The sequence below is a fragment of the Acidobacteriota bacterium genome (genome assembly GCA_016700075.1).
Taxonomy (GTDB): domain Bacteria; phylum Acidobacteriota; class Blastocatellia; order Pyrinomonadales; family Pyrinomonadaceae; genus OLB17.
In genome coordinates this window covers 173,014-288,356 of the sequence record CP065000.1, presented here as the reverse complement: position 1 = coordinate 288,356, position 115,343 = coordinate 173,014, and the positions used below count along the sequence as shown (strand labels likewise).

Here is a 115,343-nt window from a genome sequence, read left to right as displayed (position 1 = left end):
CTCGACGGCCTCGGCATATCCCGCATCCGCGTGGCGAATCACGCCCATTCCGGGATCGGTTGTCAGAACGCGTTCGATGCGGCGTGCGGCTTCGGGTGTGCCGTCGGCGACGATGACCTGGCCGGCGTGAAGCGAAAAACCGATACCGACGCCGCCGCCGTGATGCAGTGAAACCCACGTTGCACCGCCTGCGACGTTTATCATGGCGTTCAGATAGACCCAATCGGCGATGGCGTCGCTGCCGTCGAGCATCGCTTCCGTCTCGCGGTTTGGCGAGGCGACCGAACCGCAGTCCAAATGATCGCGGCCGATGACGATCGGTGCTTTTAGCTCGCCGCGGGCGACCAAATCGTTGAGTTTCAGCCCCGCTTTGGCACGTGCTCCGTAACCGAGCCAGCAGATACGTGCAGGCAAGCCCTGGAATTCGACCTTTTCCTGCGCCATCGTAAGCCAACGTGCGAGATGATCGTCCTCGGGGAAAAGGTTCATTATCGCCTCGTCGGTGCGGTAAATATCTTCGCGTTCTCCCGACAGCGCGACCCAGCGGAAAGGGCCCTTGCCCTCGCAAAACAGCGGCCGTATGTACGCCGGCACAAACCCCGGATAGTCGAAGGCGTTCGCGACGCCGTTATCGAGAGCACGCTGGCGGAGATTGTTGCCGTAATCGAATACGATCGAGCCGCGGCGTTGAAACTCGAGCATTGCCTCGACGTGCCGCGACATCGAATCCATCGCGGCCTGTTCGTAGCCCGTCTGATCGCTTTTGCGAAACGCCGCGGCCTCTTCAACGCTGTAACCTGCAGGAATGTAGCCCATCAAAACGTCGTGAGCGGACGTCTGATCCGTCACAACGTCGGGCAAAACCCCACGTTCGAGAAGTTGCCAATGGATTTCGGCCGCATTTCCCAGCAGGCCGATCGACCGAGGCTCTTTCGCTTCCATCGCCGCACGCGCCAACGTCACTGCTTCGTCGATATTGTCCAATGAGACGTCCAATTGCTTGAGCTGCAGCCTCCGCTCGATACGCCACGGATCGACATCGACGAGGATCCCGACGCCGCCGTTGAATGTGATCGCCTGCGCCTGCGCGCCGCCCATTTCGCCAAGTCCCGCCGTCAAAACCAGCTTGCCCGCGAGGTCGCCCCAGCCGTGCTGCCGTGCCAGCGAACCGAAAGTTTCGTACGTGCCCTGCAAGATCCCCTGCGTGCCGATGTAGATCCATGATCCCGCCGTCATTTGCCCATACATCATCAGCCCGTCGCGTTCGTATCGGTCAAACTGCTCCTGCGTCGCCCAATGCGGAACGATATTCGAATTCGCCAGCAAAACGCGCGGTGCGTCCGTGTGGCTGCGGAACACGCCGACGGGCTTGCCGGATTGCACGAGCAGCGTTTCGTCCTCGTTGAGGTTTCGCAAGCTTTCGAGGATCGCGTCGTAGCTCTCCCAGTTGCGTGCAGCCTTGCCGCGGCCGCCGTAAACGATAAGATTTTCGGGATCAAACGCGACCTCGGCGTCGAGATTGTTCTGAATCATTCGATACGCGGCCTCGATAAGCCAGTTTTTGCAGGTAAGTTCGGTTCCGCGCGGTGCTGTAACGGTTCGCTTCATAGATGTGGTATTTTCTAAACGCTAAGTTATAAACAAAAACAGGACGAAAAAGTATGTCGATTCGAAAATATTCTATCCTATATGCCGTCGGAATTCTCGTAATGGCGAGCTCCGCCTTCTCGCAGGTCGTTGAAGGGCAGCCAAAGCCTCCGGTCAACCCAAAATATGACGCCGAACTCGCCCGCAAACTCGGCGCAGACGATCTGGGCATGCGTAGTTACATTCTCGTGCTGCTAAAAAGCAGCAGCAAGCCCGTTCCGGCCGGCAAGGAACGCAATGAGATGTTTGCAGGCCATATGGCGAATATGAAACGTCTCGCAGCCGAAGGAAAACTCGTCCTCGCGGGACCGCTGGATGGCGTCGATGGCATGCGGGGACTCTTCGTTTTCGCCCTTGACAGCATCGAAGAGGCAAAAAAACTGACCGAGACCGATCCCGTCATCGTAAAAGGCGAGATGGTCGCCGTTTATCATAAATATTTCGGAAACGCGGGGATAATGATGCTGAACGAGATCTACGAAAAGATCGCAAAGAACCCGCTTTAAGCCGCTGAATTCCTTCGCCACGCTCTAAATGAACTGCGATCTGATAATCCATAGCGCCGCACAGCTTGTTACCTGTGCATCCGGCAGCTTGCCCAAACGGGGGGCAGCGATGCAGGATGTCGGGATCATTGAAGACGGCGCGGTGGCCGTATTGGATGGAAAATTCGTTGGAGTCGGTAACACAAAGGAAATTCTCAACAGTTTCGCGGCCGACGAGATCATAGATGCACGTGGGAAAGTGGTGCTTCCGGGCTTTGTGGACCCGCACACCCACATCGTCTATGCCGGTGATCGACTGAATGAGTTTGAATTGAAGATCAAAGGAGCCGAATACCTCGATATTCTAGCGGCAGGCGGCGGTATAGTATCTACGGTAAAGAACACGCGTGCCGCTACGATCGAGGAGTTGGTCGAACTCGGCCTCGAACGCCTCGACAAGATGCTTGCGTGCGGCACGACCGCGTGCGAGATAAAGACGGGCTACGGGCTGGACACCGAAACGGAGCTGAAAATGCTCGCGATAATCGAAATATTGGACAGCTCGCACACGATCGACATCGTACCGACGTTTCTGGCCGCACACACCGTGCCGCCGGAATTCAAAGACCGTGCAGGCGAGTATATCGACCTCGTCTGCGAAGAAATGATGCCGCTCGCCTGGAAATGGTATGAGAATTCGCATTTTTCCGGGCTCGGCCGGCGATTTTATTGCGATATATTCACGGAACGAAACTCATTTGACCTCGCCCACATGAGTCGGCTTTTCACGACTGCCCGTGAGATCGGCTTTGGCATCAAAGCGCACGTGGATCAGTTCACAAACCTTGGTGGTTCCGGTTTGGCAGTGGAAATGAATGCGGCATCAATAGACCATCTTGATGTTATCTCAGAAATTGAGATCGATGCGTTGAGCAGGAGTGACACTTTGGGGATCGTGATCCCAACCGAGAATTTCAATTCTGGTAAAATTAGATTTGCAGACGCAAGGAGGCTTATCGACGCCGGCTGTGCTGTTGCTATTTCTACGGACTATAATCCGGGCTCCGCGCCGTGTCCTTCGCTGCCGATGGCGATGGCGATCGCCTGTCGTTATCAAAAACTCCTGCCCGCCGAGGCCATGAATGCTGCAACAATAAACGCCGCGTTCGCCATCGGACTCGGTGAAGGGCATGGATCGATCGAGGTCGGCAAGCAGGCGGATCTGGTGCTGGTTGACGCGTCCGACTATCGCCAAATGAGCTACGAATTCGGTATTCTGCCCAAAATGACTATCATAAAGACTGGCGAGCACTTGTCACTTACCACTTAGAACTAGCCACTGAAGTTGTTTGGCCGCGATGAAAGAAATTGTAATAGACGGCGAGAGCCTTACGTTCGAACAAGTTACAGCCGTCGCATACGGCAGGCCCGGCGAACCGCGTGTGGTCCTTTCAGAGCATGCCCGCGCAAAGGTCGCCCGCTGTGCAACGGCAGTTGACCAACTGTTGGAGCGCGGCGAGATTGCGTACGGAATTACTACCGGTTTTGGGGCATTCAAGGATAAAACGATCGGTCGAGACCAGGTCGAACAGCTGCAGCGCAACATCGTCCTCAGCCATTCGGTCGGCGTAGGAGACCCTTTCGACTCGCCGACGGTACGTGCGATCATGCTTATACGGGCGAACACACTCGCACGCGGCCACTCCGGGATTCGTGTCGAAACGCTTGAACTTATTCTCATGCTGCTGAACCGTGGGGTTCATCCGGTCATTCCCCAAAAGGGCAGCCTTGGTGCAAGCGGCGACCTGGCACCGTTAGCACATTTCGCATGCGTGCTGATCGGTGAGGGAGAGGCTGAATTCGATGGAGAGATTTCTTCAGGCGCCGATGCTCTTGATCGAGCGGGACTCGAATCCGTGGTGTTGAAAGCAAAAGAAGGGCTAGCACTAACGAACGGAACAACTGTGATGACCGCGGTCGGCATCCTTGAAACCGCAAAGGCCCGCAAATTGGCGGAACTCGCCGACATTACCGGCTGTCTCAGTTTGGAGGCGCTTAACGGCACAGTGATGGCTTTTGATGAGCGCATCCATTCACTGAGGCCGCATCCGAGACAGATCGAATGTGCCGAGAACCTCCGCAATATCCTGAAGGACAGCGAATTCGTACGAGGATTTGACCCCGCGAACGTGCAGGACGCATATACGTTGAGGTGCATGCCGCAGGTTCACGGCGCATGCCGCGATGCCATTCTTTACGCCGAATGGCTACTCAAGCTCGAACTGAACGCGGTCACTGATAACCCGCTCATCTTTACTGACGAAGAAGGGAATATTGATGTTGTAAGCGGGGGAAACTTTCACGGCGAACCGCTTGCCCTGTGTTTCGACTATCTTGCGATCGCTCTTTCAGAACTTGGAAACATCTCAGAACGCAGGATAATGCGTCTAACCGACGAGGCGTCGAATTCACACGTCTTGCCTGCATTTTTGACCGAGAATGGCGGACTGAATTCCGGGTTCATGATCGTTCAGTACACGGCGGCCGCACTTTGCACGGAAAACAAGATTCTCGCACATCCGGCCAGTGTTGATACGATACCGACGTCTGCAAATGTAGAGGACCACGTCTCAATGGGAGCCACCGCCGCACTGAAACTCAGACAGGTAGCCGATAATTTTTCGACGATCCTCGGATTGGAGCTTCTGTGCGCGGGTCAGGGGATCGATCTCAGACGGAGGGCTTTGGGTTCAGAATTGAGACTTGGCGCGGGAACCGCATCGATCTATCAGGCTCTTCGTGAAGTTGTTCCATTTGTTGAATGCGATCAGATTATGAAACCGCACATCGATTCTGCGGTCTCACTGGTGGTGTCCCGGACGATATGCTAGTAGGAAAATGTATTATGTTAAAGAGTAGATACGTGACCATAGCTCTATTCGTCGCCGTGGTTTTGGCTGTAGGTTGTGTGTCGAGCGAGATCGCTTCTAACAATACCAAGGCCGCACCAAATGAGTTGAGCCGTTCCGAGGAGCAGATGCAGCAGCAGAAGCAACCCTTTTTTCAGAACCTCGCGTCCGATTTCGAAATGCCTGTCGATGATGCAGGAAAACTCCTGCTGCGCGAATACGGTGCGGTATTTGTAGCTCGAGGCGGTGCTACACCGCCGCACAAGGTCGTATTCATGGACGAAGAGGACGTACTTGCCTTTCAGCGTAGGGCAGGCTCGAAGTCGGCTCGATTTGGTTCGGCGAATGTCACGCTCCAGCCTGCGGCATTGGACGCTCTGGTCGCCGCGGCAAACAAAGCTCGTGCACAGAAACTCTCCATTACTCCACGCGGAAGCGATTCGGCGCGTCGCGGTTACAACCAGACCGTTACATTATGGGGCAGCCGCGTTGGTCCGGGCCTCGCACACTGGCAGGCGAGAGGGAAGTTGACGAAGCAGGAAGCCGACGCGATCCGTGCGATGACCGCGTTCGAACAAGTGCCCGTCATCCTCGGCCTGGAATCAAAAGGATTGTATTTCGCTAAGTCGCTCGACAAATCCATCATCTATTCGGTCGCGCCGCCGGGGACTTCGCAGCATCTTGCGATGCTTGCTTTCGACGTCGCAGAATTCAACAACCCTCGCGTCAGAGCGATCCTCAACGAACACGGCTGGTTCCAAACCGTCGTGTCCGACCTGCCGCATTTCACGTACATCGGTGTGTCTGAAGAAGAACTGCCAGCCCTCGGACTAAAGAAAATCGTCAACAGCGGCCGCACATTCTGGGTTCCGGATATTTGATCTATCGCAGATCGCCTATCCCGCCATCCACGTGAATTATCTGCCCGGTGATCCACGAAGACCTTTCCGTCAACAGAAATAATCCCATCTCGGCGATATCGTCAGCTCGACCAATTCTTTTCGAAGGGTGTCGGCGTCGTAGTCTAGGGCGGCGGTGCGTTGGGCGGTGTAAATCTGTTCGCCGAATGGGTGGAAGTCGCGTCTTGATGTGACGTTGCCGTCGCGGTCGGTGTTGATTCTGGGACTGCCGAGGTGGTCGGCGGTTAGGTACGCGACTTTGGCGTTTTCGGCTGATTCGACGACGGTTGAGTACTCGGCGATGGATTTTCCGCTTGCGTCGTAGACGAAGACGGTCACTTCGCCGGTTGCGGGGACGATCTTCTTGACACGTTTTCCGTCGCCGTCGTAGCGGTATTGGCCGATCACGGTGTTGTATTGGTCGCGGACTTCGGTTTGTTTGTTTTCTGCGTCGTAAATGAACGTACGGCCTTCGGGGTCGGTCGAGACGTTACCGGCAGCGTCGTAGGCCCAGCCTTGGCCCGCCGCCATCCTGTTGTTTGTAGCGTTTTGCGTCGGATTGTAAACACTCCGCTCCGCCGCACACATCACAGGATTCTCATCGTTCACACACATTCTCAGGCGAGCAGATACCTTTTTTGTACCACGACAAATGACGATGTCGAAACGAGATTACCTAGTCAACGCTGAAAAGTATATTTCGGCGGTGCTCCGCAAGTAATTTGCACATTTGCTCTCGACTTTCCGAATCGATCAAGTTCCTTCGGACTGAATTTCAATCTTTGAGTGCCACAATCATCAATCTCGAAACTGATTTCGACTCGAACAAATCGGGGTAAATTTTTACCCGTATTGGCAAACTTGCCCGAATACCAACCTCGCGGCCTCACCGAAAATGACGGAATCGTAAACATATTCGTAGGTATTGAATTACATTCTACGATATCAACCGCTTCGTCCCATGCTCCATTTGCACGGTCCGGGTAAGGAAACCTGAACCACTCCCATATGTAAAACACCTTGATCTGCTTGACACCAAATGCAGAGCGTCTTTCCGATGGTGAGATAAAGAATCTCAAATCTGGAACTGCGAAGACACGTCCAGACAAAACAGGATTTTCTGATGGAGCATCCAATCCACCTTCAACAAATAGACCGCAATCAATGGTCTCTGGTTGAGAATCAATTGATTGCCCGAAGGATGAAATCGAGCAGATTAAGAAGATAAAGAGCCAACTGCCTGAAAAACATGTTGTCAAAAATATGCCCCTTGTTTGATTCATCTAGGCCTCCGATTGAATTTTGGGTCTGAGCTTGGTGTAACGGTCTGAACTTTCGGATCTGCTATCAATATTCTTCGAACGGTGTCCTGACCAGTTTGCTTCTTGAACAATTTGTTGCGGACGACTTCAAAAAAATGAATGACGGGTCCCGCAATGTCGCCTGATTTTACATTTCCAATATCGATATCGATATCTGCTCCCGTTCCTGAACTATTCAAAGAAATTTGTATGTTTCCCAAAGTCGAATCGTTGCTCTTGAAACTGCTAGAATCAAACGGGGCATGTTGACTAGCATTTGCACGGGAAAATTCACTGGACTCGTTTAGATTTGATCCAATGTTCTTATCGACCGTTGCAAATATCCGATCATTGCGAAATTCGGTGACAGCCTTAACCGAGGCGAGCAATGATTTTCCATCGTTAGTTGAATATGAAGCCAGCTTATCGGTCACGTTTACAAACGCGTTTTGCTGTTTTTCCGTGAGTGCGTTGTAAAGTGCCTCGCCCGAAAGCGTTTCTTTTCCAACTTTTACTTTGGATTCAGTGAGAATACGCCGCTGTTCATCGTTTAGACAACTGGTTACAGTTTCGGAACAATTGAAGGCCGGAGATGGGTATAAGCCCTCTGGGTCGAATTGACTACACGGGTTGTTGAGTACATAAATGTAGCGATTCCAAGTCTGCGGAAATGCAAGGCGGGCACTCAGGATCAATGGATCGGGGCTCGAAAACCGACCCAAAGACGCCACTTGGTACCTAGCTTGTGCAAAATTCAAATCGGTCTCGGCGTCGCGTTCGTAGCCGGTGAATTTCTGCCGAACGCCATCTCCGAGGCCATATTTGTCGCCGGGCGTCCGGTGCGTCTCCGCCATCGCTACGATCTCCTCGCCAAAGGGCATAAAGTCTCGCCGCGAAACAACCTCGCCCTGTTTGTTCGTCAGAACCCGCGGACTGCCGAGCGGGTCCGTCGCCGTGTAGTTGACGGTCGGGGCGGCCGGCGGCCCATCCGCCGAGTACTCGCCGATCAACTTGCCCAAACCGTCATAAACGAGCACAACATACTCGGTCGCGGTCTCTTTCTTGATCCTCTTCCCGAGCCCATCGTATTTGTACTCGCCCACCACCTGGTTCGCACTGTTCCTGACCTCGACCTGCTTGTTATCGCCGTTGAAGGTGAACTGCCGTCCGAAAAAAGCTGTCAAGTGCAGAGACGTATTTTCTAACTATTTTTGAATTACTAACTTTCCTTAGTAATTCGTCGTTTTTCGGCAAGAATCATTCACATTTCACGTTTTGTTCTTCGGCTACCAATTGAGATTTGCCTTCTGCGTTTATACGATACCTTTCCAGATCTAACGTGAGATTATCCCAGTCCTTGTTTTCTACAAACTGAGCGTTGTATGTGACAAGGTAATAATTTAATAAGTCGTCTTTGTCCCAAAAAATGAGTTCTGGATTTTCGGACAGGCTTAGAAACTCAATTGACTGGCTATCAAATCGGATGAACCAGTTCTGAAAGTTAGAGGCTATACCGGTAGCCTTTGTGTTAGTCGAACCGAGTATCAGAACTTTTTTTTCTTCGTGTCGTAGTTCGGATGCGACAAGTTCCTTTTCGTCTCTGGTTTCAAGCCACTTCTTAAGATCGGGTGAAAGAGTTTCATCATTGGTATTGAAGGCTTTTAGTTTTGCTATTCGACTACCCTCAGCTTTTTCCTTAGTAATCTTTTGCAAAAGATAGTCTTCGCAGATTTCACCGCCTTTAATGAGAACAGGCTTTTGGACGTTTACAGCGCTATTGGTCGTTTTGCCATTTCTAAAGACCTCGGGCGTTGCGCCATTTCCGACAACGGCAGGCGTTTGGCTATGTTCAACCGAGCGGGCCAGTTCACCTCTGGAACATCCCCAAAGAATAAAAAATGAGAGAATTATCGACATTAAACGAATTACCTTATTCCTATTTTCCATTCCAGCGCGTCGCTCCATTTGCTTTCATCCATGCCTGGGTTAATTTCATAAACGTTGTTTGGCCTTGAGCCCCCGTCGATTCGTATTTGAAATCGTACTTCCTGCTTCCTGACTTCTTGTCAGGCAGATTCCAAATGTTGTGGGAAGGAGAAGTAAACTGAAAGCCCGTCTTATAAAAGCGTTCGTGGGCTTTTGAACCGGCGGTAGGCCGTCTGAAATCCGTGCCGTGCCAATAATAAGCGCCGTTCGAGATGTCTTTACCCGTCACAACTGACAGAGCTATGCCTTTGTAAACAGCGTTGACTTTTGATTGCGAGGCATTTGGACTGAATATCTTGCCTTTGTCGTTAGCGCCAAATACCTGAGATGTATCATTGGCCTGATCCAGAACGCTGTTTCCGTCAGCGGCAGCTCTGTTTCTTAAGACACCATGAATGCCCGCCGACTCTTGCCACGTTGCGTTATTAGATGCTTCGGCATAAATGACTCCGGCCAAATCATTGAACTGGGCCGTATTCATGTGAAGGTTGTTAGCTGAGTTCTCAAAAACTCGTAATCGCTCGTCGTATGCTGCCCTGTCAGAGTTGATTTCTTTTTGAAACTGTGCGATGTCCGCGCTTTGTGCTGCAATTACCTGATCTTTTCCGTCGTCTATATGCACCCGATCCCCTGTCCCAATATCGATAAAGTCGGTCGCCCTCATTCCAGTAGGATCAACAAACACTAGCGGGTTGTTTCGCACATAAGCATAAAGATTCCAACTTTGAGGCTCGGATACGTGAGTGTCATTGAAGAAATCATCGGGGCTGGTGAAACGCCCGTGCATCGGATTGTAGTAACGCGCCTCAGCAAAATCAAGATTTATCTCATTATCACGTTCATAGCCGGTGAATTTCTGCCGAACGCCATCTCCGAGGCCATATTTGTCGCCGGGCGTCCGGTGCGTCTCCGCCATCGCTACGATCTCCTCGCCAAAGGGCATAAAGTCTCGCCGCGAAACAACCTCGCCCTGTTTGTTCGTCAGAACCCGCGGACTGCCGAGCGGGTCCGTCGCCGTGTAGTTGACGGTCGGGGCGGCCGGCGGCCCATCCGCCGAGTACTCGCCGATCAACTTGCCCAAACCGTCATAAACGAGCACAACATACTCGGTCGCGGTCTCTTTCTTGATCCTCTTCCCGAGCCCATCGTATTTGTACTCGCCCACCACCTGGTTCGCACTGTTCCTGACCTCGACCTGCTTGTTATCGCCGTTGAAGGTGAACTGCCGTCCGAAAAAGGCTGTCAAGTGCAGAGACGTATTTTCTAACTATTTTTACTTTCTAACTTTCCCTAGTAATTCGCCATCGAAAAGATCGCGCGGTTCTCACGAGGTGGCAACCGGAGTAATAGAAAAGAACCGCCAGCCCTGTTCACATTTTTGAACGACAACGTGATACCACCCCTCGGATAACCTTCCCCGATTTATATACACCTCAATAAGCCCTTTGTTCTTCGCACCGTTCAATGCTAAGAAACGAGCTGAAGTATATTTCCGGTCATCAGACGAAATGAAAAACGCATTACTCCGAATCAAGTCCGCCAAGTCTTCCTTGCCTGCTAGTATTTTTGCAGGCTGATCTGCTTGAATACGACTTGCCGCGCGATTAGCAACGGTAGCTTCGTCAAGATTGCTCGCGATTCTTATCATCTTTTCCAGCGCTTCTTTGGCTTTTGGCGAATCGTCAAGTGCTAAGGCATACATGTAAGGTTCTGACTTAACCCATTTTTCCGGCGGCTCGGTTATATACTGTGCATAAACAACTTTGTAATCCCACTCACTTAACGGCAAGGGAATAGGTCCGGCGACTCGAAACTGTTTTTGCTTGTCATACCACTCAAACAAACCTTTTACTCCGACATCGTTTCCCAAGTAGCGAATGACAACTTGAGCGCGAAGGCTTATATCGGGATTGGGATCGTCGAGGGCTTTGAGCAAGTCCGCTATTCGTTCGTCGCCCGCTCGGAACAGTTTCGCTAATTTATCGTTGTTACTTTTCACGTCATTCATTTCAGACAACAATTTTAACGTGTCCTGATAACTTTTTTGCGACTGTCCCAATATCGTAAGAGCGAAAAAACACACTAGGAGAAGAACGGCAAAACTTGGTTTGATTATCTGCGTGTAACTCATTTTATTGCACCTTTCCTCCTACCTGGTCAGTCTGCCAGCGAAGTATTTTGTCCTTCTTGTTGAGCCTGAAAAGGAGTTGATTTCCGCCGCTGGGGAAAAACGATTTTAGTGCGGCCGGTGTTGATTTCCCAGAATAATAAATACGTTCTGCCAAGCCTAACTCACGGCGAATTGGATTGATGTACGTGTTTTCCACAGGCCCAGGATCGGTGTCGCTGTTAGGTTTGTCGCCAATCTCTGTATAAAGTTTGTGGGCAACTTCATGGAATACAGCTATGCCGATAGAAAAAGCCGCTACCGCGTCTTTGTCGCTGGCTCGAAATTGATTAAAGTCCTTGAAATCTATGCTGACTTTGAAAACGGTTGGTCCGACCTTTTTACCAGAACCGTCGTAATTGATTGTTCCCGCGTCAACCTCTGCAAATGCAACTTTCTTATCGTCGACAGAAGTCAGGTTAAATCGCTTCTCCGTAGAATTCACAGCGTCAGAAAGTAATTGACGAGCAGATTTCGAACCGCCTTCAAAGCCCGCCTTAGTGTCAATTACCAGTTTGTTGTCTTTGTCAAAGTAGACATTTTTGTAGCCCGTCTTCTTTTGCCAATCCTCAATTAGTTTCTTTTTCTCCTCATCACTGAGGTTTGTGCTGTAAACTTCCTCGCCAAACGGGTCTATGTAATTCAGGGGATTGTTACGAACATAGACATAAAGATTCCAACTCTTTGGGTCAGAAACGTGCGTGTCATTAAGAAAATCATCCGGACTTGTGAACCGTCCATGCTGTGAGTTGTAATACCTCGTCCCGGCGTAATCGAGATTTATTTCACTATCACGTTCATAGCCGGTGAATTTCTGGCGGACGATGTCGGAGCCGTAGGCGGAGCGGGCGATCTCTTCGCCGAAAGGGTGGAAGTCGCGTCTTGATGTTACGTTGCCGTCGCGGTCGGTGTTGATGCGTGGGGAGCCGAGGTGGTCGTTGGTTAGGTATTGGACTTTGGCGTCTTGAACAGGTTGGATGATCGTTGAGTATTCGTCGATGAGTTTTGCACCGGCGTCGTAGATGAAAATTGTCGTTTCGCCTGTCGAAGGCACTACTTTCTTGATACGTTTGCCGTCGCCGTCGAAAAAATATTGACCAACGGTCGCGTTAGAATAGTTTTTGACCTCGATCTGTTTGTTCTCGCCATCGTAGGTAAAAGTGCGGCCTTCGGCGTCGGTAGTGACGTTGCCGGCGGCGTCATAGGCCCAACCTTGACCCGTTGCCATGCGGTTGTTTGCAGGATCAAGCTCGGGATTGAAAACCTTTCGGTCGGCTAAACACACCACAGGATTCCCGCCGTCCACGCAACCCTTCGGCAAAGTCGTCGTCAGGCTCTCATTAAAATTCCGATTACCGTACCGGTCAAAAGTATATGTCTGATTCCAGTTGACCGTCGTCCCCGTTTTCTCCTCGGCAGACGTGATTCTATTCAACGAATCGTAAGTATAAAGCTGATCGAACACGAGATCGGACTGACTTGGGCGATTAACGGTGATCTTTTGAGAGAGCACATTCCCGTTGTTCGCGGTCGTGCCGTAGCTGTAGTCGAGTTTCAGCAAATTCGTCGCTTCGTTCGTTGAGCCGAGGGCGATCTGCGTCGGTTGCAGTCTTGAGTTGAACTGCGTCGATTCCCATTTGCCATTTCCTAACTGCATCGAGGTCACCGCACCAGCGCCGTTGTAGGTGAAGTTTTCGGCGTAGTTCCAGTACCCGGCGGCGGAATTCTTCTTTGACTGGACGATCTCAAGATCACCGTTGGCATCCAAAACATTCTTTACAACACGACCAGATGGGTAGGTTTGCTCGTTCATTGCTCCGGCAAGATTGTATGTGTAAGCCGTTGTGTAATCCTGTCCGTCGGTTGTTTGCTATGCCCGCCAGCACATCCTAGACTGACAGGGGCTAGTCATATCGATAAAATCCTTATCTTGGTTAATCGTCATCAGTTGCAACGGAGATCGTTAATATCTTCCACTTTTCATTTTCCTTTTTCCATACGGTTAGAAGTGTGAATGGCTGGAATTCCTTCCTGAAATTCATTCTTGAGTAGACATAACGAACATCAGCGGAAGAAACGGCGGCAAGAAAAGCTGAATCCTCCTCAAACTTACATACAAAGCCATTGTCAGAGATATCGTCAAATCCTTTCAATAAGAACATGGAAAATAATGAGTCGTTTACATGTTTGATCGGTTCAGCGACATCATCAGAAATCAAACTAGCTTTCTCACCCGTAATTATATCTCTAACCTTTGCTCCGTTTTCAACCTTTTTCAATGTCACGGTAAGCATCTTCTTAATTAAAGTATGAGCTTCGTTACCTGAAATCATCCCCTTTCCCGGCGGAGTCATGCAGGATGGTAATATCGGACGACTCGAAATGAAGGAACTCGCTTTTGACACATTACGAGTTCCTAGCCAAGCTTCGTAAAAGTCCAACACGACAAATGATAGGTTGTCACTCGAAGAACTTTGGGCCCGTGTGGATGTCGTTGCACCGAGAAATAAGACCACTATCGAAACCAAAACCAACTTTCGCACAATTGTAACCTCCTTATTTTCGCTTCTTTGGATCGTAACGCCGCTTCAACGCACCAGCGGGTCCTGACCCGTACCGTTTGTTATGCTTGTCGAAGTGGTTCTTGTGTCGGACGTCTGAGTTAGATTCCTTACAGTGGAGCTGGCATAGCGTAAAGGCAACCACGAATAGGTTTTTCGACTGATAATCAACGTCGATATCACCGCGCTTTCCGTCTTTTGACATTGAAATTTGGAGGCCTGGTGATCCGCCGCTCTGTTGCCAACCGTCCGGGAAACCAGGCGGATGACCATTTGATCCCTTGAAGTTTGTAGCACCGCTAACAATCTCCCTCGCATTTTCTGTTAATTCCGCGTATATTCGGAACGATGGGGCATCATCATTATTGCTTGGTTTCTCGCCAAGGATGAATGAAATCGATTTAATCAAATCGAGACCATTGGTCTTAGAACCATCCTTTCCAATCAACGTCGTATTCTCAAGGGCATTCGCAACTGACTCGAATGCGGCCCGCTGATCTTCCCCGAGTGCGTCATACATTTTTTGGGCAGTAATCTCCGTTTTATTCGCTTCATTTTGCTGTTTTGCCCAATCGTCTATCAGTTTCTTTTGTTTATCGGTAAGATCCTCATAATTCTCACCCGTTGGATCGATGTAACGAAAAGGATTGTTTAAGACGTAAACATAGCGATTCCAACTTTGAGGTTCGGCTCTTACAGCGCTTTCCAAAATCGGATCAGGCGATGTGAATCTACCATGCCCAGAGTTGCAATATCGCGCTTGTGCGAAATCGAGGTCTATTTCATCGTCTCTCTCGTAGCCCGTGAATTTTTGTCGGATATCGTCGGATGAGTATCCGAGGGTTTGGGTTCGTTCGGCTGTGTAGAGGTCTTCGCCGTATGGGAGATAGTCGTTCCTTGAGATCACGGCTCCGTTTTTGTCGGTCTTGATCCGAGGGCTGCCGAGGTGGTCGTTTGTCAGATAGGCAACCTTCGCATTTTCTACGGATTCGACTTGGGTTGAATACTCCGCGACAAGTTTGTCCATCGCGTCATAGACGAACACCGTGACTTCCTCTGTCGAAGGGACGACCTTCTTTACTCGCTTGCCGTTTCCGTCAAAGAAATATTGGCCGATGGTCTCATTCGATGAATTTCTAACTTCGTATTGCTTATTCTCTCCGTCGTATTTGAAAAGTCGGCCTTGCGGATCGTTTGTGGTATTTCCACCCGAATCGTAAGTATAATCTTCGCTCGTGTTTAGCCGGTTGTTGTTTTGATTTACTGACGGATTGAATATCTTTCTATCAGCCGTGCAGACAACGGGATTACCGCCGTCCATGCAGCTTTTTGGCAGAGTGGTTGTGTTTGACTCATCGAAATTTCGATTGCCGTATCTGTCGAAGATAAAAGTTTGTTTCCAAGTTTCCGTCGAGCTGATAACTTCGTTCGCAGTTTTCAAACGGTTGAGCGAATCGTAAGTGTAATTCTGCATTGCCGAAAAACCGCTTTCGACGCCGACTGTTGGAACGGTTATCGTCTGGCTAAGAACATTGCCGTTGTTGTTCGTCGTGCCGTAGCTGTAGTCGAGTTTCAGCAAATTCGTCGCTTCGTTCGTTGAGCCGAGGGCGATCTGCATCGGTTGCAGTCTTGAGTTAAACTGCGTCGATTCCCAGCGGCCGTTGCCGAGTTGCATCGACGTTACCGCACCGGCGGGGTTGTAGGTGAAATTCTCTGCGTAGTTCCAATATCCGGCGGCGGAATTCTTCTTTGACTGAACCATCGAAAGATCGCCGTTGCCGTCGATGACATTCTTCACCACACGCCCGCTCGGGTAAACCTGCTCGACCATTGCACCCGACAGGTTATACACATACCCCGTCGCATACTCCTGCCCATCCGTCGTCTGTTTATGCCCAGTCACTTTCCCTAAGATGTCGAACGACGTGTATTCGGTTGTCGATACGCTGGAACTCACTTTTGTAAGCCTGCCTTTAGCGTTCGTCAAATTGTCATAAAAATAGCTCACCGCCGGCGTCGAATCCGAATAACTCCGCTGCGTCACGCGGTTCAGTGCGTCTCATCACCCGTCTTCGCCATGCCCCAAAATCTAATACGACCCCGGGTGTCCCTTTGTCCGTCTTTATCTAACAAAACTATGGCGTTAGCGTGGTTTCACGTGTAGATCTTTATCTCACTCTGCAATAAACCACCGGCATATTCAAATACCTGCTTCTTTAAAGTCTATCGCCCAACTTGGGACGAAGAGTTGAGTTTGAGGACTTTTTAAAATAGTTTCGAACTTGCCGTCTCCGTCCTTGTCAAAAAAAGCGAAAACAAACGATATCCCTATAGACTTGGCGGATTTTGTTCTCCTATTGTTCACTCCTACACTGTGAGCTACACACCAATAAGCGAATACCCTCTCACCTACGCTATATCGACTTACACTCTGTATTTTAATTTGTCCAAAAGTGGCATCAATGTCTCTAAACGGTTCATCTGTAACAAGGTCATTCGGTCCATATTCGACCACGGTAGCGGACACCGCATTTCCTCGGCTATCCTTAAGATCAACGTTAGCTTTCCGCATGATCGGCCGGCTTTTGAGATCGGGAAGCTTCCACCCGTCCTTTCGAATATAAGGGTCATCCTGTGGATTCTCGGTCTGGTTTTGCCTGTGTTCGGCCATTGCTTTGTTTGAATTGGTCGATATCGTCCTAGTTCCGCCGCACTGCTCAAATGAAGAAACTAAACATACAACAAATAAAGCTAATAAGGGAAAGAACTTAGCCATATTATTTCTCCTTCGACTTCAGTTTTTCAGACTTCACAAGATCACCTAGGTTGCATTTACCCGAAGTGGCCCCATAATTACAGTTTACGTCTTGATTATTTTCAAAAACATTTTGCCCGGCCTGTATTGCTGCCTTAAGATCGTCGCTTTTTGTAAGGCTCTCAACCACACTAAGAGCAGCTTCATTAAGGGTATTCAGAGCGCTGGAACCATCGGCCCCGCCGTCGACGTAAAGTAAATTTGTTCCGTTTTCCGATGTCCAATTCTGACGCAATTGTGAACTATCACACGAGAATACAGCAACTGTCGACGCCTCTGTTTTGCTGTCCGAAATGGTCGTTCCAGCGACGCCCGATCCGTAAATCGCTCCGTCATTGAACTCAATGCCAACTCCTTTGTCCCGCATTGAACCGCCCTTCATATGTTTTGCATATGTATCCGGATCAGTTAGGGAATGACCGACAAAAATCGTGGTTCGCCCTTCTGTCGAAATTGATTTTCTAAAATTCTCAGCCGTGGCTTTGTTGCCCTCGAAAATATTGATTTGAACACCCCCTCGCAAAGCCCGTTTCTGCAGCGTCCGCCATTCTTTGGAAGCCTTATCCGTGTATGAGATGAAAACATCGATCACCTTTTTCTTCTTGGGGTTTTTTCCATTTGGGTCCACCGTCGCTAATGGATCATTTAGTATGTAGATGTAAGCATTCCAACGTTGCGGATTTGTCTTATGTCCCTGTGAATATATGACGGGATCACACGAGCTGAACCTGCCATGTGGATATGAATACATTCTCGCCTGAGCAAAATCCAACCCGCTCTCCATATCTCGTTCATAGCCGGTGAATTGTTTGCGGATGGTGTCGGCGTCGTAGGCTAGACCGGTTGTGCGCTCGGCGGTGTAGATTTGTTCGCCGAATGGGTGGAAGTCGCGTCTTGATGTGACGTTGCCGTCGCGGTCGGTGTTGATGCGTGGGGAGCCGAGGTGGTCGGCGGTTAGGTACGCGACTTTGGCGGTTTCGACGGATTCGACGACGGTTGAGTATTCGGCGATTGATCTTCCGCTTGCGTCGTGGACGAAGACGGTTACCTCGCCGGTTGCGGGGACGATCTTCTTGACGCGTTTACCATCGCCGTCGTAGCGGTATTGGCCGATCACGGTATTCTGCGAATCGCGGACTTCGGTCTGTTTGTTTTCTGCGTCGTAGATGAACGTTCTGTTATCGGCATCGACGGTGGTGTTGCCGGCGGCGTCAAAGGTGTAGCCGTTTAAACGATTGTTCGCCGTGTTCACCGAAGGATTCACGATCGGTCGTATGGCCTCGCAGACCTCGGTATTGCCGTTGCATTCTTTCGGCAAAGTCGTCGTCAGGCTCTCATTAAAATTCCGATTTCCGTACCGATCAAACGTAAACGCCTGCCGCCACGATTGCGACTGCGAACCGCCGTGAGGCGTGACATTCTCAGTCGCGTCCTGCAACCGGTTGAGCGAATCATCTTGATAGTTCTGCACCGCCGTGAATCCTGTATCAACCCCGACCGTCGGAATCGTTACGAAGCCCCGGTCCCAATTGTTCTCGAGAAATCGCAATATCGCATGCCAGAACCCATTCCTTTCCACTAGAGGTTCTGAACGAAAATCTCACCATTGCTAGTGCCGTAAGCTAGTCGTGTCCCATCTTGAGAAAACGCTATTGATCTTATCTCGGTGGTCGCATTAAATTTCTTCACAATCTTGTTGTCTGATACTCGTCTAATGACAACTGTTTCACAGCAATTGAGCAAACCCGATGATGCGAGCAATTTTCCATCAGGGGAGTAGGCAACGTTGTAGCTCATTCCAGAGTTTTTTGATAGAAGTTCGCGCGGCTTCTGTTCGTTCCTGGTGCTCGTACTCCATAGCTTCAGGCTGAAATCTCCACCGTTGTAACCGCCAATTGCTATCGACGCGCCGTCAGGTGAAACCGCTAAGCCGACAATCTGTCCAAAACGCACCGGAATCTCATAAACTACCTCTCCGGAATGGAGATCATAGACCGAAACCATCGGACCCGTTGAAGCCCACCCTATCTGTGCGGCGACTATTAGCTTATTTCCGTCAGGAGTAAATATGGGTTTTCCGATATTTCGGATCGGAAATTGACGGATTTCCTTACCGTCGTCAGTTCTCCAAATCCGTGCAATTTTTTCGAGCCCTATCGTAACCAAGGTCCTTCCATCGGGGGAAAAGGCCATTTCGCTCCGTGAATGCTCGAGTAGGGCTTTCGTCTGAAAATTTGCAGCATCAAGTAAAGCTGTCCGATCCACCCGATCGTCCTGCGCAACGCCCTTTACAACGCTCGTTTGATCAATCGAAACCGCGAGTACATCCGCTCTCGGTGAGACCTCCATCTGATATATATGGGAAATCGTGTACATATCCCTATCCTGCTTTTCGTCAAGATCCAAAAATCTTATCCGTTTGCCCGAACGTATATCCCAGATAGCAATTGTTCCATCTAGACTCGATGAAAACAGTTGACTGCCGTCAGGGGTAAACCATAACGAATTGACATAGCCGTTTCCGTGCTGCAGTCGTAAATCACGGCCTTGGGCAAATCCCGTAATCGACGCGATCAAAACTAAAAATATAGCGAGCATTGTGGCTGTTTTATTTTTTCTTAATTCCATAGCTAGGTTGAATTGTCTTTCCACTCGGACGACTGATGAAAGCATTATAGATATTGACCGGGTTAGCTCCATTAATCGCTCTTAAAACATTCGCGGCATTGTTGCAACCTATACAATCCTTTCCTCTTTCATCAGCGTCCATATCCAAAGCACCAAACTTCTCACTGATGGCAAATGATAACTGAATCTGTCCCCTATCCTCGTTCTCCCGATAAGTCACATCGTAAACAACGCCCGTCTCATCGTTCTTATGCTCAACATCTTGACCTCTTGGGCCGATGAATCGCTTATCTGACGCTTTCTCGCTACTAATACTATCCATTTGTGTCTTTAGTTCGGCATCTACATTTGCGTAGATTCTCTCGCCCTTCTTATATCCCGTTAAATCCCGCACGTAACTGATCGCGCTTCTACCATCACCAAATGTTATGTTAGAGAGGGCAGCCGTCATGTTTAGAATTCCAGCTAGCTGCTTTCCTCCGTCTACAGTTTTGAGCCTCTCATATAGTTCCTTACCTTCAATTGGAGCCTTACCTTTATCGACCACAATTTTCGATTTGTTAAAAATACGTTGCTCTTCAGCTGTCAGTTTGTCGAATTCTCGCCAAACAAATTCTGGTTTCAGTCCCGTCGGGTCGTTCAGTTTCAATGGATTGTTGAAAGCATAAGAATATCGATTCCAAGTCTGTGGATCGCTGACGACTGCACTCGCCATCAATGGGTCCGGGCTTGAAAACCGCCCGAGATTGTAGCTGTGCATTCGAGCCTGTGCGAAATCTAGGTCGGTTTCGGTGTCGCGTTCGTAACCGGTGAACTGTTTTCTTACCGTGTCGGCGTCGTAGGCTAGGGCTGTCGTGCGTTGGGCGGTGTGGATTTCCTCGCCGAATGGGTGGAAGTCGCGTCTTGATGTGACGTTGCCGTCGCGGTCGGTGTTGATGCGTGGGGAGCCGAGGTGGTCGTTTGTCAGATAGGCAACCTTCGCATTTTCTACGGATTCGACTTGGGTTGAATACTCCGCGACAAGTTTGTCCATCGCGTCATAGACGAACACCGTGACTTCCTCTGTCGAAGGGACGACCTTCTTTACTCGCTTGCCGTTTCCGTCAAAGAAATATTGGCCGATGGTCTCATTCGATGAATTTCTAACTTCGTATTGCTTATTCTCGCCGTCGTATTTGAAGACTCTGCCTTGCGGATCGTTCGTGGTGTTTCCGCTCGGATCACAGGAATAGTCTTCGCTCGTGTTCAGGCGGTTATTGTTCTGATTGACCGAAGGGTTGAATATCTTTCTGTCAGCCGTGCAGACAACGGGATTACCGCCGTCCAAGCAGCTTTTTGGCAAAGTAGTTGTATTTGCCTCATCAAAGTTTCGATTGCCGTATCTGTCGAATACGAAACTCTGTTTCCACGTTTCGGTCGAGCCGATAACTTCGTTCGCAGTTTTTAATCGGTTGAGCGAATCGTAAGTGTAATTCTGCGTTGCCGAAAAACCGCTTTCGACGCCGACAGTGGGAACCGTTATCACCTGAGATAAAAGATTCCCGTTATTCTGCGATGAGCCGTAATCGAAATCAAGTTTGAGCAGATTGCTTCCATTCTGAGTTGATCCCAAATAGGCGGCCGTCATCTGCATTCTCGAGTTGAACTGATTCGATTGCCACTGGCCATTCCCCAATTGCAGCGACGTCACCGCACCAGCGGCGTTGTAGGTGAAATGCTTCGCATAATCCCAATAGCCCGAATCTTCGTTCTTTTTGCTCTGAATAATTCTCAGATCACGGTTGCCGCCCAGTACGCTTGTCACAATAAGGACGCTTAGGTATGTCTGCTCTACCAGTTGTAAACTCCTTCGATCGCAAACTTCGTTGTCATTCGTTTCCGTCATAATCAACAACTTTTAAGAGACATTGGATTTCCGAAAACTCTCGTGTTAAATCAGGAACGATCTTTAATGCAAGCCAGTCTTTCCAAAACTTGCTTTTAGCGGACTTTCCATCCAGTCTAACTGTCAATTCGTTTTCGTGACAGTACATAGGCGTCGGAACAGAATCAAACTCATCAAAAAAGGGGTATCTATATAGTTCACCATCGTCGTAAGTCCAAACCCATACACGATTGGCTTCGACCCATTCAGTAAACCAATCCCTAATGCGGCCCAATAAGTCACTACTTGAGCTCTTCAAAGAAAACACCGCTACAACGGAAAACGAGCCGTCGTCTTTCTGTCTTGGAAACTTGATTTGACTAGTCATTGAACTCTTGTGAATACCCCCGTTGAATTAACTTGAGGCCAGGAAGGGCGTTGAAACATATATGTGCCTCCTTCTCCAACCCTTAACGTCCCTGCCCCAATCATCGCGTCGGCCGCTTGTCTTGGAAGTGTCAGCTGAATAACCGCCGGTGTTCCTCCCGAAGGATTGGCCTCAGCAAAAATCCGAGCCGTTCCCAGGTTTGTAGTGGTCCAAAAAACATCCCCTCCACCAAGATTAATGGCATTTTGCACGTTCAGCCCGCCCGTTATAATATTGGTGGCACTGTTAACATCCGTTCCGTGAAATACTACCAATGGACCGCTTAGATTCGGAGGCGGCGGCATTGTATCCGTCCTTGCATCGGGAACTGCGGGGGCGCCCGTGAGCGGAATCGGCTGACCCGTTCCCGCTGGACAGACATTCGATGGACAATCTGTCGGATTCGCTGTGGTGGGTGTGCCGAGAATAATACCCGGAACAACGAGCGGTGCGGCAATCGAACCCATTATGGCCCCCGCAGAAATTCTCGGTATCGACTCAGAAAGAATCGAAAGAATCGGTCTGAGCGCAACCGTAGTGCCCAAAACAGCCGTTGATGTTTCAATAATTTGGGAGGGCGTTTCATCTCGGACCTCTACGACTGCAATCTCAGCGCTAAGGTCAGTAAAGCAACCGGCCTCGCCTCGTTTACAAGGACTTGTACAGGTTGTTCCTGCCGGACAATCCTGTAGTCCTAATGGATCTACAAAATTCAGCGGATTGTTAACAACGTAACTGTAACGATTAAAAGTCTGAGGATTCACGCGCCTCGCTGACGCCATCAAAGGATCAGGACTAGTAAACCTTCCGAGATTGCTATTTTGATAACGTGCTTTGGCAAAGTTTAAGTTTGATTCGTCGTCTTTTTCATATCCCGTAAATTGTTTTCTTACGGTGTCGGCGTCGTAGCTTAGTGCTGTTGTGCGTTGTGCGGTGTAGATTTGCTCGCCGAACGGGTGATAGTCGTGCCGGGCGGTAACGTTTCCGTCGCGGTCGGTGTTTATTCTTGGACTGCCCAAATGATCATTTGTGAGATAGGCGACCTTAGCGTTTTCGACGGATTCGACGACGGTTGAGTATTCCGCGATAGATCTTCCGCTGGTGTCATAGACGAAGACGGTAACTTCGCCCGTGCCGGGGACGACTTTTTTCACACGCTTGCCGTCACCATCAAAAAAATACTGGCCGATCACGGTGTTGTATTGGTCTCGAACTTCTTTTTGCTTGTTCTCGCCGTCGTAGATGAACGTGCGGCCTTCCGGATCGTTTATCGTGTTTCCGGCGTTGTCGTATTGCCAGCCGGTCGAGGTCAGGCGATTGTTGCTCGTCGAGATCATTGGATTGCAGATCGCTTCGGGGCAATTTGGGTCGGGGAATGTGGTATTGCCACCGGTGAAGTCAAATCGTCGGTTTCCGTAACGATCGAACGTGTATGTCTGTTTCCAACTTGTCGCGCTCGCAATCGTCTCTTCGGCGGATTTCAGACGGTTCAGGGAATCGTAGGCGTAATTTTGCACCATGATCGTCAAACAAAGACGTCGGAACTTGCTATCAGTAACACAAAAGGGTCAATAGCTGGGCCTATCAATTATCTTGACCTTCTTTGCGAATATCTCAATCGTATCGGGCAATTTGAAACTCGAAGTTATGCTACTTTTCGACTCATAAGGTAAGAGTCTGAACGCAATTCTAATGATTAAATCTCTACGTTCTTGGTCGGATTCCTCAAACTCCCATTCATTGAATGCCTCTTTAATGACAGTGTGAAAAAAGGGACGTTTTGCGTTGGATTCGATTGAAATAACTTTTCCACTTTTCTCTATTTGCAACGTAACCTCAATAACTTCTTCAACTCCAAGAATTATCGCCGGCGTCGGATAGCTCGGTAAGGCCATACGCACGATTTGAGGAATGTCCTTCTCCTGAGAAAAGGCTAAAGAACTCAGTAGTAAAGTAGTTAGACTCATCAAAAAAAATGTCCTCATTTATTGCCTCCTCTGCCATCTAAAGATCCTGTCCCCTTGGTTCTGCGGTGTAACCCGCCGATTTTGAGAGTCTCTATATCCATCTCGAATTTTGTTGTCGATCGCCGTTTGCCTTCTGTCATTAGACCACCCTGGCCCCCAAATGTCAGTTTCACCTTGTCTATACCGAACATAATTCGATTCTGTTGTATAAGCCCTGTTTTCGGTTTCGTATTGAGTTAGATTTAAAACTGACGTTGCGGCGTCGTAGTCAGCGTTACCATTTGTATAGGCTTCCCTAAAAAATTCGGTAGCGAGAGCTTGCCGGTCGGCAATATGGCTTCCTTCGTGAACGATGTTATCTGCACTTATACTTTCAAACGTAACCACTACATTCGCCTGCACTCCAGTAATTGCTCCCTCGGCGTTGGTAACTTCGTTGAAAAACCGGACATTTCCCCGAGCATCTCTTCCTGCACTCACTTGAGCAACAGCATTTCCGGGAATGTTTCCAAACTCAACCGTAACACCATTGTTGACATTTACCGCACCATAGGAACTGACGGCTCTTTGAATATCTGCAAACTGAGCGTCTGTTAAGCCGCGCGCTCGTGCAGTTTCAGCAGTTAGAGCTTGCAAAGTCGTTAGGGTGTTAATGATTTGGTTTCGCCTTTCTACAATTCCTCTGCCATCTCTCGTTCTATTTAGCTCTTCATCAGTTTGACTTCCTCCTAAGCTTTCGCCCCAAACATACATTCCGGTCGGGTCAGTAAAATTAAGCGGGTTGTTTCGGACATAGACATAAAGATTCCAGCTTTGAGGATTTGAGGTTCGAGTGTCATTGGTGAAATCATCTGAACTCATGAAGCGTCCATGATTGTGAGAAAAATATCTGGCTTGAGCAAAATCTAGATCCGTTTCGGTGTCCAGTTCATAGCCCGTGAATTGTTTTCTCACGCTGTCGCTGTCGTAACCGAGTCCAGTCGTGCGTTGAGATGTGTAGATCTGTTCGCCGAAGGGGTGAAAGTCGCGGCGGGAGGTGACGTTGCCGTCGCGGTCGGTGTTGATGCGGGGTGAGCCGAGGTGGTCGGCGGTTAGGTACGCGACTTTGGCGGTTTCGACGGATTCGATGACGGTTGAGTATTCGGCGATGGATTTTCCGCTCGCGTCGTAGACGAAGACGGTTACTTCGCCCGTTGCTGGGACGATCTTTTTGACACGTTTTCCGTCGCCGTCGTAGCGGTATTGGCCGATCACGGTATTCTGCGAATCGCGGACTTCGGTTTGTTTGTTTTCCGCGTCGTAGATGAACGTTCTGTTTTCGGCATCGACGGTGATGTTGCCGGCGGCGTCAAAGGTGTAGCCGTTCAGACGATTGTTCGCCGTGTTTGCCGATGGGTTGACAATCGGCCGGATCGCCTCGCAAACCTCCGTGTTGCCGTTGCATTCTTTCGGCAAGGTCGTGGTATTCGCCTCGTCAAAGTTCCGGTTGCCGTAACGGTCAAACGTGAACGCCTGCCGCCACGACTGCGTCTGCGAACCGCCGTGGGGCGTGACATTCTCAGTCGCGTCCTGCAACCGGTTGAGCGAATCATATTGATAACTCTGCACCGCCGTAAAGCCAGTATTCACACCAACCGTCGGAACGGTTATCGTCTGGCTAAGAACATTGCCGTTGTTCGCGGTCGCGCCGTAACTGTAATCGAGCTTGAGAAGGTTCGTAGCGTTTGGCGTCGCTCCCAGAGCGATCTGCGTCGGTTGCAGTCGTGAGTTGAACTGCGTCGATTCCCATTTGCCATTCCCGAGCTGCATACTCGTCACCGCCCCGGCGGCGTTGTAGGTGAAGTTTTGGGCGTAGTTCCAGTACCCGGCAGAAGCGCCTTTCTTTGATTGAACCATCGAAAGATCGCCGTTGGCGTCTAAAACATTCTTTACAACACGTCCGCTCGGATACGTCTGCTCGACAAGCGCACCTGACAGGTTGTACACATACCCCGTCGCATACTCCTGCCCATCCGTCGTCTGTTTATGTCCGGTCACTCTTCCTAAGATGTCGAACGCAGTGTATTCGGTTGTCGAGACGCTTGGCGAAACTTTGTTTACTTGTGTTTGGACGACTAGTGGAATTGGCTAAAGAAATGCAGTCTCAAAGGCCGGACCCTAATTCTTCCTCATCCCGTCCACAGCCGGTGAAGCTATTGCTCTAAATTCTTCAGGATGATAGCTTGGTCGCCACTGATCCAAATGTTGTTTCCGTCGAGTGAAAGAATACGCAATAAATTCAAAGTTGTCGGACTTTTTGATTTCACCCAGCTTGTACCCCCGTCGGTGGAGTTATAAATACTTCCCTCTGCCCCGACTAGCCAAGCAGTCTCATCGCTGATAAGCAAATCATTTAGAGCTTTCCCTGCCTCGGGAGTTCGATTTCGCCATGATCGTCCACTATCGTGGCTCATCAACAACACACCGTTTTCAGAACTGTCCTTACCAATTAACCAAACATCGTTACCAACTGACTTTACCCTGTTAAATCGGTACCTCTCGCTCAGAACGATTTCCGCCCAATCTTTTTGGTAGTGATAAACGACATTACTATTTCCGATGGCCCATACTTCGCCGGAGTCGCTACACGAAACGCTATCTATGCTTTGCTTGTTTCGGAAAAAACTGTCTAATACCAATCTCTGTCCGTAAACCCTCGCCTGAACGACTCCTCCATCTCCCGCCAGCCAAATCTCATCCGCGTTGCCGATGCATAAATCACGAAAATATGTGAATTTACCATTTAATTTCCGTAAGGATTTCTCTTCAAAACTAAACTTTCTCCAACTCGATCCCTTGTCGGTGGTTCTTAAAACAAGCGGGGCCGCTAAATCTTCAGTGCCAACTACCCATCCGTCGTTTTCACTTGTGAAAACCCCAGCATAGACCCCATTTTTTTCCTGGTAATATACTTCATTCCAGGAAATCCCTCCATCGTCGGTTTTCTGAATGGTAAGTCCCCTAACCGCAATACCCATGTCTCTATTAAAAAACTTGACCAGATTGAAAGGAATTGAATGACCTAAATGATCTTCGGTAACAACTTTCCAATCTTCAGGGGGTGTCAGTTCAGTATGCGACTGTCGAACTGGAAAACACCCTAGAATTACTGGAACGAGTGCGGCAAATAATAGAAGCTCTCTCATTTTCATCACTTCTCCGATTTTCTTCTCTGTTGTCCAGGAAATCTTTCCCTTACTGCATTTTCAAACCTTATCGAGTTTCCGGTCTGGCCGAAGAGTTCGTCGTACCCATGACCAAATTCGTGACCATCAACCACACTGTTATCCTGGAAATTGAGGCGACGTCCGTCGTTCGTTAAATGCGGTTTTCCGAAAGGAGCTAATCTGTTTGCGGTGGACGCTGCATCTGGAGCGACCCAGATTTCTATGTCACCACTAATACTTTCATTTGCGGGAATCGTTACCCCTCCACCTGACTCTTTTCTTACATCTCGTAAGGCTTGTGTCTTGTTGCCTTTTTGATCGACTTTGAAGTAGGAAACTTCAAGGGCAATTCGGAACCGCACCTTCTCCGGACTTGACAGGATAGCGGCGAATTTCCTACTGAATTCTTTGTTTAATGGAGTGTCTCCAATACTCGCAAACTTGGAGCAATTACTGCCGCAAACATCTCCTTCGTTTAAGTACAGAATTCTACCATCAGAGCTTTGCTTGATTAGATTGTATCGCTCGTCTCCAAGCAAGTTTTTTAATCTCTCGTGTGCTTTCTTTACGTCCGCGTCGTTGCCCGACAGATAGATGACCTCTCCGGTTGGGTCCGTGTACTTAAGAGGATTGTTAATGGTGTAGGAGTATCGATTCCATTGCTGAGGAACGCCAAGATATCTATTTAATTTGGCTCTGGCCTTTTCCTCGGTTTCCTCGAACTCGATTTCGGCGACGATCTTGTATGGGTCCGGCGATGTGAATCTACCATGCCCAGAGTTGTAATATCGCGCTTGTGCGAAATCCAGGTCTATTTCGTCGTCTCTTTCGTAACCCGTGAATTTCTGTCTGATATCGTCAGATGAGTATCCGAGGGTTTGGGTGCGTTGGGCTGTGTAGAGGTCTTCGCCGAAGGGGAGGTAGTCGTTTCGTGAGATCACCGCTCCGTTCTCGTTGGTCTTGATCCTAGGGCTTCCGAGGTGGTCTGATGTTGTGTAGGCCACGGTTGGTTCCGGGCTCAAATTTGTGGAATACTCTGCGATAAGTTTGTCCATCGCGTCATAGACGAAAACTGTTACCTCGTCGGTCGAGGGGACGAACTTCTTTACCCTCTTTCCGTTTCCGTCGAAGAAATACTGGCCGATGGTCTCGTTCGACGAATTTCTAACTTCGTATTGTTTGTTCTCGCCGTCGTATTTGAAAAGTCGGCCTTGCGGATCGTTCGTGGTATTTCCCGTTGAATCATAGGAATAGTCTTCGCTCGTGTTCAGGCGGTTATTGTTCTGATTGACCGAAGGGTTGAAGATCTTTCTGTCAGCCGTGCAGACGACGGGATTGCCGCCATCCATACAGCTTTTCGGCAGAGTAGTTGTGTTTGACTCATCGAAATTTCGATTACCATAGCGGTCAAAAACAAAAGTCTGTTTCCATGTTTCGGTTGAGCTGATAACTTCGTTCGCAGTTTTCAAACGGTTGAGCGAATCGTAAGTGTAATTCTGCGTTGCCGAAAAACCGCTTTCGACGCCGACGGTTGGGACAGTTATCACTTGGGATAATAGGTTTCCGTTGTTCTGGGTCGTGCCGTAATCGAGATCGAGTTTGAGCAGATTGCTTGTATTTTGAGTTAATCCCAAATAGGCGGCCGTCATCTGCATTCTCGAATTATACTGATTTGACTGCCATTGGCCATTCCCCAATTGCAGCGAAGTCACCGCACCGGCTGGGTTGTAGGTGAAGTTTTCGGCGTAGTTCCAGTACCCGGCAGAGGCGTCTTTCTTTGATTGAACCATCGAAAGATCGCCGTTGGCGTCTAAAACATTCTTTACAACACGTCCGCTCGGATACGTCTGCTCGACAAGCGCACCTGACAGGTTATACACATACCCCGTCGCATACTCCTGCCCATCCGTTGTTTGCTTGTGCCCCGTCACTCTTCCTAAGATGTCGAACGCAGTGTATTCGGTTGTCGATACGCTGGAACTCACTTTTGTAAGTTTACCCTTTGCGTTCGTCAAATTGTCATAAAAATAACTCACCGCCCGCGTCGAATCCGAATAGCTCCGCTGCGTCACACGATTCAAAGCATCATAAGCGTAAGTCGTCGTAATGCTCCTCGCATCGGTTTTCGTCGTCAAATTCCCATTTGGATCATAGCCGTACTGAATCGTCCCGCTCTCAGGATTCGTCGCCGTCAGCAGCCTCGACAAACTGTTGTACGTAAACGTCCTCGTCTGCGCACCCTGGGTCACCGTCGTCAGGTTATTGAGCGTGTCATAAGCATAACTTGTTGCCTGATTAGGACTAGAGATCGAACCGAGGCTTCCCGTACTACTGCTATCGTCCGGCTCGTCAACGCGGATCAACTGGCCTAACCCGTTTGTAACAGAACGGCGCAGTTTTCCGGCCTGGTCGGTGACGGTGGTCGTATTTGCATCGATGTCGGTTCGGACGATGCCGGTAGAGTTCGTATTACTGCCGCCAAAGACTGTAGGCAGCCCGGCACCCGCAAACGTCTCCGTCTCAGCACGCCGACCATGGCTCCACGCCGTCGACAACGTCCATCCCATCGTCGCGTCGGTTTCCGCCGATGAAGTCGCAGCCCGATATGGATTCGACGATAGTTGATACGTGTACCCGGAAACCGTCTTATACCGAGCCTGCACCTTGATGCCGTCGGTTTCGTTGGTGGCGGATTGGGTTGCGGAGTCTTCGAGCGTTTTGCTCAGGCGCACTCGGCCCAGTTGATCAAAGAACTGCGTCGCGACCTTTTTCCCGTCGCCGACCGTTTCAAGGTCCGAACGGACGATGACACGCCGATTGACATCGTCATATTCAGTCTGGGTCCAAGATTCGAGATTGGTGCCTTGTGCGGTGATCGCTTTTGTCGGCCGCCCAAGATCGTCGTACACCATCGCATTCGTTACACCATTATCAACGTCCGTCGTCGTCAACACCGCTCCCGTATAAAAGTCGTACGTCGCCGTCGATGTCCTCGCGAGCGGCGTCCCATAAGCCGCCACCGTCTGGGTGGGGTAAAGATCGGCTACGTAGCCGGTCGGAGCAGTTATATTCCCGTAGGTTATCTCAGTGACCGTGCCGTTAGCGTCCGTCGTGGTGAGCGGCATGCCGTAGCTGTTATACGTCGCCTGCGACTTGACGGAGTTGTTGTCGGTCAATGGCGACGAAACAGCACCCTTTGTCGAATCCCAAACCCGCGTCAGTGTAGGATTGGCCGTGGTCAATGGGTCGTCGTAAGTGATCTCGGTTTGCGAGACGGTCTGTGTGGAGGCGTTTTTAACGATGACCCTCCGGGTAAGATTCCTTGGCCCTGTGAAGTCCCAATAGCTGTAATTTGACTGAGTCGTTGTGTCCGAGGAATCTGGAGTGCCATTGTAATATTCCGTGTAGGTTGATCTGACCGGAGCCCCGATGTTCTGAGGCAGGCCTGTCGGGAAACCATTTGTCCGCGGAACTTCGCCGTAGGGAACAAAATCATACTCGGATACGGACGTCGGATTCCCATTACGGTCCTGTGTGAACGTCTTGATCGCGGTTTTAACATAGTTTCCCGTGGCATCCTTGATAGAAACAAACTCGGCTTTTACAAATGGGTTAATGCCTGTTGGTCCTGAGCCATAAAATCCCCAAAGCCTTTCTACCTTTGACCCGTTTGCCCGTTCAATTGACTTTACTAGGCCACTATAGGCGTCTTGATAGGCGGTGTTCCCATGAATCTGAGTCATCACGCTGCCATCGGGTGAAGTTACAGTCGCGCCTGTCGGGCCGATAGCATATTGCCATTCTTCCTCGACCAAGTTCGACGATCCATCATTTTCGGTATAATGACGCACCGTCTTTTTGCTGACGGCGTTTCGCAAAGCGAAATCAGTGCTAGGAGGGTAAGTATTCGAATCGGGCCAACCCGGGATGGAATATTCATAAAAAGCCTCTGCTCCGGACGGCAGACGAATGTAGCTTAGCTCTCCAAAACCGTCTGATTGCTCATCAGATCGCAGTTCCTCATCACTTCCGTTGTAGCCGAACTCGTATTTGAGGCTTCCATATTCAGGAGGCAAAATGATCTCGTCAACTACATCCCACTCAGAAAGCAGTACCTGATTAGACGCCCCGCCCCGGCCGCGAATACTGCCTGCTCCGGTTGTCCTGTAGTGTCGCCGAACGTTCGTCATCTTGTATCGGATCTTCCATTTGATCGGTGTGCCGTTTGGACCGTTTCCGTAAACGAAAAGCTCGTTTGGGGAGTCCCCAGAGGTCAAAAAGATCTTGCGACCGAGTTGGTCGCCGATTCCGCTAGCATTCTTACCGTTATACTGAAAACTCACCGGCTCCAGATAGTTTCCGTTACGGTCGGTTAGACGGCCATTAGAGCTTTGGAAATAGCTGCCATCCGGAAAATAGACGGTGTACGGATTGTTCGTTTCGTCGTCATCCTGGTCATGAGCAATGAATAGACGAATATACGATCCATCCGTCGTGTAATAGACCATACCGGAAGTTGAAACCTGAGAACTGTTGTTTGAGCAGTTAGGCGGCGCCGGTGGGATCTGATACCAGCCAAAGTCGTAAAGCTTTCCATTGGGGGAAATGTTCCAGAATCCGTTGTCTTCGCTGCCATAGCCGAGCGGTCGGAAATCCTTTTCGCTGCCGTCCGGAAATGCAACCTGTACTTTCCACTGATACGCATTTTTTGTGTAAGCTTCCAAACCGTGACTACAATCTGCCAGCGGTGTCGTCTGAAAGCGATTCGTAACTTTCAGTTGAAACGAAAGGGAGCTAACAAACTGCCAGCCACCCTTCTCACTCGGGAAAAGCGCATTCTGATCGGTGGGATCCTGTGTGCTGTCGTCGGCAAGTTCTTCAACCTGTGGCTTGTATAGTTTGCTGTTATAGCTTAGACCTAGCGACGCTGACAGTCCACCGCGGCTCTTTGGCAGGGAAACGAATGGCATGTTAAGTGACAGGTTCCCGTTTGTAAGATTAATGTTCTCAATGTCGGATAGGGAGAATGACGCGCCGTTAGCAGATCCTCGTTTCGGATCTAAGGGGTCAGAGTTTTGTGCGACAAGATTCGATGTCGCCGTCAGGCCAGTTACGATAACAACGGCTACACATAGAGCACGGGTTATCAACCTATAAATGAATGTGGAAACTAGGAATCTTTGTTGCATTGTCAATCTCCATTCGACGTTCTGCATCTTTCGACGTTTAAGTTATGGATCGAACAGGTCCTGCACCCCGTAATTTACCTTCTGTAATAAGCCGGTACGGGGATGTCGTCTTGGGTGCCCCATATCTCGGTGCGGGTTTGCGAGTCCGAGGATTTGCGGATGTACCACATTCCTGGGTTGCCTTTTGTCGGGAGCACACGCCAGATGGCGATATCGCATTTGCCATCGCCGTCGTAGTCGTTAGGTACTAGTGTGTCGCCTGAATCGCCGTAGTTGATCGTGTCGGTCTGGTTGTCAGAAGAGCGTTTTATGTACCAGTTCGTGTTTGACGGACGGAATAGGGCGAGGTCCGATTTGCCGTCGCCATCGTAATCGCCGAGCACCGGTTTGTCGCCGCTGCTGCCGAATTGGGTCGAAAAGTTGTGCTGTGTGGCGATGTCATAAACATAGAATGTGGCGTTGGAATCTCGCCAAACCACAAGGTCCGCCCTCCCGTCACCCGTGACGTCTGCCGGTACAGGCACGTCCGATGACGTTCCCCACGACTGCGACGTCACCTGAGAGGTCGAGCTATTGTGCACATACCAATCGCCAGTAGAAGGGCGATAGACGGCCGCATCGGTTTTGCCGTCGCCGTCAAAGTCCGCCTGTGCCGTCAGGTCCGTGGACATCCCGAGCGAAATATAGTCAACAGAGCTGTCACTGCTGCGGAGAATGTACCAGGTCGTATTTGACGGACGAAATACGCAGAAATCGGTCTTGCCGTCGCCGTCATAGTCACCCGGGACGGGGATGTCGCCGGCCATTCCCCAGCCTTGCAAGGTTTGCTGAGAACCGGGCCCGCCGAGGACATAGAATGTCCCGTTTGACGGCCGCCATACCGCAAGGTCCGCCGGAGGGACGGCATTGGCATTTGCGTCCTCGACCGCAAGCAGGCGGGATCCGGCGTAGATATACTCCTTGCTAAGCTGCGGCGTAGGCATCGGGCTTGCAACAGCAAATGGATCCCAACTGCTAGGTGAGTTCTTCGGGAGTTTTCGACCGAACCAACCGGTCCTCTCACCGGTCAATGCATCCGTTCTAGGGAACCAGCCGTTTCTCGCAAATATGCCGGCTGTCAGCAGCAACGCGAACGCAAACACTCCGGCCGCAAACAAGACGCTGCGACGTCGATAAAAGATCCGTGCGGGGGCAGGGACATTATGGTCTCTCCTTTTGTCCTGATCCAAGGGGGATAACCAACTCGTTGTTGATCGATTTACACGGAGCATACGCGCCCTATCGATCTGTCAAGCGTTTTTTCTAATGGAAGCATTTTTGAAGGAACGATGTACGGTGAGGCGCCGAGATGCGCCGCTCGACAAGCGGAAAGCGCTACCGGTCAGATCCACAATTGCGGCTCAACTACAGACGCCGCAGTTATATTTGGCCAAACACGGGGCGTATCGAAATACGAAAAAATGGATACTGTCGGGGCCGATACCGGAGATGGCTTTGGAGTTTTGGGGGGCCGTTTTCGCCGTGTGCCGCTAAACCTCTGAAATACAATAGGTTATCAGCATTGAGCTACGTGCGATATCGAAACGGGCAACCTCAAAGCGAGTCATTTTCGCCGGTTTCTCGCCCGGGATCAGTTTTTTCAAGGCATTTTCAAGTGACTTTAAGCCAATGTCACGAGAAATCAAGCCAATGTCACGAGAAATCAAGCCAATGTCACGAGAAATCAAGCCAATGTCACGAGAAATCAAGCCAATGTCACGAGAAATCAAGCCAATGTCACGAGAAATCAAGCCATTGTCACGAGAAATCAAGCCAATGTCACGAGAAAACAGGCCATTGTCACGTGACCTTGATACATATTTTGGATCTGTGTAAACTAGCCGGCCTGTTTTACCTAGATCGCCAGGTTTGCAAAGTCGCTCCTGTGCCGATGAATTGAAAGGGCTATCCGGCGGGTCGGCGGGATCGGGTATGAAAGAAAAGGAGAGCAGCCTCAAAACAAAAGAAGGCGTCGCGGGGACGCCTTTTTGTTTAAGTGGTACACCCTGCAGGACTCAAACCTGCGACCTTCTGATCCGAAGTCAGACGCTCTATTCAACTGAGCTAAGGGTGCGAGAAACTATTTAGAACCTGTCGGATCGCCTGTGTTCGATGCAGCCGACGGAGGCGACTGAAGGACTCGGACGTATCGGACAAGCATTGCAACCTCCCGTTCATTGAGCTTGTCCTTAAATGCCGGCATTCCTTCCTTAGGTACGCCGTTGTTGATGTAGCCGGCGATCTTCTCATCTGACATCTTTTTGATCTTCTCAGCCGTCAGATCTTCGACGTTAAGGGTCTTTCCGTCTTTGCTCATCTTGCCGCCTGTTCCGTCCTCTTTGTGACAAAGGGCGCAATTTGCGGTGTAGAGGTCCTTCATTATTGCCCCGCGGTCGCGAGCTTCCGGATTGCCTTCAGAGGGCTGTGACGGCGTTTTAGCAGTTTCAGCCTGCTTATTTTCAGGCTGTTTGTTCTCAACGGTGCCGCCGCCGCAAGATGCTGCAAAAAAGACCGACGCGGCGATAACAATGGAAAGTTTTAGATACGTCATAACAGAGATGAGTCTAGCGGATTCATTACTGTTTCTCAAAATGCGGGATATCTTCGAAGGACCGGGCAACGTTAAAAATGCCGCTAGTACGTTGCCTTGTTTCGTTGGGTCATTTATCTTGTGACGTATGAAGCTCTTTTCACGTTTCGCGGTCGCGATGGGCATCGCTTTGATATTGATCGTCCCGGTTGTCAGGTCACAGTCAGAGGCCGCAATAACGGGTCTGCGGGATAAGGTCATCGTCCAACGGGATGATCGAGGTATTCCGTACATTGAAGCAAAGAATGAACTGGATCTTTACTTCATGCAGGGCTATGTGATCGCGAGCGACCGACTGTGGCAGCTTGATCTGCTGCGGCGCCTTGCTCGCGGCGAGACGGCAGAGATCTTTGGCAGGATGACCCTGGAACAAGATAAACGCTGGCGGCGTTTTGGATTTGCTAAGGTCGCTTCCGACAGCTTGGATAGGATGGGGCCCGAGATCGTGAGAGCACTACGGGCTTATTCGGACGGCGTTAATGCGTATATGTCGTCTTTGCCCGACGATAAGCTGCCGCGAGAATTTCAGATCCTGCGTTATAAACCTCGTCCTTGGGAACCTGCGGACTCGTTAGTGATCGGAAAGATCCTGGCGGACGCCTTAAGCAGCACCTATCAGCGCGACCTTCAACGTCTTGCGATCGCCGGTATGCCCGCCGACAAGGCCGACGATCTGACCAAAACGGTTACCCCTTATGATGTGGTGCTTTTCGGCAAGGATTCAAAGCCCCCGGGACGTGTCTCCGAAATTGCACCCCACCCAAATGATCTCAATTGGTCAGATCAACTCTTCAAAGACAATAAGCTTCGCGAGGCGTCACTTAGATCCGTAGGACTTTATGCCGAAGACCTTGCGGCAAGCAACAATTGGGTCATTTCCGGAAAACGCACGGCAAGCGGGAAGCCAATTCTTGCTAACGACCCTCATCTAGCACCAGCCGCACCGGGAATTTGGTACATGGCACATTTGTCGATGCCGGGCGTTAAGGCTGCGGGTGTAACGTTCCCCGGCACACCCGGTATTGTGTTGGGACATAATGAACACATCGCATGGGGCGCGACGAATGTCGGTCCTGACGTACAGGATCTATACGCCGAAACAATACGGGATGGAAAGGCATTGACCGCGTCGGGGTTGAGAGAAGTCCGGACGCGAACCGAAAGCATTCGGTTTCGTGCAAATCCTACCGATCCAACACTTTCTATTGAAAATCTCGCGGTTACTGAAACGGACAACGGCCCTATCATCTTGAACCAAGGCGATCGGTCGTATTCGCTGAAATGGACGGCGCTCGATCCAAAGAATAACGAGGTAGAGGCGTTCTTTCTCATCAACCGTGCGAAGAACTGGGAAGATTTTCGCAAAGCACTGCGATCCTACGGCGGACCGACGCAGAATTTTGTATACGCTGACACAAAAGGAAATATTGGGTGGCAGGTTGCGGGAGCGATACCGATTAGACGCGTCGGGGACGGTGCTTTGCCGTATGACGCCGGGAAGAGCGACGGAGACTGGATCGGTATGATCCCGTTTGCTGAATTGCCGTTTCTGTACAACCCACCCGAGGGATTCATTATGACGGCGAATCAACGTATCGTCGGGACCGATTATAAATATCCGCAGATGTCACGAGACGCGGCCCCACCTTGGCGTGCCCGACGCTTGTATGAATTGATCTCGGCAGATCCCAAGGCGACATTGGAAAGCTCAGAAGCAGCTCAATTCGATATTATGAACATCCCGTTGAAGATGTTCGCGGCGGACTTGGCCGGATTGAATGTTTTGGACGAGACGACCTTGCATGCCTTGAAGACGTGGGACGGCCGAATGTCCGTTATCTCGACGACAGCAACCTATGTCAACGAGGTTCGCAACTGCTTCGGCGAGACCATCGCCAATGCATTTCGGCCCGCTACCGCTGCCGCGGTCCGGGAGAGGGTCCTTTACTGGGCCGTCAGGGACAGATCGAGCAGATGGCTGCCCGCGACGTTCAAGGACTACGGCGAGTTGGCAAAGTACTGCGACGCACAGACGGTAGAGAAGCTCAGCAAGAAATATTCTGCAGATCGTGAAACATGGCACTGGGGGAAGGAGGCCGCAGCCAATTTTCCGCACCCGCTTGCACAGACTCCGCTTATCGGAACACTTTTCGCGACGCCTAAAGCCAATCTCGACGGCAGCGGACAGACGCCGAATGTCGCGTCATATGTTTCAATGCGGCATGTCGCAACGCCCGGGGACTGGGATAAAACGAGATTTGTCATTCCATTAGGCCAATCCGGTGATCCTTCGTCGAAACATTTCCGAGATCAGTTCGGTGCATGGAGCAGCGGCAAAGCGCCAATATTTCCATTTTCTCCGGTTGCGATAAAGGCCGCGGCTGTTACGAACGTCACTTATTCGCCGAAGTAAGACGGTCCAGGAAGTCGCCAAGGATCACTGCGGCGGCTTCGCTGTCAACCGCATTCTTTTCGAGTTTGGCGTTCTTTCCCCGCAGCCATAATCGGCGCCGTGCTTCGAAGGTGGTCACCCGTTCGTCCTGAAGATGGATCGGAAGATCTATCGAAAGCCGCAGTTTCTCGGCACATCGGCGTGAATAACGGCTCATTTTGCCTTCGCTGCCGTCAGATTCCAACGGCAAACCAATGACCACTGCCGCAGCATCATAACGGGCGATTAGTTCTTTGACGCTTGACAGCAATCTTTTCCAGTTTGTTGAAGAAACGGCGGTGAGCGGTGATGCTACTGATCTAGTTGGATCGGAAACGGCGACTCCCCACAATTTAGTGCCGGGATCGAACGCCAGCAGTCTGCCGGCCGCCGTGATGATCTCCGGATCTGCGATTTCGTTGGTATTGTGTGTTTCTTCAACTTGGTCTTGCATCGATCTGCTGCGGCGGAGGATACTAGCGAAAGTATCGCTAAGACGCTCCAATGTCTAAACGATACGAGGTTTTTTATGTCAATGAAAGCAAAACTGTGGGTAGTTGGGATCTCAGGAATTGTGACCGCATATGCAATGGTCGGCGGAATGCCTTTTGTCGGGAGAATGCTCTCGACGTCGGCCCAACAACCCGTCAATGATTCGGCGGCCCAGATCCGGATAGTAGAATCGGTTCTCCAGCACATTCAGAATGACTATGTTGACGAACCCAACATGGATAAGGTTCGCTTGGGCGCACTACGCGGCCTGGCCGCGGGTCTCGATCCATATTCGTCCTTTTTGACTGCGGAACAAGTACGTTCCTTCAATGAAAATGCCGAAAGCGGCAAGGTCGGTATAGGTGCGGAATTTTCTCAGATCTCGGGCTATCTTTACGTCATTTCTGCGATCAAGGGCTCGCCTGCAGAAAGGGCCGGTCTGCGGTCGGGAGACGTCATTGAATACATCGACAACAAAGCCACGCGGGACATTTCGCTTTACGATGCCAGACAACTGATCACGGGAACTGCGGGCACTACCGTCGATCTTCGGGTCCTGCGTTCCGGCGAACGCCCGCAGACGATAAAGGTCGTTCGTGGGACATACAAAGTGCCGCCGGTTGAAACTCGCGTCGAACTGGGCAAGATCGGAGTCGTTAGAGTATACAGCCTCGAGACCGGAGAAGCCGGCGACATCAAGGCCCAATTGGATAATTTTCAGAAGCAGGGCCTCCAAAAGGTCATTCTCGATCTTCGGGGCGTTGCTGCCGGCACGCTTCAAGAGGGCGTAGCGGTTGCGAATCTCTTTATTCGTGAGGGTGAACTAGCTCGAGTCATCGGTCGCGATAACAAGGTTGTGAGCTCATTCTCAGCCGATCCGTCGAAGGCCGTATTCACCGGTGAACTTGCGGTCCTGATAGATAACAGTTCCGCCGGTGCCGCCGAGGTCGTGGCATCTGCGGTCGCTGATCTAAAACGCGGCGAGGTTATCGGAGAGCGGACATTCGGTGCCGGAACCGAGCAAAAGCTGTTCACGCTAAAGAGCGGCGACGGCTATTTGCTTACGGTTGCTAAGTGGGCCTCGCCGACAGGCGTTCCGTTCCTCGGCGAGGAGCGTGCCACGATGGGCGTAAAACCGACAATCGAAGTAAAACGTCCGGATGTTCTTCCGCCGCTTGACGTAGAAAATCTCGACCCTACGGCTCCCGAAACACCGCAGCCATCGCCGTCACCGTCACCTGCAAAGAAGGAGATCGAGGACGTGCAGTTCAAGAAGGCAGTTGAAATTCTGCTCGGTGCCGATAAAGCTAAGGCCGCATAAGGCGGGAAGAAATCAGGTCTGCCGAAACTGGATGTAGAGGAACCTCAACGGTTCCTCTTTTCGTTTGAAGACTGCATTGTTTTGACCTCGGATGACTGGTAGAATTGACGGGAAATGGAGATCTCAAACGTGATCGTTCGCCCTTTTGCGGAAACTGACCTTAACGAGTGGTTTCGGCTCAGGAGGCTTCTGTGGGACGGCACCGCGGACGAAGATCACCAGGACGAAATGTATGATATTATTTCGGACCCGGAATCTCAGTTCGTTGCAGTTGCGGATGACGGTTCCGGAGGCCTTTGCGGGTTCATTGAGGCCAGCATTCGCCCCATGGCTGAAGACTGTGAGAGCGAAGACGTCGGATATCTCGAAGGCTGGTTTGTCGAGGAACATGCCCGGCGGCAGGGCATCGGACGCGCCTTGGTCGCTTCTGCTGAGAACTGGGCCCGTGAACATGGCTGTATAGAAATGGCATCTGATGCTGAACTGGAAAATTCGGTCAGCTTAAACGCCCATACAAAGCTAGGCTACAGCGAAACGTCGCGGCTCATTCATCTTAAGAAATATCTCTAGTCTTAAGAAATGTTGTTGTTATTCTCTAGATCTACCCGCATTATTTTTTGTGTAGCTCTATTTGCTGTCACCGCGGGAGCTCAATCCTCAGACCAGCTTTTTCCCACGCCTGTTTACTCGAACGAGATCAGCGGCAACATAGCAGCCCGCAGGATCGGCGATAACAGGCTTACACGCTATTTCTATACGTTCAATGCTTCGCAGGGTGATCTTTTCATGAACGTGGTGACGCAGAATTTTAGCGGCGACATCGATGTTTTCATCGCCGATACCATGCAATCGGTAGGAAAGATCATCATTTACGCGGATACTTCGAGAAACGAAACCGGGCGGCTGATCTATTTCAGGAAGCCGGAGAAACTCCTTCTGCGGATCGAAGGCCGCACGCCAAGTGACGAGCCGGCAACATTTGTAATCAAGTTTGCAGGTAGTTTCGTCGCTTCTACCGAATCAGGCAAAGATGCCGTTGAGGCGCCGACCATCCGCCGGGAGGTGGCTGTTTCCAGGGTGGAAACTGCGGTCGTCCGGGCTCCGGAGCCGGCCGCAAAACCTGCAGAGGAAAAGGCTGATACCGCTCAAAAACAAATTAACGTGGCTCGACCTCAAGCTCGAAACAGCGAACGTCCCGCCCAGAGTCCTATACGAGGTCGAACGCCGCCGCGGCGTCAGCCATCCGCAGCTGCTGTAAAAGCGCCAAGCCCTCCAAAAGATCCAAAAGCGGCTGATCCAAAGCAGCCGGCAACCGCCAAGTCAACGGCGAGACCCGGCGATAGCCCGGCAACGATCTTTGATCCAAAAAAGGCGGAAGCTGAAGTTGTGGATCCGATGGCCGGAATAGTAATTCGGATCGTGCTAAAGGACGGACGGGTCATCGAGAATCGGATGTCGGAAGTGCAAAGCTTTTCTTTTGATAGGGGTCAATTGACCGTTAGAACGAAGGACGGAAAAGTAAATCGCTACGCCCTATTGGACGTAGCGACATTTACCATTGAATAGACCTATGCGTAATCCTTACGCATAACTGTGCAAGCCGGGCAGCAGGTAACTCACGCCCAAATAAGTGAATATCACCAACAAGAAGCCGATTATCGCAAAGTAGGCCGAACTGCGTCCTTTCCACCCTCGTGCGATCCTTGTGTGCAGGAACGCGGCATAGGTGAGCCAGGCGACGAGTGCACCGGTCTCCTTTGAGTCAAAGCCCCACGGCCTTCCCCAAGACTCATTGGCCCAGATCGCCCCGGTAATCAGCAGGATCGCCAGTCCGGCAAAGGCGAGGGAGGCGGTCTTGTACATCAGGCTATCGAGCGATTCAAGACTTGGAAGCCGCTCGCGTATGACATCCGTTCTAAATGCAAAGAGCGTTACAAAAAAGGTACCGACCAACGCGGTCAATAGTGCCGAAAATTCAACAGGATTGGTGCCCAAACCCATGAACATTCCGGGCCCGTTGTTTTGGACATATGCTCGTCCCATTTGGTCAAATTGCCTTGGTGTCAATTGAGCGAGTTCCTGAGCGGTCAGATTCTGCCGTTCGGCCATTGCCTTCCCGGCAATGGTGTATTGCTCAGGCTGGCGATTGAGCTGCTCCTGCAGACGAGCGAATGTGTCTTCACCGCCCGATCGAATACCGCTTACCAAGAGCCCGATCGACAGTATCTGCGCGACAAATGCGGCCTTCAGCAAATAGTGGCCAATGACCTTGGCTTTCAGATTATCCTTGTAAAGATATAACAGGAACGCTACAACCACACCCGCTAAAAGAATACCTGTGACAACAAGCACCGGGCCGACGTACGGAAGTTCGAGACGAAACGGAGCCGAAAACGGTTTTTTGCCTGTTTCGTTCGGAACGAACAATCCGGTTCGATAGACGAATTCTGTAAATACCGAAAATTTGCTGATCGTTGCTATCACTGAGAGGGCGAAAACACTGGACCAGATCGCCATTGCCTCAACCTTCACGCCGTCCTTAAGCAGGTACATCACGGCAACACCGAAACATACCAGAGCGACGCCGTAACTGAGCGACGCATCGCCGACGTGGATCGGACGCCAATATGAATCAAGAACCGGAGGAAGATCGATGAATTCGCCGCCTATGAAACGAGCCAGTACCAGAATTAGAGCGGCAAGCGGCAATGTGAAAACAGAGAGTACTCGGAACTTTCGGCGTTGCGCAAAGAGCAGGGTGGCTATGCCGGCACCGAACGCGAATGCAAGACTTAGGTCGTAGAGATTAGCAAACGGCACATACCGCCAGATCCACGGCTCAGCCATGTTACCGCTTGCACGCATAACTGCGATCTCGTGATCGTATGCATTGACCCAGCGGACGAGCCAACTGGAGAAATTGAAAAAGACGCCCAAAGCCGCCCCAAAAAAGCCGATGCGTTCGGCCATTTGGGAAGGTGCATAAAGATTCGTAAGAGCAAAGACCGCGCCCAAGATGTAGCAGGCAAGCGCTATCATCATCAGAGCCCCATCCGATATAAAGTTCTCGCCCATCTGAAAGCGAAGCCCTAACATCAGAAAAGAACCCAAGAGAACCGCGATTCCCGGGATAAATGAAGAGAAAGTGACTCGTTCCTCTAACCTGTCAAGTTCCTGCATAGTGTTTTATTTTCCCAACCTAGATCTAAATTTCTCGACTGCGCCTTTGAAGAGATCGCTAAAACCCATCTTGTTTCTGTTTGCCTCACCGGCGAAAACAACATCGACAGAACCTTGGTCCTTTTCTTCAACGCGTACCCAAATTCGTTTGTGCGAGGTGAAAAAGACAAAGCATAGAGCACCCATCAGACCGAAACCGCCTATGTACCATGCGATGAACGCTGCTTCATAGGGATCATATTTGATAGAGAGAATATGGGCGTAAGGAGATTTCTCGAATTCGATCAGCTGCCACTTATATCCTGCCTTTGGAGCCCCGATCGGGATGTTGTCCGGCATTTTTTGGGCGAAAGCAAAAACACGCGTTCGTTCACCTCCCGGAGGAGTTACAAAAAGGACTGCGGCAGGATTGTTGTAATCACCGCTGCGGGTATCAGGATTGCCGTCGGGCCCCAGCGTGAAATCCGGTTGAAAATCCGCATACTCGATCAAGGTCCCGTTGGCCAGCGTGGTGTTTCCATTTCGCTTTAACTCGACTCGTTCGGCTTCGCCTCCGGCGGTTGGCGTTAGTTCAAGTTTAATGAAGCGGGCGTTGCCGACAGGGATGGTCTGTGCCTGGAAAAATCTGTAGCCGCGATAATGAAATGGCTTATTCATGCTCACATCCGCGATGATCTCACCATATTGCGGATCTGTGATCTTAAGCTCGGTACGCCAATCCAACGTGTTGTTCACATCGATGGAACCGCCTTCATTGATAAGCTTCTGCTGAACGTCCGTACATTCCATCGTGAATGGAAGTTTCACGGCATACTTTTCCTTGCGGTCCAAGTTGAACTGTATAAGTTGGATCTCGTCCGTCGACGCTCCGGGCACCATGCGGACATCGGCATCAAAGCCGGTCTGCAGCGAAACGAAATGGCCGAGGAAAAGCGTAAGAAGGAAGACATGAACAATATACGCGCCCATGCGATTCCAACGTCCTTTTTCACCAAAAACCATTGCGGCCGTTCCGTCCATGGCGACTTTCGGTTTCATTCCCGATGCCTGTAGAGCGGCCTTCACATTTTCTACCGTTTCGTCATTTGAAGCTGATGAGACCTCAATGGTCTCGTTATCGCTACGTGCCAGCATCCATGGCCGTGTCGCCTTGATCTTGGGTTTAGCGATGTAGCTCCAAGCCGATGGGAACCGGTCTATGGACGCGAGAATGATATTCAGTGAAAGTACTAAGAGAAGGAAATTGTAATACCAACTATGGTAAATGTCGAAAAAGCCAAGGTAACCGAAAAGTGTCTTTTCGGCAGGTGTGAGTGATGCATAGTATGCCTCAAAACCCTGCACGTTCTGCTGCATTATCAGCATCCCGATCATTGAAAGAACGACCAGAATGCACAATGTAACCACACCAAATCTAACTGAACTCAAAAAATCAAGAGCTCTGTTGAGGAATGGAGCGGACTTTCGTTTTGGTTTTACCTGCCCTTTGATAGCGTCTTCGGCAGCGCTCATAGTACACATAGATTATCCTAGCCTGATTTCTTTGTCATCTCGGGTTTTATTAGTCGTTCTTCTATTTTGTACTTGCCGTGGTCATTGGCGAGGGGATTTGGAAAATGAACCCCGAGGCTTTATGCTGACAATTCGTGTGAGATGATCGCGTACCATTATGGCAGCAGAGATAACAACTATTACCGACAGCCGCTCTCCGACATTAGGAAAGCGCCTTTCCGGTTTTGCGGAATTGACGAAACCGCGAATCGCTATTCTCTTGGTTTTAACCTCCGCCGCCGGCTTTTATTTGGCATCACCGGAACCCGTCGATCTTCGATTGTTTCTGCATTCGATGGCTGCCATCGCTTTGTTGGCATTTGGAGTTGCTACGCTTAACCAATATTGGGAAAGAGAACTCGATGTCAAGATGGAAAGGACCATGGGACGCCCGATCCAGTCTTCTCGAGTGACCTCGTCTCAGGCGGTCGTGTTTGGTGTTTTGTTGTGCGTGTCTGCTGAGGTATATCTGTTTTCATTGGTCAACACGCTGACGGCGGTCTTGGGATTGATAGTGATCGTCGGTTATCTTCTACTCTACACGCCGCTAAAGACCAAGACCTCTGCATCAACGGCGATCGGAGCTGTGCCGGGAGCTCTGCCGCCGCTCATGGGGTGGACGGCTGCTGCAAACGAGATATCACTTGGAGCGTGGGCGTTGTTTTCAATTCAGTTCTTGTGGCAGTTTCCCCACTTTCTTGCCATTGCATGGCTCTATCGCGAAGATTATGCAAAGGCCGGCATACTTATGCTGCCGGTGGTTGAGCCGGAGGGCCGCATAACCGCACGCCAGATCGTGCTCTTTGCGGTGATGCTTTTTCCGGTATCTCTTGCACCGTTCTTTCTTCAAATATCAAGTTTCATCTTTTTGGGCGTATCCGTGATCTTGAGCGGGTGGTTCCTGTATGAGTCGGTGAGCATGGCACTCAAGCGTACGGACGCTTCGGCAAAACGGCTTCTTTTGGCTTCGGTCATCTACCTTCCGCTGCTCTATTTGGCGATGGTTTTGGATCGTCAATAGACAAAACATCAATGGTTTCAGGCACTAAAGACAGCAGACCAACGACGCTCGCCGATATCGCCGCGGATGGCACCGTGGGCGGAGGATATCCCGGCGGTTCCGGGGGCCGCGGAGACGGACCGGATCCGTATGAGGTATTGCAGCCGATGGGACCGACTTCAGACAAATCGAGAATTCTTACGGGTTTTATTCTGCTTGTTGTTGCGATGACCTTCGCAGGCTTGTTCGGGGCATATGTCGTTATCGCCACGAACGGGGCTTTGGAATGGCGGCCATTCGACCTGCCTTTCCAAGTTTGGCTAAGCACGCTGTTCATTGTGCTCAGCAGTATTACGTATCATTTGGGAAAGCTTGCGGTTGATAGGATCCAGTATCAAACCGCTCGCAAGTGGATGATCGCAACTACCGCCTTGGGCGGGACCTTCATAGCTTCACAACTTCTGGTGTGGATGCAATTAAGGTCGATGGGCCTGTATATGGAGGGGAACCCGTACACGGGATTTTTCTACATAATGACAGCGATGCATGCGGTTCATGTGATCGGCGGGATCGTTGCCCTGGGAAGCGTTCTGTTGTCGCTCAGTTCAACTTCCGTTTCAGATACCCGAGCAAAACGCATAGGTTCGATCGCCAATGTGGTCGGATGGTACTGGCACTTTATGGGGGCGATCTGGATAGTAATGCTCGCCTTGCTGGGGTTTTGGCGGTGACATGGAATACCTGTATATTTTCCCCCATTTGAACGCTTCGCTCAATGCTCTGAGCACGATCCTGCTGATCACGGGATTTGTCCTTATTCGCAGAAAAATGATATCGAAACATCGTCTTACGATGTTATCGGCGGCAGTGGTTTCGACATTGTTTCTTGTTGGATATCTGACACACCACGCGCTAAGGACTTATTATTTCGGCCTTGGGCCTACGCGATTTGAAGGTCAGGGCCTGATCAGGCCGATCTATTTCACCATCCTGACCTCTCATACAATACTTGCGGCATTGGTGGGCCCATTCGTCCTATTTACCCTCTATAGAGGGCTCAAAGGTCAATTCGACAGGCATAAGAAGCTTGCAAGATTGGTGTTTCCGATCTGGCTGTACGTAGCTTTTACGGGCGTATTGGTATATTTACTCTTGTACCAACTGTACCCGGCAGACCGGCCCGTTACGGGAATTTCGGTCCTGTTTTGATAATTTTCTTGCTCTTTTCTAGAATTCCGTGATAGACTTCTCATGTTGAAAAGTTGATCACCGAGGTCTCGGATCGATCCGAGACGCGGGGGACCCAAATGAACGGTACCGGGTGCCATTCAGGGGCGAATCGCTAATAGTGAGGGGATATCTTTCGTTCCCAGCCCGTCAGCTAACCTCGTAGGTGTTGCAAAGAAGTTACAGCATGAGAGATTGCCGAAACGGCGCGTTCATCGATGTACTTCGCGCTCTGCTTTTTCAACAGCAGACATCCGGTCTTCTCAAAGGGGAAAGGCTGCCTTTATAAAGGCAGCCTTTTGTTTTTTTGTATCTTCGTATTTAACGCGAAGCCGACGCGACAGGCAACAAACGAACCCTCATTATCGGTATTTTTGCTGCGGGATCGACAGTTAGGCCGGCCGGTTTCGATGATGCGGGAAAAGAAAATGTCCGGGTCCGATCGGAAACTTCCAATTTCTCAGTTCTAGTGTTTCCACCGATCCGCATTGACAGTTCCAACGGCAAACGAAATGCTGCAGGCGTGAGACTGTCCGCCCGCTGCGTTTGGGTGACTGTCACTCGTAATGTTTTAGTTCTCGCAACGTAAACCGGCCGGACGGTTATGTTAGGCGCTCCGCCGCTATAGACCCATTGATCGAAGAACCAATCCAAGTTGCGGCCGCTCGACTCCTCCATTGCTGCTTGAAAATCGGTCGTCTCAACCCCGGCGAATTTGTGCCGGTTCAAGTAGATGTTCGCCCCTTTCCAAAACGCGTCATCGCCGATCTCTTCTCGAAGAGTATGCAAGACCGCTCCGCCCTTGCTGTATGTCGTTGAAGGATTGTCGAAAAGCTCGTCCACGCGGTCTGCCCGCTGATTGTACAGTGCATGTCGCTTTCGGTTGGTCATTTCATCGATCAAAAAGGTTGCGGCGTCTGCCCGGATCTTTTGCAGGTAGTGTTGGCGGCCGAACGCCTTTTCACGGTACGCGGCCTCCAAGAAGGTCGCCCAACCCTCATTTAGCCACAACTCCGCCCAATTCTTGCACGTAACCAGATTTCCAAACCAGGAATGGGCTATTTCGTGCACTATCAGATCCAGCACTAGGTCGCCTAGACCGAGGTCAACATACATCAGTTCCGTGTCGGCAAGCGTTGTCGCGGTAATATTCTCCATGCCGCCAAACTGGAAACGGGCTACAATTGTCTGGTCGTACTTGTTGAACGGATAATCTACACCGGTCAGTTCCTCAAACACCCTCAAAATATCGGCAGTGCGTTCATAGGCTTTTCTGGCGTTCTCTTCGCGGCCCGGATATGTGTAGTAACCGAGTGGGATCTCTTTGTATTTGCCGTCGAGCTTGACGTATTCACCGATAACAAAGGAAACCAAATAGACCGAATGGGGGACAGGCATTCGATAGTGCCACGTCACCGTTCCATTGGAATTGTCCTTCTTTTCCAACAATTCGCCATTTCCGACTACAGTGAGGCCATTTTCGACCGTGACGAACTTTTCGGTCGTTGCTTTGTCGCTTGGGTGATCGAAAGACGGAAACCAGTGCCTCGCCTCTTCAGGTTCACCTTGTGTCCAGATCTGAGCTGCTCGGGAGACCTTTCCATCGGAGGTTTCGGCAGGGACAAAATAGACTCCCTTCTTCGGGCTGGCCTTGTATTTGAACCGAATCGAAATTGTTTCGTCTTTTGCGTATGCACGGTCCAAAAGAGCGGTAACTGTCCCTTTTTCGGCACTGTAACTAAGCGGTTTGCCATCCGGCTCCAATACTACGCTCTCAAAGGAAAGATCGACGGCGTCGAAGCTAACGGACCGAAGTCCGTCGGATAGCGGCCTGAACCTGATGGTCGTGTCGCCGATCACGGCCTTGGCAGGCCCGTCAAAGCTGACGCGGATGGTGTAGTGCAGGACATCGACCTGCTGAGGACGATCGAAGTTCCTTCTGGGAGACTGAGCAGAAACAAATAATGCGGTTGCCAACATGACAACCGCAAAAAGTATGCAGGATATTCTTCTGTTCATTTGAATGTTGTCGGAGCTTGGACTACGGATTCAGATGCTTGTTAAGCCAGCTAATGACCTCTCGGTGCCAAAATTCTGAATTTTGAGGCTTCAATATCCAGTGGCCTTCATCCGGGAATACTACCAACTTCGATTCGACGCCTTGCAGCTGCAATGTGGTATAGAGCTGCAGGCACTGATCTATAGGCACACGAAAATCGAGCTCACCTCCGGTTACGAGCGTCGGCGTATCAAAATTCTTTGCGAACTTATGCGGCGACCAACGCGCATACATTTCCGGATTCTCCCAGGGCATGCCCTTGAATTCCCAGTTTACAAAGAAGATCTCTTCTGTTGATGTCGCCATGCTCTCAAGGTTGTATACGCCTGCGTGCGAGACGAATGTTTTGAAGCGGAACCGCGGATCGTTATTATGCCCGAGAAGCCAGGCGACCATATATCCCCCGTAGCTTGCTCCTGCGGCGCCAATACGGTCCTTGTCGGCATAGGGCCGTTTTATGAAATCGGCTACGCCGTTCATGATGTCGGTGTAAACCTTACCGCCCCAGTCTCCCGAGATCTCGTCAACGAATTTTTGGCCATAGGTCGTCGAACCTCTCGGATTCGGCATGAAGACCACGTATCCCTGGTTCGCGTAGATCTGAGGGTTCCAGCGGAAACTCCAGCCGTCCATCCAAGCGCCTTGCGGGCCGCCGTGTATCATTACGAGAATAGGATATTTCTTTGCGGGGTTAAAATTGGAGGGCTTCACAACAAACCCATGGTTCGGTGTGTTCTCAGCACCTATCCATTCAGTTTCCTCGGCCTTTCGAAGCCCAAACTTAGCGAGAAACTGCTGATTCTCAGGGGCGACCATTGCCAAACCCGTGCCGTCCACATTGGCACGCATAATTTCATTAGGATAGGTCAGGCTGCTGGAACCGAATACAAACGTCTTGCTGTCGGACGTGACATTTATATGCCCGGCGGTAACGTTGTCGACAACTTTCCTGACATGGGTAGCGATACGCAGGCGGAAATCCGGTTCGACAGGCACGCTGAAGATCGGGGCTCGGCCGCGTTCCCCAGCTGCAAAATAGATCGTCTTTCCATCCGGAGAAAGCGTGATGTCGTCGGCTTGGAGGTCAAATCCCGTGGTGAGCTCGACTATCTCACCGCTTCTGGTGTCGTATCGCATGATACGCCAGCGGTCTGCTTCGAAGGTCGGGGTCTTTTGAGAGCGAAAAAGCAAATACCTGCCGTCTCGAGTATAAACAGGCCCGGCATCATAGCCGTTCATCCCTTTGGTGATGTTCTTTGCTTCACCTCCTTCGATCGGCAGCAGAAAAATATCACTGTTGGTTGATACAGCCTCGACCTTGTCAGGATTTCGAAGATAAACAAGGGTCTTCCCGTCGGGAGAGAAGGTATAGTCGATCCCTGTCGCCGCACTGTATGGTGGGGAATCAAAGTCGCCCGGAGTCATATCTCTGGCGGCGCCGCCGGCTGAAGACACAATAAAGACATGTGTTCGCTTACGATGACGCCATTCATTCCAATGCTTGAAAAGCAGGCGGTCGGTCACGTAAGCCTTCACCTTGCTGTTGGCGACGCGTTCGTCTTCAGCCTTATTGCACGCATCGTCCGGGCATTCCGGATACACCTCTGAAGTGAAAGCGATCCATTTGCCGTCTGCCGACCAAACAGGCCCGGCCGCGCCCGTAGATATGTTCGTCACCTGGACACGGTTTTCGCCTGAGGGCGACATGGTCCAGATCTGGCCTCCGGTCACAAAAGCGATCCGAGTGCCGTCAGGCGACCATTTGGGAGATGAGCTTGAGGCATTACCAGTAGTGATCTGCTTTTTACCGCTTCCGTCAATATTGACCGTATAGATCTGGTTAGTAACCCTGTTGGCTTCCTTGTCGACAGTGCCAATTGTGTACGCAATGGTTTTCCCGTCAGGTGACAATTCCGGATAGCCGACACGTTTTAGGGATAGCATGTCGTTTACGGTGAATTGTGATTGAGCAAAGACCGAAACTGTTACAAGGAGAAATACGGCTAACAGAGATATTGTTCTTTTCATAGCGTTTGGAGTAATTTACGCGGTCATTATCGCATAGTTCTTTCGAAGTTCGAACCTTAGGTATATGATGTAGAAATGCGTGCCATCGTTTTCTTTCTACTACTGTCGATGTTTTCTCACATATCCGCAGGCCAGACATCTGCCCCTCGGGCAACTGCTTTCTCGTCTGACACATTGACCAAGTTGGAGGCAATTCAAGACTTCGCCCTTCGGTCAGATTATTCACTAAGACAGGTAAGGTGCCTTTCGAATAATATCGGTCCTCGTCTTGCAGGTTCCCCTCAGGCGCAGAGAGCTGTTGAATATGTCGCTGATGAGATGCGGCGTCTCGGTTTAAAGGTTCGCCTTCAAGAGATCAAGGTAAAGCATTGGGTTCGGGGAGAGGAGAAAGGAGAAATAGTAGATTTTCCGGGGATGGCCGAAAACGGGAAACAAAAGATCATGGTAACCGCCCTAGGCGGATCGGTCGCGACCGCGGAGAACGGCATTACGGCTGAGGTCGTGGTTGTAGATTCATTCGAAGCTCTTGAGAAGATAGGGGTTGAGGGGATCAGAAACAAGATCGTCGTCTTTAACCATCGATTTGACCAGCGGCTCCAGTCAGCAGGTTTTGGAGGTGCGGCATATTCGCAGGCTGTGCAATTTCGTTTCCGGGGTGCGATGGAAGCTGCCAGATTTGGAGCGATCGGGGTTTTGGTCCGATCTGCAGGCGGTTCGCAGAATCGGCTTGTCCACACAGGGTCAGTAGGCTACCGAGACGATCTCCCAAAGATCCCCGCTGCTGCTATCAGTTTTGAAGACGCTGAGTTGATCGCTGATCTCGCTCAGCAGGGAAAGACTCGTGTTCAGTTCACGATCACGCCAAAGACGCTGCCTGACGCTGTCAGCCATAACGTCATAGGCGACATCATTGGATCCGAGAAGCCTGAAGAGATCGTTGTGGTAGGCGGGCATCTGGATTCTTGGGACCTCGGTACCGGTGCGATAGATAACGCGTCTGGAGTTGCTGCATCGCTGCAGGTCGGGCATATCTTGAAAGAGTTAAAATTGAGGCCGAAAAGAACGATTCGAGTTATTGCATTCATGGAAGAAGAGAGCGGTGGGGCCGGCTCTCGCGCCTATTTTGAAGAAAATCGTAACAACATCGACCGCCACTTTGCCGCTGTAGAATGCGATCTTGGTGCGTCACGGCCTATAGGCTACCTTTATTCCGGAAAACCCGAAGTTCCGGGCATACTTGCCCCGCTTGCACGAGTGCTTGCGAAGACCGGAGCCTCACAAGTTAGATATCAGGAAGGGATCGGTGCGGATACGGCGCCGCTCACGCGGGCGGGTGTTCCGTCATTCGCCCCATGGTTCGATCTCAGAACTTATTTCAATTATCACCACACGGCGGCCGATACTTTTGACAAGATAGATCCGAAAGAATACGCGGAGCTGTCAGCTTTGGTCGCGGTTCTGACCTTGGGGCTTGCAAATATGGACGCTGCCCTGCCAAGATAAACGGAGTAATTATGTTGAATCGACCGCCGCCGTATTTTCCGCAGAATCAGCTTTCTCCGCCGGACCCCCATCGTTACCGCAAATTCAAATTGGCGGTGGCAGGTATTGTTGTGCTGCTTCTTTTCTTACTTGCTGCACTTGGTGTCGGCCTATACTATCTGTTGGGCTGGCTGTTTGGATAGTTCAGATCACTGATTTTGATCTGCAGTGTTCGGCGATCCCCCCGAACGGACCTGTTCTGCTTTCAAAGCGAGTTGTTTGGCCTGCGGAAGCAGGTCTATGGCTTTCAAAAGCTGATCATCGTACTCATTCAATACCTGAAAAGACGTCTGCGATCCGTAAGCCGCCGTCACCAACTCCGTTCTCAGGGTCCTTTCAACAAACTCCCGCTCTTTTTCGACTTGGGCTTGCGGGATCTTGTATTTATCTGCGGCAAATTTCTTGAATGCAGCAAATAGCTTTTCCGTAACTGCGAAGTCGGCGGCGCTGATGTCGCGGTCAAACTTTATCGGATAGTAGGTCTTGTATGATTCAAAATTCGTCACACGGCCTTGGCTGAGTTCCATCGCAAAGGCAAAGACCGGATTAGCCAGCCGCTGCTGTCCGCGGGCTCTCTCGATCGGGATCGTTCTGGGCTTGATCTCCACGTCGGGCTGGATCCCTCCGCCGCTATACACCGGACGGCCGGTATCGGTCTGACTCTCAGACCCGCGCGGCTTGTTCTCCTGACCTTCACCGCGAAAACTGCCGCCATCGGTATAGTAGTTGTACAAACCGCCATCGGAATAGTCCTTTTGGATCTGCCGGCCTGAAGGGGTTTGATATTTTGCAATGGTCAGCAAAAGCATTGAACCGTATTCGAGCTGAAAAGGGTTCTGCACAAGCCCCTTTCCAAATGTGTTCTCACCTACTATCAGAGCACGATCATGGTCTTGAAGCGCTCCGGCAAGTATCTCTGAAGCAGACGCTGTCTGTCTGTTTACAAGTATGACCACCGGTGACCTGTCCGGAACGCGATTCTGGGCAGAGTATCTCTCGCTCACGCCTTGGATCCGCCCCCGCTGCGTAAAAACTGTCTGTCCTTCGTTCAGAAACGCGTTCGCAACGCGATATGCCTGGCTGACGAGACCGCCGCCGTTGTCCCTGAGGTCTATCACAAGCTGCTGCATGCCGGCAGCTTTCAGCGACCTCATCGCTCTAACGAACTCGTTGTAGGTCGTTTGATTGAAACCTCCACGCATGGCCATGTAACCGACGCCCGGACGTATCATGTAGGCCTCGCTTATCGACGGCTGCGGAACAGCGTCCCTAATGATCTCGACCGTTTCGAGTTTTCCCGTTTCCAGTCTTTCGACTGTGATCTTCGCCTTAGTTCCTTGCGGCCCGCGGAGAAAGCCGCGCACTTCGCTAAAAGGCTTGCCCAGCATTGACTCTCCGTTGACCTCAACTATCTTGTCACCGTATCGCAAGCCGGCCTTGTGAGCGGGAGCATTGTCGAATGTCGCCTTTATATACGTGGCGATCACATTGCCGTTAGCATCTGAAAGATCGCCGATCGTGGCTCCGATGCCGAAATATCGTGAACTCTGATCCGTTCTGAACTGCTCAAATTCCTTTGCATCGAAATAGTTGGAATGCGGGTCCAGGGAATGCAGCATTGTGTCGATCGAGGTCTTAACGACATCGTTATAATTCAGCTTTGTCCCGTCGACATAATTCTGCTCGATCAGTGCGAGGGCTTCACGAAATTCACGCTGTATGGAGTCGACATTTGCAGAGCTCTTTTGTGGGACAGAACGGCCTCCGGGAGCTGAAGCACCGTCGGATTGTGCTAATGAACCGATCGAAAGGCCGAAAGCTAAAAGTAGGGCAAGAAAGGTACGGCGGTAAGAGTTCACAAAATGCCTCAAATTAAGAGATTTGCGGCCAAAACAGGCCAAGTCAAAGAATAACATCAGTTTGAGGAAAATGCGACGGATTTGGTTGCATGCCATCCTCTCGTCCGCATAGCGGGGTTTCGTCGAAAGAGGGAAGTTAATGTAAACTTTCTTTTCGATATCTGCGTAATCAAATGGCTCAACACTGGGACCCATCACTTGAAGGATAAATCATGAAAAAGTTCATATTGTTCACCCTTTTGCTTGCTGCAACGGCAACGGTATCTTCTCAAACCAAGCTTCTTAGATTTCCGGATATTCACGCGGATCGAGTCGTCTTCTCTTACGGCGGCGATCTCTGGACCGCATCTGCGGCCGGCGGAACCGCAACTCGCCTGACCGCGCATCCGGGTGTCGAGACCTTTCCGAAATTCTCTTCTGACGGAAAATGGATCGCATTTACCGGGCAATATGACGGCGATGAACAGGTCTACGTTATCCCGTCAACGGGCGGAGAGCCTCGACAGCTCACATTCTATCCGTCAAGAGGCCCGTTGGCCCCGCGTTGGGGATATGACAATCAGGTGCTCGGCTGGACGCCGGACGGCAAGGTCTATTATCGGGGAAGCCGCGACTCGTGGTCGCTACCGATCGCAAAGATCTACACCGTATCGCCGCAAGGTGGCCCTTCAGAGCCTATGCCGATGCCGGAGGCAGGTTCCGGAGCCTTTTCAGGGGACGGCACCAAGATCGTGTATTCGCCGCTATTTCGAGATTTCCGTCCGGAAAAGCGGTACAGCGGCGGCCAGGCGAATAAGTTGTACATTTACGATCTTTCCTCCAACGATGTGAAACTCGTGTCGGACGCTCAGAGAGCTACCCGCGACCCGATCTGGCTCGGCGGAACCATCTACTACAATTCCGATAAGGACGGTAAATTCAATCTCTATTCGTTCGATGTCGCAACCTCCCGGATCACCCAGATCACCAAGAACCGCGACTGGGACATTCGCTGGCCGAGCTCTGACGAAAGGTCACGGATCGTTTATGAGCGCGACGGCGAACTTGAGGTCTTCGATACTGTTTCAAAACGGGCGACCAAGCTTAATATCTCGGTTCCCGACGACGGCATTAATCGGAGAAAACGGCAGGTTTCTGTTGGAAATCGTATTTCGTCATTCAACCTCAGCCCAAAGGGCGAGCGAGCAGTGTTCGCGGCAAGGGGCGATATTTTTACAGTACCTATCGAGAAAGGCGGCGTGCGGAACCTGACCCGCAGTTCCGAAGCACATGACCGGCTGCCCGCTTGGTCGCCTGACGGCAGGACCATCGCCTATATATCGGATAGGTCCGGTGAAGAGGAGCTTTGGTTCGTTGATCAGGATGGCACGTCGGCACCCGTTCAAATGACCAATGGGACCAAGGGGCAGAAATACTCTCCGATATGGTCCGCTGACGGCAGGCGTATCGCATTTTCTGATAAGGACGGAAAGGTCTATGTCTTTATGGTTTCAACGAAAAAGCTGGATATCATTGCCGACGCGCCGAATGGACAGATCCAGGACTATACATGGTCGCCGAAGGGCGGATTCCTTGCCTACTCTATGGTAAGCGCCAATGGACTGCGTGCTATACACATTTGGAGCGCCGAAGAGAACAAAACATATCGGGTCACCCCTGAAATGTTCTTCTCGTCAAATCCTGCCTGGGATCCATCCGGTGACCATCTATTCTTTCTCAGTTCCCGTGAATTCGCTCCGCAAATCTCTAACTCTGAATTCAACTATGCCACCAACAGAATGACCGGTATATTTGCTTTGGCACTCAAAGCGGATGCAAAGAACCCGTTCGGACCCGAAAGTGACGAGGTCGCCATTACCGAGGAAAGAAAGGAAGGGGCTCCTGCACCCGTGCCGGCCTCATCGCCGCAAGGGCCTGAGAAGATCGACTTTGACGGGATCGAAACGCGTGTCGCCCAGGTGCCCGTGTCTTCTGAGAACTACAACAGCTTATCTGCAAATCGCGGCCATTTGATATATCGGACACAGCCGCCATTCATCTACGGAAGACAAGCCGAGACGCAGCCGTTATTGAAGATATATTCGCTTAAGGATCGACGAGAAACCACCATTTTGACGCCGGCCGGCGGGTACGCTCTCACGTCCGACGGAAATAAAATGCTCGTTGGCGGTCAGGGCGGATTCTCAATGTTCGATGCGAACCCGAACGCGGAGCGAACCCGCAAAGCTGTCTCGACGGCGGGACTCGCAACCGAAATAGACCCGGTAAAAGAATGGGAACAGATCTTTAATGAGTCCTGGCGAAAATACCGCGACTGGTTCTATGCGAGCAACATGCACGGATTTGATTGGGCAAAGATCCGGGAAGACTATCGCAAGTGGCTGCCGCACGTCGCCCATCGGGCGGATCTGAACTACATAATTGCCGAAATGTCGTCAGAACTCACTGTTCAGCACGCATACGTCGACGGCGGTGATATGAATTTGCCTCCTCGCGTAAGGGTCGCCTTGCTCGGAGCGCAGTTCGAGCTTGATAAGGCCGCGAACAGATTCAAGATCTCAAAGATCTACAAGGGTCAAAACGAAGAAGAGATATATCGGTCGCCTTTGACCGAGGTCGGAAGCACCGCTAAGGTCGGCGACTACATCATGTCGATCAACGGCGAGGACGTGACCGGCGATCGTGACATTTATTCATACTTGCGTGGAAAAGCGGACAATGCGGTGACGTTAATGGTAAACGGCACACCGTCGCTCCAAGGTGCGCGTAAAGTATCAGTACGGCCGATCACAAGCGAAAGCAACCTGATCTATCTCGATTGGGTCGAATCGAACCGACGGCGTGTAGATTCGCTCTCGAACGGACGGCTCGGATATCTGCATATTCCGGACATGGGGGCTCCCGGAATTCGCGAATTCATCAAGTGGTACTATCCGCAGCTTAACAAGGAAGGACTCGTCATTGACGTGCGAGCTAACGGGGGCGGTAATGTCTCAAGGATGATCATAGAGAGGCTCAGGAGGAAATTGCTGGGCGTGAATTACCGCAGCTACGATCAGGAAGGTTCAACGTATCCGGATGGTGTATTCCTCGGCCCGATGATCGCTATACTGAACGAAAATTCAGCCTCTGACGGTGATATTTTCCCGTATATGTTCAGAGAGGCGGGACTCGGACAATTGGTAGGAAAACGAAGCTGGGGCGGCGTTGTCGGTATAACTAACCGCGGTTCCTTCATTGACGGCGGAAACGTAAGCGTTCCCGAATCGGCACTTGCCAATGCCAAAGGTGAGTACATTATCGAAGGCTACGGGGTCGATCCTGACATCGAGGTCGAGAATGATCCAAAAAGTGTTATCGCCGGCCGGGACCCACAGCTTGAACGAGCGGTGGCGGAAGTGCTGAAAAAGATAACCACACCGGTTAGATTGCCTCGTCGGCCTGCCGATCCTGTCAGAAACAAGTAGACTGTTCCAGATGGAGAAGCTTCTTGAAGTCAGCGGCCTGCGGACGCAATTCAAAACGTCCGCGGGCCTTGTCCGCTCAGTTGATGACGTGACCTTCTCTATCGGTCGCGGTGAACTCTTGTGTATTGTCGGCGAATCGGGATGCGGAAAATCGGTGACTGCTCTTTCTATCATGGGGCTGGTCTCTGAACCTGGACGCATTGCGGCCGGGAGCATCATATACAAAGGTGAGGACCTGACAAGAGTGTCGCAATCTCGAATACGTGAGATCCGCGGAAACGAGATCGCAATGATTTTTCAGGATCCGATGACATCCCTTAATCCTGTCTTTACTGTCGGCGAGCAGATCTCCGAAGCATTGCGGCTTCATAAAGGGCTGAACAAGACTGAAGCGCGTGCAGCCGCGATCGAGTCCATGCGTGAGGTCGCGATTCCGTCACCGGAGATGCGATACGACGATTATCCGCATCAGCTTTCCGGCGGCATGCGGCAACGCATCATGATCGCTATGGCTTTGGCGTGCGGTCCTGAACTCCTTATTGCCGACGAACCGACAACCGCTCTGGACGTCACGATACAGGCCCAAATATTGGAACTGCTCGACGCATTGCGCCGCGATCGTAAGATGGCTGTGCTGTTGATCACGCATGATCTGGGCGTTGTTGCCGAAGTTGCTGACAGGGTTTGCGTTATGTACACCGGCAAGATCGTCGAGACAGGAGGCGTGGACGAGCTTTTTGTATCACCAAAACATCCATACACGAGAGGGTTGTTGAATTCCGTTCCAAGGCTTCCAGAAACCGGTACTGCCCGCCAACACCGCCTGCGAACCATAGAGGGAATGGTGCCGAATCTCACAGAGTTGCCCACGGGGTGCCATTTTGCGGACCGTTGTTCGGAAAGAATGGCGTCATGCGAAATTGGGGAGGTCCCGCTTTATCAACTTGATGATGATATTCAAGTAAGGTGTCTGCTGTACCCTGAACAAAGGCGTTCGGAGGGGGCTTTATGACAGTTCCCGGAACAGTGGCCGACACGATCTTGGCGGTCGAGGACTTGGTAAAGCACTTTCCGATCAAGGGAAAAGACAACGTTGTGCGGGCAGTGGACGGTGTTTCTTTTACGATGCGTAGGGGCGAAACACTTGGTCTCGTTGGTGAATCAGGCTGTGGAAAATCAACCGTCGGCAGGAGCATCCTGCGTCTGATCGAGCCTACATCGGGAGCTATAAGATACGAAGGTGAGAATTTAGTAGGTCATTCCTTCGCACGAATGCAGGAACTCCGCCGCGAAATGCAGATGATCTTTCAGGATCCGTATGCCAGCCTAAATCCCCGTCTTAGTGTCAGATCCATCATTGCTGAGCCGCTGCGTATCCATAAGATGGGTACGCGGGAAGAGCAGGTTCGCAAGGTCGCGGATCTGCTGGAAAAGGTAGGCCTAGATCCGCGCTATGCTGATCGCTATCCCCATGAATTTTCAGGCGGCCAGCGTCAGCGCATCGGGATTGCGCGTGCACTTGCTCTCGAGCCGAAACTCATTATCTGTGATGAGCCGGTTTCGGCACTCGATGTGTCAGTGCAGGCACAGGTCGTTAATTTGCTTCAAGACCTCCAAGAGGAATTCGGATTAACATATCTGTTCATTTCGCACGGACTGGCTGTGGTCGAGCATATTTCTGACAGAATTGCGGTCATGTACCTAGGTAAGATTGTAGAGATCGCAGAGGCTCGGGAATTATACAGCCGGCCGCTCCATCCCTATACCAAGGCACTTCTTTCAGCTATACCAATTCCCGAGCCTTCAAAAAAACGAAATAGGATCATCTTGGAAGGAGATGTTCCTACACCGGTCGATCCGCCGTCAGGTTGCCGGTTTCGCACAAGATGTCCGTTTGCTATTCCTGACTGTGCGAAAGATGTCCCTGAACTTATGGAGTATTCACCGAATCATCTCGCAGCGTGCATACGCATCGAAGAGATATAGGACCAAGATCGTTTGAACTTAGTTCGTTTTTCTTCGTATTAGTCACTTCGGCTGTACAGATCTCAACTTGGAGGATTTTCATGAATCGAATTGCAGGTATCGTTCTGGCGGTTCTGGGCTTTTTGCTCGCCATTGTAAGTGTTGCCGGCCTGCTGCCGGGGTTGACTGGTGCCGGTATAGCATTGCTCCTGGCGGGCGGCCTGGTGATCGGATTGAGTTTTATTGATCCTATTGAGGCAAGCGGCGAGGCCGGAATGTCAACAGCATCCACACTGCATATGATATTCCATTCACCGGGTGAAGTATTCCGGAGTTTCCGCCGAAATCCGAAATGGCTTGCTGCGTTCCTCATCATGGCGGCCCTATCAGCGATTTACAGCAATCTGTTCATTCAGCGCCTTTCGCCTGAGCGCATAACCAATTTCACGGTAGACAAGACCCTTGAAATGCCGATGCTTGACGACAACGCCCGCAGACAGATCGAGCTCGGCAGAACAGAAGCTATAGCTCAAGCCAAAAACCCTGTCGCAAGGGCCGGTCAATCGATATCAGGTGCGGTCGGATCATTGTTTTGGTATGCGTTTCTCGCTTTATTCTTCGTACTGGTGTCCGCGGCTTTTGGCAGCAAATTGAAATTCTGGCAGGCTTTTTCGGCTGCGATCTACGCCGCGTTCCCAGTTAACGTGATCCGGTCAGTATTCAGTACCGTGCTTCTTTTCGCAAAGGACCCGGATGATATTCATCCGATCCTCGGCCAACAGGCCCTGCTGCAGGATAACCTCGGGATCCTAATGAACCCCGCTGACGGGCCGGTACTTTACACCTTATTGGGATCGATAGGTCTATTGGGATTCTATTGGGTGTTCATGAACGCGACCGGGTTAAAGAATGCCGGAGAAAGTGTAAGCTCCGTGACGGGTTGGACGGCGTCGATCGGTATCTATTTGATCATGATCCTTTTGGGAGTTACTATGGCGGCACTATTCCCGGGATTCATTTCTTAGGTCATTCATACCGTAGCGATTCGATGGGATCGAGGCGAGCCGCCTTCCAAGCGGGCCAAAGCCCGAAAATGAGCCCGATCCCGACACTAGCAACAAAACCTGCTACTGGAGCCCAAAGCGGGACGTAGGAGGGAAGAAACAGCTGAATCAGGAGTGACAAAAGCCAACCTATCAGCAAGCCGAAAAGGCCTCCAAATCCCGTGAGGGTTGCCGCCTCTATCAGGAACTGAAGCAGGATATCCTTTTGCTTGGCTCCGATCGCTTTACGAATTCCGATCTCGCGGGTTCGTTCGGTGACGGAGACAAGCATGATGTTCATAACGCCAATGCCTCCGATCATCAGGCCAACAGAAGAAATAACCACCATCGCCAAAAAGACGCCGCCGGTGATCGCCTGAAACTGGTCGACAATACTCGCGGCAGTGGCCATGCCGAAATTGTTTTTCTCACCGAGTTTTACATTGCGGCGAACACGTAACAGATCCTCGATATCGTCTTTTGCTTTGTCGAAAGAGCCTTCGCGGGCGATCGCAAGAATAAATAGATCCTCAGCATTCGGCTTTAGTTTTAGTGCCGAGCCCATGGGCATATATATGATGTTCGACTGATCATTATTCCCGCCGCCGCCGCCGAAAAGCTGTTCGCGCTTTTCCAGTACGCCGACCACTCGAAATTGCTGGCCTCCGATATCAAGGTTCTTTTCCAACGGCGACTCGTACGGGAAATAACTCTCCTTAACAAAATCACCGATGACCACAACATTTGCCTTCGCTTCGTGTTCGGCCTCTGAAAACCAGCGGCCGTCGATCAATACTTCGGTTGAGGTTCGTTCGATCTTCGGAAGAGTGCCGTTCAGCTGGACTGAGGTTGAGGTTTTGCCGTTCGGGCCGGTGACAGTAAGCTTATCGCCGAAAAAGCTGTTCGAAATATCGAGGAAGGGAAGAGCGGTCTCGACGGTGGAAAGAGATTCGACCGCTTCCGCATCAGCCATCGTCAGCGGTTTTCTCATTCGTTCCTCTCGCGACGGAGCGCTGGTACGAATACCGATATCAAATTTGTAAAGAAAAATAGACCTGGTGCCGAATGACTCTACTTCTTTCTCAACTGCCACATTGATGCCGCTGATGATCGAAGAGATGAGCATCACGGTAATCACGCCCACAACTACGCCGACGATCGTCAGAAAAGAGCGCAGCTTGTTCCCGCGAAGCGTGTCCAACGCCATCTTCAGATTTTCATAAAACGACCCTGATGCGATCTTCATCTATTCGGACCTCAACGCTTCTATCGGATCGAGCCGAGCGGCCTTCCAGGCGGGAAACAGTCCTGCCAAAACACCGACGCCGCCGGAAACTAAAATAGCGAACGCGGCCGACCACAAAGGGATCCGCGTTTGAAAGACAAAATTGGTGATAACGATCCCTAACAGCTGTGCGAGAATCAACCCAATTATGCCGCCAATGGCGGACAATGTAACCGATTCAAACAAGAACTGCCGCAGAATATCCGCCTGTCGAGCTCCCAAACTTTTCCTGATGCCTATCTCTTTGGTTCTTTCTGTGACAGAGACGAGCATTATATTCATGATAACGATGGCGCCCACCACCAAGGCGATCGCAGGCACCATAATGATCACAAGAAATGTCGGCCCCAACAGCCGGTCTCGGATGCCGGTGATCGCTTCCGGTGTCCAGATACCAAATGTGTCCTTTTCACCCAAAGGGATCTTTCGCTTTACGCGCATCAATGTCCGAGCCTCTTCGACGGCATCGTTATAACGCTTCTCATCGCCCGGCTGAGCTACAAAAAATATTCCGCGGCTACCCCGAAGTCCGCCGAAATTGGCGCCGTAAGTTTTGAGCGGCAATTGAACAAAGCTGTCTTGCGGCTGACCGAAAACGGTTCCCTTCTCAGTCTGAACACCGATTATCCGATACGGGATGCCCTGGATCGTTATCTCGCCGCCTACGGCATCTCCCTGCGGGAAAAGTTTTTTAGCGATATCGGAGCCTACAAACGCTACACGCATTGCGTTGTTGTTCTCACTTTCCGTGAAATAACGCCCCACCATGATATCGATATTCTCGATCTCGCGAATAATCGGTTCCGCTCCTGTGATCTGAATATCTCTAAGAGTTTCTGAACCCCGTTTTATCTCTCGCACGTTCGGTAATGCCTTGACGCCGATCTTTTCAATCAATACCGAACGCTCTTTAATGAACTGCATTTCCTCTAAGGTCAGTTCTTTATTTCTGCGTTGTGCCGCCGCGATCGTATCTGTGTCTCGGAAATCATCAAATGTAAAACGACGGACGGTGAATGAGTTTGAGCCGATACCAGCGATCTTTTCGTCAACGTAGGCGTTAAAGCCCTGAAGCAGGGAAAGTACCACCATGAACGCCGTTACCGCGATGATCATCCCTAGCAGCGTCAAAAATGACCGCAGCTTATGCGCGAGGATCGCGTCCAAGGCAAGCTTTAGTGTTTCGACAAAACTCATCTGCCTCCATTTTCCTTTGAAACGATAAGCTGCGTCAATGAAGCGAGATGAGCGAAAAGGACTATCGGAACGATCATCGTCGGCAACCAGACATACGGGAAAAGCAAGACCCCGATATTCGGCTTATCGACATTTAGCGCGTTAGTTGGGCCAGGAAGGGAAAGTACGGCCGTCACAACTATCATCCCGAGTAAGAGCAAACCGACCAAATTGAAGGCCCAAAGAACACGACGGTCTAGGTTCTTGGTTCGCTTGTAGGCAACAAAGAGAAGTACAGCTAGAATTCCGGTCGCGATATCGAAGTTATAACCAACAAAAGTCATCTCACGCGGGACCAAACCTCGTTCATACAGCAGATAAAGTACGATCTCGACCGGGATCCGGACGATATGAACGCCGATAAGGAATGTCAACGGCAGCCTCTGTATGAAAGATCCGCGGAACCCTAAAACGAAAAATATTGAGAATAGGAACGCGGGACCAACACCGAAAATCAAAAGATGTGGCCGTTCCGAGGCAGTGTTGGCATAAAAGCCGCCGGTCGCAAGCATGCCCTGAAAGAGGATCCAAAGCGGTAAAACAAAAACCAATATTCGAGTCGGAAGGGTATCAATTCCAACTTTCTTCGCACCGTGCAGCAAGATGCCGACAGTAACAAATGTCGTGAGAATGAATAGAACGGAAACCGCAGGAGATAGCTGGTCCATTAGCGAATTCGCTCATCCTTTTCGATCTTGCCGTCGCGGATGGTAATGATACGATGAGCTCTCTCGGCTATCTCTTGCTCGTGCGTAACCAGAATAATTGTATTGCCGTCATCGTGCAGCCTTTCGAAGAGCCTCATTATCTCTTGACTTGTCTTTGTATCGAGGGCACCGGTCGGCTCGTCAGCCAAAAGGATGGACGGGTTGTTCACCAGAGCCCTTGCAATAGCAACACGCTGCCGCTGGCCCCCCGAGAGTTCATTGGGTCGATGGCTGATCCTATCGCCGAGCTCGACGGAGGCGAGAGCCGCTTTTGCCTTTTCCTGTCTGTCACCAGCCTTCATGCCGGAGTAGATCAACGGCAATTCGACATTGTGAAGAGCCGAAGCACGCGGTAAAAGGTTGAAGGTTTGGAAAACAAAACCCACTTCTTTGTTCCTGATGGCGGCCAGTTCATCGTCGGTCATCGACGAAACCAACTGTCCGTTGATCCAGTAGTCGCCTTTCGTCGGCGAGTCCAAACAACCGATCAGATTCATTAATGTGGATTTTCCCGAACCCGAGGGCCCGATTATTGCCACATAATCATTCTTCTCGACGTCGAATGAAACATCACGTAGCGCATGAAGTTCCTCTACGCCCATCTGGTAAGTTTTCCAGATGTTTCGCATCGTGATCATCGCTCGATGCGAATTTGGTTCGGGAGGGGCCTGCGTTCCCGCAGCATTGGTCATTTCCGCTATATCTGTCATGACGATTTGTTGACCGCATTATCTTTGGTTTGACGTTTGACCGCAGAGCCTTCCTTCAGCGTACTGAGCACCCTGCTTGGCCCCGTGACTATTTCGTCACCTTCTTTAAGCCCACTGATGATCTGTCGGTCCGATTCTCCGATGATGCCGGTTTCGACCTCGACGAATCTCACCTTATTTCCATCCAGCACGTAGACACCGGTAATAGCTTTCGGTTTCGGTCCGGGCTCGGGAACGTTTCCGGGAAGATCGCCCGCGGGTTTGTCATCAGCCTTCTTTTCTATGATCGCCTGAAGCGGGACAGCGATGACATTCTCAACGACGCTTGTAGTAATCTCGGCAGTCGCACTCATTCCGGGCCGCAGTCCTTCCTTGATCTCTTCCGATAGGTTCTTGAGTTCGATCACGACGCGAAACTCTTTCGCCTCCTGAACATTGATGTTTGTCGACAGACCGCCCGAGGTTTGTGATTTGCCCACAGCGAGCGGTGTCTTTTGAGTAACCTCTCCTTCGATCTCGCGGTCGCCGAAAGCATCAACCTTGATCTTTGCCTTCTGCCCCACGGCAACTGAGTCGATCGACGTCTCGTCAACCTTGACCTCAACGTTGATGGTTGACATGTCCGCGATCGTTAACAGCGGTGTCGTCGACAGCCCAGCAACTGCAAAAGTACCGACTCGAGACGGTATCTCAGCGATCACGCCGCTGATAGGTGCAACGGTGAGCGTCTTATCTCTCTGGCTTCTAGAGCCGCGAAGTGTCGCCGCTTGCTGCTGCACCCGAGATTGGCTCGTGGAAACACTAAGTGCAGCCGTTTCCACAGCACGCCGGGCATCACGGACAGCAACATTTTGCTGATTGACGCGTACTTGTGCGTCGCGTACCGAAAGGTTACGAGCGGCGAGATTAGACCTTGCCGTATTTAGAGAAGCTCTCGCGTTCTCGAGACGATCTTTGGATTCATCATAAAGCTGTCTCGAGATAACGCCGTTCTCAAGAAGCTGCTGGCTTCGGGTGAGTTCGCGATTCGCGGCATTAAATTCCACCTGAGCACGGTCAACATCGGTCTGAGCTGCAATCACTGCCTGCCTTGCAGAATCTACCGCAAGCTGAGCCGCCGTCAGTTGCTGTTGGGCCTGAGAGAGATTATTTTGAGCGGCGGCCACTTGCGTTTGGGAAACACGAACCTCATCCTGTGCTCCCTGAAATGCTGCAACCTGAGCGTCCGTTGACGACTGAAGCTGGTCCGGATCCAGACGCACCAGCGGCTGGCCCTTCGTGACCATATCGCCCTCCTTCACATAGATCTCCTGGATCCTACCCTGTACCTCGCTCGTAAGGTTCATGAACTGAATAGGCCTGACTTCGCCCGATGAAGTTACGGTCGAGCGAAGCTCGCGCTTGGTCTCTATCTTGAGAACTGCCACCTCAGGTGTGTCAGAGCGTGTCGCCCAAAGGCTGATCACGGTGATCAATCCCAACAAAAGTACTGCAGAAACAGCAATTATGATCTTAGATTTACGGCTAAGTGCCATGTCGATTATCCTTATATAGTAGTATCAGATAGCTGAGACGATGCTCGGTCAAGTAACAACCGATGTTTACGAGGGCATACAATCCATTGTTTCAAAAACTTTCATCGACATCGGGTTTGCGATAAGGGGTGATTTGACCGGCTACCAACATATAATTACGATTATCAGAGTGGTGAATCCTAAGGAAGCATCTTGAATACTTCGAAAAATGATCAATTGCCCAACTTGCAACTCGGCTAACAGCGAACTGGCTCGCTTTTGTGATAACTGCGGTACTCGTCTTACCGAGGCGCCCGCGCCGGAACCGGCCTATCAGCCGCCGCCGCAAACGGACTCTTCATTTAAGATCTCAGCCGCGACCTCGCTGGACATACCCAATGTAGAACTTCAGCCGATCACGCCGCCTATCGTGGAAACATCAAGCGGACCGGCTTCTGACAGCAGGTCCCACGCAACTCTCGTGATCGAACGAGGTGACTCGCCGGGAACGAACTTTGAATTGTTCAATGAGGAATCAATGATCGGTCGATGGGATGCGGATAATGGGATATTCCCCGATGTGGACCTCGATGCTCACGATTCTGACGCTAAGGTTTCGCGAAGGCATGCAAAGATCTACCGTTCGGGAGGCGCGTATTTCATTGAGGACCTCGGTTCAACGAACGGTACATATGTGAATCGCGGACGACGCCTGTTGCCCGGCACACCACACATTGTTAATGATAACGATGAGATCATCGTCGGAAAGACCTTTTTACGTTTTCACATTGTTAAGTAAGCGAGTTCCTCGTGCAGTCAGAAATGTCCAAATGTGCGAAATGCGGTGGCGATGCGGATATCGAAGGTGATGTCTGCTCCCGGTGCATTGACCTTGCCGTTGGGGACTCGGTTTCTCGCCCTGTTGATGAAGACGTATCGAATACTGACGACTCGCTTGAAAGTCCCGTGGAAACCTCGCATATGTCGAGTGCAGCCGAGCCAGTAAAGAGCCCCGGACTGAGAGTTCTCGATGCCGGAGCCATTGTCGGCGGCCGTTACGAGGTCGTTCGAAAGATCGGCGGCGGTGGAATGGGCGCGGTTTACCTCGCTAAGGACTCAAACCTTGGGGGAGTGGAGCGTGCCCTGAAGGAGATGATCCAGTCCAATCTTGAAGCAGTTGAACAAGCGAAAGCGGTAGAAGATTTCAAACGTGAATCAATGATCCTTTCGGCACTGGAACATCCCGCGATTCCCACGATCTACGACTATTTCTTCGACAGTATTCATCACAGGTTCTATCTCGTGATGAAATATATTTCGGGAGGCGATCTTGCGGCTCGGCTTCGTGCCACGCCGGGTGGACGCCTAGATGAAAAGACCGTAACGGAATGGGCTCTTCAGATCTGCGATGTTCTCGATTACCTTCACCAACATCCGGAGTCGATCGTATATCGTGACCTGAAGCCCTCTAATATTATGATCGACGGCAAGACGGGGCGATTAATGCTTGTCGATTTCGGCATTGCTCGGTCGGTAGGACAAGGCAACGAAAAGGGCGTTACTGCGGTCGGAACAATGGGCTATGCTCCGCCTGAGCTGTTTTCGGGTCAGGTTGAACCGCGTTCCGATATATATAGTTTAGGTTCCACGATGTTTCATCTGCTTACGGGTGCAGATCCGCAAAATAACCCGCTTCTCATTTTTGATTTTGAAAAGAATCCAAGGCCTCGACAGATCAATCCGCAAATATCGGATCAAATGGAGCGAATTCTGATGAGGGCCGTAGAATACTCCGCTGAGAACCGTTTTGCGTCCGCAGCCGAAATGGCCTTTGCACTGCAAACGCATCTTTCGCATCTGAAGGACGGAAAGGTCACCTACGGCGTTGATGTCGGTCCCGTTTCCGAGAGTTTGGCAACTCAACTGGTTTTTTGCGGCTTTTGCGGACGGCAGATCATCGCTACTGATCAATTTTGTGCATTTTGCGGCTCCCGGCAGCCGATCGCGCAGAGAGGTGTTCATTCTGAGATATACTCGAAGCCTCAAGCTACGGCGAAGCTAATTGTCGATGGAACTACCGAACTTAATGTTCCGGTTTATATGCTCGAAAAGAGCGATATGTTAGTGGGCCGACGCGACCCCACGGCAAATATCTTTCCGGAGGTCGACCTCTCGAGATTTGATCCGCAAACAAAGATCTCGAGAAAACACGCAAGAATATTTCGGGAAGGTGATTCGTATAAATTAGAGGATCTTGGCTCGTCGAACGGTACACTGATCTTTAGTCAGACCGGAAATGGCATCAGGCTGCCGCCGCATGTTCCGTATGATCTCTCGAGCGGAGACCGGATCAGGCTCGGAGACACGACGCTGCAGTTCTTGATCAATTAACGCCGCCGGTCGAATGTGAACACAATGACAGCATCGGACACAACTAACAGCGATATCGTAGGCAAATTTGATCCGAGAGTATTGCGCGCGCCGTTTCCGCTTCGCATTGCCGCCGCTTCGACAGACTATATTCTGGTTTTTTCGGTGCCCCTCCTAGCTCTTGTGATCGCTGACGCGCTTTCTGATCGGGCAAATCCGCCGTCAGTCGGTTTGTGGGGATGGCTTCTTACTTTAATTGTATTCGTAGTTAACAGCATCGCACTTCCGCTGATCTTTGGAAGATCCGTAGGCAAATGGCTATTCGGAATGACGATCGTTTCGGATGCCGGCGGCCCTTTGTCGTTGGGAAAGGTCATCGTGCGTAACGTTTTTGGTTACTTACTCATTCCCGCTACGCTTGGTATCGGATTTTTCATCGCCGGCATTAGTTCAAAAGGCCGTGCTCTTCACGATCTGATCGCAAAAACGGTAGTTGTCCGCGGTTCAAAACAGTACTTAAATTGATCTATGGCGCGTTTGATCATTCTCCATCCCAACGGGGCGACCGACGAGTTCGCTCTTGCAAAGGTAAAAACAACGGTCGGACGTTCGGCACGAAGCGACGTATGTATACCGGACGCCTTTGCCTCCAGACTACACGCGGAAATACGGCGAGAGGGTGATGCCTTTTGGCTCCATGACCTTGGGTCCGCAAACGGCACCAGACTGAATGGAGAACCGGTATCCGGCTCGATCCCGATAAATTCGGGTGACTTGATACAGATCGGCGAAACAAGGATCACCTTCCACGGCGAGAGCGATGTACCAAAAGCAATAAGTTCAGCCTTGATCGCCGATACGACGGATCAACTGGACCCTACGAACACGATAGCATTGCCTTCACGGAGGTATCCTACCACCGAGATCGTAGATGCGACCATATCGTCCCGCAGCGACCTTTTGGGCCTTATAAGCAAGGTCGGCGTAACGCTGCTTTCTTCGCGAAGCCTTGACGAAACGCTGGATAACGTCGCCTCTTTGGTCTTTGAAGCAGTACCGGCGAGCCGCGTGGTTATAATGCTCCGCGACCGCGGTTCCAATGACGAAATGGACGTTAAGGTAGCCCGCGAACGTGGAAAGGAAACACCGCTTGAAGAGATTCGCATCAGCCGTGCTGTCATGTCGGAAGTGCTGGAACGCGGAAATTCTGTTCTAACATCGGACGCTCAACAGGACCCTAAGTTTGGCACTCAGACAATTGTGCTGCAGGGCATCCGTTCGGTGCTTGCGGTTCCATTAAGCGTTGACGAAAGAGAGATCTTCGGCATCATCTATGCTGATTCGCCTACGCATCAGGCAACTTTCAGCAAGGAACATCTGGATATTTTGACAACACTCGCCTCGGTTGCGTCGATCCGCGTAGAGAACGCGAGCCTCGTCGAGGAACGTATCAACCGGGAACGGATGGAGCGCGAACTGGAATTGGCGACGGAGATACAACAGCGGTTCCAGCCGTCTGAACCGCCGGACATTCCGGGATACGAAATGCAGGGTATATCGTTTTCCTGCTACGAGATCGGCGGCGACTACTACGATTTCATTGAGCGGCCTAACGGAAAGCTCTTGTTTGCCCTGGGCGATGTTTCCGGAAAGGGAACGGCTGCCGCACTCTTGATGTCCAGTCTTCATGCTGCTGTTCATGCTCAGGCCGCCACAAGTGCACCGCTGAAAGATCTGGTCACCTCGATCAACGAATATTTGACCGAAAATACGCCGGCCAATCGTTTTGTCACCCTCTTTGTCGGAGAACTCGACCGTGACTCGGGCGACATTGAATTTATCAACGCGGGGCACAACCCGCCGATCGTTGGGCGAGTCTCGGGCTCAATTGACGAACTCTCTTCCGGCGGGCTTCCCCTCGGCCTGATGTCATTTGCCGAATACGAATCCGGTGATCTCACGCTCTCGGCGGGGGACGTCCTAATGGTTTATTCGGACGGCGTTTCGGAGGCAAACAATCTTGCTGAGGATGAATTCGGGCTCGACAGACTCAAAGAGGTTCTACTAAACAACCTTGACCGCAGCTCGTCCGGGATCAGAGACAAGGTTGAGTCCGCATTATCGACCTTCACAGGTACGGCGCCGGCCAATGATGACATTACGTTATTGATCATTAAGAAGACAGCGTAGTCTACAGGTGTTTAAACATGTTGACCTGCTAATACTTGCTCCGTTACAATGGGAGGTGGCCTTTCCCCGCCGGCCGCTCCCGAATGCCATCCACCGACCGTAAAATTAGCCTCCGCTATCTGGTACTCCTGACCCTGCTTCTAGTCGGTTTAGTTCCGCTCGTCCTAACGGGCTGGATGCTTTCCGACCGATCGGGAAGCGAGTTGAGGGCGGCGGAGAACCGCTATCAGATCCAGCTGGTGCAGGAAAAAGCCCGCCGGATCGAGATATTCGCGGAACGCGCACGTTCGACGGTGTATAACCTTAAAACCGCGATCGAACTCGGCGACGATCCCTTCCTTTCCGAATCTGACCAACTGGCTGACACATTGAGTTCAATGCTTCGCGAAAACCCCGAGATCGCGGGCATTCACATCAGTTCCGACCGAGAGATCCCGATATCGGTCTTTCGACCTGAAATATTGGACGGGGTCACATTGAACACATTGGCGAATGATGCCGCTTCCGCAAAAACTGAGTTGACGGTGGGCCGTCCGCATACGATCGAGAGCAGCGGCCATCCGGTACTTACATTTGCGGTTGAAACATCCGGCGCAGGGCGGCCTGCCATTCGAATTGTAACCGCCATTTCCGCAAAACGGCTTGCGGGCGACATAGTTGGATTCACTTCCATATCTGAACAGCAGCTTTGGGAAAGTGGCCTGCCCATAGTCTTTGTCGTTGATGACAAAGGCGAAGCCGTGTTCCATCCGGACAATTCGGCGGCTTCGTCAGGCCGTAGGTTCACGGACCTTAAGATCGTTTCCGAATGGCTTGAGTCAGGCCGTATCGTGCAGTCGGCGTTGGTTCCATTCGACGCTGTTTACAACGATAAGCCGCACCGAATGATCGGGGCCTATTCGACCGCCTCGATATCCGAGGGCAGGATCGTAGGTGTCGTTGCGATGCAGGATGAGTCAAAGGCACTTGCTTCGGTTGCAGACATCCGTCGCCAGGTTTGGCTTATCAGTCTGGGTTTCGCGATAGCTGCGATGTTCGTCGGGCTTTTATTGGCACGCTCGATGACGAATCCGCTTCTACGGCTGACCGATGCCGCAAAACGCATCGCCGCAGGCGATTATTCTTCGCGTGTGGCTTCGCGCAACGTAACGGAGATCGGAACGCTTGCGGATTCCTTTGATCAGATGAGCGGCAAGATCGAGGAACAGATAGCGCGTCTTGCAAAGGCGGCGGAAGAGAACCGCGAGCTTTTCGTTGGCACCGTCAAGGCACTTGCCGCCGCGATCGACGGCAAAGACAAATACACTCGAGGCCACAGCGAACGCGTCGCACGCATTTCGGTCGCGATCGGCCGTCGTATGAATTTGCCCGAGGACGAACTAGAAACGCTGCGCATCAGTGCATTGCTCCACGACGTCGGCAAGATCGCCATCGACGACAACATCCTTAAAAAGCCCGCCGCGTTGACCGACGAAGAATTCGAGATAATGAAGCAGCACCCCGTCCGCGGCTACAAGATCATGTCGCAGATTCCCGCAATGAAGGATTTCCTGCCCGGCATGTACATGCACCACGAGATGGTCAACGGCAAAGGCTATCCGCAGGGCCTGACCGGCGACCAGATCCCGCTGCAGGCAAAGATCGTCTCGGTCGCTGACACTTTTGACGCAATGACCATTGACCGGCCTTATCAAAAGGGAATGGAACTCGGCGCCGCACTCGAACGCCTCCGCTCGTTCGTCGGCACTCGATATCAATCCGAGGTCGTCGAAGCCCTGATCGAAGCCTGTAACGCAGGCGAGGTCGGGCAGGGAATCATCCGCCAGCTCGCCGAAAAGCGCGCCGCCGAAGCCGCCACCTCAGAACACGACCCACTCCTCGACCGCCTGGTAGCTTAATTCCTAAAGTGAGAACCACCCGCCCGAGCGAGTGGCAGGCAGCAGCCAATTGTCGGACCGCAGGCTGCAAGGCGTGCAATTAAATGCGGCCACTTCCTAACGGATGCGGTTCTCCCTATTACGGCGTGCCCAACGGGGACAAAGAATATAGCCTGGGGTAAGGCCGAAGGCCGCAACCCCACGTTGTTGCGTTAAAACCGATCCGATCCTGAAGGGGTCGAACGGGTTGCCGGCATTATTGCTCCCTTTCAGGGAGCGAAACAAATGATCACACCATTTCCACGGGTTTGCACCCGTGGCTACATTCTCGCGTCCGCTACGCGGACCGGGCAAAGAGGCTGGCTGGCTGGCAGGCGTGCGGTCCGGCGGGCTTTTGTCGGCGGGGACGCGAACATCTATACTCTAAAGTTTGCGGGGCGTGAGCCCACGCTGACAGTATGGCGTTTTGGCGTAGAAAGATGGACGACGGGCATTCGAGCTCTATTTTGGGGCTCGACCGCTCGATGGAAGAACTGAAGGCTCACGAAGAGGCCGTCGAGAAGGAACTGGGCGTGCGGTTTGCCCGTGCGATATCAAAAACTCGCGATTCGATCAACGACAGGCTCGACACGCTGTTTGAAAGCAGGCGGCAGATAGACGACAAATTCCTCGACGAGCTGGAAGAGATGCTCATTTCGACCGATATCGGCGTGGCGACGACGATGCACGTGATCGACCGCGTCCGCCGCGGCGTGTCGCGACAGGAGATCGGCGACATCGCGGCCCTGCGTGCCGCAATTAGAAAGGAATTGCTCGACATCCTGAACGCCAGCCGTGATAAGGGCGTCGCGGCGGAGACGGCGTTCGGCGATGAAGCGAAGCCGTACATTCTGATGGTCGTGGGCGTGAACGGCGTCGGCAAAACGACGACCATCGGCAAGCTGGCACAGCGCATAAAGGCCGAGGGCAACAAGGTTCTCATCTGCGCGGCGGATACTTTTCGTGCGGCGGCGTCGGATCAGCTCGAGATCTGGGCGGGACGTGCGGGCGTGGAGATAATCCAGCAGAAAGAGGGAACCGATCCCGCCGCGGTTCTGTTTGACGCTCTGCGTGCGGCAAAGGCCCGCGAGGCTGACGTGTTGATCGTCGATACCGCGGGGCGTCTGCATAACAAATCGAACCTGATGGCTGAGCTCGAGAAGATGAAAAAGGTCGCGGGGCGCGAAGTTCCCGGCGCCCCGCACGAAACGCTGCTCGTCATCGACGCAGTTACGGGGCAGAATGGGCTGGAACAGGCACGGCAATTCACAAAAGCAGCGGACGTTACCGGCATCGTGCTTACCAAACTCGACGGAACGGCAAAGGGCGGCATCGCCGTCGCCATTTCAAAGGAACTCAGCCTGCCGATACGCTACGTCGGCATCGGCGAACAGGCCGAAGACCTGATGGTGTTTGACCCCGAGGCGTACGTGAGCGGGCTTTTCGATTAGATGGAATATTTCGAACGCGATCTGCAGCACACAAGACGGGTGCTTGAATTGGCGGCCGCGGGAACGGGCCTCGTGAGCCCGAATCCGCTTGTCGGCTGCGTGATCACGGACGCGAACGGCGAGGCCGCGGGCGAGGGAACTTACACTTACGATAACGTTGTCCACGCCGAGGTCATTGCTTTGGAACAAGCCGGGGAACGTGCCCGCGGCGGGACCGCTTACATTTCGCTGGAGCCGCATGTACATCACGGCCGCACGCCGCCGTGCACGGAGGCGTTGATAAATGCGGGCATCGTCCGCGTCGTTTGTCCAATAGAAGATCCCAATCCGCTGGTGTCGGGAAAAGGCTTTGAGCGGCTGCGTGAGGCGGGCGTCGAGATAGTGACCGGCATTCTCTCGGCTGAAGCCGCAACTCTGAACGAAAAATTCATTTGCTGGCACACGAAAGATAGGCCGTTCGTTCATTTGAAGATGGCGATGTCGCTCGACGGACGCATTACGCGTGTCGCGGGCGAGCCGTACGCTTTTACCGGCGACGAGGCGAATCAGCGTATTCAGCGTCTGCGGCACGAATACGATGCCATTCTTGTTGGAAGCAACACTGCACATATCGATGATCCGCTATTGACGGACCGCAGCGGCCTGCCGCGGCGGCGCCCGCTAAAGCGCGTCGTGTTGGACAGCGATCTGTCGATCGCAGTTGATTCGCGGCTGGTTAATACCGCGGTTGAGACGCCGACAATTATCTTCACGGCGGCTAAAGATGGAGCAAAGGCAGATGAAATGCGTGCGGCGGAAGTTGAAGTTTTGGAATTGGAATCCGGACCGCGCGATCTCGCCGCGGTTCTCGCACGGCTGAAAGACGATGACATTCAAAGCGCCCTGGTCGAAGGCGGCGCCGAGATCGCTGCGTCGTTTTTCGCCGCGCAACTCATCGACAAGGTTAGCTTTTTCTACTCGCCGCAGATCACCGGCGGCATGGAAGGGGTTACTGCGATTGGCGGCAGCGTTCCGTTAGGCATCAAACTCGAGAATGTTGAAATGACTATCCACGGCCGCGACATTGAGCTGACCGGCTACCCGCAATACGAATAAATGCGTGCAAAGAAACGCTTTGGGCAGAACTTTCTTCGTGATGAACGCATCATCGAACGCATCGTTGCGGCTGCGGGGGTTCGTGACGGCGATCGCATCCTTGAGATCGGCCCCGGTGACGGTGCGCTGACGGCGGATATGCTTTATTCCGGTGCAAGGGTCACTTCGATCGAGATCGACCGCGACCTTGCGGAATTTCTGCGGTCGCGTTTTGCGAGCGAAGAACGATTTCAGCTTGTCATCGGCGATGCATTGTCGGCCGACCTTGTGCAATACGCCGGAGAGGGCGGCATAAAGATCGTCGCCAATCTTCCGTACAACATCTCAACGCCGATGCTTCAGCGTTTCATCGCGATCAAGGATTCGATCTCAACGATGACCCTGATGTTTCAGCGTGAAGTAGTCGACCGCATAGCCGCCCTGCCCGGCAACAGCGACCGCGGATTCCTTTCGGTCATGGTCGAAGATGTTTTCTTTGTGGAAAAGCTCTTCGATATTCCGCCAACCGCTTTTTCGCCCGTGCCGAAGGTCTGGAGCAGCGTTGCTAGATTCACACCGCGAGATGACAGCTATCAGGATGCAGTGAGTTTTCGCAAGCTTGTATCTGCGGCCTTTGCTCAAAAAAGAAAGACGCTTGAGAATAATCTCAAACGTCTTTACCCCGAATTCAAGGAAATAGCTGAAGCAATCGATATCGATCCGCGTGCCCGCGCAGAAGTTCTAACGCTGGAACAATGGCGGGATCTGGCCGGGGCTATTCAAGCCCGTAAAAATCAAAGTCACTGAGATTGCCTATCAGTAATATTTCGCGAGGCGTGAACCGATAGGTACGCGAACCGACGTTTATCGTGTACAGAGAACCGCCCGGGACGTTCTCGAATTGGTAGTAACCGAATGTTCCCGTCGTTACACGCTGCCCAAATCCGCCGGGGCCTGAGATGGAAACCACGGCGTTACGCAGGCCGCGTCCGTCGCTGGTCATGATCCTTCCGGCGACGGTAAAATTGGCGGCCGCCGCCGATTGACCGAATACAGTGAACCGCGCGGCCTTTGATACAGAAAATCCATTTACGGCCTGCGGATCGATAACATACCAACGTGCATAGAATGTCTGCCCCGGCAATCCGGCGAGATCGGGAATAGGAACAGAAACGGACGTCCAGCCGCTGCCGGCACCTGTTGCGTTAAGAGCGGAAGACACCTTAGCCAGCGAGCCCGTCGCTGGTATCGCGGTACCAACTCCCGGATCGTTCGCATCAACGACCAAGTATGCCTGAGCCCCGCCCAGTCCGCCCGAAACGGAAACCACAAAATTCTGATTACCTACCATCGGCGGCGAAACAGCATGGATCTTCGGCTCATGTCCACCTGAGCCCGTGCGTCCCGTACTGATAATTTGGGGCATCCGGCTCGATTCGGAATACAATCCCGGGCGCTCGAACGGCCCCGTCTCATTTTGAACACGCGGATCGATGAGCGGCCGTCTTAAAAACGCCAAGAGTGCAGCACGTTGTCCGGGGTTAAGATTCAAGACATGGATCAAATTCGGCTTGTTGTTCGCATCGAAATCACCCGCTCGGTCATAAAAATCAACGACCTCTTCAAGCGTAGTGAATTTTCCATTATGGAAAAACGAACGGCGGAGACCGACATTTCGAAGACTCGGCGTGCGAAATGTCCCGCGGTCATTCGGCATGCCTGTCACGGCTTCGCGGCCAATATCGTCTGTGTCAGGGCGCACTCCAATATAGTGAAAAGCGTTATCCGTAAATCTGTTTCCACCGTGACAGGCATTGCATGCGATCGCGGGCGAATTGAACAAATTCCGGCCCATCGCCTCCTGTGGTACCAAAGGCGTGATGCCCTGTACATCAAGGTCAAACGGTGTCTGGTCGCTGAAAAGCGAACGTTCATACGAAGCAATGGCAAATATGATCCGGGCAGGCGTGACCGTCGAAGTTCCAAAAACCTCCTCGAAAAGCTCGGGATAGGTTCGTCCGCCGATCCAATTGCTTAAAGCTGTCGGCACGTTGGGCGACAATACAAGTGGCTTCGCCGAAGATATCTTAGCGGCGAGGGACGGCCAGTTCGCTCCAATATGCCCCATTTCCACGTCATTAGTAGGCGGACCGGCTGCTTGAGATTCAAGAGCGCCGCCTGCGTTCAAAAGGATCTCGTTAGTAACAGGATCGCGAAATTGGCCGCCGGCTCGTCCGTCCCAAAAAAGCAGTGGAGCGTATACGGCATTAACATGCGATGTGGATGTGCGGCCCGTTACCTGCGGATCAAGACCGTAAGACGGCGAAAATGCATACAGACCGTCGGCGTTATTGAGGGGGACGCCAATAGTTCCGCGGATATCATCGCCGTTCCCTAAGACACCATCCGGACCGGGATTCCAACCCGTCGTCCGTGGATCGGCACCGCCGCTGTTCGCATGATGGCAAGTGCCGCAGGCGACCGTGTTAGTCGCCGAAAGCTGTTCATCCCAAAATAGTGCTTTACCAAGTTCGATCTTTGCAGCAGTTAGAGGATTTCCGGGCGGCGCAGCCGGAGGCGGAGGTAAAGGCGGCGTGTTTCCTTGTTGGGCTGTATTCGTACGTCGTCCTGCATCCGAAGAGCTCAAAGGGCTGACCTCTGAAGTATTTTCTGCTCGCACCCAGTAGAAAAGATTAGTGTTTGACGGTGCGGACGTATCAAAGAAGAAATTCAAGGGCGTCGTGCCGACGTCGACCGCAGAATTCGGGTCGTCTATTGTGTTTCGAAAGACCCGATACGCGGTCGCACCGCGAATCGTATCCCAATAGACGCCGACTTTATTGTTATAGAGATTGTCGGTCGCATTGACGCGTGTGGGTGCGGACAATGTCATCTCACCTTTACCGGCGAGAAATGCGGAGTTCTCAAACGCGAAAAAAGCCCCTGCGGCAATAAAGGCCGCAATAATGATCACCTTTGTCCTGTACATACTGAACTGTAAAAAAGCAGCCTATTAAGCCACAAAATAATTGTTGATCAAAAAGTCTCCGCCGTCCGCGCCGACGAGGAATGTGGCTGAGAACCGTAAACGTCATTTAGACGTGAATCATGTCCAAAAGGACTAAAAACATTTTATTGCAAAATATCGCCAAGACTAAGCCGAAAACACGCCCGGTATTGCCGTATGTTACAATTACGCTTCGGCTCGAAAGCACGAAGAGGAAATTGTGAGCAAGATCGAAATAATTCCGCTAGGCGGCATCGGCGAATTCGGGATGAACTGTATGGGCATACGCTACGGCGGTGAAATGATCGTCGTCGATGCCGGCATGGGCTTTCCGGAGGAAACGCCGTATGGTGTTGATATTTCGATACCCAATTTCGATTTTCTCGAAGAATACCGCGACGACCTTACCGCGATCATCCTCACGCACGGCCACGAAGACCATATCGGCTCACTGCCGTATATCTTAAAGAAGTTCAATGTTCCGGTTTATTCTTCGCGCTTTACGCTCGCTCTTTGCGAACGGCGTCTCGAAGAATTCGACATGCTCGAAGACGTTCTGATGCACCGCGTCAAGGCCGGTGATCGCGTTAATGTCGGAGTATTCGATATAGAGTTCATCCATGCGTCGCATTCGCTAGTTGAATGCTTCTCGCTGGCGATCCACACGCTCGCCGGCACGCTGATACATACCGGCGATTACAAGATCGACGACACGCCCGTTATTGGAAAACCCTACGACCTTAAAATGCTGCGGCGTATCGGCGACGAAGGCGTGCTCGCACTGCTTTGCGATTCGACCAACGCCACCGTAGCGGGACGCACGCCATCGGAACAGGCCGTCATTCCGGCGTTCGAAGAGATCTTTGAAGAATCGGAAGGTCGCCTGTTCGTTTCTACGTTCTCCTCGTCGATGCACCGCCTGCAGATAGTTTTCGACGTTGCTCATGAATTCGGCCGCCGCGTCTGCGTGCTTGGACGTTCTATGCAGCGAAACGTTGAGATCGCATCTGACCATGGCCTGCTGAAGATACCACGCGGCTGCATGGCGACGCTTGGTGAATCGCGTGCTCTCGACGATGACGAGATCTGCTATCTGGTTACGGGCTCGCAGGGTGAGATGCGTGCGGCATTGTGGGGACTTGCGACAGGAACTTACAAAGGGCTAGAAATATCAAAAGGCGATACCGTCGTTCTTTCCGCTCGCATCATTCCGGGCAACGAAAAGAACATCAGCCGTCTGATCGGCCACCTCTACAAACGCGGCGCCAACATCATCGAAGAGAAACGCCGGCTCGTCCACGTCTCGGGCCACGCGTCGCAGGAAGACATCAAAATAATGGTCGAGGCGTCGCAGCCGAAATTTGTCGTGCCTATTCACGGCGAATATCGAATGCTGTTCCGCCAAAAGGAATTCATCAAGAATCATGTTGCGGGTTACGCCGACGAGGACATCATTCTGATCGAGAACGGGGAAGTCTTGGAGATCGACGAATACGGTGCCCGCGTCGTCGAAAAGCACGATCTGTACAAAACCTTCATCGACGAAGAATCGATGGAAGAGATCGAATACGACATCATCCGCGAAAGAAAGAAACTCGCTTACGGCGGCATGATCTCCCTCGTTGTTACCGTTGACAAAGCCAAACATACGCTCGTCGGCGAACCGCAGATCACGCTGAACGGCGTCGCGGGCCTTGATATTACGAACGGCTTTGCGGCGGACGCTCGTTCAGCCGTCGCGGAAGCTATCGAAGAGATGAGACCCGCGCAGATCGCTGACCGCACCGTTTTTAAAGAAAATCTCCGCATCCACCTAAAACGCTACGTCCAGCAGAAGCTTAGCGGCAAGCCCGTGATCGTAACCACCGTCGTCGAGGTTTAGGTCGTACGATTATGTATCGCCACGAGAATGACATCGCAAAAGAGATAGTCGACATTGCGTTTAAGATCCATACGACACTCGGCCCGGGACTTTTGGAGGCGGTTTATCAGGCAGCGATCACCTTTGAGCTAAGTCAACGCGGATTGCATTTCCAGACAGAACGTGGAATTCCCGCTGTTTATGAAGACGTGAAGCTCGATGTCGGTTTCCGGGCGGACATCATCGTGGAGAATAAGGTCATCATCGAGGTTAAATCAATCGAAGCGATCGCTCCAGTCCATATGAAGATCCTTCTTACCTATCTCAGGCTGGCGGATATGAAACTCGGCTTGATCATCAACTTTAATGTCGCCTTAATTAAAGATGGTATCAAGCGCGTCGCGAACGACCTTTAAGCCGTCAATTTGAATATAATTGCACGTCCTTTTGTCCTACTTTGCGGCCTTTGCGACTTTGCGAGAAGCATCTCACGCCAAGCCGCTAAGCACGCAAAGAGTTTATCACGCAACTCGATGGTGAATGCAGATTTATACTCTTCATTCGGTCTTCCTTTGCGGCCTTTGCGACTTTGCGAGAAATATCTCACGCCAAGCCGCTAAGCACGCAAAGAGTTCTCCACGCACAGTCAACGTTGAATGTTGGATTCATCGTCTTCCTCTGCGATCTCCGCGGTCTCTGCGTTAAAGTCTCCACGCCAAGCACATTGTCCAAACCCCGCCTTCGGGTGCATAATCATTCCGTGGACTGGCACGGCAAAACTATCTTCCTCACCGGGGCGTCGAGCGGCATCGGCGAAGCGTTGGCCCGTGCTTTTGCCGGGAAAGGAGCGGTCATCGGGCTGTTGGCGCGGCGAAAGGACCTTCTGGACAGGATCGCGAAAGATTGCGAAAAGGCCGGCGGCACGGCGCGTGTGTTCGCGGTGGACGTGACGGACGGCGACGCCGTGCAAAAGGCTGTTGACGAGTTTCTGCACGAATTCGAACACATCGACGTCGCCATCGCCAACGCCGGCATCGGCGGCAACAACGCCGAAACACGCGACCTGAATCCGCTCGCCGTCAAAAAGGTCATCGATATCAACCTGCTCGGCGCGGTGAACGCCGTCCACGCGGTGCTTCCCGGTATGAAACGCCGAAACAGCGGCCACATCGTCGCGATATCGAGCCTCGCGGGTTTTCGCGGCCTGCCCAAAAGTGCCGCGTATTCCGCCAGCAAGGCCGGAATGACGGCGTTTTTCGAATCCGTCCGCCTCGACGTCAAACATAGCGGCATCGACGTCACGATAATCCAGCCCGGTTTCATAAAAACGCCGCTCACGGCCGGCCGCGAGGCAAAAATGCCGTTTCTGATGGACCTGGAAGACGCCGTTCCGCTGTTCATACGTGCGATCGAGCGGCGGAAAAAGTTCGCCGCCTTTCCATGGCAGCTCGCGACGATCGTCCGCGCCGGCAAAATAATGCCCGCCTGGCTCTACGACCGCATCGCAGGCAAAGCAAGATACCGCGAATAACGCCGACCAACCCGCCGCGATCAAAAAAAAAGCCCGCACGCCGCGGGCCTTTCTCATCACTTATCACCGATCTCTTATCACTGCACCTACGGTGTAGTTGAAACCGAGACGACGTCCGAATTATTTCCCACGGGCGAGTTGCCGTCCAGATAGCGTGCGCGTATCTCGACAAATCGCGGGCTTTCGTTCGGGCCGGCGGGCACCTGAATTTCGACGGGCGACTTATAGAAATTGCCCACCGATGCCCACGCGCCGTTGTCCAGACGCATTTCCACGTGAATTCCGTCCGACGCTCCGCGTTTGAAGGCGACCGACACGATATTCCCCGGCGACGCCGATATTTTGAGCACCGGCGGCGTGTCGAAAAAGTTCCCGCCGTTCGATTTTTTGGGCATGATGCCGAGAGCTTCGCCTATTTCTTCGTTAAAGTTGGGCGCGCCGCGTATCTTTCTGACCAGAATATCGAGCCGCTCGAATACGCCCGCCGGCTGATCGTTCGGCGGTGCGGAAAAATCCTCGAATGGAAACACAGGCTGCGGCGAACCTATAGGATCTTCGAGCAGCGAAATGCGGTATTGGCGTATCGACGAGCGGAAATTGTCCAGCGTCAGCGTGGTCGCGGCGATGGACTGAAAATCCTCGTTATCCTTTACCAGTGTATTGATCTCGCCCGCGATGACGCCGAGCGTGGCGGCATAGTTTGGCAATTGCGTCGTAAAATTCTGAAACCAATCCGCCTGCTCCTGCAGTCCGGACGGAAACCAAGCTTTTGATGGGACCATGATGTTGTTCTCCTTTTTTGCGGGAAGCTCCCGAAATGGCCCGTTGAGAACTCAACGGCACCGTGGAGAACGCGAGATGCGGGAAACGATGCAAACGGCACGCCGGCCGTCTGGCTGTTAAGAACAACGGTATGGCAAAGAGCCCCGGCGCACGAAAACACACGTCCCCGCGATCGCGTTCAGCACCGTTGAGTTCTTAACAGGTAAAGCGGATTATATTCCCGGCAAAGTGGAAAATGCAAGCGGAAATTTGGAGCCAATGCGCGCCGTCGTATATTGGTATCATTCCTGACCGTATTCGGACCCCGGAATCCTGCGGTCGTACTCGCGAATCGTACCGCCGGTCCGCCGAACGGATACGCGACGCAACTGAACACTTCAGTGACGCCACTGAACACTTCAGCGATGCAACTGAACGCTTCAGCGACGCTGCTGAACGCTTCAGCGACGCAACTGAACACTTCAGCGACGCTACTGAACGCTTCAGCGACGCAACTGAACGCTTCAGCGACGCTACTGAACGCTTCAGCGACGCTACTGAACGCTTCAGCGACGCTGCTGAACACTTCAGCGACGCTGCTGAACACCGAAATTGCCTAAATTCAACCGATCCTCCGCAACCGCAAACACCAAGCTGCAGAAGCCCGCGCGTGAGCAAGGGCGATATCCGGAGCATGGTCAGGCGGAAAGAACGCGGGCAGAAGATGCGTGCGGTTTCTTCGTTTATGCCGGTCGTTCGCTATCGCCCTTGCTCACGCGCGGGCTTGTGCAAATAGGATGCAGGCCGGCAGGCGTGAGTTTGGCGGTGTTTTTGCCAATTTGGGCCGAATGTCGGACAATGTTTGACAGCCGCTCCGCATGGATCTTCTTCAAGCAATCATTTTAGGCATCGTTCAGGGGCTGACGGAGTTCATTCCGATCAGTTCGACGGCGCATCTTGTTTTCGCGAGCCGAATTACAGGCATTTACGACGGCCACCCCGAAATGATCACCGCCACGATCGCCGTGATACAGCTCGGCACTCTCGCCGCCGTTTTCGTATATTTTGCGGCGGATATTTGGGGCATTTCGTCGGCGTTCGTACGCGATCACTGGAATCTCGTATTCAACAAACGCGGAATGCGTTTTTCGGGCACGGACGGAATTCGGCCGATATGGCTGTCGGAAGAGGCGTGGCTGGGCTGGCTGATCATTCTCGGCTCGATACCGATCGGCGTCGTCGGGCTGCTTTTCAAAGATTTTATCGAAGGCCCCGCGACGAAGAATCTGTGGGTCATCGCGACGATGCTGATCGCCGTCGGTCTGCTGCTCGTCGTCGCCGAAAAGGTCGGCGAACAGCGTAAAGATATGCGGCATCTGGGCATCTGGGACGCCGTTATCGTCGGATTTGCTCAGGTTTTGGCACTCATGCCGGGTGCAAGCCGTTCGGGATCGACCATCATGGGCGGACTGCTGGCCGGGCAAAAACGCGAGACCGCCGCAAGGTTCTCTTTTCTTATGTCGATACCCGCGATCGGCGCCAGCGGCCTGCTCGAACTGAAGGTCGCACTCAACATTCTCCCGCAGGAAAGCTTTTTGCCGCTGATCGTCGCGACCATCGTTTCGGCCATCGTCGGATATCTGTCAATTTGGTTCCTGATCGCCTTTCTCCGAAAGAATACGACGTTCGTTTTTGTCGTTTACCGCGTAATTCTCGGTATCGCAATACTCGCAATGCTGTGGTTCGAGGTCATCAGCCCCGTCGTGGATATCTAGGACGTTTTTTCCCGCGAATAGCGCGAATTGCACGAATAAGGGGCGTTCCTTTAGTTCAGAAGTGTCTATTTCTTTTTCGTGTTATTCGTGTAATTAGTGGCATGATCTTCTTTTCCGATGCCTGAAAAGCTCTGGCAGTTAAGAAAGCACGATGCCGAGGCGGTGAACAAGCTCGCGGCGGAGCTAAACGTCCGTCCGCTGACCGCCGCGCTATTGATCTCACGCGGCCACGAGACCGCTGACAAGGCGCAACGCTTCCTTAACCCTTCGCCCGAACATCTCCACGACCCGATGCTGCTGAAGGGCATGTCCGACGCCGTTTCACGCATCCGCCGCGCCGTCGCGACAAAAGAACGCGTGATGATATGGGGCGATTACGACGTTGACGGAACGACAGGGACCGTGCTGCTGCGGCGGATGTTCCGCATTTTGGGCATAGAGGCCGAATATCACATCCCGAACCGTTTTACGGAGGGCTACGGCGTAAATTCAGAGGCCCTGAAAGCCGCAAGAGAACGCGGTGTGAGCCTGGTGATCACCGTCGATTGCGGCAGCAAGAGCTTTGAACCGCTCGAATGGGCCGCCGCGAACGGGCTGGACGTCATTATTACCGATCATCACCTAGCCGACGACGAGCAGGGAAATCCGCCCGCCGTTGCCGTCGTCAATCCGAATCAGGCGGGCTGCCCTTATCCGGAGAAAACGCTCGCAGGCGTTGGCGTGGCGTTCAAACTTGCCCATGCCGTGCTCAGAAAATACGGTTACGTGGACAAAGTGCCGCAATTCCTGCGTATCGCCGCCCTCGGCACTGTCGCCGACATGATGGAACTCACCGGAGAAAACCGCGCGATAGTCGCCCTCGGCCTTCTCGACCTCAACAAAACGACCGACCGCGGCCTGCGTGCGTTGATCGACGTCGCCGGCTGCAGCGACGATATGACGAGCTATCACATCGGTTTTCGGCTCGCTCCGCGCATCAACGCCGCGGGCCGCATGGACGCCGCGAAACACGTCGTTGAGCTGTTCGACGCCCGAGATGCCGCAGAAGCTCGCCGGCTGGCGGTGCTGCTGGATGACAACAACATTCTCCGCCAGCGTGCGCAGCAGGAAATAACCGAACTCGCCCTCGCGCAGATCGAAGCTCACGACAATACGAATTTCGTCGTCGTCAGCGGTGATGCGTGGCATCAGGGCGTGATCGGCCTTGCCGCATCGCGTATCGTCGAAAAGGCCTTTCGCCCCGCTGCCGTGATCTCTGTTATCGACGGCGTCGGCCACGCGAGCGCCCGAAGTATTCCGGGCTTTCACCTTGTAGAAGCTCTCGACGCCGCCCGCGACCTGCTTATTCAATACGGCGGACACGCGATGGCTGCGGGATTCAAGATCGAGGAGAGCAATATTCCGGAATTTCGGGATCTACTGAACAGACATTCTTCCTCTGTTTTTGGTAATGAAACGCCTCAGCCGGTGCTGGAGATTGATGCACTCGTACGTTCCGAATCTCTCGATCTTGATCTTGTGGATGAACTGTCGGCGTTCGAGCCGTTCGGTGTCGGTAACAATAAGCCTCGATTCCTGACACGCGGGCTTCGTCTGCAATACGAGCCGACGATTATGAAAGACAAGCATCTGAAACTGAAGCTTGCAGATGACGCAGGGCGGCAATTTGAAGCCGTTTGGTGGAGCGGCGTCGAGAAAAGTTCGGGGAAAACGCTGAACCGCGGTATCGGCATCGAACTCGTGTACGTTCCCGAGGCAAATTCCTGGCACGGAAACAGGCGTCTGCAGCTTGTCGTCGAGGACTTAAGAACTGATAATTAGCTTAATGTCGCCAACAGAACAACGGGCAAAGAATTTCGCATGGAAGGCAAAAGCGCCGGCCATTGTGCGGGCTTTTGTTCTGGTTGCTCTGGCGGCACTTGTATTTGGTATCATTGCGGCCTATTTCAACAGCCGCAGCAAACCGCAGTTCACGCTTCGTCCGGAAGAGGCAAGACTATCAAAGGAACTCACCGCAGAGGTCGCGAATTACGAACGCACCGAGACGAAAGACGGCCTGCCGCTCTATTCGGTGAAAGCAGCCATAGCGAAGACGTTTGACGATGAACATCAAGAGCTTGAGAACGTCGAATTCCGTCTTTTTGGCAAGGACGGCGAAGTTAGCGAGACGCTGACCGCCGGCCGCGTAGTATACATCCCGAAACCTGAGAAAGATTTTACGGCATTCCTCCGGGAGAACGTGCTTATCAAAGCACGCGATGGCTTTGAGGTTCGGACTGAATCTATCGCATACGAACACGGTACGAATACCGCGGAAGCGGACGTACCCGTGAAATTCAACCGCGGCAACCTGACAGGACAAAGTGAGAAGGCGACGTTGAACCTGAGTTCGGAAACGCTCGACCTGATCGGCACCGTTGAATTCGACATCGAGGGCACTGGCGGCATAAAGACCGCTTCGATCCGCTCGGGATCGGCAGTTTTTGACCGCCCGCAAGCTATTGCTACATTTGCAAACTCCGTGAATGTTAACGCGGTTTCTGCGAATAGTATGACGACGGAACTTTCCGCACCGCGCGTCATTGCTTATATGAACGCAGTCGATGGCGAAAAGATAACCCCAAAGAGTTTCAAGGCGTTCGAGGGTGTGAAGATAGTCAGCAAAACACCCACGTCTGGAAGTTCAGCGGTTTCTGCAACCGAAGCGGCGTTTGACGTAGCGGAGGACAGATTCGACCTCAACGGAAATGTGCGCATCGAAACGGGGCCGAACGCTTCTCGTGCCAACATCACCGCCGCTAGCGCTGTTTATTATCAAAATGCGGGAGAATTCACTCTCACAAATGCTGAGATAGTTCGCCCCGCCGAACGCATTGCCGGCGACAAATTGGACGGCAATCTGCACGCCGACAACACGATCAAGAACGTCGTCATCAGGGGGAATGCCAATGCTAAACAGGAAACCGCAGAACGCGTTATTGAGATCGCAGGCGTTGAAATGAACGCTTCGTTCTTACAAGGTGGAAGCATCACAAACGCCAATGCCGTGTCAGGCGTAAAGCTTGTTGTTGTTCCTAACAAGGTAGTTTCCTATTCACGGGCGACGCTAACCGCGCAGAAGGGCGTTGGCGTCAATTTTCGCGGCGGCGGCGACATTGACAAGGCGCGTGCGGACGGCAACGCGAAACTTGTTCTCGATCCTCCCTCAGGCAGCCCGGATGCCGCGGTTCGCACCATTTCAGCTGAGACTCTCCGAACCGTCTTCCGTCCGAACGGCAAAGATATCTCGTTGGCGGAGGCTGTCGGTTCGGCTTCATTAACTGTTGATCCTGTCAGCAGCGGCATGAACTTCTACCGCACGGTCGTAAACGCACCGCGGATGGATTGCGAGTTCTATTCGTCAGGAAATAATGCGCGTCTATGCACCGCCGCCACAAAAGCGTCTGTTGTTAGATCACCGAAATTTACGGCCGCGGCGCGGGGCGATCAAAAAATGAACGCCGACAGATTTGTCGCCCGTTTCGAAGAGGCAAGCGGCCAATTGGAGCGGATCGAAGCGTCCGGTTCAGCCCGCTTCGTCGAGCTTGATCGTAACGCGACGGCAAAGGAATTTTCATTCACGCAGAACGATCAGGTCGTTCGGCTTCGCGGCGGCGAACCGACCGTTTGGGATTCGCGTGCGCGTGCAAAGGCCGGCGAGATCGATTGGGATACAAAGGGAAACCGGTCTTATCTGCGCGGCAGGGTCAGCACAACGTTTTACAATGTTCGGAATTTTGGCAATTCGGCACCTTTCACGTCCGGCAACGATCCCGTTTTCTTGACCTCCGAACAGGCAGAGTTCGATCACGCTAACGAAAGCGGTCTTTACACCGGGAACGCGCGTGCATGGCAGCAGTCGAATTATGTGCGGGCAGATTCGCTGTTCATCGATCAGAAAAATGGACAAATGAAAGGCGAAGGCGGCGTACAAAGCCAGCTAAGCCGCGTTCGAATTCGCCGCGGCACCAGCGATTCGACGTTTCCGGTTGTTGCATCATCGAAGAGCGTTTTTTATGACCGGAATGAGCGTGTGCTCAAATATCGGGAAAATGTCGATATCCGCCAAGGTACAGATCGAATAACGGCGGCAGTTGTTGATGTATTCCTCACTGAATCCGGCGATATTGCGCAGACCGTTGCAGAGAATTCCGTTAATATTTCTCAGCCGGGAAGGCGTGCATCGGGCGATTGGGCTCAATACACCGCGTCCGATGAATCAGTGGTATTGCGGGGCCGCCCGGCGGTCGTTTCAGACAGCGAAGCCGGTTCCACACAAAGTTCACAAATATCGTATTCGATGCGTGACCGCCGGGCAGTAAGTAACGGTAAACCTGAAGCCGGCGGCAACGGCCGGTCAAGAACCGTCTATCGCGTAAAGCCCGGTGAATGAGCATTTATGAACGAAACGAAAGAGGCACTTTCACGATCGAACGGCAAAACAAAGCTGGAAGCGATCGATCTGCAGAAAACCTACAGCGGCAGACGAGTGGTCGATGGTGTGTCGCTATATGTAGAAACGGGCGAGATAGTAGGCCTTCTCGGTGCAAATGGTGCGGGAAAGACCACTACTTTCTTTATGTTGATGGGCCTCGAACGAACGGAAAAGGGAAAGATCGAGATGAAAGGCGAGGCAGTGACGGACCTGCCTATGTATCTTCGAGCACGCCTGGGACTGGGATATCTTCCCCAAGAGGCGTCGGTGTTTCGGAAACTGACCGCAGAACAGAACATCCTCGCGGTACTTGAGAGCCGAAAAATGCCACGCGCGGATAGATTATCTCGGCTTGAAGAACTTCTCGAGGAATTTCATCTGATCAATGTTCGGTCCACGAGAGGCGAATCACTCTCCGGCGGTGAAAGGCGGCGAGTTGAGATCGCGAGGTGCCTCGCTACAGATCCGCTATTCATTTTGCTCGATGAACCCTTCGCCGGCATCGATCCGATCGCTATCGATGACATAAAACATTTGATCACTTACCTTCGAGATCGGGGTATCGGCATTTTGATCACGGACCACAATGTAAGGGAAACGCTGGAGATCACGGATCGTGCCTATATCCTTTCGGATGGTAAGGTTTTAAGGGACGGTAAACCCAATGAACTCGCTGCGGATCCTGACGTGCGGCGTCATTATCTCGGTGAGCGATTCAAATTCGCCTGATTTTTTCCATTTGGCCGAGCAACCAAGTATAATTTCCCATAAGAGATGATCCTGCTTTTCGCATCTTAGCGGCTAAAGCGGCATATATGTCCTCACTACGACTGACAACTCAATTGCAGCAAAAGATGGTGCTGACGCCGCAATTGCGTCAGCGAATAGAGATGCTGCAAATGACCGCTCTCGAACTGAATGACCTGATCGAGGAGCAAATGGTCGAAAACCCTATTCTGGAAGAGGTTCAACCGGGCGATGAGGCTGACGAACCGGGCGACAATATTCTAGACCAAAACTCTGACGGTATTGACGTAGATATTCAGCAGGATACTTTGTCCGCCTCAGGATCGGATGAACGAATAGACCCCGCAGACATTACTCAGTTCGAGACTTATAACGCTGAAGACATTTCGCTCAACGGAACCTCGGATACAGTTACTGTGGATGCAGACGCTGAAGCCGAACACGCCGGCGAGGCCAATGATCCTTTTGATGAGATCGACTACGGAAGGGAATTTCAGGACTATTTGGATCCCGGCTATCGGACCCAGGAGATCGAATATAAGGACGATGCCCCCAGTTTTGAACAATTCCTTACGCATTCTCCGTCGTTGAGCGAACATTTGGAGTGGCAGGTCAACCTGTTAGACCTTTCTGAGATCGAATCTGAGGCCGCGGACGAGATAATTGGCAATCTGGATGAGGACGGAAGGCTCCGAATTGCTATTGATGACATCGCTGCATCGGTAGGATGTTCGCCGATGACGGTAGAATACGCTCGGCAGGCGTTGATGCGGCTCGATCCGGTTGGGTGCGGGGCATTTAACGTCAAGGAATGTCTCCTTACTCAGCTCGAGGCTTTAGGACAGGCCGACACGCTCGCCTGCCGTTTGGTCCGAGATCATCTGGAAGACCTTCAGCCGCATCGGCTGCAGCACCTTGCTAAGGCTACAGGAGTCGGTCTTCATGAGCTTAATGAAACTCTGATCCAGATCCGTCAGCTTGACCCGTATCCGGGCCGTCGCTATTCCTCGGAAGAGGCAGTGTTCGTATCGCCCGAAGTTTATATCGAAAAGATCGATGACGACTATGTGATCTATTTTGCTGACGACGGCAGTCCCCGTCTCCGCATTTCGCATACCTATCAGTCGATGCTCGAACAGCCGGACACTTCGAAAGAGACGCGGGATTTCATCAAAGACAAGATGCGCTCTGCTGTCGATCTGCTTCGCAATATTGAACATCGGCGACAGACGATCTATCGCGTCGTGGAATGCATAGTTCGCCGCCAGCGGCAGTTTCTCGATAAAGGTGTCGAATACATCAGGCCGATGATGCTAAAAGATGTGGCTGAGGATATCGGCATGCATTTGTCGACCATTTCTCGTGTCGTCAATAGAAAATATGCCCACACTCCGCAGGGCGTCATTGAGCTGCGTCGCTTTTTCAGCGAAGGGATGCTCAATGAGGAAGGTGAGGAGGTCTCGACCCGCATACTTAAATTGAAGATAAAAAAGATGGTCGAGGAAGAAGACAGTAAAGATCCGCTTACAGACAACGAGATCGCGAAGATATTGAGCAAGGAAGGTGTTAAACTATCAAGAAGAACGGTTGCGAAATACCGTGATCAAATGAACATTCCGGGCTCTAGGGAAAGAAAAACCGTAATATGAATATTGATTATACTGGAAGACATATTGAAGTAACGCCTGCACTGAAGGCGCACGTTGAAGACCATTTTTCAAAACTCACGAATTTGTTTGACGGCAAAACGCCGAAAATTCACGTGGTGATCGAGGTTGAAAGAGGGCTTCACCGGTCTGAGATCGTCATGAATTGGCGAAATGACGTTCTGACGGCCGAGACGTCCGCGGACGATATGTATCAATCTCTGACTCAGACTATCTCAAAGATCGAGAAACAAGCTCGGCGGTTGAAGGATAAGGTGATCGACAAATATCAAAAAGCCCAAAAAGCATCGACTTTGATCGTTGACGAGGATCAGATATAGATATTGCGGAACCCAATAGAACTCCTCGGCCCAATATACACGGAGTATTGTTGTGCGTCAACGGTTCCGGTGTACTAATTACAGGCGAGGCTCGAGTCGGAAAATCCGAATGCGCTTTGGAGCTACTATCCCGCGGTCACCCAATTATTGCGGACGACGTTGTTCTCTTAGAACGCCGAAATGGTCAATTGTACGGAACCGCTCCGGACATGTTTCGAGGTTTATTGGAGATCCGGGACTTGGGCATCATTGATGTTCGAGCGATCTTTGGCGACGAATCAGTTCTCGATGGAGTTCAAATAGATCTTGTCATCGAACTGACAAAAGATCAGGAGATCGTAAATGACGGCAAGCTTTCAATGTGCTGCGAAAGCCTGACCGTCGAGGAAATTCCGCTTCAAAAGATCACATTGAGGGTGTCTCGGGGTCGTAATTTGGCGGTACTTATCGAAACAGCGGTCAAAATGTTGTCCATCGGATACAGCAACGCTGCCGAGACGCTGCTGACAGACCACCAACGGCAACTCAACACAGGGATCGATACAAAGCAATATTAATGCCGAAAGAGCATCCAAAGAGTTTTTCATTGCCGTCGCTGGTGATCATCACCGGACTTAGCGGCTCAGGAATGAGCTCTGCGACCGATTCGCTTGAGGACTTGGGCTATTTCTGCGTGGACAACCTACCGCTGACGCTTCTCTCTACCTTCGGTAGGCTTCTGAGATCATCGGGAGCACGGCCACCAAGCATCGATAAAGCGGCTTTGGTAATTAATATCCGTGAACGGCAATTTCTTTCGGAGTTTCCCGACGAGTTAAAGAAGCTTACAAAGAAGGGCCCTCAGCCATATGTGGTCTTTTTTGAGGCTTCGGATGACGTATTGCTCCGACGCTTTTCTGAGACCCGCCGGCCGCATCCGGCAGACGATGGGAAAGGGTTGTTGAGCGCGATTCGCCGAGAGAGGTTGGAACTGCGGAAGATCCGGAAGTTGGCGGACCTGATCATTGATACGTCTGAACAGACCGTGCATTCGCTGCGGCGCCTCATTCACCAGAAATTCACCGGGCTCGACGAGGGAATACCCCTTAAGATCGAGGTGCAAAGTTTCGGCCATAAGTTCGGCGGGCCTCGCGGCGTTGACCTTCTTTTCGATGTAAGGCACCTTCCAAACCCGTATTTTCAGCCGGCATTGAGGGATTTCTCGGGCGAAGATAAGACTGTGGTAGACTTCCTGAAAGAAAAGGAAGAAGTAAAGGAAACTATTGACCGTTTTATCGATCTACTTTTGTACCTGGTTCCGAAATACAAGCGTGAAGGCAAGTCGTACCTCAATATCGGGATCGGATGTACCGGCGGCCGCCACCGATCGGTGATGGTCGCAAATGCGATCGCGGAAAGGCTGAAAGAATCCGGGTTTGACGCGGCGTCCAGTCACCGGGACATCTCAAATTGATAATATGAGCGAGGGCGTGTAATGAACAGAGTTGGCGGTGTAATTATCACCCATGGACAGCTTGCCAATGAACTCGTCGCTGCGGCCGAGGCAGTTGTGGGCGACCTTCTTCATATCAGGGCGGTTTCTATCGGTTGGCATGACGATGTTGAAATTGCCAAACAAGAGATAGGCAGGGCCATAACCGAAGTTGAAACGGGATCCGGCGTACTTTTGCTGACGGACATGTTCGGCGGGACGCCAACGAACATTGCGGCTATGTTTCTTGAGTCCGGAAAGATCGAAGTCGTTACAGGCGTCAATCTTCCCATGGTCATAAAGCTTGCAACAGCTTCAGCAGACCTCGGCCTCGACCAATTGGCGCATGATGTAGAGGAGCAAGGAAAGACGTCGATCTCGACGGCCGGCAGCCTTTTGACCCCTTTGAAAGCGAGGAAGGATGCTTGAGACCCGTGTTCGCGTAGTGAACGAGCTTGGACTTCATGCGAGGGCGGCCGCTCAGCTTGTTCGAAAAGCCGCGGCCTTCAGGTCGAGCATCAAAGTGACGCGGCTCGATCGCAACATCACTGCCAATGCAAAGTCCATATTGAGCGTGCTTTATATTGCGGCCGCTTTAGGCACAGAATTGGTAGTTGAAGCTGACGGGCCTGACGAAACAGAGGCATTAGCGGAGATCGCCGCACTTTTCGCCTCAGGCTTTGGCGAACTACAATAATTTACCTCAGATGCAAACTGCAGATAAGACAATAGGCCTATTGGGTGTACCATTGGGCTTCGGCGCGGGAACACTAGGAAGCGATCTCGGCGTCGAAGCGATGCGAATATCAAACGTCCGGGGAATGACGTTGGCAGATCACGTCATTGCTCTGGGTTACGGTTTCAAGGACCATGGCGATGTCCCCATAGTTCGGCCCGAAGGCATTACCACCGAGAACGGCATTAAACACTATGGGGCCGTATTGAACTCATTTCGTAATATTGCCTCTTCGCTAGATTCGGTTCTGCAGGAGGGTCATATGCCGATCATTCTCGGCGGTGACCATTCGATCGCAATCGCGACCTTTTCCGCAATTTCGAATTTTTACCGAAAGGGCGGCAGCGAGGTCGGCTTGATCTGGTTTGACGCACATGCTGACATCAACACGCCCGAGACCTCGCCAAGCGGCAACATCCACGGGATGCCGTTGGCGGCACTTTTGGGCTTAGGCGATGATGCGATCGCAAGTTTGGGCGGCTCTCGGCCTAAACTCGATCCAACCTATTTTGCCCATATCGGAGCGCGGGACGTTGATACAGGTGAAAGGCAGACCGTGCATGACTTAGGGCTTCGCGATCAATTCTTCACGATGAGCGACATCGACTCTCGAGGTATGGCTGCATGTGTTGCCGATGCCATAGCGATCGCCTCAAAGGCTCCGGGCGGTTTCGCGGTAACCTTTGACATCGATATGATCGACCCGAGATTTGCCCCGGGTTCCGGTACATTGGTTCGAGGCGGGACGACGTATCGCGAAGCGCACCTTGCACTTGAAATGATCGCTGCAAACGGCGGAATGATATCTTTCGAGATGGTCGAGGTAAATCCTCTTCTTGATCAAAACAACATCACGGTAGAACTGGCGGTCGAATTGATCCTCTCGGTTCTCGGAAAGACAATACTATGAAAAAGCGTGTGGCCGTCATTTTTGGCGGGCGTTCAGGCGAACACGAGATCTCCATCCGTTCGGCAAAAACCGTCATAGAGCAGATTGATCCGGCAAAATATGAGATAGTGCCTCTGGCGATCTCTCGTTCTGGTGCATGGCTTACGCCGGAGCAGTCTATAGAGCTTTTCCCCGAAGCGACCCGCACAACTTTCATTGATAGATATGGCCCTGCATCGCAAGTTCGCGGATTGCTGACGGGTGATTCCTCGATCGGAGGTTTTGTCGGATTCGGAGATCTAAACGAAGAACCCCCGGTAATCGACGTTATTTTTCCGGTACTTCACGGCACCTACGGCGAGGACGGCACGATCCAGGGACTTTTTGAGATGTCGGGCTTGCCATATGTCGGCTGCGGCGTTTTGGCGAGCTCTTGCGGCATGGACAAGGTGACAATGAAGATCCTTTTTCGCGACGCCGGATTGCCGATATGCCGATATGTTTGGTTCCTCAGGTCAGAATGGGACATAGATCCGGACAAGGTAATAGAACAGACCGTCGCCAAGATCGGACTGCCTTGTTTCGTCAAGCCTGCAAATCTGGGCTCATCAGTAGGGATATCCAAAGCGTCAACACCCGAGGAATTGAGGTCGGCGATCGATCTTGCCGCTGAATATGACCGCAAGATCATTGTCGAAGAAGCGATCGAGATGCGAGAACTCGAATGTGCAGTAATGGGCAACGACTCGCCGGAAGCGTCTCTACCCGGCGAATATGTGATCTTGGATGAATCGAAACGTTTCCTGGATTACACCGAGAAGTATTCCGGAACCGGCAATAATGAATTTGTTGTGCCTGCGCCGATCTCAGAAGAGCTGTCACAAAGGGTCCGGCAAATGGCTGTGACAGCATTTAAGGCCGTCGATGGTTCCGGATTAGCCCGAGTCGATCTCTTCTTGAGAAACGACAACGGAGCACTGCTGATGAACGAGATAAATACGCTTCCAGGACTAACGGATGCATCCGGATTCCCAAAGATGTGGGCTGCAAGCGGCAAGCCGCTGCCTCAACTCATTGATGAACTGATCGAACTCGCCATTGAGCGTTTCGAAGATCGAAGACGAAATAAGACGATCATTTAACGTTGTATCGCAAAATAGCCGCGGCGCGTACGGATGTTCAGGTTCGGACGGCGTATCTTTAGTTCGATAGACCGCCATTTGCCGTCCATTTTTTCATCCGACGGATCATAAGCCAGAGTATATTGGGTTCCCAGCTCATCAGCGATCCTCTGAAACGCTTCGCGCATTTCAACTCCGCCGCTGGATCGGACGTATTCGCCGCCTGTCTTGTCCGACAATTCCTTCAAAGCTCGCTGATTCATCTGAGTCGGCCCCCCGATAGTTCCTGTCGGCGACATATCGACGCTATATATGACAGCATCGGCCTTTGAGGCTGCTTTCAATGCCTTGTCCTTGCTCGCGGCGCTTTGAGTATCAGCTCCGTCAGACAGCACTAAAATGGCGCGACGTTTTTCCGGCCGCTTTTCAAGTTCAATTGCAGCTCTAACGATCGCATCGTATAGCACCGTCATCCCTCGCGACCTCACTTCGTAAAAACTCTCAGGCAGATCGCGGCCGAGATGAAATCCGCGGATCTCGCGGATCTTTGAATCAAAAGTATAGACCGCTGCGACGTCTCTTGGTCTCAGCGAGTCCAGGAAATGCAGGGCGGCCGCTCGAGCAAGGACGATCCTTTCCTCCATGCTTCCCGATGAATCGAGCAGGATGGCTACTGCAAACGGAGTAGATTGAGCCTCAAAAAATGTGATCTTCTGTTCGGCACCGTTCTCAAGGATCGTGAACAGATTCTGCGGAAGTTCCCGAACGGGCTTACCGGCCCTGTCGGTGATGTACGCATTAAGAATTACGGTATTTGTTGAAATTCCGATCGATTCGGTGTCTTCCTGCGCGTTTAAAATGCCCGGCAGGAAGCATAAGGAGCAAATTATTGACACTAACGGAAGTCTGAGCATGAGGTCCGCGGCAGATCAGTTCGTTAGCCGCATGAAACGCAGCACCCGCAAAGCGGCATTTGCGGTCTCTATCGCACCTGCCGAGATCGTGAAACGCGTACTGCGTTTCAGTTCATCCAGCAGGTCTGAGGTGCGGTCACGGAGCTTTTTGATGAGGTCGCCAGTATTGCGGGATTGCAGTACGTCAGATTCTGCATTATCCAGTTTGTCATCGCTGCCGCCCAGATCACTTCGGATCCTTTTCAGATTCTTTTCTAATTGAGCCAGGTCTTTTTTATCCCGGTCGGTCAGGGAATTTGTTTTTGACAGCCTTGCCGCCATGTCGTCCGCCGTCTTCAGCGACTCTTCACCGCGTCGGATCATTTCCCGAAATTCCTTGTTTTCCCGTTCGATCCGGAATTTCTCGAGATTTTCCTGAATACTCTTTGGCCTGCTGTCGGAAGGTGTAGGCCCTTCGCCCGGCAAAACCGGATAGTTTGGATCACTGTTTTGGCCAAAGGCCCCAACGGCAAGAAAGAACAAAGTAATGAAGGATATGAGATACTTTTTCATCATCACTTTCGGAACGCGTTCAAAGCGTGTCTTGTTCAGGTTCCACAGAATTGCCCGTTACGGCTTCCACAAGCTTTGCCAAAAACTCATCTTCCGCAAGGCCCGAACTGCGAAGTGTGATCCACTCGGAAGTAAGTCCGGCGCCCGCTCGCCCCTCGATCTTAGCGATCACTGAGACATTGTTTTGAATACCATCGATGGATTGCACTTCGATCGTTAGAGTGTATTGGGCCCGCGACCAAGAGTTGATCGGCGAGTCGACGACCGCGTACCTGTTCAATTCGTTCTGAGCGACCACAGAACCTCTGGCAAATACAAAAGGCTGCGTCACGATCAGTCCATCACTCAACCTTGACGACGCCTCGTCGACTATAAGCTTCTTTTCTCTCAGGACATCGATTATAGAAGACATCAGAACATCACGCCGGCCGGCGAGTCGATATGGGTTCGCAAGCATCTCGCGAGTCCTTGTCTTACCTTTTCCGAAGTCAAAAGACCTGGTCGCGTCGTTGGGACGTGCAGTGGTCCTGTTTGCGTCTTCTTTAATGATCCGGGTCTGGTTGTCTACCCCTTTTTGGCCGACCACTATCGAGAATGTCGCCAACAGCAACAACAGAACAGACGGCACGACATGCGATCGAAGCATTTTCATATATGTAATTCCCAGTGTGCGACCGGTATTATGATGTTTCAGAACCGGATTTGGTTGTTGAACCTGAAATGCCCAGCTCATACAGGAGCAGATGCTTTAGAAAGACATTGTATGAAGCGAATCCCGAGATCGCCAAACCGGCCAGTCCGTCCAAAACGCCTAACCTGAGTACGTAAGTGTGAAAGAACGTCCAAATAGGCAAGATGCCGATCTTTACAATGGAGGTTCTAATTCCATCTTGATGCATTTGCTCAGCCGACAAAGGAGCATACCTGCTCTGAATCATTTCTGCATGCTGAGAGACAGAATCAATACTGTAGTGTAAAAGGTCATTCTTCAGTACACCTACCCGTGCATCCGGTCTCATGATCACCGATTCATGAACTTTGGCCCTACTCCATTCGCCCTTCGTTCGGTCGAAAAGCCTCAGTTGGCGGTCAGGATACCATCCGGAATGTTTAACGGGCCGCCCTAAATAGAACGCGAGCCTGGGCATATAGTAGGCGTCCAGCACATCGCCGGTTTGGACAATCGAGCGGATCTCGTCCGCTAGTTTGTCCGAGACGGCTTCATCAGCGTCCAGACTGAGGATCATGTTATTTCGTGCCGAATCGACAGCGAACTGCTTCTGTCCGCCAAATCCAAGCCATTCCTGATACACAACCTTTGCTCCGAGGTCCGCAGCGACAGCCCGCGTTCCGTCGACGCTGCCCGAATCTACGACCAATACTTCATCGGCCCACAGCACCGACCTGATCGCGTTCCCGATCTTGGCTTCTTCGTCTCTTGCTATGATGACGGCCGATATCCGCACGAAACAATCTTCGCAGACATCGGCCGTTTAGAAAAGGCTTGAACTAATTGATTTATTTGTCTTCGAGAGGTGATCTCACTTCGATGTTGTTGACCCTAAATGTTGTTGCTGTCACTCTCTGGAGTTCCGCGACAGCCTTGTTGTAGTCAGTTTCGGCGCGGATCTCGCCATTTCGGGCATTCGTGAGCGTGTTCTCCCGCTGAAACAGCAGAAACGGCGTGGACCTGCCTGCGTCGTAAAGACGGCGTTCACCCTCGAGCTGCAACTCAGCATTCTCACGTGCTCGGCGTGCGGTCAGGACGCGTTGACGTGCGGTTTCGACTGCCTGTACCGCATTCCGCACCTCAACTATCACGATCTGTTCCTGCTCTCGGGTCTGAGCGTCGAGCTGCTGCCTTTCAATACGAGCACCTTCGAGATTCGCCTTAGCCGTGCGATTACGAAAAGGGAACTGAATGGTGACCCCTACTGATAGATTCGGGGCGTCGCTTCGGAAGATGTTAGAAAGTGACCGGTTAAATCCGCCAAAAAGATACGAAGGCCCCGGCGGAATTGTGATCGACGGATTTACGATCAGAGGCAATGACAGCGCGGCCCGGGTTGCATTCAGATTGTCGAATAGGAACAGATCCGGAGAACCGGTCAATAGATTGGTTGTAATCGATGTAGTCGAACCGCTTCTGGAAAGTCCATCCAACGAAAATGTTGTATTCAGATCGATCTGCGGCTTTGTCTGATTCTTTAGGAATTTGATGTCTATATCACTCATTTCCCGCTGCAGTTTGAGCCGCCGTAATTCGAAACGATTGTCCATTGCATCACGCAGCGATGCCTCTAAATTCACAGGATCGTCGCTGTATGCAGGCCTATCCACCGGAACGAAGGACTGTGTCCATTCGGGCGATAAAGGATCGCCAATTATGAGCCGCTTAAGATTATTTTCTGCGATCGAGACCTGTTGGGTCGCTGACAGGAGTTCTCCTTCACGATTAGCAAGCTCTGTCTCAACCTCTGCCTTGGCGATTGGAGCCGATACACCCGCTTCGATGCGAGCTTCGATCTGCCGAAGATTTTCGCGAGCGAGGCTGACGTTTGCAACCTGATTTTGTTGATTTCTTAATGCAAATACGAGGTCCCAGTAAGTCCTTTGAACTTCGGCGATCGTCGAAATCGCACGGAGACGAAAGTCGCTTTCAGTTTGTTCCAGACGCTTTTTGGAAATCGCGATATTAGACCGAAGCCTGTCAGTTCCGAAATTTCGGGCAACCGGCTGAACATAGTTAATGCCCAGCGACGAGGAATAGACCGCACTTCCTCCGGACGAAACATTACCCGAAGAGACCTGTGCCTGAGCGAAAGCATTTTCGGTCCGCTGGTTATTGAAGAATACACTGTAGTTCCCGCCGCCCGCACGCAGGGCTCTTGAAAGGCTGGACGTCGCACGAAAATCCTTGGTTGCAGACGATCCGGTAATGGAATTACGGGAAAGGCTCGGATTTAGACTAAGTACCAGATCGTAACCTCCCTCGAGCGAGTTTATCTGGGTTTCCTGCAGCCGGACATCGCCCCTTGCCACCTCGATGTCATTATTCTTCTCAAGCGCCCGGCGGATCGCGTCCCGAAGCCCTAAAGAGATTGGCTGCGCCGTTTGTACGCCTACCCTCGACATTGCAGACCCGCCGCTTCGCCGAACCATCGATAGCGTATCTGCGGGCCTTTTTACCTCAATTTCCGGGAAAGATGCGTCGTTATCGACACTAGCGGGCGCGGATTCCGGCCGCGGGGCGTCCTGAGCGGCGGCTGCCGAAAGAAATAAGGTTGCCGAGAACATCGATGCGATGATGATGTTTCGGGGAAAGCGAATGGTCATTTCTCTATACGCCGCGAGCACAGTGGCATGAAAGCGATTGCTCGTTAGCTAAACGGATACTACGTCAGCGGAAATGGCTTTGTTTCAACGATTTTAGACTCTTAACGGACATTCTTTTGAAATAGATTTCGGTTTAAGTTATCGTTATAACTTTGTTTCGCTTACTATTTTCGCAGGAGATAAAATAATGGGTATCAAAGTTGGCATCAATGGATTTGGCCGCATCGGCCGTAATGTTTTGAGGACATGTCTTGGGGACAAGGATATTGATTTTGTAGCGGTCAATGACCTTACCGACACGAAGACGCTCGCACATTTGCTCAAATACGACTCAGTTATGGGCAATCTTGACAATGACATAAGCGCGGACGGAGACGTTATCACGGTTGATGGCGACTCGTTCAAGGTCTTTTCTGAAAAAGACCCGTCGGCTATCGATTGGGAATCGGACGGAGCCGAGATCGTGATCGAATCGACGGGCCGCTTTACAAAGGCTGAGGACGCTCGCAAACATTTGCGAGGTTCCGTGAAGAAGGTGATCATTTCCGCACCGGCAAAGGAAGAGGATGTAACCATCGTATTGGGCGTGAATGAAGACATGTATGATGCAGCTAACCATCACATAATCTCTAACGCCTCCTGCACGACCAACTGTCTCGCCCCTGTAGCCAAGGTCATCCATGACAATTTCACGATCAAGAATGCCCTGATGAACACAATTCACAGCTACACCAATGATCAGCAGCTGCTTGACCTTCCGCATAAGGACATGCGTCGTGCCCGCGCCGCTGCCCTTTCAATGATCCCGACATCGACGGGTGCGGCAAAAGCTGTCGCATTGGTTATTCCGGAGCTAAAAGGTAAATTTGACGGCATTTCCGTTCGCGTCCCGACGCCCAATGTCTCTTTGGTGGATGTTGTGATGAATGTTGAGAAAGGAACGACCGCCGATGAAGTGAATCAGGTTTTACGTGACGCTGCCGCGGGCCCTCTGAAAGGCATATTGGCAGTTAGCGATGAGCCGCTTGTTTCGATCGACTTCAAGGGCAATTCTAATTCGTCAATAGTTGATTCGGAGAATACCAAGGTCATTGACGGCACTTGCATCAAAATACTTTCGTGGTACGACAACGAATGGGGCTATTCCTGCCGTGTTCGCGACCTGGTCAAATATATCGCGGCCAAAGGTCTATGAATAAAAGGACAATCAGAGACGTCGATCTGACTGATAAGACCGTTTTTATTCGGGTCGATTTCAATGTTCCGATAAAGAACGGTGTGATCGAGGACGATACTCGCATTCGCGGAGCATTGCCGACAATTGCATATGCTATCGAGCATGGAGCAAAGGTTATCCTTGCATCTCATCTTGGCCGACCGCTGAAAGACAAAAAGAAGGCGGAAGAGAAGGGTCTGCCTTACAACGAGGCAAAATACACGCTTCGCCCGGTATCGGAAAAACTCTCAGAGCTGCTTGGATCTCCTGTTTTGTTCGAGAATGAAGATGTGGCTTCCCGGATATCGTCGCTTTCCCCCGGCGACATCCTTATGCGTGAGAATCTTCGCTTAGATGCTGGCGAAGAAAAGAATGATGCTGATTTTGCCAGATCTCTCGCCGAAGGGGTTGACATATACGTTAACGACGCCTTTGGCACGGCACATCGAGCGCATGCGTCAACTGAAGGCATAACACACTATGTGGATACCTGCGTAGCCGGCCTTCTAATGGAAAAAGAACTGGCATTTCTTGGAAAAGCCCTCAATTCTCCGGAGCGTCCGTTTGTCGCGATACTTGGCGGAGCAAAGGTCTCGGACAAGATCCCCGTTATTGAATCGTTGATAGAAAGACGCGTAGATAAACTGCTTATCGGTGGAGCGATGGCATATACGTTCTTCAAAGCGAGGGGCTTTACGGTTGGAAAATCGCTGGTCGAGGATGAAATGATGCCGACGGCGTTGGATATCGCGAAAAAGGCGGAGGAAGCCGGCGTTCAACTCTTGTTGCCGACAGATCACCAGGTCGTCGATTCCTACGATCCGCTGAATTCCCGAAAGGCGATACAGATCTATTTCACTAATTCGGGCCACGTCGGACTGGACATTGGCCCCGAGACCGCCGGCCTTTTTGCTGCCGCTCTTGAGGGAGCCAAGACAATTGTCTGGAACGGCCCGATGGGAATGTTCGAGGAAAAGCCTTTTGATGAAGGGACCATCGCTATCGCCAATGCCGTTGCGGAAGCCACCGACAAGGGAGCGACATCGATCGTCGGCGGCGGGGATTCCGTCGCGGCCATCAATCAGGCAGGGCTCGCCGGTCGCATATCGCATATCTCAACCGGCGGCGGGGCCACGTTAGAGTTTCTCGCAGGCGATACATTGCCGGGTGTCGCGGCGTTGGATGATAAATAGATAGAGATTTGGATAAACCTGACACCGCGAATCTACTTTCGCAGTGTTTTTATTTGCTGATTGCCGCATTTGATCTCGTCGCCCGCGCAACTGTCTGCCTCAAAAAGGGGCTAAATCTTAGAGCGGCGATCATGGCTCCGCTCCAAAATGGAATGGACGCCGCGTGACGCAACATGGAACAAAAACGTAACCGCCGATCGAATGCGGCTGAGTATTTTTCTCGGTAGTTTTCCGAAACATGATCGAAATGCGCGTTTCGATCTCTGCTATCAACGATCACCTCTGCTGCGATCTTCGCGCTCTCGAGGGCCATTAACATTCCGCTGCCGGTGAAAGGGTCGATGAACGCGGCTGAGTCACCGATAGTGAACAAGCCGTTTGCCGGCACTAGTTCTCCTCGTCCGAACCGTTCGATCGGCACAGCGTGCCAAGGCTTCACTATCTCAACCCTCCTGAGCACGGCCGCGGCCCGTTCGTTCCTAAAAACGACCTCCCGCAACACCCGTTCTGGGTCGCTTTTCATATACCGCGCATCGGCAGACGAGACGATGAAACAAAGATTAAAGAGATCGTCCTCAACGCGATTGCAGCCGCCGTACCCATTGTTGTAAGAGTATATCTCACATGAATGTGCGTTGATCTGTGCGCCGCGTAGATGCGTCTTGAACGCAACAGAGCTCGCAGCGGCTTTGGTCAGGTCTTTCGGCTCAAAACGCCGTGCTAGGGCGCGCGTTCTGCCGGTCGCATCGATGTATACCTTTGCCCGAAGTTCAGATTCGACGCCGTTTGCAGGCTTGGTCTTGAGGCCCGTAACCGCATCGCCTAATGACACCACGCCTGTGACGGAAGTTTCCGTTCGGACGTCGACTCCCAGTTCCGCGGCCCTTTCAATAAGCTTAAGGTCCATTGCCGCACGACTGATCCCGAGGGCGATCGAGCCTCCGTTGCCAAACCATTCGCTGCAAATAGACACTGAATTGCCGCGTTTTGAATAGAAGACCGTTTCGTAGATGTTTGGCCCGCCAATGCCGCGGATAGCTGGCATTACGCCAAGCTCGTCAAAATGCCATAGGCACTCGGGCGAGACGAATTCGCCGCAGAGTTTTTCGCGTGGAAACCGCTTTTGTTCTACAAGTGCGACACTCAGCCCGGCGTGAGCGAGCCTTATCGCCGCGGATGAACCCGCCGGACCCGCACCGACGATAGCAACGTCATATTGGCCATTGGTTACGGTCATCTTCGTCCTGACAGCACGAGACGATTTACCTGTGAATGCTCTATGCAAATATCGCGCAGGCCTGCAGCCTTTGCCAAAACCCTCAATTCTTCGGGCGTTCGGCTGCGCAAGATCGAAAGGGCACCGTCCTCGAGAGTGAATTGCTGCAGAACAGCACGCCCAAATAATTTATAAGCATAATAGGGAATTGGTTGCCGATTTAGATCGATCATGTAGACGCGCCGTCGGGATGTGCGAGCCATTTCCTGCAATAGAGCAACCGCGTTCTCATCTTCCAGGTGATGCAGAAATAGCGAACAGAAAACGTAGTCGAAACCTTTATCATCGAACGGCAGTTGTAATGCATTGCCCTGTACAGATAAGACCTCATCGCTTTTTATGGATGCAGCGGCGATATTGTCGATCTCGAGGCCCACTAGAAGCGCGTCGAACGCGGACATCCATTTAGACAGTTCTCGCAACAACTCGCCCGAGCCGGCACCGACGTCGAGAGCGGAAAATGAGCGTTCGCCGGATCTCACGATATCTCGAAGCAGCGTCCTCTTAAGCGCTCTCAACTCACCGAAAAGACGGTGGATATACCACATTTCCTTTTGCCAACGGGCATATTCGGCCTCGGTGTAGTCGCCCTTATCTAAACGCTCGAGCTCAGTGCTCCGTGTTTTGAATCGCTCGAACATACTAAGCGTCAACCTTAGACAAAACTATCGCACTGTTCTTTGAACCGAAGCCAATGCAATTGCACAAAGCGACATCGACGTTCGCCGTGCGAGCCTTATTCGGAACGTAATCGAGGTCGCATTCCGGGTCTGGGTTGTCGAGGTTTATCGTCGGCGGAATGGCGCCTGTCGTCATCGCGCATAGGGCGGCTAAAATGCCGGCGGCTCCGCTTGCCCCCTGCGGATGGCCGATCTGCGACTTCGTGGCCGACATCGGTGTTCTATAGGCGTGATCGCCGAGAGCGAGCTTTACAGCGGTCGTCTCGATGCGGTCATTCAAAACGGTCGATGTGCCGTGGAGATTCACGTAATCGACCTGCTCGACGTCTATTCCGGCGTCCTGGAGCGATAGCGTCATTGCTCGTGACGGCTCAATCCCGGAATCGTCGAGCCGAACGCGATGATACGCGTCGCACGTGGCACCGTAACCCGCGATCTCGGCGTAGATCTCCGCTCCGCGTTCGAGAGCAGAATCAAGCGATTCGATCACGAGTACGTAAGAGCCTTCGGCAACGACGATGCCGGAACGGTCCTTGTCAAAAGGGCGTGAGGCACGATGAGGCTCGTCGTTCCAATCACGGGTCAGCACCGTCATCAGATCGAATCCCGCCAAAATTCCGGGTGCAAGCGGAGCGTCAACGCCTCCCGTCACCATAATGTCCTGCCGGCCAAGAGCAATGTGCTGGGCAGCATAGAATATCGCGTCGGTCGAGCTTGTACATCCCGTCGAAACGATGTGTGAGAGCCCGCGAAAGCCGAACGCCATTGAGATCTCCGAGGAAAGCCCTCCGTGGGTTGATGCAGGAATGATGTAAACGCTCGCGTGATGCTTCGGGCCCACGAACCAGTATTCATAATGTTTTTCAGCAAATGCCAAACCGCCGCCGCCGGTACCGATCTCGACGCCGATACGACGTTGCTTTTCGATGGTCAGTTCGTCGGTATTGAGATCTGCATCGGCAATTGCTTCGCGAGCTGCAGCGAGGACGAGCGGAACGGTTCTCGGAACATGCTTGATATCTTTTGAGATCAGGTGATCCGAAACGTCAAAATCCTGGACCTCAGCGGCGATCTTAACAACCGAATCCGCGGTGTCGAAATTCTTGATCGCGCGAACGCCGCTGACGCCCTCCGACAACGACGACCAAAAGGCATCGCGGCCAGTGCCGATCGGAGTAACACAGCCAACACCTGTTATTACCACTCGACGCGGTACAGTAAAGTTTCTCAGCATTCCAGTTTCCCCTTGAACATTTATCGAGAATAGCATCAGACGTCATAGATTGACGACGCTTTCGCATTTAAAGATGGTTTTTGATAGTTTATGGGTTATGAGAAAGCCCGTTATCGCAGGCAATTGGAAGATGTATAAGCTGATCGGCGATTCGGTCGATACTGCAGTTTCACTCAAGCCGCTGGTCGCAAATGCGAATCACTGTGAGGTCATCATCGCGCCCGTCTTCACCGCCATCAAGCCCGTTGCGGATAGGCTGGAAGGCTCTAACATCCGGATCGCGGCCCAAGATTGTGCTATGCAGGACGAATTCGGAGCTCACACGGGGGAAGTTACGCCTTCGATGCTGAAAGATGCCGGTTGCTCCTGCGTCATCATCGGACATAGTGAACGCAGGCAATTCTACGGCGAGACCGACAATTCCGTAAATCGTAAGGTCAAGGCCGCCTTATCTGCCGGCATGAACGCGATCGTTTGCGTTGGCGAGCAGCTGAGTGAAAGGGAAGCCGGCAATGCGGAAAGCGTCGTAGCAACTCAGCTTTCAGGCGGGCACAATGGTTTGACAGGCAATGATATGGAACGTATCATAATCGCTTACGAGCCTGTCTGGGCGATCGGCACGGGTAAAACCGCGACGCCTGAACAGGCTCAAGAAATGCATGGCTACATCCGGCGTTTTTTGGCTGAAAAGCACGGCTCTTATGCGGCCGAAACTACCAGAATTCTCTACGGAGGCTCGGTAAAGCCTGAAAACATTGGAGATCTAATGTCGCAGAATGACATTGACGGTGCACTGGTCGGCGGCGCCAGCCTGGAAGCCGAGAGCTTTGCCGGCATAGTGAACTACCGCCGGTAGTAACAAAATATGTTGCTTTACGTTTTATACGCAATTTTCTTTATTTCCTGCTTCGTGCTCGTAGCAGCAGTTTTGCTGCAACCCGGAAAGACCGATGCGGGAGCTCTTTTTACGAGCAATGTTTCCAGTACGGCCTTTAATCCGCGTGGTACGGCGACCGTTCTTTCAAAGATCACTATCGGCGCAGCAGTTGCTTTCATGCTGTCTGCATTGTTTATTTCCATGCCCGCTTTGACCGGAAACGTATCTGTGCTTTCAAGCAACCCCGATGCTCCCGCTGAGGTAGAATCTGTCGTTCCTGCCGAAAGCAATACGAATACCGAGCAGACGGCTCCTGTGGAAACGAATACGAATGGAACGGCACCTGCCGCAAATGCGGAAGCACCGGCGGCTAATACCGAAACACCGGCCAATAAGTAGGTCTTTGTAAATTCTTCTTGCAGTTTAGAAGGTCGATCGCGGCGGCGCCGCATTCAGGATCCCTCAAACTGTGGTTTTCTCGCTGAGGTGGCGTAATTGGTAGCCGCGCACGTTTGAGGGGCGTGTGGAGCGATCCGTGCGGGTTCGAGTCCCGCCCTCAGCACCATATCGGAAAAGGCTGTCATTTTTGACAGCCTTTTTTACTTCAACCGAGAACAGGTCTAGAAAAGCGACAGTTTGATAGATAAATATTTCTTGGGGTTTCGCCGGAAATCGTCCAAGAGTTTTGTCCCCTCTCCTGTAAACGTTGCCACGTTGTTCGCCGTCTGATTGATACTGTTGTAAAGAGTTTCGTCCGTAACAAGACGGCCAATAGTGCCCTTTCCGGCCTGCGCGTCGCCGAGGATCACATCGAGCCGTGACACCGTAGAATTAAGCTTAGATACAGTAGTTTCCACATCGTTCTGAAGCTTTTCGTCCTTTAGCAGTCGGCCCACAGTGCCTTTGCCGTCGCGAAGATCGGCTGTGATCAGCCGCACATCGTCGGCTATCTCAGAGATCTTGGTCGCAGCGGTCCGGAGCTCCGTCACTGCCGCTTTGGTTTCATTGTATAGAGCATCGTCATTGACAATCCTTCCGGCAGTTCCGCGGCCGGCCTTGATATCGCCTGAGATCGCTTCAAGCTGCTTGACCGTATTGTTCAGTCCTTCGTAGAGCGATGGGTCATTGAAAAGCTTGCCCGCGGTACCTTCGCCGCGGTTAACTTTGTCCACAGTTGCTTGAAGACGCTGCATTGTGCCTCGGATCTCATCTATCGAGGCTTCCAACGATTCGTAAAGCTGCTCATCATTAATTATTCGTCCCAGAGTTCCATCGCCTCGGTTCGCTTTCTGCATTATCTCATTGGCAGGGGCGGCAAGTTTCTTCATTTGCGTCAAAAGGTCGTTTCCCGTTGACGTCAATTGGTTCAGCGATATGGCCGCTGAAGATTTCAGCAGGGCGTTCTCAGTGATCGGCGTGCCATTAGATGTTCCGGGCGAAATGTTGATCATTTTGTCATTGCCGAGCACGGATGTCGCAACGAGTTGTGCTGCAGAATCTGTACGAATCAGCTCCGAAATTGGTTTTCTTTCCAACTCCTGAGCAACGGTCAATGTTGCCTCTATGCGTTCGGGTTCTTCCGAGTCCGGTTCCAGAAATCGAACAGACTCTACCTTGCCGATCGAAACACCTGCGAGCTGCACATCTGCTCCGGGATGCAGCCCGTCAGCCGATACAAATCGAGCTTTCAGACGCATCTTCTTTTCGAATGGGTTGAAGCTGCCGGTTGAGTTGAGTATCAAAAATGCGGTGAGCAGCAATGCAGCGAGAACGAAGATCCCGACTCGCAGGTCACTGACAGTTATTTTTTGATTTCGTCGCGGCATTACACGTAGCTGGAGCTAACAAATATCATTACACGTAGCTGGGGCTAACAAATCTTTGGATGTACGGATCATCAACCTGCCGAAGCTGTTCGTCGGACCCCTGAAAGATGATACGACCGCCTCGAAGCATCATTATGCTGGTGTTCATCATACAAAGTTTATTGCCTTCTCGTTCAAATTGCACGTTGCCGTTCTCATCGATAACCGCATATTCATTCGATAAATAGCCGAGATTGTCCATCTCATGGGTAACAAAGATCGACGTTACGCTTTCGATGTCACGCAATTTGATCGCAAGTTCGCATATATTCCTTGCGCTCGGCGGATCAAGGCCCGCGGTCGGTTCGTCGAACAAAACAATGTCAGGATCGCCCGTTAGAGCCCGAGCGATCCCGACACGCCGCCGCATACCGCCCGAAAGCTCGATCGGCATCTTGTCGATCGCATCCTCGAGTCCAACGAACTGAAGCATGCGCCTAACCTCGTGTTCTACCTCTTCTTCATCGATACCTTGTTCATGCAATCGATAAGCGACATTCTCGTAAACAGAGAGGGAATCGAATAATGCTCCTTCCTGAAATACCATACCGATGCGCTTACGGATCCGCATCAGGTCCATATCTTCAAAATCCGTAATGTCTTGCCCGTCGATCATTATCCGACCCGCATCGGGCTTTAAAAGCCCTAAGATGAGATTAATTATGGTTGATTTTCCCGTGCCTGAACCGCCCAATACTATCCGTGTTTCCCCTCGGTCAACGGTGAAACTTACCTTGTCCAAGATAACGAGATCGTCGAAAGCCAGATCCACTTCGCGAAATTCGATCGCGGGAGGGCGATTGCCTTCGGTCGTAGAAGCGATTTCCTCCGCGTGGAGTTTTCCGTCTGCAATTTCCATCAATTGTGTCTCGCTAGAATAGTGTTGTCTTAAGGGCCGACTGAAGAATTTTGGCGAGGAAGAAATCCGAGATAATGACCGCGATCGACGATGCGACGACCGCTTGGGTCGTCGACCTGCCAACACCGACCGTTCCGCCTGTAGTGTTCAATCCTTTATGGCATGAGATCAAGCCGATCAGAAAACCAAAAACCAGCGGCTTGATCAATCCGCCCAAAACGTCATCGATGTTGGTGCCGGTTCTAACCGACGAAATATAGGTGTTCACATCCAGCCCGTACATCTGCTGTGCGACCAACCCGCCGCCGATAAGTCCGCAGATGTCCGCCGCGATGGTCAGCAGCGGCAGCGTGATCACAAGAGCCGCGATTCGCGGGGTCACAAGCTTACGTACCGGTGAGGTACCCAGTGCCCGCATGGCGTCGATCTGCTGCGAAACAACCATCGAACCCAACTCTGCGGAGATCGCTGAGCCCACGCGGCCTGCAACGATCAGAGCACTTAAAACAGGTCCCAGTTCGCGGATCAATGAGGTGGCGACCCCTTGGCCGGCATTACTTTGGGCACCATAGTAAGCAAGAGTAGGATAGGCCTGAATGATGAGCACACCGCCTGTGAAAAACCCCGTAAGAGCAACAATGGCGAGAGAGCCGACCCCGATCTCGTCCATTTGGATCATCATTTCACGAAAATATCTGGGGCGCTTTCTGAGCCCCTTTAAAGCGCGCCACAGAAGGTTTGTAACGTCTTGCAGCTCGACAATAAACTTGATAACGGGGTTCATTCGATTCGATAAAGGACGAGTACGACAGAATGACTATAACCCAAATGCCTGGCGACCGAAAAATAAAAAAGCCGCTCTTAAGAAGCGGCTCGTCGATACAGTAGCGTTCTCTACAATTCTAGTTTCTTTCGTCCGGAGGTTCGGGCGGAGGTTGCCGTTTTGGCCCATCGCCCCTCATTGGGCCGCGCATGCCGGGCCCGGGCATTGGCCGCATCGGCCCCGGCTGCGGGCGCAACTGTTCAAATCTTTCGCGCATCTCTTTAAACCGAGTAAGCTGCTCGGATGTCAATACCTTTCTGATCGCCAATTCACCTTCAAACCGCAGCCTGGTGACCTCGGCTTGGGCGTTCTGCACTTCGCGCAGACGGGTTTCATACAGTTCTTGAGAGAAACTATCCGCATATATGGCTTCGTCAAGGCTCCGATTTGCCTGCCGGAGCCTTAATTGCGCTGTTTCGGTTTTGGGAAGCCGTTCCGCATTCATTTTTCGCAATGAAACGACCTGCTCACTGGTCAATCCGAGCCGTCGAAGCATATTCGCACGAATATCTTGAGGCGGCCCTGCCTGCCGGCCAATGTTGGGCCGATCATTAGGCATATTGCCTTGCTGCGAAAAGGAATGAACGGCGCCGAACGACAATGTCATGAGAATAAAGAAAAATATCGTGCCAGAGCTTTTCATTGTAGTTAACCTCCGATCTGTTCCAATAGATCTGCAAGCCGCAAAGAATCGTCGGCAAAATCTTCGGTCTGCTGATTCTCATTTCGACGATTTACCGATTTCACCGCTGCTGCCGCTTTCTTGGTCTTAGCCGTCCCTACGCTCCTATTCCGACGCGGTGTTTCGGTTACTTTTTCCGGGATATTCACCATATCATTTGAGGCGGTCAATGGTGCGGGTCGCGTAGGCAAAGGATCCTTTTCAGCTTGAGCGGAGTCTATGGATGAAGGTGCCGCCGTATTCGACGCAACCTGGACCTCATCGGGTCTTTCGAGGTATATGAGGAAAAACAACCCTGCAAGAACCGCCAGTAATATTCCCGCAAATGATACTTTTACGGCAAAGGCATATCGCAAACCTTCCAACCAACCCAAAATACTCTTCGAGCTTTGCTCTGAGATGTCGGCCGAGGGAAACGCAAATACCGGTGTCACTAAAGGCTCGAAGACATCCTTTCTGAAATCTACAACATTCGTGCGCACAGCAAACAGGGAATTGAATTCATTGGTACACTCTTTACACGATGAAAGATGTGAGCGAAGCTCGGTGAGGTATGCCGTTTCCGCCTCGTCATAGACAAGTTCAACGATCTCGCTTTTCCGATTGCATTTCTCCATCGTATCCATTCCGGGTTGCTCCCTAAATTACTTCTAATTCGCTCTTCTCCAGTTTCGAACGGAGTTGCCTTAAGGCCGTATAAACACGGCTTTTGACGGTGCTGAGCGGAATTGAAAGGGTTTCGGATATTTCCTGAAAGGTCATTTCTTCAAACTCTTTCATGATCACCACTTCTTTAAGTTCAAAAGGCAGCGAATTTACGGCACGCCTGACAGCCTCTATCCGTTCTTTTCTTTCAGCGATGCCGCCCGGAGCCTTTTCGACAGGAACGCTGAAGATGCGGTCAGATGCCGCTTGCTCTTCATCGATAAGGTCTTCAGGGCGGGCTTTTCGCCGCCGCATTATGGTCAGACACTGATTGACCGCGATCCGATGAAGCCAGGACGAAACCTTAGCATCTCCCCGGAATGAACCGATGTTTCGATAAGCCGCAATGAACGTCTCCTGCGAAGCGTCTCTCGCATCTTCTTCCCGAGAAAGCATGCCGAAGCAAAGAGCGAAGATCTTTCGTTCCCACCTTCTAACGATTTCGCCGAAGGCGTCCGCATCATGCGATACAGCCAGTTCGACAAGCTCTTCATCCGTCTTGTTTCGCAGCATCAACTCGTGTCACCGACAATTTACCACGAGAACCGTCAAATAACGCGCGGACAAAAGGCCCGCTTACGCAAATTAAGACGCTGCGGGCCAGGTAATAGTTGAAGAAATATAGTGTTCTTTTTAGTAAGCTTTTGCGAAAAGAACCCTTTTGCCTGAAGCATTCCCCGTAAGTATGCATTTGCCGCTTTCGGCGAGTGCGTTTAACGGAATACACCTGATCGTTGCCTTTGTCTTCTCCTTTATTTGCTCCTCAGTTTCTGATGTGCCGTCCCAGTGAGCAAGTACGAAACCGCCCTTCTCAACTCTTTCGCAAAACTCATCCCAATCATCCACCGGAAAGGTGTTAGCTTCGCGGAAATCCAAAGCACGTTTATAAACACTAGCTTGGATCTCATCCAGCAAGGTCTTAACTGATTCGGCAATGCCGTCGATCGGCATTGATTCCTTTGTGAGCGTATCTCGTCGGGCGACCTCTATCGTTCCGTTCTCCAGGTCCCTCATACCCAAACCAAGACGGATCGGAACTCCTCGCAGCTCGTATTCCGCAAACTTCCAACCCGAACGCTGATTATCGCTATCGTCGAACTTGACCGAAATGCCGGCGGCCTTCAACTCTTTCACGATCGGCTCGACCTTTTCAGAGATCGCGGCAAGGTCTTCGGGCGACTTGTAGATCGGAACGATGACGACCTGAATCGGGGCGAGTTTTGGAGGTAATACGAGGCCGTGGTCGTCCGAATGTGCCATTATCAAAGCACCCATCAATCGCGTGGAAACACCCCAGCTCGTCGCCCACGCGTATTCGAGCTGATTCTCCTTGTTGACGAATTTCACATCAAATGACTTCGCAAAATTCTGACCAAGAAAATGCGACGTTCCGCATTGAAGTGCTTTGCCGTCCTGCATGAGGCCTTCTATGCAATATGTCTCTACGGCGCCGGCAAATCGTTCGTTTGGCGTTTTTACACCCTTTATGACCGGCAGTGCCATCCAGTTCTCGGCAAAATCGGCATATACATCAAGCATCTGCTCGGTTTCCGCAATTGCTTCTTTCTCTGTTGCGTGAGCGGTGTGTCCTTCTTGCCAAAGGAATTCGGCCGTTCGTAGAAAGATCCTCGTACGCATTTCCCAACGGACTACATTAGCCCACTGATTTACCAATATAGGCAGATCGCGCCAGGACTGTATCCAGTTCTTATAGGCGTTCCAAATTACCGTTTCGGAGGTAGGACGAATTATCAATTCCTCTTCCAGTTTTGCATTTGGATCGACCATTAATCCGCCTTCACCGTCCGCTTTAAGTCGGTAATGGGTGACGACGGCACATTCTTTTGCGAAGCCTTCAGCATGCTCTTCTTCTTTTTCTAAGAAAGATCTGGGCACGAACAGCGGGAAATATGCATTCTGATGTCCAGTCGCCTTGAACATATCGTCAAGTGCCCGCTGCATCTTTTCCCAGATGGCAAAACCGTAGGGCTTTATGACCATACAGCCCCGAACCGCCGAGTTTTCAGCAAGGTCCGCACGCTTAACTATCTCGTTGTACCATTCGGAATAATTCTCTGATCTTTTTGGTAGTCCTTTGCTCATAAAATGCTGCTAATAACTTGTTTCGTTGTTTCTGATATAAAACTAGGATGATACGGGAAATGCGTTGGCTTCACAATTAAAGGTAAAAGACGGAAGGCATCTCTGTGAGTGTTCGCCTGATGAAGTCTGTGTTAAACTTTCCGCTTTATGAGCGAATTCTTCCTTGATTTTCTTGATACCGAGACCGCATACGCGGACAAGACGGATTCTCAACTGCGTGAAAAATACAGGCTTTTCAAGCTGTTGAACTCGCCGGTCCTTAACTCGCTCGGCACAACCGCAGCGAAATTTGCACTTTCGATCGGTTTGCCGGTCGAGAGCATGATAAAGGCGACGATATACGAACAATTCTGCGGCGGCGAAACCATCGAAGAATGCTCCCGGGTGATCGATAAGCTCGGCCGTGCAGGGATCGGTACTATTTTAGATTATTCCGTAGAAGGAAAGACGCGTGAAGAGGATTTCGACGGCACCAAAGACGAGATCCTGAGAGCCATCGAACGAGCTAGAAATGATGACAACATCCCTTTCTCGGTTTTTAAAGTATCCGGGATCGCTCCGCTCGGGACACTCGAACGGATGAGTTCAAAGAAGAAGCTCGACGCAAAAAGCCAGGCGAAGTGTGAACGTATCCACAAGCGCGTAGCGGATATCTGCCAATTTGCTTACGAGATCGGCCAGCCGCTGTTCATCGACGCTGAAGAATCGTGGATCCAAGATGCGATCGACCGAATGGTCACCGATATGATGGAGAAGTTCAATAGAGAGCGCCCGATCATATTCAACACGATCCAGTTGTATCGACATGACCGGCTCGAGTTTTTGAAAGAGTCTCGACGTGAAGCGGCAAAGAACGGCTACTTTTATGCGGTCAAACTTGTACGCGGTGCATACATGGAAAAGGAACGCGAACGGGCCGAGGCGAACGGTTACCCGTCACCGATCCACCGGGACCAACCTGCGACGGATGCCGATTTTGACGCGGCGATCGAATACTGCCTGAAACACCATGAGGACACCGCCTTCGTTGCCGGCACACACAACGAAGCAAGCACGTTGCTGTTAGCCCGTCGGATGGAGGAACTCCAGATCCCTCGAAACCACCCGAACATCCATTTCTCACAGCTTTACGGAATGGGTGACAACATCTCGTATGTTCTTGCCAAGCATGGATTCAACGTCTCGAAATATGTTCCGTACGGCCCTGTTGCCGATTCGGTGCCGTACCTGATAAGACGGGCTGAAGAGAATTCTTCTGCCGCCGGCCACATGTCGCGGGAATTGGAGATGCTAAAAAGAGAACTTGGACGCCGCGGACTGCTTTGAACGGAGTTTAGACTGTGTCAACGAAATCCGAGCAGGAGCCTAATGGATCGGTCGGAGACCTCTCGCGGTCCCGAAGAACGCCAAACCTCGACGAGATCTTTCTCGCGGGCAGAAATAGGGAGATTCAAAAGCTTTGCGACCTGAGTGCTTTCAAAAGCCCTGTTGGTGAGGGTGATGTGTTCGATTGACTTGCGCGGTTCTCTCTCGGTGATCACGGAAACCGCCATATCCACATCCGGATAAAAATCCTCGTATGCACATACATGCCAAACCGTTTCATCGCCCTCGCCATCGGCTGCAAGCAGCCGCAGCAAACCGAAACCGGCCTCAAGTTGGTAGACAAGAAAATCTCCGGGCTCCAGTACCTGGGACATAATTCAATAGATTAGCATATTGATAGTTGCAAGAATGACCTGCAAGGCTCTTGCAACACACCTCGAACCTATGACGAAATACACAACTGCGGATGACGCACTCAAGGTAGTAAAAAGCGGCGATCGGGTCTTCATACACAGCGTAGCCGCAGCTCCGGGCGTTTTGATCCGCGCCCTTACTGATCGAAAGGATGAACTCCGCAATGTTGAGCTGGTCCACCTACACACTGAAGGGGAGGCTCCATACGCAACACCGGAGCTTTCAGAGAGTTTTCGGGTGAATGCATTTTTTGTCGGCGGGAATGTTCGAAAGGCCGTGAACGAGGGCCGAGCTGACTACATTCCTGTTTTTCTTTCAGAGATCCCGGCGTTGTTTCGACAGAACGTGTTGCCGCTTGATGCTGCATTGCTGCACGTTTCGCCCCCTGACAAGCACGGCTTTTGTTCTCTAGGCGTTTCTGTCGATGTAGCTCGTGCGGCCGCAGACTGTGCGAAGACCGTGATCGCACAAGTTAATCCGCAGATGCCGAGAACGCTTGGGGACGCCCTTCTTCATGTTGATAAGATCGATCACCTTGTCGAGGTCGATCTTCCGCTTGCTGAGGTACCCGTACCGGACCTGACGCCTGCAGACATTGCTATCGGGAACTTCATTGCCGAAATGGTTGA

99 protein-coding genes and 2 tRNA genes (2 of these 101 only partly in view) are annotated in these 115,343 nt (G+C 51.8%); 49 read left to right on the top strand and 52 right to left on the bottom strand.

Annotated features, from left to right (window positions below; translation table 11 throughout):
• Positions 1–1,608, bottom strand: partial view of a urocanate hydratase gene (hutU, locus tag IPM50_01320; GenBank protein QQS33250.1) — the 5' portion only. Its footprint begins 39 nt before the window's first position; the window shows 1,608 of its 1,647 coding nt (coding positions 1–1,608); its start codon is at positions 1,606–1,608; its stop codon lies beyond the left edge, outside the window.
• A 53-nt stretch (positions 1,609–1,661) separates the two neighbouring features.
• Here hutU and IPM50_01315 point away from each other — a divergent pair, with 53 nt between their 5' ends.
• From IPM50_01315 to IPM50_01300, 4 genes are read left to right on the top strand one after another with little or no spacing between them, the layout of a single operon-like run.
• A complete protein-coding gene (locus IPM50_01315; GenBank protein ID QQS33249.1) occupies positions 1,662–2,153 on the top strand; it encodes a hypothetical protein in 492 nt (163 codons plus the stop codon).
• Between the two features lie 28 nt (positions 2,154–2,181).
• Entirely contained in the window at positions 2,182–3,462 is a 1,281-nt protein-coding gene (locus IPM50_01310) for an imidazolonepropionase (protein ID QQS33248.1), read from the top strand.
• 28 nt (positions 3,463–3,490) lie between these two features.
• On the top strand, positions 3,491–5,023 hold the full coding sequence (hutH, locus tag IPM50_01305; protein QQS33247.1) for a histidine ammonia-lyase: 1,533 nt from the start codon (positions 3,491–3,493) through the stop codon (positions 5,021–5,023).
• A 14-nt stretch (positions 5,024–5,037) separates the two neighbouring features.
• Positions 5,038–5,922 (top strand): hypothetical protein, encoded by an 885-nt coding sequence (locus IPM50_01300; GenBank protein QQS33246.1) that lies wholly within the window; start codon positions 5,038–5,040, stop codon positions 5,920–5,922.
• 1 nt (position 5,923) lies between these two features.
• On the opposite strand, the gene IPM50_01295 is transcribed toward IPM50_01300, so the two are convergent.
• The 22 genes from IPM50_01295 to IPM50_01190 all read right to left on the bottom strand — a co-directional run bounded on the left by IPM50_01295 (position 5,924) and on the right by IPM50_01190 (position 34,641).
• The gene (locus IPM50_01295; GenBank protein ID QQS34433.1) at positions 5,924–6,358 is read right to left on the bottom strand and encodes an SDR family oxidoreductase; all 435 of its coding nucleotides are present in this window, start codon (positions 6,356–6,358) and stop codon (positions 5,924–5,926) included.
• Positions 6,359–6,620: 262 nt separating this feature from the next.
• Positions 6,621–7,223, bottom strand: a complete 603-nt coding sequence (locus IPM50_01290; protein QQS33245.1) for a hypothetical protein — start codon at positions 7,221–7,223, stop codon at positions 6,621–6,623.
• Positions 7,220–8,425, bottom strand: a complete 1,206-nt coding sequence (locus tag IPM50_01285) for an RHS repeat-associated core domain-containing protein (protein ID QQS33244.1) — start codon at positions 8,423–8,425, stop codon at positions 7,220–7,222. The genes IPM50_01290 and IPM50_01285 overlap by 4 nt, the downstream gene beginning before the upstream one ends.
• A gap of 73 nt (positions 8,426–8,498) precedes the next feature.
• On the bottom strand, positions 8,499–9,206 hold the full coding sequence (locus IPM50_01280) for a hypothetical protein (protein QQS33243.1): 708 nt from the start codon (positions 9,204–9,206) through the stop codon (positions 8,499–8,501).
• Positions 9,178–10,473 carry an RHS repeat-associated core domain-containing protein gene (locus IPM50_01275; protein QQS33242.1) on the bottom strand — a complete coding sequence of 432 codons (1,296 nt, stop codon included), beginning with the start codon at positions 10,471–10,473 and terminating at the stop codon, positions 9,178–9,180. Before IPM50_01275 ends, IPM50_01280 begins: the two co-directional genes overlap by 29 nt.
• Positions 10,474–10,551: 78 nt before the next feature.
• Positions 10,552–11,358 carry a hypothetical protein gene (locus tag IPM50_01270; GenBank protein ID QQS33241.1) on the bottom strand — a complete coding sequence of 269 codons (807 nt, stop codon included), beginning with the start codon at positions 11,356–11,358 and terminating at the stop codon, positions 10,552–10,554.
• Position 11,359: 1 nt separating this feature from the next.
• Entirely contained in the window at positions 11,360–13,207 is a 1,848-nt protein-coding gene (locus IPM50_01265) for an RHS repeat-associated core domain-containing protein (GenBank protein ID QQS33240.1), read from the bottom strand.
• A 121-nt stretch (positions 13,208–13,328) separates the two neighbouring features.
• Entirely contained in the window at positions 13,329–13,799 is a 471-nt protein-coding gene (locus tag IPM50_01260) for a hypothetical protein (GenBank protein ID QQS33239.1), read from the bottom strand.
• 151 nt (positions 13,800–13,950) lie between these two features.
• Positions 13,951–15,999, bottom strand: a complete 2,049-nt coding sequence (locus IPM50_01255) for an RHS repeat-associated core domain-containing protein (protein ID QQS33238.1) — start codon at positions 15,997–15,999, stop codon at positions 13,951–13,953.
• A gap of 156 nt (positions 16,000–16,155) precedes the next feature.
• Positions 16,156–16,731 (bottom strand): hypothetical protein, encoded by a 576-nt coding sequence (locus IPM50_01250; GenBank protein QQS33237.1) that lies wholly within the window; start codon positions 16,729–16,731, stop codon positions 16,156–16,158.
• Between the two features lies 1 nt (position 16,732).
• A complete protein-coding gene (locus IPM50_01245; GenBank protein ID QQS33236.1) occupies positions 16,733–18,349 on the bottom strand; it encodes a hypothetical protein in 1,617 nt (538 codons plus the stop codon).
• Complete coding sequence (locus tag IPM50_01240) at positions 18,349–19,398, bottom strand: WD40 repeat domain-containing protein (protein QQS33235.1); 1,050 nt, start codon at positions 19,396–19,398, stop codon at positions 18,349–18,351. The genes IPM50_01245 and IPM50_01240 overlap by 1 nt, the downstream gene beginning before the upstream one ends.
• On the bottom strand, positions 19,379–21,283 hold the full coding sequence (locus IPM50_01235) for an RHS repeat-associated core domain-containing protein (protein ID QQS33234.1): 1,905 nt from the start codon (positions 21,281–21,283) through the stop codon (positions 19,379–19,381). The genes IPM50_01240 and IPM50_01235 overlap by 20 nt, the downstream gene beginning before the upstream one ends.
• 363 nt (positions 21,284–21,646) lie before the next feature.
• The gene (locus IPM50_01230; protein QQS33233.1) at positions 21,647–23,218 is read right to left on the bottom strand and encodes a hypothetical protein; all 1,572 of its coding nucleotides are present in this window, start codon (positions 23,216–23,218) and stop codon (positions 21,647–21,649) included.
• A gap of 39 nt (positions 23,219–23,257) precedes the next feature.
• Entirely contained in the window at positions 23,258–23,674 is a 417-nt protein-coding gene (locus IPM50_01225; protein ID QQS33232.1) for a hypothetical protein, read from the bottom strand.
• Positions 23,675–25,693 (bottom strand): RHS repeat-associated core domain-containing protein, encoded by a 2,019-nt coding sequence (locus IPM50_01220; GenBank protein ID QQS33231.1) that lies wholly within the window; start codon positions 25,691–25,693, stop codon positions 23,675–23,677. It lies immediately after the preceding gene.
• Between the two features lie 155 nt (positions 25,694–25,848).
• Positions 25,849–26,841 (bottom strand): hypothetical protein, encoded by a 993-nt coding sequence (locus IPM50_01215; GenBank protein QQS33230.1) that lies wholly within the window; start codon positions 26,839–26,841, stop codon positions 25,849–25,851.
• Positions 26,842–26,846: 5 nt separating this feature from the next.
• A complete protein-coding gene (locus tag IPM50_01210) occupies positions 26,847–31,586 on the bottom strand; it encodes an RHS repeat-associated core domain-containing protein (protein ID QQS33229.1) in 4,740 nt (1,579 codons plus the stop codon).
• A gap of 539 nt (positions 31,587–32,125) precedes the next feature.
• Positions 32,126–33,193, bottom strand: coding sequence for a VCBS repeat-containing protein (locus tag IPM50_01205; GenBank protein ID QQS33228.1), 1,068 nt, complete (start codon positions 33,191–33,193; stop codon positions 32,126–32,128).
• 387 nt (positions 33,194–33,580) lie between these two features.
• On the bottom strand, positions 33,581–34,048 hold the full coding sequence (locus IPM50_01200; protein ID QQS33227.1) for a hypothetical protein: 468 nt from the start codon (positions 34,046–34,048) through the stop codon (positions 33,581–33,583).
• A gap of 39 nt (positions 34,049–34,087) precedes the next feature.
• A tRNA-Arg gene (locus IPM50_01195) sits at positions 34,088–34,164 on the bottom strand.
• A 6-nt stretch (positions 34,165–34,170) separates the two neighbouring features.
• Positions 34,171–34,641, bottom strand: a complete 471-nt coding sequence (locus IPM50_01190) for a cytochrome c (protein QQS33226.1) — start codon at positions 34,639–34,641, stop codon at positions 34,171–34,173.
• 127 nt (positions 34,642–34,768) lie between these two features.
• Here IPM50_01190 and IPM50_01185 point away from each other — a divergent pair, with 127 nt between their 5' ends.
• Positions 34,769–37,093, top strand: coding sequence for a penicillin acylase family protein (locus tag IPM50_01185; GenBank protein ID QQS33225.1), 2,325 nt, complete (start codon positions 34,769–34,771; stop codon positions 37,091–37,093).
• On the opposite strand, the gene ruvX is transcribed toward IPM50_01185, so the two are convergent.
• A complete protein-coding gene (gene ruvX, locus IPM50_01180) occupies positions 37,074–37,565 on the bottom strand; it encodes a Holliday junction resolvase RuvX (protein QQS33224.1) in 492 nt (163 codons plus the stop codon). The genes IPM50_01185 and ruvX overlap by 20 nt on opposite strands.
• Positions 37,566–37,640: 75 nt before the next feature.
• Between ruvX and IPM50_01175 the strand changes: the two genes are divergently transcribed.
• The 3 genes from IPM50_01175 (at position 37,641) to IPM50_01165 (ending at position 40,490) form a co-directional block, all read left to right on the top strand.
• Positions 37,641–38,924: a PDZ domain-containing protein gene (locus IPM50_01175; GenBank protein QQS33223.1), complete on the top strand. Its 1,284-nt coding sequence runs from the start codon at positions 37,641–37,643 to the stop codon at positions 38,922–38,924.
• A 114-nt stretch (positions 38,925–39,038) separates the two neighbouring features.
• Positions 39,039–39,494: a GNAT family N-acetyltransferase gene (locus IPM50_01170; protein ID QQS33222.1), complete on the top strand. Its 456-nt coding sequence runs from the start codon at positions 39,039–39,041 to the stop codon at positions 39,492–39,494.
• 9 nt (positions 39,495–39,503) lie between these two features.
• Positions 39,504–40,490, top strand: coding sequence for a hypothetical protein (locus IPM50_01165; protein ID QQS33221.1), 987 nt, complete (start codon positions 39,504–39,506; stop codon positions 40,488–40,490).
• A gap of 15 nt (positions 40,491–40,505) precedes the next feature.
• Here IPM50_01165 and ccsA read toward each other — a convergent pair whose 3' ends face one another.
• Complete coding sequence (ccsA, locus tag IPM50_01160) at positions 40,506–42,104, bottom strand: cytochrome c biogenesis protein CcsA (protein QQS33220.1); 1,599 nt, start codon at positions 42,102–42,104, stop codon at positions 40,506–40,508.
• A gap of 6 nt (positions 42,105–42,110) precedes the next feature.
• Positions 42,111–43,616, bottom strand: a complete 1,506-nt coding sequence (locus IPM50_01155; protein ID QQS33219.1) for a cytochrome c biogenesis protein ResB — start codon at positions 43,614–43,616, stop codon at positions 42,111–42,113.
• A 157-nt stretch (positions 43,617–43,773) separates the two neighbouring features.
• On the opposite strand from IPM50_01155, the gene cyoE reads away from it, so the two are divergent.
• The 3 genes from cyoE to IPM50_01140 are packed head-to-tail and all read left to right on the top strand — an operon-like array spanning position 43,774 to position 45,864.
• The gene (cyoE, locus tag IPM50_01150) at positions 43,774–44,676 is read left to right on the top strand and encodes a protoheme IX farnesyltransferase (GenBank protein ID QQS33218.1); all 903 of its coding nucleotides are present in this window, start codon (positions 43,774–43,776) and stop codon (positions 44,674–44,676) included.
• Between the two features lie 11 nt (positions 44,677–44,687).
• Entirely contained in the window at positions 44,688–45,386 is a 699-nt protein-coding gene (locus tag IPM50_01145) for a cytochrome c oxidase subunit 3 (GenBank protein ID QQS33217.1), read from the top strand.
• 1 nt (position 45,387) lies between these two features.
• On the top strand, positions 45,388–45,864 hold the full coding sequence (locus tag IPM50_01140) for a DUF420 domain-containing protein (GenBank protein QQS33216.1): 477 nt from the start codon (positions 45,388–45,390) through the stop codon (positions 45,862–45,864).
• 339 nt (positions 45,865–46,203) lie between these two features.
• On the opposite strand, the gene IPM50_01135 is transcribed toward IPM50_01140, so the two are convergent.
• Both IPM50_01135 and IPM50_01130 read right to left on the bottom strand, forming a co-directional pair.
• Positions 46,204–47,901, bottom strand: a complete 1,698-nt coding sequence (locus IPM50_01135) for a M1 family metallopeptidase (GenBank protein QQS33215.1) — start codon at positions 47,899–47,901, stop codon at positions 46,204–46,206.
• Between the two features lie 22 nt (positions 47,902–47,923).
• A complete protein-coding gene (locus IPM50_01130) occupies positions 47,924–49,969 on the bottom strand; it encodes a S9 family peptidase (protein ID QQS33214.1) in 2,046 nt (681 codons plus the stop codon).
• A gap of 414 nt (positions 49,970–50,383) precedes the next feature.
• Between IPM50_01130 and IPM50_01125 the strand changes: the two genes are divergently transcribed.
• Both IPM50_01125 and IPM50_01120 read left to right on the top strand, forming a co-directional pair.
• Positions 50,384–51,472, top strand: coding sequence for a M20/M25/M40 family metallo-hydrolase (locus IPM50_01125; GenBank protein ID QQS33213.1), 1,089 nt, complete (start codon positions 50,384–50,386; stop codon positions 51,470–51,472).
• Between the two features lie 11 nt (positions 51,473–51,483).
• Complete coding sequence (locus IPM50_01120; protein QQS33212.1) at positions 51,484–51,654, top strand: hypothetical protein; 171 nt, start codon at positions 51,484–51,486, stop codon at positions 51,652–51,654.
• Positions 51,655–51,660: 6 nt separating this feature from the next.
• Here IPM50_01120 and IPM50_01115 read toward each other — a convergent pair whose 3' ends face one another.
• Complete coding sequence (locus tag IPM50_01115; GenBank protein ID QQS33211.1) at positions 51,661–53,370, bottom strand: S41 family peptidase; 1,710 nt, start codon at positions 53,368–53,370, stop codon at positions 51,661–51,663.
• A gap of 212 nt (positions 53,371–53,582) precedes the next feature.
• Between IPM50_01115 and IPM50_01110 the strand changes: the two genes are divergently transcribed.
• From IPM50_01110 to IPM50_01095, 4 genes are all read left to right on the top strand, one after another.
• Positions 53,583–56,837 (top strand): PD40 domain-containing protein, encoded by a 3,255-nt coding sequence (locus tag IPM50_01110; GenBank protein ID QQS33210.1) that lies wholly within the window; start codon positions 53,583–53,585, stop codon positions 56,835–56,837.
• Between the two features lie 10 nt (positions 56,838–56,847).
• Positions 56,848–57,849, top strand: coding sequence for an ABC transporter ATP-binding protein (locus IPM50_01105; GenBank protein QQS33209.1), 1,002 nt, complete (start codon positions 56,848–56,850; stop codon positions 57,847–57,849).
• Positions 57,846–58,823: a dipeptide ABC transporter ATP-binding protein gene (locus IPM50_01100; protein ID QQS33208.1), complete on the top strand. Its 978-nt coding sequence runs from the start codon at positions 57,846–57,848 to the stop codon at positions 58,821–58,823. The genes IPM50_01105 and IPM50_01100 overlap by 4 nt, the downstream gene beginning before the upstream one ends.
• Before the next feature lie 80 nt (positions 58,824–58,903).
• Positions 58,904–59,827 carry a YIP1 family protein gene (locus tag IPM50_01095; protein ID QQS33207.1) on the top strand — a complete coding sequence of 308 codons (924 nt, stop codon included), beginning with the start codon at positions 58,904–58,906 and terminating at the stop codon, positions 59,825–59,827.
• A gap of 1 nt (position 59,828) precedes the next feature.
• On the opposite strand, the gene IPM50_01090 is transcribed toward IPM50_01095, so the two are convergent.
• The 5 genes from IPM50_01090 to IPM50_01070 form a co-directional block, all read right to left on the bottom strand.
• A complete protein-coding gene (locus tag IPM50_01090; protein QQS33206.1) occupies positions 59,829–61,091 on the bottom strand; it encodes an ABC transporter permease in 1,263 nt (420 codons plus the stop codon).
• Positions 61,092–62,327 carry an ABC transporter permease gene (locus IPM50_01085; GenBank protein ID QQS33205.1) on the bottom strand — a complete coding sequence of 412 codons (1,236 nt, stop codon included), beginning with the start codon at positions 62,325–62,327 and terminating at the stop codon, positions 61,092–61,094.
• Positions 62,324–63,034 carry a hypothetical protein gene (locus IPM50_01080; protein QQS33204.1) on the bottom strand — a complete coding sequence of 237 codons (711 nt, stop codon included), beginning with the start codon at positions 63,032–63,034 and terminating at the stop codon, positions 62,324–62,326. Before IPM50_01080 ends, IPM50_01085 begins: the two co-directional genes overlap by 4 nt.
• A complete protein-coding gene (locus IPM50_01075) occupies positions 63,034–63,711 on the bottom strand; it encodes an ABC transporter ATP-binding protein (GenBank protein QQS34432.1) in 678 nt (225 codons plus the stop codon). The genes IPM50_01080 and IPM50_01075 overlap by 1 nt, the downstream gene beginning before the upstream one ends.
• Positions 63,712–63,779: 68 nt before the next feature.
• Entirely contained in the window at positions 63,780–65,318 is a 1,539-nt protein-coding gene (locus tag IPM50_01070) for an efflux RND transporter periplasmic adaptor subunit (protein QQS33203.1), read from the bottom strand.
• Between the two features lie 208 nt (positions 65,319–65,526).
• On the opposite strand from IPM50_01070, the gene IPM50_01065 reads away from it, so the two are divergent.
• The 9 genes from IPM50_01065 to rsmA all read left to right on the top strand — a co-directional run bounded on the left by IPM50_01065 (position 65,527) and on the right by rsmA (position 75,105).
• Entirely contained in the window at positions 65,527–66,096 is a 570-nt protein-coding gene (locus tag IPM50_01065; protein ID QQS33202.1) for an FHA domain-containing protein, read from the top strand.
• Between the two features lie 23 nt (positions 66,097–66,119).
• Positions 66,120–67,688, top strand: coding sequence for a protein kinase (locus IPM50_01060; GenBank protein QQS33201.1), 1,569 nt, complete (start codon positions 66,120–66,122; stop codon positions 67,686–67,688).
• A 24-nt stretch (positions 67,689–67,712) separates the two neighbouring features.
• A complete protein-coding gene (locus tag IPM50_01055) occupies positions 67,713–68,192 on the top strand; it encodes an RDD family protein (GenBank protein QQS33200.1) in 480 nt (159 codons plus the stop codon).
• A 3-nt stretch (positions 68,193–68,195) separates the two neighbouring features.
• Positions 68,196–69,857, top strand: a complete 1,662-nt coding sequence (locus IPM50_01050) for a SpoIIE family protein phosphatase (protein QQS33199.1) — start codon at positions 68,196–68,198, stop codon at positions 69,855–69,857.
• A gap of 83 nt (positions 69,858–69,940) precedes the next feature.
• Positions 69,941–71,755 carry an HD domain-containing protein gene (locus IPM50_01045; GenBank protein ID QQS33198.1) on the top strand — a complete coding sequence of 605 codons (1,815 nt, stop codon included), beginning with the start codon at positions 69,941–69,943 and terminating at the stop codon, positions 71,753–71,755.
• A gap of 264 nt (positions 71,756–72,019) precedes the next feature.
• Positions 72,020–72,271, top strand: coding sequence for a hypothetical protein (locus IPM50_01040; protein QQS33197.1), 252 nt, complete (start codon positions 72,020–72,022; stop codon positions 72,269–72,271).
• Positions 72,259–73,224 carry a signal recognition particle-docking protein FtsY gene (ftsY, locus tag IPM50_01035; protein ID QQS34431.1) on the top strand — a complete coding sequence of 322 codons (966 nt, stop codon included), beginning with the start codon at positions 72,259–72,261 and terminating at the stop codon, positions 73,222–73,224. Before IPM50_01040 ends, ftsY begins: the two co-directional genes overlap by 13 nt.
• Positions 73,225–74,319 carry a bifunctional diaminohydroxyphosphoribosylaminopyrimidine deaminase/5-amino-6-(5-phosphoribosylamino)uracil reductase RibD gene (gene ribD, locus IPM50_01030; protein ID QQS33196.1) on the top strand — a complete coding sequence of 365 codons (1,095 nt, stop codon included), beginning with the start codon at positions 73,225–73,227 and terminating at the stop codon, positions 74,317–74,319.
• A complete protein-coding gene (rsmA, locus tag IPM50_01025; protein QQS33195.1) occupies positions 74,320–75,105 on the top strand; it encodes a 16S rRNA (adenine(1518)-N(6)/adenine(1519)-N(6))-dimethyltransferase RsmA in 786 nt (261 codons plus the stop codon). It begins immediately after the preceding gene.
• Here rsmA and IPM50_01020 read toward each other — a convergent pair.
• Entirely contained in the window at positions 75,074–77,287 is a 2,214-nt protein-coding gene (locus IPM50_01020; protein ID QQS33194.1) for a hypothetical protein, read from the bottom strand. The genes rsmA and IPM50_01020 overlap by 32 nt on opposite strands.
• 238 nt (positions 77,288–77,525) lie before the next feature.
• Between IPM50_01020 and IPM50_01015 the strand changes: the two genes are divergently transcribed.
• The 3 genes from IPM50_01015 to IPM50_01005 all read left to right on the top strand — a co-directional run bounded on the left by IPM50_01015 (position 77,526) and on the right by IPM50_01005 (position 80,697).
• On the top strand, positions 77,526–79,187 hold the full coding sequence (locus IPM50_01015) for a ribonuclease J (protein ID QQS33193.1): 1,662 nt from the start codon (positions 77,526–77,528) through the stop codon (positions 79,185–79,187).
• 11 nt (positions 79,188–79,198) lie between these two features.
• Positions 79,199–79,582, top strand: coding sequence for a GxxExxY protein (locus IPM50_01010; protein ID QQS33192.1), 384 nt, complete (start codon positions 79,199–79,201; stop codon positions 79,580–79,582).
• A gap of 344 nt (positions 79,583–79,926) precedes the next feature.
• Positions 79,927–80,697, top strand: a complete 771-nt coding sequence (locus IPM50_01005) for an SDR family NAD(P)-dependent oxidoreductase (protein ID QQS33191.1) — start codon at positions 79,927–79,929, stop codon at positions 80,695–80,697.
• An 86-nt stretch (positions 80,698–80,783) separates the two neighbouring features.
• On the opposite strand, the gene IPM50_01000 is transcribed toward IPM50_01005, so the two are convergent.
• On the bottom strand, positions 80,784–81,479 hold the full coding sequence (locus IPM50_01000) for a hypothetical protein (protein QQS33190.1): 696 nt from the start codon (positions 81,477–81,479) through the stop codon (positions 80,784–80,786).
• Positions 81,480–81,715: 236 nt separating this feature from the next.
• Between IPM50_01000 and IPM50_00995 the strand changes: the two genes are divergently transcribed.
• The 13 genes from IPM50_00995 to IPM50_00935 all read left to right on the top strand — a co-directional run bounded on the left by IPM50_00995 (position 81,716) and on the right by IPM50_00935 (position 94,680).
• On the top strand, positions 81,716–82,255 hold the full coding sequence (locus IPM50_00995) for a hypothetical protein (GenBank protein ID QQS33189.1): 540 nt from the start codon (positions 81,716–81,718) through the stop codon (positions 82,253–82,255).
• An 82-nt stretch (positions 82,256–82,337) separates the two neighbouring features.
• On the top strand, positions 82,338–83,234 hold the full coding sequence (locus tag IPM50_00990; GenBank protein QQS33188.1) for a UDP-diphosphatase: 897 nt from the start codon (positions 82,338–82,340) through the stop codon (positions 83,232–83,234).
• A gap of 117 nt (positions 83,235–83,351) precedes the next feature.
• Complete coding sequence (recJ, locus tag IPM50_00985; GenBank protein QQS33187.1) at positions 83,352–85,055, top strand: single-stranded-DNA-specific exonuclease RecJ; 1,704 nt, start codon at positions 83,352–83,354, stop codon at positions 85,053–85,055.
• A gap of 4 nt (positions 85,056–85,059) precedes the next feature.
• On the top strand, positions 85,060–87,666 hold the full coding sequence (lptC, locus tag IPM50_00980; protein ID QQS33186.1) for an LPS export ABC transporter periplasmic protein LptC: 2,607 nt from the start codon (positions 85,060–85,062) through the stop codon (positions 87,664–87,666).
• A 6-nt stretch (positions 87,667–87,672) separates the two neighbouring features.
• Complete coding sequence (lptB, locus tag IPM50_00975) at positions 87,673–88,437, top strand: LPS export ABC transporter ATP-binding protein (GenBank protein ID QQS33185.1); 765 nt, start codon at positions 87,673–87,675, stop codon at positions 88,435–88,437.
• A gap of 86 nt (positions 88,438–88,523) precedes the next feature.
• On the top strand, positions 88,524–90,104 hold the full coding sequence (gene rpoN / locus IPM50_00970) for an RNA polymerase factor sigma-54 (GenBank protein ID QQS33184.1): 1,581 nt from the start codon (positions 88,524–88,526) through the stop codon (positions 90,102–90,104).
• On the top strand, positions 90,101–90,442 hold the full coding sequence (gene raiA, locus IPM50_00965; GenBank protein ID QQS33183.1) for a ribosome-associated translation inhibitor RaiA: 342 nt from the start codon (positions 90,101–90,103) through the stop codon (positions 90,440–90,442). The genes rpoN and raiA overlap by 4 nt, the downstream gene beginning before the upstream one ends.
• A 50-nt stretch (positions 90,443–90,492) precedes the next feature.
• Positions 90,493–90,999 (top strand): hypothetical protein, encoded by a 507-nt coding sequence (locus IPM50_00960; protein QQS33182.1) that lies wholly within the window; start codon positions 90,493–90,495, stop codon positions 90,997–90,999.
• Entirely contained in the window at positions 90,999–91,895 is an 897-nt protein-coding gene (gene rapZ, locus IPM50_00955) for an RNase adapter RapZ (GenBank protein ID QQS33181.1), read from the top strand. The genes IPM50_00960 and rapZ overlap by 1 nt, the downstream gene beginning before the upstream one ends.
• A 21-nt stretch (positions 91,896–91,916) precedes the next feature.
• A complete protein-coding gene (locus tag IPM50_00950; protein QQS33180.1) occupies positions 91,917–92,342 on the top strand; it encodes a PTS sugar transporter subunit IIA in 426 nt (141 codons plus the stop codon).
• Positions 92,335–92,610, top strand: a complete 276-nt coding sequence (locus IPM50_00945; protein ID QQS33179.1) for an HPr family phosphocarrier protein — start codon at positions 92,335–92,337, stop codon at positions 92,608–92,610. Before IPM50_00950 ends, IPM50_00945 begins: the two co-directional genes overlap by 8 nt.
• Positions 92,611–92,620: 10 nt before the next feature.
• Entirely contained in the window at positions 92,621–93,559 is a 939-nt protein-coding gene (gene rocF, locus IPM50_00940; protein ID QQS33178.1) for an arginase, read from the top strand.
• Positions 93,556–94,680 (top strand): D-alanine--D-alanine ligase, encoded by a 1,125-nt coding sequence (locus tag IPM50_00935; protein ID QQS33177.1) that lies wholly within the window; start codon positions 93,556–93,558, stop codon positions 94,678–94,680. Before rocF ends, IPM50_00935 begins: the two co-directional genes overlap by 4 nt.
• On the opposite strand, the gene IPM50_00930 is transcribed toward IPM50_00935, so the two are convergent.
• Genes IPM50_00930 through IPM50_00910 form a run of 5 tightly spaced genes read right to left on the bottom strand, consistent with a single transcriptional unit; the run spans position 94,677 to position 99,461 of the window.
• A complete protein-coding gene (locus IPM50_00930; GenBank protein QQS33176.1) occupies positions 94,677–95,573 on the bottom strand; it encodes a VWA domain-containing protein in 897 nt (298 codons plus the stop codon). The two genes, IPM50_00935 and IPM50_00930, sit on opposite strands and share 4 nt — an antisense overlap.
• Positions 95,574–95,588: 15 nt before the next feature.
• Positions 95,589–96,128 carry a hypothetical protein gene (locus IPM50_00925; GenBank protein QQS33175.1) on the bottom strand — a complete coding sequence of 180 codons (540 nt, stop codon included), beginning with the start codon at positions 96,126–96,128 and terminating at the stop codon, positions 95,589–95,591.
• Between the two features lie 16 nt (positions 96,129–96,144).
• Positions 96,145–96,777 carry a hypothetical protein gene (locus IPM50_00920; GenBank protein ID QQS33174.1) on the bottom strand — a complete coding sequence of 211 codons (633 nt, stop codon included), beginning with the start codon at positions 96,775–96,777 and terminating at the stop codon, positions 96,145–96,147.
• 28 nt (positions 96,778–96,805) lie between these two features.
• A complete protein-coding gene (locus tag IPM50_00915) occupies positions 96,806–97,591 on the bottom strand; it encodes a glycosyltransferase family 2 protein (protein QQS33173.1) in 786 nt (261 codons plus the stop codon).
• A gap of 52 nt (positions 97,592–97,643) precedes the next feature.
• Positions 97,644–99,461, bottom strand: coding sequence for a TolC family protein (locus IPM50_00910; GenBank protein QQS33172.1), 1,818 nt, complete (start codon positions 99,459–99,461; stop codon positions 97,644–97,646).
• 187 nt (positions 99,462–99,648) lie between these two features.
• Here IPM50_00910 and gap point away from each other — a divergent pair, with 187 nt between their 5' ends.
• Complete coding sequence (gene gap / locus IPM50_00905; protein ID QQS33171.1) at positions 99,649–100,656, top strand: type I glyceraldehyde-3-phosphate dehydrogenase; 1,008 nt, start codon at positions 99,649–99,651, stop codon at positions 100,654–100,656.
• Positions 100,653–101,870: a phosphoglycerate kinase gene (locus IPM50_00900; GenBank protein QQS33170.1), complete on the top strand. Its 1,218-nt coding sequence runs from the start codon at positions 100,653–100,655 to the stop codon at positions 101,868–101,870. Before gap ends, IPM50_00900 begins: the two co-directional genes overlap by 4 nt.
• Before the next feature lie 49 nt (positions 101,871–101,919).
• Here IPM50_00900 and IPM50_00895 read toward each other — a convergent pair whose 3' ends face one another.
• The 3 genes from IPM50_00895 to IPM50_00885 are packed head-to-tail and all read right to left on the bottom strand — an operon-like array spanning position 101,920 to position 105,060.
• Complete coding sequence (locus tag IPM50_00895) at positions 101,920–103,107, bottom strand: NAD(P)/FAD-dependent oxidoreductase (protein QQS33169.1); 1,188 nt, start codon at positions 103,105–103,107, stop codon at positions 101,920–101,922.
• Positions 103,104–103,787 carry a methyltransferase domain-containing protein gene (locus tag IPM50_00890; GenBank protein ID QQS33168.1) on the bottom strand — a complete coding sequence of 228 codons (684 nt, stop codon included), beginning with the start codon at positions 103,785–103,787 and terminating at the stop codon, positions 103,104–103,106. Before IPM50_00890 ends, IPM50_00895 begins: the two co-directional genes overlap by 4 nt.
• Position 103,788: 1 nt before the next feature.
• Entirely contained in the window at positions 103,789–105,060 is a 1,272-nt protein-coding gene (locus tag IPM50_00885) for a beta-ketoacyl-[acyl-carrier-protein] synthase family protein (GenBank protein QQS33167.1), read from the bottom strand.
• A gap of 97 nt (positions 105,061–105,157) precedes the next feature.
• Here IPM50_00885 and IPM50_00880 point away from each other — a divergent pair, with 97 nt between their 5' ends.
• The 3 genes from IPM50_00880 (at position 105,158) to IPM50_00870 (ending at position 106,502) form a co-directional block, all read left to right on the top strand.
• Positions 105,158–105,916: a triose-phosphate isomerase gene (locus IPM50_00880; GenBank protein ID QQS33166.1), complete on the top strand. Its 759-nt coding sequence runs from the start codon at positions 105,158–105,160 to the stop codon at positions 105,914–105,916.
• A gap of 9 nt (positions 105,917–105,925) precedes the next feature.
• Positions 105,926–106,336 (top strand): preprotein translocase subunit SecG, encoded by a 411-nt coding sequence (gene secG / locus IPM50_00875; protein QQS33165.1) that lies wholly within the window; start codon positions 105,926–105,928, stop codon positions 106,334–106,336.
• Positions 106,337–106,417: 81 nt separating this feature from the next.
• Positions 106,418–106,502: transfer RNA gene (locus IPM50_00870), tRNA-Leu, on the top strand.
• A gap of 55 nt (positions 106,503–106,557) precedes the next feature.
• Here IPM50_00870 and IPM50_00865 read toward each other — a convergent pair.
• The 7 genes from IPM50_00865 to IPM50_00835 all read right to left on the bottom strand — a co-directional run bounded on the left by IPM50_00865 (position 106,558) and on the right by IPM50_00835 (position 112,974).
• Positions 106,558–107,763 carry an MCE family protein gene (locus tag IPM50_00865; protein ID QQS33164.1) on the bottom strand — a complete coding sequence of 402 codons (1,206 nt, stop codon included), beginning with the start codon at positions 107,761–107,763 and terminating at the stop codon, positions 106,558–106,560.
• Positions 107,764–107,791: 28 nt separating this feature from the next.
• Positions 107,792–108,661 carry an ATP-binding cassette domain-containing protein gene (locus tag IPM50_00860; protein ID QQS33163.1) on the bottom strand — a complete coding sequence of 290 codons (870 nt, stop codon included), beginning with the start codon at positions 108,659–108,661 and terminating at the stop codon, positions 107,792–107,794.
• 13 nt (positions 108,662–108,674) lie between these two features.
• On the bottom strand, positions 108,675–109,445 hold the full coding sequence (locus tag IPM50_00855) for an ABC transporter permease (GenBank protein QQS33162.1): 771 nt from the start codon (positions 109,443–109,445) through the stop codon (positions 108,675–108,677).
• A gap of 118 nt (positions 109,446–109,563) precedes the next feature.
• Complete coding sequence (locus IPM50_00850) at positions 109,564–110,127, bottom strand: Spy/CpxP family protein refolding chaperone (GenBank protein ID QQS33161.1); 564 nt, start codon at positions 110,125–110,127, stop codon at positions 109,564–109,566.
• Positions 110,128–110,132: 5 nt separating this feature from the next.
• Positions 110,133–110,792: a hypothetical protein gene (locus IPM50_00845; protein ID QQS33160.1), complete on the bottom strand. Its 660-nt coding sequence runs from the start codon at positions 110,790–110,792 to the stop codon at positions 110,133–110,135.
• 13 nt (positions 110,793–110,805) lie between these two features.
• Complete coding sequence (locus IPM50_00840) at positions 110,806–111,384, bottom strand: sigma-70 family RNA polymerase sigma factor (GenBank protein QQS33159.1); 579 nt, start codon at positions 111,382–111,384, stop codon at positions 110,806–110,808.
• Between the two features lie 120 nt (positions 111,385–111,504).
• Positions 111,505–112,974, bottom strand: coding sequence for a proline--tRNA ligase (locus tag IPM50_00835; GenBank protein QQS33158.1), 1,470 nt, complete (start codon positions 112,972–112,974; stop codon positions 111,505–111,507).
• 147 nt (positions 112,975–113,121) lie between these two features.
• On the opposite strand from IPM50_00835, the gene IPM50_00830 reads away from it, so the two are divergent.
• Positions 113,122–114,300, top strand: coding sequence for a proline dehydrogenase family protein (locus IPM50_00830; protein ID QQS33157.1), 1,179 nt, complete (start codon positions 113,122–113,124; stop codon positions 114,298–114,300).
• Between the two features lie 17 nt (positions 114,301–114,317).
• On the opposite strand, the gene IPM50_00825 is transcribed toward IPM50_00830, so the two are convergent.
• On the bottom strand, positions 114,318–114,674 hold the full coding sequence (locus IPM50_00825) for a hypothetical protein (protein QQS33156.1): 357 nt from the start codon (positions 114,672–114,674) through the stop codon (positions 114,318–114,320).
• Positions 114,675–114,744: 70 nt separating this feature from the next.
• Here IPM50_00825 and IPM50_00820 point away from each other — a divergent pair, with 70 nt between their 5' ends.
• On the top strand, positions 114,745–115,343 hold the 5' end (the start) of the coding sequence (locus IPM50_00820; GenBank protein QQS33155.1) for an acetyl-CoA hydrolase/transferase family protein. It continues 676 nt past the right edge of the window; only the first 599 of its 1,275 coding nucleotides appear in the window; its start codon is at positions 114,745–114,747; its stop codon lies beyond the right edge, outside the window.

Excerpts from the sequence above, each read along its gene's own strand:
- IPM50_01315 (QQS33249.1), top strand. The coding sequence starts at position 1,662 with ATGTCGATTCGAAAATATTCTATCCTATATGCCGTCGGAATTCTCGTA.
- IPM50_01310 (QQS33248.1), top strand. The coding sequence starts at position 2,182 with ATGAACTGCGATCTGATAATCCATAGCGCCGCACAGCTTGTTACCTGT.
- hutH (QQS33247.1), top strand. The coding sequence starts at position 3,491 with ATGAAAGAAATTGTAATAGACGGCGAGAGCCTTACGTTCGAACAAGTT.
- IPM50_01300 (QQS33246.1), top strand. The coding sequence starts at position 5,038 with ATGTTAAAGAGTAGATACGTGACCATAGCTCTATTCGTCGCCGTGGTT.
- IPM50_01290 (QQS33245.1), bottom strand. The coding sequence starts at position 7,223 with ATGAATCAAACAAGGGGCATATTTTTGACAACATGTTTTTCAGGCAGT.
- IPM50_01280 (QQS33243.1), bottom strand. The coding sequence starts at position 9,206 with ATGGAGCGACGCGCTGGAATGGAAAATAGGAATAAGGTAATTCGTTTA.
- IPM50_01270 (QQS33241.1), bottom strand. The coding sequence starts at position 11,358 with ATGAGTTACACGCAGATAATCAAACCAAGTTTTGCCGTTCTTCTCCTA.
- IPM50_01265 (QQS33240.1), bottom strand. The coding sequence starts at position 13,207 with ATGAACGAGCAAACCTACCCATCTGGTCGTGTTGTAAAGAATGTTTTG.
- IPM50_01250 (QQS33237.1), bottom strand. The coding sequence starts at position 16,731 with ATGGCTAAGTTCTTTCCCTTATTAGCTTTATTTGTTGTATGTTTAGTT.
- IPM50_01240 (QQS33235.1), bottom strand. The coding sequence starts at position 19,398 with ATGGAATTAAGAAAAAATAAAACAGCCACAATGCTCGCTATATTTTTA.
- IPM50_01235 (QQS33234.1), bottom strand. The coding sequence starts at position 21,283 with ATGACGGAAACGAATGACAACGAAGTTTGCGATCGAAGGAGTTTACAA.
- IPM50_01225 (QQS33232.1), bottom strand. The coding sequence starts at position 23,674 with ATGAGGACATTTTTTTTGATGAGTCTAACTACTTTACTACTGAGTTCT.
- IPM50_01215 (QQS33230.1), bottom strand. The coding sequence starts at position 26,841 with ATGAGAGAGCTTCTATTATTTGCCGCACTCGTTCCAGTAATTCTAGGG.
- IPM50_01190 (QQS33226.1), bottom strand. The coding sequence starts at position 34,641 with ATGACGTATCTAAAACTTTCCATTGTTATCGCCGCGTCGGTCTTTTTT.
- IPM50_01185 (QQS33225.1), top strand. The coding sequence starts at position 34,769 with ATGAAGCTCTTTTCACGTTTCGCGGTCGCGATGGGCATCGCTTTGATA.
- ruvX (QQS33224.1), bottom strand. The coding sequence starts at position 37,565 with ATGCAAGACCAAGTTGAAGAAACACACAATACCAACGAAATCGCAGAT.
- IPM50_01175 (QQS33223.1), top strand. The coding sequence starts at position 37,641 with ATGTCAATGAAAGCAAAACTGTGGGTAGTTGGGATCTCAGGAATTGTG.
- IPM50_01170 (QQS33222.1), top strand. The coding sequence starts at position 39,039 with ATGGAGATCTCAAACGTGATCGTTCGCCCTTTTGCGGAAACTGACCTT.
- IPM50_01165 (QQS33221.1), top strand. The coding sequence starts at position 39,504 with ATGTTGTTGTTATTCTCTAGATCTACCCGCATTATTTTTTGTGTAGCT.
- ccsA (QQS33220.1), bottom strand. The coding sequence starts at position 42,104 with ATGCAGGAACTTGACAGGTTAGAGGAACGAGTCACTTTCTCTTCATTT.
- IPM50_01155 (QQS33219.1), bottom strand. The coding sequence starts at position 43,616 with ATGAGCGCTGCCGAAGACGCTATCAAAGGGCAGGTAAAACCAAAACGA.
- cyoE (QQS33218.1), top strand. The coding sequence starts at position 43,774 with ATGGCAGCAGAGATAACAACTATTACCGACAGCCGCTCTCCGACATTA.
- IPM50_01145 (QQS33217.1), top strand. The coding sequence starts at position 44,688 with ATGGTTTCAGGCACTAAAGACAGCAGACCAACGACGCTCGCCGATATC.
- IPM50_01140 (QQS33216.1), top strand. The coding sequence starts at position 45,388 with ATGGAATACCTGTATATTTTCCCCCATTTGAACGCTTCGCTCAATGCT.
- IPM50_01135 (QQS33215.1), bottom strand. The coding sequence starts at position 47,901 with ATGAACAGAAGAATATCCTGCATACTTTTTGCGGTTGTCATGTTGGCA.
- IPM50_01130 (QQS33214.1), bottom strand. The coding sequence starts at position 49,969 with ATGAAAAGAACAATATCTCTGTTAGCCGTATTTCTCCTTGTAACAGTT.
- IPM50_01125 (QQS33213.1), top strand. The coding sequence starts at position 50,384 with ATGGCCGAAAACGGGAAACAAAAGATCATGGTAACCGCCCTAGGCGGA.
- IPM50_01120 (QQS33212.1), top strand. The coding sequence starts at position 51,484 with ATGTTGAATCGACCGCCGCCGTATTTTCCGCAGAATCAGCTTTCTCCG.
- IPM50_01110 (QQS33210.1), top strand. The coding sequence starts at position 53,583 with ATGAAAAAGTTCATATTGTTCACCCTTTTGCTTGCTGCAACGGCAACG.
- IPM50_01105 (QQS33209.1), top strand. The coding sequence starts at position 56,848 with ATGGAGAAGCTTCTTGAAGTCAGCGGCCTGCGGACGCAATTCAAAACG.
- IPM50_01100 (QQS33208.1), top strand. The coding sequence starts at position 57,846 with ATGACAGTTCCCGGAACAGTGGCCGACACGATCTTGGCGGTCGAGGAC.
- IPM50_01095 (QQS33207.1), top strand. The coding sequence starts at position 58,904 with ATGAATCGAATTGCAGGTATCGTTCTGGCGGTTCTGGGCTTTTTGCTC.
- IPM50_01090 (QQS33206.1), bottom strand. The coding sequence starts at position 61,091 with ATGAAGATCGCATCAGGGTCGTTTTATGAAAATCTGAAGATGGCGTTG.
- IPM50_01085 (QQS33205.1), bottom strand. The coding sequence starts at position 62,327 with ATGAGTTTTGTCGAAACACTAAAGCTTGCCTTGGACGCGATCCTCGCG.
- IPM50_01080 (QQS33204.1), bottom strand. The coding sequence starts at position 63,034 with ATGGACCAGCTATCTCCTGCGGTTTCCGTTCTATTCATTCTCACGACA.
- IPM50_01075 (QQS34432.1), bottom strand. The coding sequence starts at position 63,711 with ATGATCACGATGCGAAACATCTGGAAAACTTACCAGATGGGCGTAGAG.
- IPM50_01070 (QQS33203.1), bottom strand. The coding sequence starts at position 65,318 with ATGGCACTTAGCCGTAAATCTAAGATCATAATTGCTGTTTCTGCAGTA.
- IPM50_01065 (QQS33202.1), top strand. The coding sequence starts at position 65,527 with ATGATCAATTGCCCAACTTGCAACTCGGCTAACAGCGAACTGGCTCGC.
- IPM50_01060 (QQS33201.1), top strand. The coding sequence starts at position 66,120 with ATGTCCAAATGTGCGAAATGCGGTGGCGATGCGGATATCGAAGGTGAT.
- IPM50_01055 (QQS33200.1), top strand. The coding sequence starts at position 67,713 with ATGACAGCATCGGACACAACTAACAGCGATATCGTAGGCAAATTTGAT.
- IPM50_01050 (QQS33199.1), top strand. The coding sequence starts at position 68,196 with ATGGCGCGTTTGATCATTCTCCATCCCAACGGGGCGACCGACGAGTTC.
- IPM50_01045 (QQS33198.1), top strand. The coding sequence starts at position 69,941 with ATGCCATCCACCGACCGTAAAATTAGCCTCCGCTATCTGGTACTCCTG.
- IPM50_01040 (QQS33197.1), top strand. The coding sequence starts at position 72,020 with ATGATCACACCATTTCCACGGGTTTGCACCCGTGGCTACATTCTCGCG.
- ftsY (QQS34431.1), top strand. The coding sequence starts at position 72,259 with ATGGAAGAACTGAAGGCTCACGAAGAGGCCGTCGAGAAGGAACTGGGC.
- ribD (QQS33196.1), top strand. The coding sequence starts at position 73,225 with ATGGAATATTTCGAACGCGATCTGCAGCACACAAGACGGGTGCTTGAA.
- rsmA (QQS33195.1), top strand. The coding sequence starts at position 74,320 with ATGCGTGCAAAGAAACGCTTTGGGCAGAACTTTCTTCGTGATGAACGC.
- IPM50_01020 (QQS33194.1), bottom strand. The coding sequence starts at position 77,287 with ATGTACAGGACAAAGGTGATCATTATTGCGGCCTTTATTGCCGCAGGG.
- IPM50_01010 (QQS33192.1), top strand. The coding sequence starts at position 79,199 with ATGTATCGCCACGAGAATGACATCGCAAAAGAGATAGTCGACATTGCG.
- IPM50_01000 (QQS33190.1), bottom strand. The coding sequence starts at position 81,479 with ATGGTCCCATCAAAAGCTTGGTTTCCGTCCGGACTGCAGGAGCAGGCG.
- IPM50_00995 (QQS33189.1), top strand. The coding sequence starts at position 81,716 with ATGCAAGCGGAAATTTGGAGCCAATGCGCGCCGTCGTATATTGGTATC.
- IPM50_00990 (QQS33188.1), top strand. The coding sequence starts at position 82,338 with ATGGATCTTCTTCAAGCAATCATTTTAGGCATCGTTCAGGGGCTGACG.
- recJ (QQS33187.1), top strand. The coding sequence starts at position 83,352 with ATGCCTGAAAAGCTCTGGCAGTTAAGAAAGCACGATGCCGAGGCGGTG.
- lptC (QQS33186.1), top strand. The coding sequence starts at position 85,060 with ATGTCGCCAACAGAACAACGGGCAAAGAATTTCGCATGGAAGGCAAAA.
- lptB (QQS33185.1), top strand. The coding sequence starts at position 87,673 with ATGAACGAAACGAAAGAGGCACTTTCACGATCGAACGGCAAAACAAAG.
- rpoN (QQS33184.1), top strand. The coding sequence starts at position 88,524 with ATGTCCTCACTACGACTGACAACTCAATTGCAGCAAAAGATGGTGCTG.
- raiA (QQS33183.1), top strand. The coding sequence starts at position 90,101 with ATGAATATTGATTATACTGGAAGACATATTGAAGTAACGCCTGCACTG.
- rapZ (QQS33181.1), top strand. The coding sequence starts at position 90,999 with ATGCCGAAAGAGCATCCAAAGAGTTTTTCATTGCCGTCGCTGGTGATC.
- IPM50_00950 (QQS33180.1), top strand. The coding sequence starts at position 91,917 with ATGAACAGAGTTGGCGGTGTAATTATCACCCATGGACAGCTTGCCAAT.
- IPM50_00945 (QQS33179.1), top strand. The coding sequence starts at position 92,335 with ATGCTTGAGACCCGTGTTCGCGTAGTGAACGAGCTTGGACTTCATGCG.
- rocF (QQS33178.1), top strand. The coding sequence starts at position 92,621 with ATGCAAACTGCAGATAAGACAATAGGCCTATTGGGTGTACCATTGGGC.
- IPM50_00935 (QQS33177.1), top strand. The coding sequence starts at position 93,556 with ATGAAAAAGCGTGTGGCCGTCATTTTTGGCGGGCGTTCAGGCGAACAC.
- IPM50_00930 (QQS33176.1), bottom strand. The coding sequence starts at position 95,573 with ATGCTCAGACTTCCGTTAGTGTCAATAATTTGCTCCTTATGCTTCCTG.
- IPM50_00925 (QQS33175.1), bottom strand. The coding sequence starts at position 96,128 with ATGATGAAAAAGTATCTCATATCCTTCATTACTTTGTTCTTTCTTGCC.
- IPM50_00920 (QQS33174.1), bottom strand. The coding sequence starts at position 96,777 with ATGAAAATGCTTCGATCGCATGTCGTGCCGTCTGTTCTGTTGTTGCTG.
- IPM50_00910 (QQS33172.1), bottom strand. The coding sequence starts at position 99,461 with ATGACCATTCGCTTTCCCCGAAACATCATCATCGCATCGATGTTCTCG.
- gap (QQS33171.1), top strand. The coding sequence starts at position 99,649 with ATGGGTATCAAAGTTGGCATCAATGGATTTGGCCGCATCGGCCGTAAT.
- IPM50_00900 (QQS33170.1), top strand. The coding sequence starts at position 100,653 with ATGAATAAAAGGACAATCAGAGACGTCGATCTGACTGATAAGACCGTT.
- IPM50_00895 (QQS33169.1), bottom strand. The coding sequence starts at position 103,107 with ATGACCGTAACCAATGGCCAATATGACGTTGCTATCGTCGGTGCGGGT.
- IPM50_00890 (QQS33168.1), bottom strand. The coding sequence starts at position 103,787 with ATGTTCGAGCGATTCAAAACACGGAGCACTGAGCTCGAGCGTTTAGAT.
- IPM50_00885 (QQS33167.1), bottom strand. The coding sequence starts at position 105,060 with ATGCTGAGAAACTTTACTGTACCGCGTCGAGTGGTAATAACAGGTGTT.
- IPM50_00880 (QQS33166.1), top strand. The coding sequence starts at position 105,158 with ATGAGAAAGCCCGTTATCGCAGGCAATTGGAAGATGTATAAGCTGATC.
- secG (QQS33165.1), top strand. The coding sequence starts at position 105,926 with ATGTTGCTTTACGTTTTATACGCAATTTTCTTTATTTCCTGCTTCGTG.
- IPM50_00865 (QQS33164.1), bottom strand. The coding sequence starts at position 107,763 with ATGCCGCGACGAAATCAAAAAATAACTGTCAGTGACCTGCGAGTCGGG.
- IPM50_00860 (QQS33163.1), bottom strand. The coding sequence starts at position 108,661 with ATGGAAATTGCAGACGGAAAACTCCACGCGGAGGAAATCGCTTCTACG.
- IPM50_00855 (QQS33162.1), bottom strand. The coding sequence starts at position 109,445 with ATGAACCCCGTTATCAAGTTTATTGTCGAGCTGCAAGACGTTACAAAC.
- IPM50_00850 (QQS33161.1), bottom strand. The coding sequence starts at position 110,127 with ATGAAAAGCTCTGGCACGATATTTTTCTTTATTCTCATGACATTGTCG.
- IPM50_00845 (QQS33160.1), bottom strand. The coding sequence starts at position 110,792 with ATGGATACGATGGAGAAATGCAATCGGAAAAGCGAGATCGTTGAACTT.
- IPM50_00840 (QQS33159.1), bottom strand. The coding sequence starts at position 111,384 with ATGCTGCGAAACAAGACGGATGAAGAGCTTGTCGAACTGGCTGTATCG.
- IPM50_00835 (QQS33158.1), bottom strand. The coding sequence starts at position 112,974 with ATGAGCAAAGGACTACCAAAAAGATCAGAGAATTATTCCGAATGGTAC.
- IPM50_00830 (QQS33157.1), top strand. The coding sequence starts at position 113,122 with ATGAGCGAATTCTTCCTTGATTTTCTTGATACCGAGACCGCATACGCG.
- IPM50_00825 (QQS33156.1), bottom strand. The coding sequence starts at position 114,674 with ATGTCCCAGGTACTGGAGCCCGGAGATTTTCTTGTCTACCAACTTGAG.